The 113092-nt window shown below is 66.0% G+C and carries 106 protein-coding genes and 1 pseudogene (2 of these 107 only partly in view); 43 read left to right on the forward strand and 64 right to left on the reverse strand.

Annotation, left to right across the window (positions count from 1 at the left end; genetic code table 11):
- The 3 genes in view from ABGN05_RS09635 to ABGN05_RS09645 are tightly spaced (each overlapping or abutting the next) and all read right to left on the reverse strand, a layout consistent with a single transcriptional unit that may run on beyond the window.
- A protein-coding gene (locus tag ABGN05_RS09635) for an FAD binding domain-containing protein (protein WP_367953789.1) crosses the window boundary here: on the reverse strand, window positions 1–294 show its 5' portion. Its footprint begins 585 nt before the window's first position; only the first 294 of its 879 coding nucleotides appear in the window; it begins with the start codon at window positions 292–294; its stop codon lies beyond the left edge, outside the window.
- A complete protein-coding gene (locus ABGN05_RS09640; protein WP_367953790.1) occupies window positions 291–1028 on the reverse strand; it encodes a class II aldolase/adducin family protein in 738 nt (245 codons plus the stop codon). Before ABGN05_RS09640 ends, ABGN05_RS09635 begins: the two co-directional genes overlap by 4 nt.
- On the reverse strand, window positions 1025–3022 hold the full coding sequence (locus ABGN05_RS09645) for a xanthine dehydrogenase family protein molybdopterin-binding subunit (protein ID WP_367953791.1): 1998 nt from the start codon (window positions 3020–3022) through the stop codon (window positions 1025–1027). Before ABGN05_RS09645 ends, ABGN05_RS09640 begins: the two co-directional genes overlap by 4 nt.
- A 457-nt stretch (window positions 3023–3479) precedes the next feature.
- Here ABGN05_RS09645 and ABGN05_RS09650 point away from each other — a divergent pair, with 457 nt between their 5' ends.
- Window positions 3480–3899, forward strand: coding sequence for a Zn-ribbon domain-containing OB-fold protein (locus tag ABGN05_RS09650; RefSeq protein WP_367953792.1), 420 nt, complete (start codon window positions 3480–3482; stop codon window positions 3897–3899).
- Here ABGN05_RS09650 and ABGN05_RS30270 read toward each other — a convergent pair.
- Window positions 3869–3967, reverse strand: a pseudogene (locus ABGN05_RS30270) (hypothetical protein); the annotation flags it as partial. The gene ABGN05_RS09650 and the pseudogene ABGN05_RS30270 sit on opposite strands and share 31 nt — an antisense overlap.
- Here ABGN05_RS30270 and ABGN05_RS09655 point away from each other — a divergent pair.
- A complete protein-coding gene (locus ABGN05_RS09655; RefSeq protein WP_367953793.1) occupies window positions 3934–5130 on the forward strand; it encodes a thiolase C-terminal domain-containing protein in 1197 nt (398 codons plus the stop codon). The pseudogene ABGN05_RS30270 and the gene ABGN05_RS09655 overlap by 34 nt on opposite strands.
- Window positions 5131–5147: 17 nt before the next feature.
- Window positions 5148–6020, forward strand: a complete 873-nt coding sequence (locus tag ABGN05_RS09660; protein ID WP_367953794.1) for an SMP-30/gluconolactonase/LRE family protein — start codon at window positions 5148–5150, stop codon at window positions 6018–6020.
- Window positions 6021–6105: 85 nt separating this feature from the next.
- Here ABGN05_RS09660 and ABGN05_RS09665 read toward each other — a convergent pair whose 3' ends face one another.
- The 3 genes from ABGN05_RS09665 to dctP all read right to left on the reverse strand — a co-directional run bounded on the left by ABGN05_RS09665 (window position 6106) and on the right by dctP (window position 9117).
- Window positions 6106–7419, reverse strand: a complete 1314-nt coding sequence (locus tag ABGN05_RS09665; RefSeq protein WP_367953795.1) for a TRAP transporter large permease — start codon at window positions 7417–7419, stop codon at window positions 6106–6108.
- Window positions 7419–7934 carry a TRAP transporter small permease subunit gene (locus ABGN05_RS09670; protein WP_367953796.1) on the reverse strand — a complete coding sequence of 172 codons (516 nt, stop codon included), beginning with the start codon at window positions 7932–7934 and terminating at the stop codon, window positions 7419–7421. Before ABGN05_RS09670 ends, ABGN05_RS09665 begins: the two co-directional genes overlap by 1 nt.
- Window positions 7935–8103: 169 nt before the next feature.
- Window positions 8104–9117 carry a TRAP transporter substrate-binding protein DctP gene (gene dctP / locus ABGN05_RS09675; RefSeq protein ID WP_367953797.1) on the reverse strand — a complete coding sequence of 338 codons (1014 nt, stop codon included), beginning with the start codon at window positions 9115–9117 and terminating at the stop codon, window positions 8104–8106.
- A gap of 215 nt (window positions 9118–9332) precedes the next feature.
- Here dctP and ABGN05_RS09680 point away from each other — a divergent pair, with 215 nt between their 5' ends.
- Window positions 9333–9956 carry a nuclear transport factor 2 family protein gene (locus ABGN05_RS09680; RefSeq protein ID WP_367953798.1) on the forward strand — a complete coding sequence of 208 codons (624 nt, stop codon included), beginning with the start codon at window positions 9333–9335 and terminating at the stop codon, window positions 9954–9956.
- Window positions 9957–10122: 166 nt separating this feature from the next.
- Here the strand turns inward: ABGN05_RS09680 and ABGN05_RS09685 are convergent, their stop codons facing one another.
- The 18 genes from ABGN05_RS09685 to ABGN05_RS09770 all read right to left on the reverse strand — a co-directional run bounded on the left by ABGN05_RS09685 (window position 10123) and on the right by ABGN05_RS09770 (window position 29980).
- A complete protein-coding gene (locus tag ABGN05_RS09685; protein ID WP_367953799.1) occupies window positions 10123–11706 on the reverse strand; it encodes a class I adenylate-forming enzyme family protein in 1584 nt (527 codons plus the stop codon).
- A gap of 42 nt (window positions 11707–11748) precedes the next feature.
- Window positions 11749–13176: a dihydrolipoyl dehydrogenase gene (gene lpdA / locus ABGN05_RS09690; RefSeq protein ID WP_367953800.1), complete on the reverse strand. Its 1428-nt coding sequence runs from the start codon at window positions 13174–13176 to the stop codon at window positions 11749–11751.
- The gene (locus ABGN05_RS09695; protein ID WP_367953801.1) at window positions 13173–13601 is read right to left on the reverse strand and encodes a MaoC family dehydratase; all 429 of its coding nucleotides are present in this window, start codon (window positions 13599–13601) and stop codon (window positions 13173–13175) included. Before ABGN05_RS09695 ends, lpdA (ABGN05_RS09690) begins: the two co-directional genes overlap by 4 nt.
- Window positions 13602–13610: 9 nt before the next feature.
- Window positions 13611–14027 (reverse strand): MaoC family dehydratase, encoded by a 417-nt coding sequence (locus ABGN05_RS09700; RefSeq protein WP_367953802.1) that lies wholly within the window; start codon window positions 14025–14027, stop codon window positions 13611–13613.
- A complete protein-coding gene (locus ABGN05_RS09705) occupies window positions 14024–15286 on the reverse strand; it encodes a dihydrolipoamide acetyltransferase family protein (protein WP_367953803.1) in 1263 nt (420 codons plus the stop codon). The genes ABGN05_RS09700 and ABGN05_RS09705 overlap by 4 nt, the downstream gene beginning before the upstream one ends.
- A 10-nt stretch (window positions 15287–15296) precedes the next feature.
- Entirely contained in the window at window positions 15297–16271 is a 975-nt protein-coding gene (locus tag ABGN05_RS09710) for an alpha-ketoacid dehydrogenase subunit beta (protein ID WP_367953804.1), read from the reverse strand.
- Window positions 16271–17227: a thiamine pyrophosphate-dependent dehydrogenase E1 component subunit alpha gene (locus ABGN05_RS09715; RefSeq protein WP_367953805.1), complete on the reverse strand. Its 957-nt coding sequence runs from the start codon at window positions 17225–17227 to the stop codon at window positions 16271–16273. The genes ABGN05_RS09710 and ABGN05_RS09715 overlap by 1 nt, the downstream gene beginning before the upstream one ends.
- 10 nt (window positions 17228–17237) lie before the next feature.
- Complete coding sequence (locus ABGN05_RS09720) at window positions 17238–18401, reverse strand: acyl-CoA dehydrogenase family protein (protein ID WP_367953806.1); 1164 nt, start codon at window positions 18399–18401, stop codon at window positions 17238–17240.
- A gap of 349 nt (window positions 18402–18750) precedes the next feature.
- A complete protein-coding gene (locus tag ABGN05_RS09725; protein WP_367953807.1) occupies window positions 18751–19404 on the reverse strand; it encodes a TetR/AcrR family transcriptional regulator in 654 nt (217 codons plus the stop codon).
- A 105-nt stretch (window positions 19405–19509) separates the two neighbouring features.
- Entirely contained in the window at window positions 19510–20229 is a 720-nt protein-coding gene (locus ABGN05_RS09730; RefSeq protein WP_367953808.1) for an SDR family NAD(P)-dependent oxidoreductase, read from the reverse strand.
- Window positions 20230–20251: 22 nt separating this feature from the next.
- Window positions 20252–21316 (reverse strand): zinc-binding dehydrogenase, encoded by a 1065-nt coding sequence (locus tag ABGN05_RS09735; RefSeq protein WP_367953809.1) that lies wholly within the window; start codon window positions 21314–21316, stop codon window positions 20252–20254.
- Window positions 21313–22128 carry an enoyl-CoA hydratase/isomerase family protein gene (locus ABGN05_RS09740; RefSeq protein ID WP_367953810.1) on the reverse strand — a complete coding sequence of 272 codons (816 nt, stop codon included), beginning with the start codon at window positions 22126–22128 and terminating at the stop codon, window positions 21313–21315. Before ABGN05_RS09740 ends, ABGN05_RS09735 begins: the two co-directional genes overlap by 4 nt.
- 16 nt (window positions 22129–22144) lie before the next feature.
- On the reverse strand, window positions 22145–23443 hold the full coding sequence (locus ABGN05_RS09745) for a TRAP transporter large permease (protein ID WP_367953811.1): 1299 nt from the start codon (window positions 23441–23443) through the stop codon (window positions 22145–22147).
- Window positions 23436–23945: a TRAP transporter small permease gene (locus ABGN05_RS09750; RefSeq protein ID WP_367953812.1), complete on the reverse strand. Its 510-nt coding sequence runs from the start codon at window positions 23943–23945 to the stop codon at window positions 23436–23438. The genes ABGN05_RS09745 and ABGN05_RS09750 overlap by 8 nt, the downstream gene beginning before the upstream one ends.
- An 86-nt stretch (window positions 23946–24031) precedes the next feature.
- On the reverse strand, window positions 24032–25147 hold the full coding sequence (locus ABGN05_RS09755; RefSeq protein ID WP_367953813.1) for a C4-dicarboxylate TRAP transporter substrate-binding protein: 1116 nt from the start codon (window positions 25145–25147) through the stop codon (window positions 24032–24034).
- A gap of 585 nt (window positions 25148–25732) precedes the next feature.
- On the reverse strand, window positions 25733–27664 hold the full coding sequence (locus tag ABGN05_RS09760; protein ID WP_367953814.1) for a TRAP transporter large permease: 1932 nt from the start codon (window positions 27662–27664) through the stop codon (window positions 25733–25735).
- Between the two features lie 126 nt (window positions 27665–27790).
- A complete protein-coding gene (locus ABGN05_RS09765; protein WP_367953815.1) occupies window positions 27791–28855 on the reverse strand; it encodes a TRAP transporter substrate-binding protein in 1065 nt (354 codons plus the stop codon).
- A gap of 201 nt (window positions 28856–29056) precedes the next feature.
- A complete protein-coding gene (locus ABGN05_RS09770; protein WP_367953816.1) occupies window positions 29057–29980 on the reverse strand; it encodes a LysR family transcriptional regulator in 924 nt (307 codons plus the stop codon).
- A 169-nt stretch (window positions 29981–30149) separates the two neighbouring features.
- Here ABGN05_RS09770 and ABGN05_RS09775 point away from each other — a divergent pair, with 169 nt between their 5' ends.
- Together ABGN05_RS09775 and ABGN05_RS09780 are read left to right on the forward strand one after the other, a co-directional pair.
- Window positions 30150–31250, forward strand: a complete 1101-nt coding sequence (locus ABGN05_RS09775; protein ID WP_367953817.1) for an amidohydrolase family protein — start codon at window positions 30150–30152, stop codon at window positions 31248–31250.
- Window positions 31247–32434: a CaiB/BaiF CoA transferase family protein gene (locus ABGN05_RS09780; RefSeq protein ID WP_367953818.1), complete on the forward strand. Its 1188-nt coding sequence runs from the start codon at window positions 31247–31249 to the stop codon at window positions 32432–32434. The genes ABGN05_RS09775 and ABGN05_RS09780 overlap by 4 nt, the downstream gene beginning before the upstream one ends.
- 19 nt (window positions 32435–32453) lie before the next feature.
- Here the strand turns inward: ABGN05_RS09780 and ABGN05_RS09785 are convergent, their stop codons facing one another.
- On the reverse strand, window positions 32454–34016 hold the full coding sequence (locus ABGN05_RS09785; RefSeq protein WP_367953819.1) for a trimethylamine methyltransferase family protein: 1563 nt from the start codon (window positions 34014–34016) through the stop codon (window positions 32454–32456).
- Window positions 34017–34056: 40 nt separating this feature from the next.
- Window positions 34057–34683, reverse strand: a complete 627-nt coding sequence (locus ABGN05_RS09790) for a TetR/AcrR family transcriptional regulator (protein WP_367953820.1) — start codon at window positions 34681–34683, stop codon at window positions 34057–34059.
- A 121-nt stretch (window positions 34684–34804) separates the two neighbouring features.
- Between ABGN05_RS09790 and ABGN05_RS09795 the strand changes: the two genes are divergently transcribed.
- From ABGN05_RS09795 to ABGN05_RS09805, 3 genes are all read left to right on the forward strand, one after another.
- Window positions 34805–36841 (forward strand): oxidoreductase, encoded by a 2037-nt coding sequence (locus ABGN05_RS09795; protein ID WP_367953821.1) that lies wholly within the window; start codon window positions 34805–34807, stop codon window positions 36839–36841.
- A 131-nt stretch (window positions 36842–36972) separates the two neighbouring features.
- The gene (locus tag ABGN05_RS09800) at window positions 36973–38331 is read left to right on the forward strand and encodes a phosphohexomutase domain-containing protein (protein ID WP_367953822.1); all 1359 of its coding nucleotides are present in this window, start codon (window positions 36973–36975) and stop codon (window positions 38329–38331) included.
- A 119-nt stretch (window positions 38332–38450) separates the two neighbouring features.
- A complete protein-coding gene (locus tag ABGN05_RS09805) occupies window positions 38451–39638 on the forward strand; it encodes a M24 family metallopeptidase (protein WP_367953823.1) in 1188 nt (395 codons plus the stop codon).
- A gap of 9 nt (window positions 39639–39647) precedes the next feature.
- Here the strand turns inward: ABGN05_RS09805 and ABGN05_RS09810 are convergent, their stop codons facing one another.
- From ABGN05_RS09810 to ABGN05_RS09820, 3 genes are read right to left on the reverse strand one after another with little or no spacing between them, the layout of a single operon-like run.
- Window positions 39648–40064, reverse strand: a complete 417-nt coding sequence (locus ABGN05_RS09810; protein WP_367953824.1) for a cupin domain-containing protein — start codon at window positions 40062–40064, stop codon at window positions 39648–39650.
- 23 nt (window positions 40065–40087) lie between these two features.
- The gene (locus ABGN05_RS09815) at window positions 40088–40927 is read right to left on the reverse strand and encodes a phosphoenolpyruvate hydrolase family protein (RefSeq protein WP_367953825.1); all 840 of its coding nucleotides are present in this window, start codon (window positions 40925–40927) and stop codon (window positions 40088–40090) included.
- A 7-nt stretch (window positions 40928–40934) separates the two neighbouring features.
- Window positions 40935–42131, reverse strand: coding sequence for a Tm-1-like ATP-binding domain-containing protein (locus ABGN05_RS09820; RefSeq protein ID WP_367953826.1), 1197 nt, complete (start codon window positions 42129–42131; stop codon window positions 40935–40937).
- A gap of 100 nt (window positions 42132–42231) precedes the next feature.
- Between ABGN05_RS09820 and ABGN05_RS09825 the strand changes: the two genes are divergently transcribed.
- The 7 genes from ABGN05_RS09825 (at window position 42232) to ABGN05_RS09855 (ending at window position 48939) form a co-directional block, all read left to right on the forward strand.
- A complete protein-coding gene (locus ABGN05_RS09825; RefSeq protein WP_367953827.1) occupies window positions 42232–42900 on the forward strand; it encodes a TetR/AcrR family transcriptional regulator in 669 nt (222 codons plus the stop codon).
- Between the two features lie 329 nt (window positions 42901–43229).
- Entirely contained in the window at window positions 43230–44543 is a 1314-nt protein-coding gene (locus ABGN05_RS09830) for an ABC transporter substrate-binding protein (RefSeq protein ID WP_367953828.1), read from the forward strand.
- 87 nt (window positions 44544–44630) lie between these two features.
- A complete protein-coding gene (locus ABGN05_RS09835; RefSeq protein ID WP_367953829.1) occupies window positions 44631–45536 on the forward strand; it encodes a carbohydrate ABC transporter permease in 906 nt (301 codons plus the stop codon).
- A 1-nt stretch (window position 45537) separates the two neighbouring features.
- Window positions 45538–46497 (forward strand): carbohydrate ABC transporter permease, encoded by a 960-nt coding sequence (locus ABGN05_RS09840; RefSeq protein WP_367953830.1) that lies wholly within the window; start codon window positions 45538–45540, stop codon window positions 46495–46497.
- A complete protein-coding gene (locus ABGN05_RS09845; protein WP_367953831.1) occupies window positions 46494–46751 on the forward strand; it encodes a hypothetical protein in 258 nt (85 codons plus the stop codon). The genes ABGN05_RS09840 and ABGN05_RS09845 overlap by 4 nt, the downstream gene beginning before the upstream one ends.
- Entirely contained in the window at window positions 46748–47851 is a 1104-nt protein-coding gene (locus ABGN05_RS09850; protein ID WP_367953832.1) for an ABC transporter ATP-binding protein, read from the forward strand. Before ABGN05_RS09845 ends, ABGN05_RS09850 begins: the two co-directional genes overlap by 4 nt.
- Window positions 47852–47853: 2 nt before the next feature.
- A complete protein-coding gene (locus ABGN05_RS09855) occupies window positions 47854–48939 on the forward strand; it encodes an ABC transporter ATP-binding protein (protein WP_367953833.1) in 1086 nt (361 codons plus the stop codon).
- 19 nt (window positions 48940–48958) lie between these two features.
- Here ABGN05_RS09855 and ABGN05_RS09860 read toward each other — a convergent pair whose 3' ends face one another.
- The 4 genes from ABGN05_RS09860 to ABGN05_RS09875 are packed head-to-tail and all read right to left on the reverse strand — an operon-like array spanning window position 48959 to window position 52795.
- Window positions 48959–49951, reverse strand: a complete 993-nt coding sequence (locus ABGN05_RS09860; protein WP_367953834.1) for a hydroxyacid dehydrogenase — start codon at window positions 49949–49951, stop codon at window positions 48959–48961.
- Complete coding sequence (locus ABGN05_RS09865) at window positions 49948–50676, reverse strand: FadR/GntR family transcriptional regulator (RefSeq protein WP_367953835.1); 729 nt, start codon at window positions 50674–50676, stop codon at window positions 49948–49950. The genes ABGN05_RS09860 and ABGN05_RS09865 overlap by 4 nt, the downstream gene beginning before the upstream one ends.
- A gap of 2 nt (window positions 50677–50678) precedes the next feature.
- Window positions 50679–51848, reverse strand: a complete 1170-nt coding sequence (locus ABGN05_RS09870; protein WP_367953836.1) for a mandelate racemase/muconate lactonizing enzyme family protein — start codon at window positions 51846–51848, stop codon at window positions 50679–50681.
- Between the two features lie 59 nt (window positions 51849–51907).
- Window positions 51908–52795, reverse strand: coding sequence for a sugar phosphate isomerase/epimerase family protein (locus ABGN05_RS09875; protein WP_367953837.1), 888 nt, complete (start codon window positions 52793–52795; stop codon window positions 51908–51910).
- Window positions 52796–53158: 363 nt separating this feature from the next.
- Between ABGN05_RS09875 and ABGN05_RS09880 the strand changes: the two genes are divergently transcribed.
- The 4 genes from ABGN05_RS09880 to ABGN05_RS09895 all read left to right on the forward strand — a co-directional run bounded on the left by ABGN05_RS09880 (window position 53159) and on the right by ABGN05_RS09895 (window position 57089).
- Window positions 53159–54217, forward strand: coding sequence for a sugar phosphate isomerase/epimerase family protein (locus ABGN05_RS09880; protein ID WP_367953838.1), 1059 nt, complete (start codon window positions 53159–53161; stop codon window positions 54215–54217).
- Window positions 54218–54362: 145 nt separating this feature from the next.
- Window positions 54363–55535, forward strand: a complete 1173-nt coding sequence (locus tag ABGN05_RS09885; RefSeq protein WP_367953839.1) for a Gfo/Idh/MocA family protein — start codon at window positions 54363–54365, stop codon at window positions 55533–55535.
- Window positions 55536–55561: 26 nt separating this feature from the next.
- Window positions 55562–56413, forward strand: coding sequence for a sugar phosphate isomerase/epimerase family protein (locus ABGN05_RS09890; protein ID WP_367953840.1), 852 nt, complete (start codon window positions 55562–55564; stop codon window positions 56411–56413).
- A gap of 82 nt (window positions 56414–56495) precedes the next feature.
- Window positions 56496–57089: a DJ-1/PfpI family protein gene (locus ABGN05_RS09895; RefSeq protein ID WP_367953841.1), complete on the forward strand. Its 594-nt coding sequence runs from the start codon at window positions 56496–56498 to the stop codon at window positions 57087–57089.
- A 31-nt stretch (window positions 57090–57120) separates the two neighbouring features.
- Here ABGN05_RS09895 and ABGN05_RS09900 read toward each other — a convergent pair whose 3' ends face one another.
- The 7 genes from ABGN05_RS09900 to ABGN05_RS09930 all read right to left on the reverse strand — a co-directional run bounded on the left by ABGN05_RS09900 (window position 57121) and on the right by ABGN05_RS09930 (window position 64530).
- Complete coding sequence (locus ABGN05_RS09900) at window positions 57121–58059, reverse strand: 2-dehydro-3-deoxygalactonokinase (protein ID WP_367953842.1); 939 nt, start codon at window positions 58057–58059, stop codon at window positions 57121–57123.
- Between the two features lie 59 nt (window positions 58060–58118).
- Window positions 58119–58850 carry a FadR/GntR family transcriptional regulator gene (locus tag ABGN05_RS09905; protein ID WP_373695911.1) on the reverse strand — a complete coding sequence of 244 codons (732 nt, stop codon included), beginning with the start codon at window positions 58848–58850 and terminating at the stop codon, window positions 58119–58121.
- Between the two features lie 9 nt (window positions 58851–58859).
- Window positions 58860–59840: a galactofuranose ABC transporter, permease protein YjfF gene (gene yjfF / locus ABGN05_RS09910; RefSeq protein ID WP_367953843.1), complete on the reverse strand. Its 981-nt coding sequence runs from the start codon at window positions 59838–59840 to the stop codon at window positions 58860–58862.
- On the reverse strand, window positions 59837–60862 hold the full coding sequence (locus tag ABGN05_RS09915) for an ABC transporter permease (protein WP_367953844.1): 1026 nt from the start codon (window positions 60860–60862) through the stop codon (window positions 59837–59839). The genes yjfF and ABGN05_RS09915 overlap by 4 nt, the downstream gene beginning before the upstream one ends.
- Entirely contained in the window at window positions 60859–62385 is a 1527-nt protein-coding gene (gene ytfR / locus ABGN05_RS09920) for a galactofuranose ABC transporter, ATP-binding protein YtfR (RefSeq protein WP_367953845.1), read from the reverse strand. The genes ABGN05_RS09915 and ytfR overlap by 4 nt, the downstream gene beginning before the upstream one ends.
- Before the next feature lie 109 nt (window positions 62386–62494).
- Complete coding sequence (gene ytfQ, locus ABGN05_RS09925; RefSeq protein WP_367953846.1) at window positions 62495–63457, reverse strand: galactofuranose ABC transporter, galactofuranose-binding protein YtfQ; 963 nt, start codon at window positions 63455–63457, stop codon at window positions 62495–62497.
- Window positions 63458–63504: 47 nt separating this feature from the next.
- Window positions 63505–64530: a LysR family transcriptional regulator gene (locus tag ABGN05_RS09930; protein WP_367953847.1), complete on the reverse strand. Its 1026-nt coding sequence runs from the start codon at window positions 64528–64530 to the stop codon at window positions 63505–63507.
- A 240-nt stretch (window positions 64531–64770) separates the two neighbouring features.
- Here ABGN05_RS09930 and chvE point away from each other — a divergent pair, with 240 nt between their 5' ends.
- From chvE to ABGN05_RS09965, 7 genes are all read left to right on the forward strand, one after another.
- Window positions 64771–65838 carry a multiple monosaccharide ABC transporter substrate-binding protein gene (chvE, locus tag ABGN05_RS09935; RefSeq protein ID WP_367953848.1) on the forward strand — a complete coding sequence of 356 codons (1068 nt, stop codon included), beginning with the start codon at window positions 64771–64773 and terminating at the stop codon, window positions 65836–65838.
- Window positions 65839–65906: 68 nt separating this feature from the next.
- Window positions 65907–67430 carry a multiple monosaccharide ABC transporter ATP-binding protein gene (gene mmsA / locus ABGN05_RS09940; RefSeq protein ID WP_367953849.1) on the forward strand — a complete coding sequence of 508 codons (1524 nt, stop codon included), beginning with the start codon at window positions 65907–65909 and terminating at the stop codon, window positions 67428–67430.
- Window positions 67431–67443: 13 nt separating this feature from the next.
- Window positions 67444–68685, forward strand: coding sequence for a multiple monosaccharide ABC transporter permease (gene mmsB / locus ABGN05_RS09945; RefSeq protein WP_367953850.1), 1242 nt, complete (start codon window positions 67444–67446; stop codon window positions 68683–68685).
- Window positions 68686–68690: 5 nt separating this feature from the next.
- Entirely contained in the window at window positions 68691–69695 is a 1005-nt protein-coding gene (gene araD1, locus ABGN05_RS09950) for an AraD1 family protein (protein WP_367953851.1), read from the forward strand.
- A gap of 13 nt (window positions 69696–69708) precedes the next feature.
- Window positions 69709–71451 (forward strand): L-arabinonate dehydratase, encoded by a 1743-nt coding sequence (araD, locus tag ABGN05_RS09955; protein WP_367953852.1) that lies wholly within the window; start codon window positions 69709–69711, stop codon window positions 71449–71451.
- Window positions 71438–72376, forward strand: coding sequence for a Gfo/Idh/MocA family protein (locus ABGN05_RS09960; protein ID WP_367953853.1), 939 nt, complete (start codon window positions 71438–71440; stop codon window positions 72374–72376). Before araD ends, ABGN05_RS09960 begins: the two co-directional genes overlap by 14 nt.
- Before the next feature lie 41 nt (window positions 72377–72417).
- Window positions 72418–73944, forward strand: coding sequence for an aldehyde dehydrogenase (NADP(+)) (locus ABGN05_RS09965; RefSeq protein ID WP_367953854.1), 1527 nt, complete (start codon window positions 72418–72420; stop codon window positions 73942–73944).
- A 28-nt stretch (window positions 73945–73972) separates the two neighbouring features.
- On the opposite strand, the gene ABGN05_RS09970 is transcribed toward ABGN05_RS09965, so the two are convergent.
- Both ABGN05_RS09970 and ABGN05_RS09975 read right to left on the reverse strand, forming a co-directional pair.
- Complete coding sequence (locus tag ABGN05_RS09970; RefSeq protein WP_367953855.1) at window positions 73973–74857, reverse strand: aldose 1-epimerase family protein; 885 nt, start codon at window positions 74855–74857, stop codon at window positions 73973–73975.
- Window positions 74858–74983: 126 nt separating this feature from the next.
- Window positions 74984–75676 (reverse strand): CBS domain-containing protein, encoded by a 693-nt coding sequence (locus tag ABGN05_RS09975; protein ID WP_367953856.1) that lies wholly within the window; start codon window positions 75674–75676, stop codon window positions 74984–74986.
- A gap of 217 nt (window positions 75677–75893) precedes the next feature.
- On the opposite strand from ABGN05_RS09975, the gene ABGN05_RS09980 reads away from it, so the two are divergent.
- Window positions 75894–76820, forward strand: coding sequence for a 1-phosphofructokinase family hexose kinase (locus tag ABGN05_RS09980; protein ID WP_367953857.1), 927 nt, complete (start codon window positions 75894–75896; stop codon window positions 76818–76820).
- A 7-nt stretch (window positions 76821–76827) separates the two neighbouring features.
- On the opposite strand, the gene xth is transcribed toward ABGN05_RS09980, so the two are convergent.
- The 5 genes from xth to ABGN05_RS10005 all read right to left on the reverse strand — a co-directional run bounded on the left by xth (window position 76828) and on the right by ABGN05_RS10005 (window position 84925).
- Window positions 76828–77598, reverse strand: a complete 771-nt coding sequence (xth, locus tag ABGN05_RS09985; RefSeq protein ID WP_367953858.1) for an exodeoxyribonuclease III — start codon at window positions 77596–77598, stop codon at window positions 76828–76830.
- Window positions 77595–78200 (reverse strand): alpha/beta hydrolase family protein, encoded by a 606-nt coding sequence (locus ABGN05_RS09990; RefSeq protein WP_367954357.1) that lies wholly within the window; start codon window positions 78198–78200, stop codon window positions 77595–77597. Before ABGN05_RS09990 ends, xth begins: the two co-directional genes overlap by 4 nt.
- Before the next feature lie 150 nt (window positions 78201–78350).
- On the reverse strand, window positions 78351–80198 hold the full coding sequence (locus tag ABGN05_RS09995; protein ID WP_367953859.1) for a CHASE2 domain-containing protein: 1848 nt from the start codon (window positions 80196–80198) through the stop codon (window positions 78351–78353).
- Between the two features lie 44 nt (window positions 80199–80242).
- Entirely contained in the window at window positions 80243–83932 is a 3690-nt protein-coding gene (locus ABGN05_RS10000) for a TonB-dependent receptor domain-containing protein (RefSeq protein ID WP_367953860.1), read from the reverse strand.
- Window positions 83933–84034: 102 nt separating this feature from the next.
- Window positions 84035–84925: a DMT family transporter gene (locus ABGN05_RS10005; RefSeq protein ID WP_367953861.1), complete on the reverse strand. Its 891-nt coding sequence runs from the start codon at window positions 84923–84925 to the stop codon at window positions 84035–84037.
- 237 nt (window positions 84926–85162) lie between these two features.
- Between ABGN05_RS10005 and lpdA (ABGN05_RS10010) the strand changes: the two genes are divergently transcribed.
- The gene (gene lpdA / locus ABGN05_RS10010; protein WP_367953862.1) at window positions 85163–86569 is read left to right on the forward strand and encodes a dihydrolipoyl dehydrogenase; all 1407 of its coding nucleotides are present in this window, start codon (window positions 85163–85165) and stop codon (window positions 86567–86569) included.
- A 75-nt stretch (window positions 86570–86644) separates the two neighbouring features.
- Here lpdA (ABGN05_RS10010) and ABGN05_RS10015 read toward each other — a convergent pair whose 3' ends face one another.
- The 4 genes from ABGN05_RS10015 to ABGN05_RS10030 all read right to left on the reverse strand — a co-directional run bounded on the left by ABGN05_RS10015 (window position 86645) and on the right by ABGN05_RS10030 (window position 89561).
- Window positions 86645–87037, reverse strand: a complete 393-nt coding sequence (locus ABGN05_RS10015; protein ID WP_367953863.1) for a hypothetical protein — start codon at window positions 87035–87037, stop codon at window positions 86645–86647.
- Window positions 87038–87181: 144 nt separating this feature from the next.
- Complete coding sequence (locus ABGN05_RS10020; RefSeq protein ID WP_367953864.1) at window positions 87182–87391, reverse strand: hypothetical protein; 210 nt, start codon at window positions 87389–87391, stop codon at window positions 87182–87184.
- Window positions 87392–87488: 97 nt separating this feature from the next.
- The gene (locus ABGN05_RS10025; protein WP_367953865.1) at window positions 87489–88550 is read right to left on the reverse strand and encodes a TraB/GumN family protein; all 1062 of its coding nucleotides are present in this window, start codon (window positions 88548–88550) and stop codon (window positions 87489–87491) included.
- Window positions 88551–88622: 72 nt separating this feature from the next.
- Complete coding sequence (locus ABGN05_RS10030) at window positions 88623–89561, reverse strand: tyrosine recombinase XerC (RefSeq protein ID WP_367953866.1); 939 nt, start codon at window positions 89559–89561, stop codon at window positions 88623–88625.
- 116 nt (window positions 89562–89677) lie between these two features.
- On the opposite strand from ABGN05_RS10030, the gene rimM reads away from it, so the two are divergent.
- On the forward strand, window positions 89678–90268 hold the full coding sequence (rimM, locus tag ABGN05_RS10035) for a ribosome maturation factor RimM (RefSeq protein WP_367953867.1): 591 nt from the start codon (window positions 89678–89680) through the stop codon (window positions 90266–90268).
- On the forward strand, window positions 90265–90966 hold the full coding sequence (gene trmD, locus ABGN05_RS10040) for a tRNA (guanosine(37)-N1)-methyltransferase TrmD (protein WP_367953868.1): 702 nt from the start codon (window positions 90265–90267) through the stop codon (window positions 90964–90966). The genes rimM and trmD overlap by 4 nt, the downstream gene beginning before the upstream one ends.
- Here trmD and ABGN05_RS10045 read toward each other — a convergent pair.
- Window positions 90948–91703 (reverse strand): sulfite exporter TauE/SafE family protein, encoded by a 756-nt coding sequence (locus tag ABGN05_RS10045; RefSeq protein ID WP_367953869.1) that lies wholly within the window; start codon window positions 91701–91703, stop codon window positions 90948–90950. The two genes, trmD and ABGN05_RS10045, sit on opposite strands and share 19 nt — an antisense overlap.
- 195 nt (window positions 91704–91898) lie before the next feature.
- Between ABGN05_RS10045 and ABGN05_RS10050 the strand changes: the two genes are divergently transcribed.
- The 3 genes from ABGN05_RS10050 to ABGN05_RS10060 all read left to right on the forward strand — a co-directional run bounded on the left by ABGN05_RS10050 (window position 91899) and on the right by ABGN05_RS10060 (window position 94484).
- Window positions 91899–92279 (forward strand): cupin domain-containing protein, encoded by a 381-nt coding sequence (locus ABGN05_RS10050; RefSeq protein ID WP_367953870.1) that lies wholly within the window; start codon window positions 91899–91901, stop codon window positions 92277–92279.
- Between the two features lie 222 nt (window positions 92280–92501).
- The gene (gene rplS / locus ABGN05_RS10055; RefSeq protein WP_367953871.1) at window positions 92502–93032 is read left to right on the forward strand and encodes a 50S ribosomal protein L19; all 531 of its coding nucleotides are present in this window, start codon (window positions 92502–92504) and stop codon (window positions 93030–93032) included.
- Between the two features lie 210 nt (window positions 93033–93242).
- Complete coding sequence (locus tag ABGN05_RS10060; protein WP_367954358.1) at window positions 93243–94484, forward strand: MFS transporter; 1242 nt, start codon at window positions 93243–93245, stop codon at window positions 94482–94484.
- Window positions 94485–94589: 105 nt separating this feature from the next.
- Here ABGN05_RS10060 and ABGN05_RS10065 read toward each other — a convergent pair whose 3' ends face one another.
- From ABGN05_RS10065 to hemC, 6 genes are all read right to left on the reverse strand, one after another.
- Window positions 94590–95321 carry a glutamine amidotransferase gene (locus ABGN05_RS10065; protein ID WP_367953872.1) on the reverse strand — a complete coding sequence of 244 codons (732 nt, stop codon included), beginning with the start codon at window positions 95319–95321 and terminating at the stop codon, window positions 94590–94592.
- Window positions 95322–95331: 10 nt separating this feature from the next.
- The gene (locus ABGN05_RS10070) at window positions 95332–95811 is read right to left on the reverse strand and encodes a tellurite resistance TerB family protein (protein ID WP_367953873.1); all 480 of its coding nucleotides are present in this window, start codon (window positions 95809–95811) and stop codon (window positions 95332–95334) included.
- 42 nt (window positions 95812–95853) lie between these two features.
- The gene (locus ABGN05_RS10075) at window positions 95854–97524 is read right to left on the reverse strand and encodes a heme biosynthesis protein HemY (protein ID WP_367953874.1); all 1671 of its coding nucleotides are present in this window, start codon (window positions 97522–97524) and stop codon (window positions 95854–95856) included.
- Between the two features lie 16 nt (window positions 97525–97540).
- Window positions 97541–99217: a COG4223 family protein gene (locus ABGN05_RS10080; protein ID WP_367953875.1), complete on the reverse strand. Its 1677-nt coding sequence runs from the start codon at window positions 99215–99217 to the stop codon at window positions 97541–97543.
- Window positions 99218–99297: 80 nt separating this feature from the next.
- Window positions 99298–100008 (reverse strand): uroporphyrinogen-III synthase, encoded by a 711-nt coding sequence (locus ABGN05_RS10085; RefSeq protein ID WP_367953876.1) that lies wholly within the window; start codon window positions 100006–100008, stop codon window positions 99298–99300.
- A 4-nt stretch (window positions 100009–100012) separates the two neighbouring features.
- Window positions 100013–100942 carry a hydroxymethylbilane synthase gene (gene hemC / locus ABGN05_RS10090; protein WP_367953877.1) on the reverse strand — a complete coding sequence of 310 codons (930 nt, stop codon included), beginning with the start codon at window positions 100940–100942 and terminating at the stop codon, window positions 100013–100015.
- An 81-nt stretch (window positions 100943–101023) separates the two neighbouring features.
- Between hemC and tsaD the strand changes: the two genes are divergently transcribed.
- The 6 genes from tsaD to ABGN05_RS10120 all read left to right on the forward strand — a co-directional run bounded on the left by tsaD (window position 101024) and on the right by ABGN05_RS10120 (window position 104999).
- Window positions 101024–102133, forward strand: a complete 1110-nt coding sequence (tsaD, locus tag ABGN05_RS10095; RefSeq protein WP_367953878.1) for a tRNA (adenosine(37)-N6)-threonylcarbamoyltransferase complex transferase subunit TsaD — start codon at window positions 101024–101026, stop codon at window positions 102131–102133.
- Entirely contained in the window at window positions 102130–103116 is a 987-nt protein-coding gene (locus tag ABGN05_RS10100; protein WP_367953879.1) for an NAD(P)H-dependent glycerol-3-phosphate dehydrogenase, read from the forward strand. Before tsaD ends, ABGN05_RS10100 begins: the two co-directional genes overlap by 4 nt.
- Before the next feature lie 22 nt (window positions 103117–103138).
- Window positions 103139–103435, forward strand: coding sequence for a YciI-like protein (locus ABGN05_RS10105; protein ID WP_367953880.1), 297 nt, complete (start codon window positions 103139–103141; stop codon window positions 103433–103435).
- Window positions 103435–103851 carry an EVE domain-containing protein gene (locus ABGN05_RS10110; protein WP_367953881.1) on the forward strand — a complete coding sequence of 139 codons (417 nt, stop codon included), beginning with the start codon at window positions 103435–103437 and terminating at the stop codon, window positions 103849–103851. Before ABGN05_RS10105 ends, ABGN05_RS10110 begins: the two co-directional genes overlap by 1 nt.
- A 16-nt stretch (window positions 103852–103867) precedes the next feature.
- Window positions 103868–104524 (forward strand): class I SAM-dependent methyltransferase, encoded by a 657-nt coding sequence (locus ABGN05_RS10115; RefSeq protein ID WP_367953882.1) that lies wholly within the window; start codon window positions 103868–103870, stop codon window positions 104522–104524.
- Window positions 104525–104585: 61 nt separating this feature from the next.
- Complete coding sequence (locus ABGN05_RS10120) at window positions 104586–104999, forward strand: DUF1761 domain-containing protein (RefSeq protein ID WP_367953883.1); 414 nt, start codon at window positions 104586–104588, stop codon at window positions 104997–104999.
- A gap of 25 nt (window positions 105000–105024) precedes the next feature.
- Here ABGN05_RS10120 and ABGN05_RS10125 read toward each other — a convergent pair whose 3' ends face one another.
- Window positions 105025–105546: a L,D-transpeptidase family protein gene (locus ABGN05_RS10125; protein ID WP_367953884.1), complete on the reverse strand. Its 522-nt coding sequence runs from the start codon at window positions 105544–105546 to the stop codon at window positions 105025–105027.
- Window positions 105547–105701: 155 nt separating this feature from the next.
- On the opposite strand from ABGN05_RS10125, the gene ABGN05_RS10130 reads away from it, so the two are divergent.
- The 3 genes from ABGN05_RS10130 to ABGN05_RS10140 all read left to right on the forward strand — a co-directional run bounded on the left by ABGN05_RS10130 (window position 105702) and on the right by ABGN05_RS10140 (window position 107807).
- Entirely contained in the window at window positions 105702–106385 is a 684-nt protein-coding gene (locus ABGN05_RS10130; protein WP_367953885.1) for a response regulator transcription factor, read from the forward strand.
- A gap of 55 nt (window positions 106386–106440) precedes the next feature.
- Complete coding sequence (locus ABGN05_RS10135) at window positions 106441–106893, forward strand: cyclic nucleotide-binding domain-containing protein (protein ID WP_367953886.1); 453 nt, start codon at window positions 106441–106443, stop codon at window positions 106891–106893.
- 119 nt (window positions 106894–107012) lie between these two features.
- Window positions 107013–107807, forward strand: coding sequence for a GNAT family N-acetyltransferase (locus tag ABGN05_RS10140; RefSeq protein WP_367953887.1), 795 nt, complete (start codon window positions 107013–107015; stop codon window positions 107805–107807).
- A gap of 6 nt (window positions 107808–107813) precedes the next feature.
- On the opposite strand, the gene ABGN05_RS10145 is transcribed toward ABGN05_RS10140, so the two are convergent.
- From ABGN05_RS10145 to ABGN05_RS10160, 4 genes are all read right to left on the reverse strand, one after another.
- Window positions 107814–108620 carry an exodeoxyribonuclease III gene (locus tag ABGN05_RS10145; RefSeq protein WP_367953888.1) on the reverse strand — a complete coding sequence of 269 codons (807 nt, stop codon included), beginning with the start codon at window positions 108618–108620 and terminating at the stop codon, window positions 107814–107816.
- A gap of 128 nt (window positions 108621–108748) precedes the next feature.
- A complete protein-coding gene (locus ABGN05_RS10150; protein WP_367953889.1) occupies window positions 108749–109429 on the reverse strand; it encodes an outer membrane lipoprotein carrier protein LolA in 681 nt (226 codons plus the stop codon).
- A 71-nt stretch (window positions 109430–109500) separates the two neighbouring features.
- Entirely contained in the window at window positions 109501–112149 is a 2649-nt protein-coding gene (locus tag ABGN05_RS10155; protein WP_367953890.1) for a DNA translocase FtsK 4TM domain-containing protein, read from the reverse strand.
- A gap of 222 nt (window positions 112150–112371) precedes the next feature.
- On the reverse strand, window positions 112372–113092 hold the 3' portion of the coding sequence (locus ABGN05_RS10160) for an ammonium transporter (protein WP_367953891.1). Its footprint extends 659 nt past the window's final position; the window shows 721 of its 1380 coding nt (coding positions 660–1380); its start codon lies off the right edge, out of view; its stop codon occupies window positions 112372–112374.

A 113092-nucleotide genomic window follows, 5' to 3' on the forward strand; every position in this document is an offset into this window, starting at 1 on the left:
GACGTCAGCCAGCAGTTCGCCCAGGCACCCCTCAATGACCGGCCGATGGAAGGCCGCGTGCCGCACCGTGGCGCCGATCACAAGACGACCGTCCTCCACCTCGAGGCGAGACAGGCCCTCCACACCGTTGATGTCCACCAGATGTGGCGGGTAGGCCACGCGGAGGGCCATCATCGGAACCAGGCTCTGTCCGCCCGCAAGCACCAGGCCGCCATCTTCGTGGTTTTCGGCCAGGGCTGCGAGCGCCTCGTCAAGTGTCTTGGGCCGATGCAGAACAAAGGGGGCCGGCTTCATCGCACACGCTCGCTCTTGATGGTGTCGCCATGGGTCGCAAGGGTCGCGGTCCAATGCTCCCAGCCTCGCTGTATCGCAGGCACTCCCGGTTCACCGCACAGCGCTATTTCAGCGGGAGACAGCGGCGACGCCGCGCCGAAAGCGGCGGCTGCGCGGTAGGCGTCGGCATCGCGACACGCATAGACCGCCTTGAAGACCATGTCCTCGATGCTGCGACCGACAACCACCGTGCCATGGCCGCGCATCAGGACCAGCGACTGTGTATCCAACGCGCGGGCCAGCGAAGCTGCTTGTCGTGGATCGTCGATCAGCATGCGTGTCGGACCGAACTCGTCGGTGCTGTCCCACAGCGTCACCTTGGATCCCAGGAACGCGCCGGTCTGCGAAACGGCGGACAGCTCCAGCTGTCCGACACAGAATGGCATGAGCGAAGGCGCGTGATGATGACATACCGCATGGACGTCGGGCCGCGCGCGATAGATCTCCGAATGGATGAAGCGCTCTGAGTAGATTGCCGTGTCTGTTTTCTCCAACGGGCTCGAATCCAGGTCGAAGGCCAGGACGTCCGAGGCACCCAGACGACTGGGTGGCAGAGCCCGTCCCAACCAGAAGACATCGGGGCGGTCAGGATCTCGGACACTGGCATGGCCGAACGCGTCGAGCACACCCTCGTTGACGAGGATGCGGTGCGCGAGCACCAGCGTATCGACGAGGTCTCTGGTTTGCCGTGTCATGCCGACACCTCCTTCGCAGTTCGGATGCGCTCAAGGAGCGCCTGGGGCGAGATCGGAACCGTGTCCACGTGGAGGCCAAGGTCGGACAGCGCGTCGTCGATGGCAGCCGCCACAGCGCCGGTGACTGAAATCACGCCGGACTCGCCCACGCCCTTGACACCCAGCGTATTGAGAGGGCTGGGCGTCTCGCTGTGATGGATCGCGATCTCGGGCATCGCCTCGGCCGTGACCAGAAGATAATCCGCAAAGGTCGTGGTCAGCGGCTGCGCGGCCTCATCGAAGATCATTTCCTCGAACAGCGCATTGCCGACGCCGTGGGCGATGCCGCCGACGATCTGTCCGTCGACAGTGACAGGATTGACCATGCGGCCGCAATCGTGGGCGAGCGTGAACTTGATGATGCGCACGTGTCCCGTCTCCTCGTCCACCTCGACCTCCGCGACTGCGCTTCCGTTGGAGTACGCCATATCGTCGATCGTGACCTGGCCAGTCGCCACGAGCCCCGGCGTGTCGATGCCCGGGAGCGAATAACCTGGCAGACCGATTGCCGCGGCGGCGAGTTCGCCGAAACTGATGCTCTTGCCCTCGACACCCTTGATCGCTACACGTCCTGCGAGGACGTCCAAGTCATCCTCATGGGCCTCCATGAGGTGGGACGCCACTTTCAGCATTTTCTGTCGGACCTCGAGCGCAGCTTTCTGCGCGGATGCGCCGGCCACCACCGTCTGCCGGCTATTGAAGCCGCCGAAGCCCATCGACTGATCGGACTCACCCGTCCTGACGACGACGTTGTCCATGTCGCCACCGAGATGTTCGCCGACGATCTGCGCGATCATCGTCGCGGTCCCCTGACCCATCGCGGCCGCTCCCGTGGACACCACCACGTGACCGGTGCGCGTGATCTTGACGCTCACGCCTTCGTATGGGCCGCGGCCGGTTCCCTCGACATAATTCGCCATGCCCATGCCGATGCGGCGCCCCTGCGCGCGCGCCGCGCATTGACGCTCGCGAAATGCGTGCCAGCCGCTGGTCCTGAGCGCGGACTCCTGGCAGGCGGGGTAGTCGCCGCTGTCCAGCACAATATCGGTCCCGCCGCGCAACTTCAGCGGCTTGCGGCACGGCATCTGATCCGCGCGGACGAGGTTGCGGCGGCGTATCTCGTCCGGATCCAGGCCCGTCGCGAGTGCGGCCCGGTCCATAAGCCGTTCCATGACGAAGGCGGCCTGCGGCTGGCCTGCCCCGCGCACGGGCGTGACGGGGACCTTGTTCGTCAGAGCCACCGCTATGTCCAGTTTGTAGGCCGGGACGTTGTAGGGCAGGGGCAGCGTAACCCCGGAGCCGTAGGGCACGTTGAGACCACGCGCGGTATATGCGCCATGGTCGTGGATGAGATCACCGCGAATCCCGAGAATGAGGCCCTCGGCGTCCAGAGCCATCTCCATATCCCAGAACTGATCGCGTTCCTGGGTCGTGCTCACGAAGTGTTCGCGCCGATCCTCGACCCATTTCACCGGTTGGCCGATCAGTATCGCGGCCAAGGCCACGACGATCTCTTCCGGGTATGTCACCAATTTGGGTCCGAACCCGCCGCCGACGTCTGGAACGGTTACGCGCACGCGATCCTCGTCGCGGCCGAGCAGATCGCAGAGGCTTTTCTTGAGCGCCGGTGGAGTCTGCGTCGAGCTCCAGACTTCCAGGAGGTCGTGCATCCGATCGTGCTTGGCGAGGACTCCACGACCTTCCATCGAATGGGAGCCGCCGCGATGGATCCGATAGGACCCCGCGACAATCTGACTGGCCTTGCGAAAAGCAGCGTCGACCTCACCATAGGCGAAGCCGAAGCGCGCGAGGCAATTGTGGTCGAGGTGGCTGTGGACGGCGTGGGCAGCCTCGGCCAGTGCCTGACGGCAATCCGACACGACTGGCAGCTGTTCGAAGTCGATGTCGATTGTCTCCGCAGCATCTTCAGCCTGTGAGCGGCTCTCGGCGATCACGACCGCAATCGGACGTCGACGATGCGACGGCGCGTCGCGCCGCTCGTGCCCGGCGGGGACGTCTGGCACCCGTGACGCGCTGTTTTGTCCGCACAGTATTAGGAACCGGACCGGCACAGTGCACCTGGGCCCGCTGGATATCAGCTATGCACCCCTCCTGGCCTAGGCACATGCGGCACCGTCTCGATGCGACCGGCCCGGTCCGATCAGCGCGTTTGCGGATTCCTGAACGTATGGCGACTGCGCTCCAGTTCCCGCGGCGTGGGAGCTGCCGTCTTCGACCGAGGCGCACTCGTCAAGTGTGGAATCGCGAGAACGGTTCGCGCTGGACGCCCTCCTCATAACTGCTATCGACATCGACACCTTTCGATGCGCTCATGCCGCCGGTATCGTGAGCGTTCACATGATGGCCGGCACCTGCCGGCCTCCCGACCCATACCCGCCCTGAAGGCCCGTGATGGCTTACCTGCCCGACGATACGCCGCTGCCTGAACCGACGCCCGACGACTATCCCTATTGGGAATCGCACGCCGCGCGCGAACTGCGGATCCAGCAATGCGCCGATTGCGGAACGTTTCGGCATCCTCCCGTTCCGCTTTGCTCGCGCTGCGCAAGCAGCAATGTGACGTGGACCCAAGTCTCAGGGCGGGGCGAGGTTTTTTCCTACGTCGTCGTCCACTACGCGACCCATCCCGCGCTGAAGCAGGCCGTGCCCTACAACGTCGCCGTGGTGATGCTGGAGGACGCAAGTGACGTCCGCCTGGTCTCGAACGTCGTGGACGCCGCGCCGGAGGAGATGCGGATTGGCCTCAAGGTGGAGCTCTTCTGGGACGCCGTCCCGGGGGATACCTTTCTGCCGCGCTTTCGCAAGGCCTGACCCGCCCGTCGCAAACAGGAAGAGAGGACATTGGATGACAACGGCCAGGCCGGAGGAAGTCGCCGCATTCGCCGACAGCTGCGCCATAGCTGGCATCGGGCAGACGGAGTTTGCCAAACGCGGCGGGATCACCGACAGGACCGAATTCCATCTGTGCTGCGAGGCGATCCGCATGGCGGCCGAGGACGCAGGCCTCGACGTGCACGACATCGACGGCTTCGCCTCCTACGGCCCGGAGCGGCACGAGCCGGTTCTGCTGCAGGTGGCGCTCGGCATCCCGGAGATACGCTTCTCCAATCTGGTCTGGGGCGCAGGCGGCGGCGGCTGCACCGGGGCGGTGATGAACGCCGCGCTGGCGGTTCACGCCGGCATCTGCAAGCACGTCGCGGTCTACCGTTCGCTCTGCCAAGGGCAGTACCATCGCTACGGCCAGTACAATCCCGGTGCCGTCGGCGGAAGCTACATGGCGCCGTTCGGCCTGATGAGCCCGGGCCAGAAGACCGCGCTGCCCTTCCGGCGCCACATGCATGTCTACGGCACGCCGGTCGAGGCGCTCGGGCATGTCGCCGTCACGTTCCGGGAACACGCCCAGACGAACCCCGCCGCGCTGATGTACGGCAAGCCCATGACGCTCGAGGACCATGCGAATTCGCGCATGATCGTCGACCCGTACCGTCTTTACGACTGCTGTCTCGAAACCGACGGCGCGGCGGCGATCATCGTCACGTCCAAGGAGCGCGCTAGGGATCTGCGCCAGAAGCCGACCCGAATTCTCGCGGCGGTCCAGGCCAGCGGCGAAGGATGGGGCATGGGTCCGATGGGCTCCAACAACATGCCCGTCGAAACCTATCACACCACCAATGCGCAGCCCGTCGCCCGACACCTCTTTCCGATGGCCGGGATCTCCCCGCAGGACCTCGACTGCGCCCAGATCTACGATGCGTTCTCGTCCATCGTGATCATGGCGCTTGAGGACTACGGCGTGTGCGAACCCGGCGAAGGCGCCGATTTCGTCATGCAGGGAAACCTGCGGCGCGACGGTGGCAAGCTGCCGACCAACACGGCCGGCGGCCTTCTTTCCGAGGGATACCTACAGGGCTTCAACCTGATCCCCGAAGCCGTCCGCCAGATGCGCGGCACGTCGCTCAACCAGGTTGCCGACGCCGAGACATGCCTCGTCACCTCCGGGGGCGGGGGCGGGCACAAGAGCGCGCTGATCCTCGCCGTATGAACGGGAGCGAACGAACCATGGCCCCCGCCGTGCAGGTGCTTTGCGATGCCGTCGCCGACCTCGGCGAAGGTCCGCTCTGGTCGGGGGACGAGAACGCCCTCTACTGGCTCGATATGACCAATCGCGTCATCTGGCGCCACGAGGTGGGCCGCAATGAGACACGCTCCTATAAGGTGACGGGCATCCCGACGGCGATGGCGTTGCGCGCGCGGGGTGGTCTTATCCTGGCTCTCCGCAACGGATTCGCGTTCCTTGACACGGCGACGGGCGAGGAACGGCGATTCGAGGTCGATGTCGATTTCAGCCGCGAACGCTTCAACGATGCCAAATGCGACCGGCGCGGCCGGTTCTTCGTCGGAAGCATGGACAAGTCTTGGAAGGAGCCGATCGGCGGTCTCTGGCGCCTCGATCCGGATCTTTCGCTCCACCGCGTCGACGATGGAATCTTGGTAGGCAACGGCATGGCGTTTTCGCCCGACGACACGGTGCTGTATTTTTCCGATTCCCGGACAGGCTACGTCTATGCCTACGACTATGACATCGAGACCGGCTTGCCGGCGAACCGGCGTGTGCATCTCGATTTCCGCGGTCGGACAGCTCACCCCGACGGCTGCACGGTCGACGACGAAGGCTGCCTGTGGATCGCGGAACTGGGAACGGGCGCTGTCGGCCGCTACGCGCCAGACGGCACCCGGATCGGGGAGATTCACGTACCGACGACACGGGTGACCTCCGTCGCATTCGGCGGCACCGACCTTCGCACGCTCTACGTGACCTCGATGCAGTACGGTTTGAGCGAGGCCCAGCTGGCCGCCGAGACGGATGCCGGCCGCACTTTCCATACGCGGCCCGGCGCGACCGGACTGGCCGAACCGAAATTCGCGGGTTAGCCCCGCGCTCCTTTTCAGCAGTTCCGACGCGAAACGTGTGCCCCAGGGTCGGCGGCCTGGCACTCCCCCAATGAGATGCGCGGCGTCATCGCCCCATCATCTGTCCCGGCAGGAAGGTGCAGATCGAGGGAAATGCCAGCAGCAGCGCGAGCACCAGCAACTCGGCGATCACGAACGGCTGGACGCCCTTGAAGAGTTCCGATGCCGAGACACGCCCGTCCGAGGCGGCAACCACCGCGAACAAGTTTATCCCGATTGGCGGCGTGATGGCTGCGATCTCGATCAGCTTGACCACGATGATCCCGAACCAGATCGGGTTGATGTCGAGCGCCAGTACCGTGGGGAACAGGAACGGCAGAGTGATCACCAGCATCGGCACCGGATCCATGAACATGCCGAAGATGAAGTAGCCGATGACCACGCAGGCCATGAAGGTGAAGGGCGTGAACCCGCCCGCGGTCAGCACGTCGGTCAATTCCGACACCGATCCGTAGAACAGCAGCAGGCGCGAGAAGAGCATGCCCGCGACGAGGATGAGGAAGATGGATGCGGCAATCGTCGCGGTCTTCTTCAGCGATGACACGAACAGCGGCCAGGTCATGCGACGCTTCAGGAGAGCGATCAGGAACGCTCCGACTGCACCGACCGCGCCGGCTGCCGACGGCGACATCAGCCCCGTATAGATGCCGCCGAGGACGATCAGGATAAGCAGCGCGGCCGGCCAGATGTCGAGCAGTCCGGCAAACTTCTCCCGCGCGGTGAAACGTTCGGAACTCACCGGGGCGAGGCTAGGGCGAAGCCTGACCGAGACGGTCACGGTAAGGATGAGGACGGCCGCCGTCAGCAGGCCGGGCAGGATGCCTGCGATAAGCATCGCGCCGATCGAAGTCTCTGTCAGGATGCCGTAGAGCACCATGGTGAGCGACGGCGGGATCATCGCGGCCAGCGCACCCGAAGCCGCGATGCAGCCGACGCCGAAACCCCGATGGTAGCCGAGCCGCTCGATCTCTGGCAGCGCGACCCGCGTGAAGATCGCGGAGTTTACGATCGTCGAGCCCGAAATTGCCGCGAACCCGGCAGATGCCAGCACCGTTGCGTTGTAGACGCCGCCTCTGAAGCCGCCGATGAACCGGTAGCAGGCCTGGTAGAGGTCGGAAATGATGCGCGTGCCGCCGGCGATCTCGCCCATCAGGATGAACATGGGAATGATCGCGAAGGAATAGCCGCTGGAAACCGAAAAGGTGATCGTGCGAACCGTGCCGAGGACGAAAGCGTCCCCGATGAGCGCATACATGCCGACCAGCGTCACGGTCATGATGGACAGCGCCACCGGAATCCCGAAGGCGATCAGTCCTAGGATGGCGATGAATGCGACGAAGGCGAAAAGCGTAGGATCCATCAGATCGCTTCTTGAATGAAATGCGACTGGTCCTTCTCGTCGGGGACGATGAAGAAGCTTAGTAGCGACATCAGGAATGCAAGGGCGGCTCCGATGACAAGGATCAGCTTCACGGGATAGACAGGAATGGCATAGACGCCGGCTGTCGCCTCGCGGATGTGCCAGGCCTCCGTGAACCCGCGCCAGGACGCCGCGACGATAACTCCGTAGCAGAGCATGCCCAGAAGCGCCGTCGTGAAGCGTCTGACGCGGCCGGCCGCGGAACCCGGCTCGAAGCCGAACAGTTCGAGCTGTATGTGTGACCCGGTGAGCACCACATGGGGTTGCGCCATGAAGATGATGACGACCAGGAGCAGTTCCGTCAGTTCGAAGACGCCAAGAATCGGAGTGCTGAAAATTGAGGATCCGAGCGAATCTGCCGCGCCCGCGAGTGCGATGAGCACGATGGCGACCGAAGACAGGCAAAGCAGCGCGACCGAAACGCGCTCCGAAAGTTTTCGAAGATGTTCAGTCACGAGACTGCTCCTCCCTTGCCCATGACTGCATTCCCGCTGCGCCCGCCCGGCCCGAACCCGCCATCTCCGAGCCGCGGACTATCCGCCGCGGATCGGTAGCCGTACCCCGAAACCGCCACTCTCGGGGCGCGACAAGCGGTCCGCAGGCGGTGGACTGTTGCGCGATGCCCTAGTTGCTCGTTTCGATGTTGTTGATCACTTCCGCGGCCTGCTTGGCTGCTTCCTGCGAAACGTTGCCGGCGGTTTCCTTTTCCACCCAGAGATCGACCATGTCGGGAATGGCGTTCCTGACCTTGTCGCTATCCTTGAACTGGACCAGTTCCACGCCCTGCTCGAGCGCCTTGGCGACGCTGTCCTTTTCGGCCTGCTCGATGTCCTCCTTCTCCTGATCGAAGGCGATCTCCGCGGCCTCGTCGATGGCCTTGATGCGCTCGGGCGACCACCCGCCCTCCTTGTACATCGCATACGGCACGTAGAAGCTCGGTCCCGACAGGGCGCCCATGTCGATGTCTATCCAGTATTTCGCCACCTCGCCCAGGCGACCCGCCATCGCGCCCGCCCAGGTCGAGAAGACGCAGTCGATCACGTTACGCTGCAGCGACTCGTACATCTCGTTGAACGGCACGGAGATCGGCGTGATGCCGATCGCCTCGAATGCCGGCGGCCAGTAGAAACCGTTGGACCGCGCCTTGAGGCCTTTCAGTTCATCGAGCGTCTCGGCCTTCTTGCTGCAGACCAGATGGAGGTTGGCCAGGCCGTGGTGAAGTATCGGATAGACCCCCGCCCGCTTGTATTCCTCCAGCGCGGCATCGGTCTTGGCGATCTCGCGCTTCGCGTCCATCGCCGCGCCGGCGCTCGGGAACGTAAAGGGCAACGCATTCGTAACGCCGTCGATCGGCAGTTCCGAGGGATAGTAGACCGGCGCCGTAACCCCCGCTGGGATCGCTCCAGAGGAGATCAGGTGAATGATCTCGTTTCCGCTGCCCAGCGAGCCGCTCCAGAAAAAGCGCATGGTGAGGTCGCCGCCGGTGAGACGTTCGACCTCTTTCGCGAAATGCCTGTCAGCCCCCGAAATTGGAGAGGATTCGGCGGAGATGTGGGCGACTTTCAGCTCTTCGGACACGCCGACACCCGGCGCTGCCAGCAACGCCGCGATGGCGATCGTCCAGGCGTGGTGTTTCATCTCTTCTCCTCCCGTGTGCAATTGGCTGGGCGCAGCGCACAAGACGTTGGCGTGGGCGCTCGGCGACGGATCGAGTCTAGGTGACTTCCCCATCGGGGGCTATGTTGGGAATGCGCATAACAGCTAATCGAGCGCAGTCGAGCCTGCCGGTGCACAATGTCTTCTGCCTCGTTTCGGTCGTCCGCCACAGCCCCTTCCGACACAGCGGAACTCCCATGGATCACCACCAGGAAAAGCGCCTCGAAACGTTTCTCGACCGGGAGGAGATCTTCGACCTCGTGCGACGCGAGCGGTTCGCGCGAGACCGTCGCCGTTTCGACATGATGAGGGCGTGCTTCCACGAAGACGCCTACGTCCGCACGAGCTGGTACGACGGACGCGGCGCGGAGGCATACATCGAAGCCACGCGCGAATGGATGGGCAAGCGCGGGGGCGGCACCCATTGGGTCTTTCCCGCATTGGCCGAGATCAACGGCGATCGCGCGACCGTGGAAAGCCCGGCAATGATCTCCAGCCGGACGAGGCTCGACGGCACTGAAATCGATGTCCACGTTTTCTGCCGGTTCTTCTCGCGCGCGGTACGAAACGACGGCGAGTGGTCGCTCTTCAGCTTCGAGGTGCTGTTCGAACGCGACATCGTGCAGGCCGTCGATCCGGCAAACGAGTTGCCCATCGATCAAACGATGCTCGCGAAGCTGCGACCGTCCTACAGGCACATCGCCTATCTTCAGCAAAGCCGCGGCGTGAACATCAACCCGGACCTCCTCGGCGATGACCGGCCCGAACAGATGGAGGAGTTCTATCGCGGAGAAGCGCGCTGGCTCCGTGGCGAGCACTGAACTGATTTGCCCCACCGGTGGAAATCGCAGCGTCAGGTTGTTCCTGGTCGAGAAGCAGCTACGCCAACAGCCGAGTGCCTGACTCTCCTGCGTACCCTACGCCTGTTGCTGCGTGCCTGAATCGCTCGAACTTGCGTCGTGCGCTGGAAGCATCTTCGAGCTGTTCCTAACCTTGGCTCCCGGCAGTCTCCTCTGCCGCCTGCCTCGCGTGCTCATTCTTCAAGACGAACTTCTGGATCTTGCCGATCGAAGTCTTCGGCAGGTCGTCGCGGAACTCGACGAAGCTCGGCACCTTGAACCTGGACAGATACTTCGCACACCATTCGATGACCTGTGCCGCGTCGATGGTGGCTCCCTTCTGCCGGACCACGTAGGCCTTGACCGCTTCGTCGCGCAGGGGGTCGAAGACGCCGATCACCGCCGATTCGAGGATTTCCGGATGATCGTTCAGGACCCGCTCGACCTCAGTCGCGGCGATGTTCTCGCCGGCACGCTTGATGACGTCCTTGCCGCGGTCGAAGAAGTTCAGATAGCCGTCTGCATCGAGGTAGCCGTTGTCTCCGGTCAGGAACCATCCGCCGCGCATGCAGTCTGCCGAGGCAGCCGCGTTCTTGTAATAGTTGGAAAACAGCGGCTTCCCGCCGACGACGATCTGGCCCACATGACCCTGAGCCACGTCGTTCATCTCCTCGTCGACAACCCTAACCTCATGTCCCGGCAGCGGCAGGCCGATGCAATGGCGCTTCGTCACCCCGTAGACGAGGGGGTTCGACGTGCAGATGCCGTAGGTTTCCGTTAACCCGTACCCTTCGACGAGCGTGACCTTGAACCGCCGTTCGAAGCTTTCCCATTCTTCCGGCGCAGTGGGTAACGCATAGAACGAGAAACGCACGTCGTGCGCCGAATCCGCATCCGTCGGCGGCTGCGCCAGGAGCGTGCGCAGGATCATCGGCACGATGCTGATGCCCGTGCATCGGTGCGTGCGCACCTGGTTCCAGTAGCGCGTGGCGCTGAAGGCCTCGAGCAGCACCACCGTGCCTCCGACCGTGAGCGTGGGGATGACGCCGACGAACTGGGCGTTGACGTGGAATAGAGGCAGCACCACGCAGATCCTGTCGCTGGCGCGCATCCCGAAAAGCATGGCGACGGAGATGCCCTGCAGCACGCTGTTGTTGTGGTCGAGCACCGCGCCTTTCGGCCGCGACGTCGTCCCGGAGGTGTAGATGATCTGCGAAGCGTCGCGCGGGTCGACGGCCGTCCTGCGGTCGATCGGGTCGCCCTCGCTCATGATCGCCGAGTAGAGCGCATAGCCGCCCGGCGCCACATCGCTGCGCGCGAGGACGCGGTGCCGGATAGTGTCGGCGCGGGGTGCGATCGCCTCGAAGACCGGCAGGAAGCGCGGTTCCGTCACCACTGCCGCGATCTCGGCGTTTTCGACGAGATAGCCGAGTTCGTCGGGCGTGTAGTGCACGTTGACCGGTACCGCCACGGCACCGATCTGGTTGGCCGCGAACCACGCGACAAGGAACTCCGGCCCGTTGGTCAGCACGATCGCGACGTTCTCGCCCGCTCTCAGCCCGGCATCCGACAGGTTGTTCGCGAGGCGGGCGACCTGGGTGGCGATGGCGCGGTAGGTGTGGCGCGAGATCTCGCCCCTGTCATTCTCGAAGACCACGAAGTCCTTCTCGGGATTCCGCTCCACCTGAATCCGGAGAAGGCCCGGTATCGTCAGTCTGCCGCTCGCGTCCATCTCTTTTCCTCCCAAGGAACGGCTCCCCCCGTTCCCATCATCCTAAAGCGCCGGCACTCCCGCCTGCGCGCGGCGCGCCGGCGGCAGGTGGATCGCCCCGCCGTCGCGCGCGTCGTGGGCGGCTTCCGCGAGCGCCTCCGATAGCGTCGGATGCGCATGCACGGTGTGGATCAGCGCCGACAGCGTCATTTCCATCTGGACGGCGAGCGTGGCCTCCCCGAGCAGGTTCGACACGCCCGGACCGACCATCGTGATCCCGAGGATCTGGTCGTGCCCGGCGTCCGCGACGATCTTGACGAAGCCTTCCGCATGGCCGCCGACCAGAGCCTTGCCGTTGGCCGAGAACGGGAAACGACCGACCTTCACCTCGCCCATCGCGCCTGCCTCCGCTTCCGTCAAGCCGACGCTGGCGATTTCGGGTCGGGTATAGACGGCGCGGGGCATGGCGAGCGCCGAGAAGGCCGGGGCCTCCTGCCCGAGGATGTCGGCAAGGGCGCATTCGGCCTGGGCCGCGGCGCGATGGGCGAGCAATGGCCCGCCGGTGACGTCGCCGACGGCGTAGATCCCGTCCACGTTGGTGCGCATGCGATCGTCGACGCCGATGGCGCCGAGCTTCGTCGCAATGCCTGCGGCGGCGAGTCCGAGCGCGTCGACATTGGGCCGGCGGCCGGCCGCAACCAAGATGCGGTCGACCGTCAGGGTCGATCGGCCGGTACCGTCCTCGATTGTCAGTTCGACCACCCCGTCTCCTGCCGCCACCGAGCGCAGCCTGGTGCCGGTCCGGATCGTCACGTTCTGCGCCGAAAGGGTCTTCGCCAGGACGTCTACCGCCTCCCCATCCTCTCCGGCGAGGATTCGGTCGGCGACTTCGAGAATCGTGACCTCCGTTTCGAGGTTGGCGAATATCTGAGCGAACTCGACGCCGATGACGCCGCCGCCGACGATCGCCAGACGGTCGGGCCGTTCGGTGAGGGAGATCGCCTCATCGGAACTCAGGGCATGCGGCCCGGCCAGCCCCTCGATGGGCGGGATGACCGGAACGGAGCCGGTGGCGATCACGACGAAGTCGGCCTTCAGTTCACGCCCGCTCGACGCGAGTCGCAGACTGCGCTCTCCCGAAAAGGTCGCCCGGTCGTTCAGGAGCGTGATAGCGTTGCGCTTCACCAGTGTGTGGACGCCGCGGACCAGTCGCTCTACCGCCGCCGATCTTTCGGCGGCGAGACGACCTAGCGCGCGTGGTGCGGATGGGTCCTGTCGATCCTGCCCCGCCAGCGCCAGATGCCTGGGCAGGTCGTGGATCATGGCGGAGTTGTGCAAGAGGCTCTTCGTCGGAATGCAGCCGACGTTCAGGCACGTGCCGCCGAGTTCGCCGGCCTCGACCAGCGTTACCTTCAGCCCGTGCCGGGCACCGCGGATCGCGGCCGTGTATCCGCCGATTCCGCCGCCGATGACCACGAGGTGCCCGGTCATGCGGGGCCGGCCCCTTGCCCGTCGGTGGCGGGAACCAGGCATGTACCGTCGATCACCGTCTGGCCGGACTGGTTGAGGCAGGCGAAGGGGACCTGCCAGGCGTCGTCCTTCCGGTCGGCGACGGCACCCTCGACCCGGATCCGGTCGCCCGGACGGGCGGGCGCCCGATAGCGCAGCGACACGCGGGTGCCGAAGGGCAGGAGCGGCCGCCCCATGGCCCTGGCGAGAGCCTGGAAGAGCGGCTCCATCGGGATGCAGCCATGGGCGATGGTGCTCCCGAACGGCGAAGCCGCCGCACGGTCCGGATCCACGTGGACAGGATTGAAATCTCCGGAGATCGCGGCATAGCGATCGATCATGGCCTGCGTGATCTCGATCTCGACATGCGGCAGCCGCATGCCCTGGGCGAGCGGAATGTCAGCCATCCATCCTCCTCACGGCAGGATGGCGGCAAAGGTGATGGAGCACACCATCTGCCCGTCCTGGTTTCGTGTCACCTGCTCGTAGGACAGGAATTTCCGGCCTTTCTTTTCGAAACGGTCGGCGATGGTCAGGACCGTGGTCAGAACGTCGCCCGCATGGACCGGATGGCCGTGGACGTTCTCGTCGCCCATCCGGATCACGCCGGGCGGAAAGACCTGCTGCTCCCACCCGAGCCTCAACCCATAGGTGAGTCCCATCGACGTGGGTGCGACGGCCCCTCCCGGGGCGTCCGGACGGAACGCGGGGTCGTCGTAGCCGAACAGGGCGCAGAAGTCGTCGATGTCGGACTGCGTGACGTGTATCACGCCTTTGCAGACCTCGCGTCCCAGCACCGCGCCCTCATAGGTCGTCAGGGGATTCACCGTCATCTCAGCACCGCCATCTGCAGGGCGGGTTCCTCAAGATAGGCCTTCAGCCTCGCACGGAAGCGGCCTGCCTCGGCTCCGTCGATCAGCCGGTGGTCGAAGGTCATGCTCAGCATCATCTGCGGTCGGATGACGATCGCGCCGTCGCGAACCACCGGTTCATCGACGATTTGCCCGATGCCGAGGATCGCCGATTGAGGCGGATTGAGGATCGGCGTCTCGAAATCTCCGCCATAGCTGCCGAAATTGCTGACGCTGAAGGTGCCGCCCGAAAGGTCGGACTGTGTCAGGCCGCCATTGCGCGCGGCGTCGACCAGCCGCTTCCGCTCGCGGGCGATCTCCACCAGCGTCTTCTTGTCGGCCTTCTGGACGACGGGGACTATCAGCCCTTCCTCCAGCGCCACGGCGATGCCGACATTGGCGTCGGGCCACTCGAGTATCTCGTCGCCCACGATCGACGCGTTGATGAGCGGCATCTGCGAGAGCACGGTTGCGACCGCCTTGACCACGATGTCCGTATAGGTGACGCGGACTCCGAATTCCGCCTCGCGCTCGACCAGCGCCTGGCGCAGGCGCACGCTCCCGCTCATGTCGACACGCCCGAAGGCGGTCATCTGGGCGCTGCCCTGCAGGCTCTCCATCATCCGTCTGGCAATGGTGCGGCGCATGCCCGCGAGCGGCCGCCGTTTCGGTCCGGCGTCGGTCGCGCCGGCCGGCGGTGTCGCGGCCGGCGCGGCCACGCTCTTCGGTGCCTGCAGCCGCCGTTCGACATCCCGCTTCAGGATGGCGCCCCCCGGGCCGCTGCCGAGCCCCTCCAGTTCGGCGATGTCGAGGCCGTGCGTCGAGGCAATGGTCCGCGCCACGGGGGAGATGAAGAGGCGCGTGCCGTCGCCCGTTCGCGCCTGCATCGAGAGGACCATGCCTTCCGGCGTGGCGCGCTCCGGCTCCTCGCTCGGCGCCGGCTCGACCCGGGAGGACGATGCCGCGGCGGGCGCGCGGGGCGGATCATCCTGCAGCGCCGCCTCGCAGCTGTCATGCAGATAGCCCACCGTGTCGCCGACCAGGTGCACCGTGTCCGGCCCGGCGGTGCGACGAAGGTAGCCGTCCCGCTCGGCCTCAATCTCGTTGACCATCTTGTCGGTCTCGACGGCGAAGAGGATTTCGCCCGCCGCGACGCGGTCGCCGTCCTGCTTCATCCATTCGACAAGCGTGCAGTCGGTCATGGTGAGGCCGAGCTTGGGGATGGTGATGGGATACGCCATTCCCGCGTCCTCAGCCGAGCAGGGAACGAACGGAGGCGGCGATGCTCTCCGCATTTGGGTTGAGCCAGGCGTCGAACTTCTTGCCGAACGGCGCCGGTGCGAAGGGTGGCGTCAGCCGCGCGACCGGGGCGTCCAGATGGAAGAAGGCACGTTCCGTGATCTCGGCGGAGACTTCCGAGCCGAACCCGAAAGGCTTCAGCGACGAGGTCACGACCAGCGCGCGGTTGGTCTTCTTCACCGATTCCACGATCGTGTCGATGTCGAGCGGGCTGATGGTGCGCGGGTCGATCACCTCGATCTCGATGCCGTCCTTCGCCAGTTCGTCCGCCGCCGCCAGCGCCCGCGCGACCTGAAGGCCGGTGGCGACGACGGTGACGTCGCGCCCCTTGCGCTTCACGTCGGCCTTGCCGATCGGGATGACGAAGTCGTCGTCCTCGATATCCTCCTTCACCCGATGCATCGCCAGGTGCTCGATGAAGACGACCGGGTTGTCGTCGCGGATCGCAGCCTTCATCAGCCCCTTGGCGTCCCGCGGCGTCGAGGGCATCACGACCTTGAGGCCCGGCACGTGCCCCAGCCAGCTTTCCAGGAGCTGCGAGTGATGCGGGCCGATGCCCATCTCGACCGCCGTCGAGGTGCGGATCACCAGCGGCATCTTGAAGGCACCGCTGTAGATGTAGTGGGTCTTTGCCGCCTGGTTGAAGATCTGGTCGAGGCACAGTCCGAGGAAGTCCATGAACATGATCTCGACGATCGGGCGCTTACCGGTCATCGCCGCTCCGACTCCGAGCCCGACGATGATCTCCTCGCTGATCGGCGTGTCACGCACGCGCCGGGGGCCGAAGCTCTCAAGAAGGGTGCGTGAGGCGCCGAAAGCACCGCCGGCCTCCGCCACGTCCTCGCCCAGGAGGACGACGGTCTCGTCGCGGCTCATCTCCTCGTGGATCGCGTCGATCAGCGCCCAGCAATAGGTCTTGCTCGCCATCACGCCACCTCGCCGGCGAACACATGGTCGAGCGCGGTCTCGGGCCGCGGCTCGTCTGCCGCGAGCGCGAGCCGGATTGCCTCCTCAACCTCGGTTTTCAGCCGCAGGTCGATGCTCTCGATCGATCCGGCGTCGATGTCCTGTTCGAGCATGAAGGCCCGGTAGCGCTTCAGCGGGCACTTCTCCATCCACGCCTTCTCTTCCTCGCGGGACCGGTACTTGCGCGGGTCGCCCTGGAAGTGGCCGCCCCATCGGTAGGTCTTGAGTTCGAGCAAGGTCGGTCCGGCGCCCACACGGGCACGCTCGACCGCGCGGATCGCCGCCTTCCGGACTTCCAGGACGTCGTTGCCGTCGACCACTTCTCCCGGCATTCCATAGCCCTCCGCCCGCATGGCGACGTCCGGCTGGGCGACCGTGTTCGCGAACGGGGTCATCTCGGCATAGAGATTGTTCTCGCAAACCATGATCAGCGGCAGCTTCCAGGCCGCGGCCAGGTTCATCGTCTCGCCGAAGGAGCCGTTGTTGCTGGCGCCTTCCCCGAAGAAGACGACGGCTACCTGGCCTTTGCCGTTAAGCTGGGCCGTGTAGGCGGCTCCGGCGCCGATGGGCAGCCCCGCGCCGACGATCCCGTTGCCGCCGAGGATGCCGAGCGCGGGATCGGCTGCATGCATCTCGCCGCCGCGACCGCCGGCGATGCCGGTCTCCTTCCCGAACATCTCGGCCATCATGGATCGCAGTTCCATTCCCTTGGCCAGGTAGTGCCCGCGCCCGCGATGGTTCGACATGAGGTAGTCGTCGTCGTTCAGGGCCGCGCAGATGCCGACCGCGCAAGCCTCCTGTCCAAGATACGAATGGATGTACCCGGGAAAGAGGTTTTTGGCGAAGACGTCGTTCAACTGCTCTTCGCATTGGCGGATGAGCATCATCCGCTCGTAGAGGTGCAGTGCGTCGTTCATCGGGCGGCCTTCAATAGGACTTGGGCAGGCCGCCGCCGACCTGAGCGATGAAGTTCTTGCTCATCTCGTTGGTAACCGGCGCGAAGATGAGCTGGCGAATGTCGCGATAGTAGCGCTGCATGTGATATTCCATGGTGAAGCCGTAGCCGGCGAGGATGCGCATCCCCGTGTCGGTCATCCGGAAGGCGCTCTCGGATGCATGCAGCTTCGCCATGGCGGCATAGAGCGAGCAGTCGCGCCCCTGATCCTGGAGCCAGGCCGCCTTGTAGGTCAGCAGGCGCGCGGATTCGAGCTCCGTCATCCGGTCTGCAAGCTGGTGCTGCAGCGCCTGGAACTGGCCGATGGGCCGGCCGAAGGCGCTGCGCTCCTTGGCATACTGAAGTGCGTCTTCCAGCGCCCCCTGGCCCAGGCCGCAGCACACCGCCGCAACGAAGATCCGTTCGTTGTTGAGCGTGTCGAGGATCGTCGGCCAGCCCCGCCCGACCGCCCCGACGATCGACGCCTTCGGCACGCGGACGTCCTCGTAGACGACCTCGTAGGAATGCAGGAAGCGCGAGCCGAGCTTGTCGATCTTGTTGTAGCGGATGCCGGGTGTGTCCTTGTCGATGAGGAAAACGGTCAGTCCCCGAGACGGCTTCTCCGCGTCGCGCGACGTGCGCGCCACCACGAAGATCCACTTCGCGATGTTGAGACCCGTGGTGAAGACCTTGGCGCCGTTGATGATCCAGTCGTCGCCGTCTTCGCGCGCGACGGTCTTCATCGCGCCGAGGATATCGGTTCCGCCGCCCGGTTCGGTGAGAGACAAGGCGAAGTGCAGCTCGCCGCGGGCGAGACCCGTCAGGAAATACCGCTTCTGCTCCTCGGTGCCGTGGCGTTCGAGCGTCACGGCACCGAAACAGACGTCGAGACCGTAGGCCAGCGCGACGGTCGAGCTGTGTCTCGCCAGCCCTTCCAGCACGATCGTCTCTTCGATGATCCCGCCGCCGGTGCCGCCGTAGGTCTCGGGCAGGCTCGCTCCCATGAGGCCGACTTCAGCCATCTTGTCCAGGAGGTCATTCGGCAGTTCGTTGTCGCGGTCCCATCGAGCGACTGCGTCCTTGGGCATCTCCTTCTCGACGAACTTCGTCACCAGGTCGCTCAGCAAACGCTGATGTTCTGTGAGTTCGAAATCCATGTCCTCGGTCTTCTCCTGCCCCGCCGGCCAGCCGGCACGCCCGGGCGTAGCGGCCAGACGCCGGATCGCCCTGTTTATACTTATCAGTATAACAATGTACGGATAGGTACGGCAAGGCCAAATCGGAGTCGATCGCCGCGGCGTCGGCCGCTCTCGGATTTGATGGCGGACGTCGGGTTCGATCCGACGGTTCGGTGGAACGTCGCTGCGAGAAGGCACACGCTCCGGGCTTCCCGATCTCACCGGGCCAGGCGGGCGGCGGGAACGTGGAGCAGATTCGGGCGAAGGAGTTGGGAGGGGTCTCTCCCGTGCCTTCGATCGCGCGGTCAGCGGCGGGGACGTGCGGTGGTCATGCGATCTGCGGTTTCTGCACGGCGTCGAGGCGCGCGCGGTCGACGCCGACTGACATCAGCACCTGCTCCAGCATCTGGCGAATGATGGCCTCCTTGGAGAGCGGGCGCGCCTCGTCGTACCAGGCGAAGGTGTAGCTCACCATTCCGGAGACGATCTGGCTCGCCACGGCCACGTTCGAGAAGTGGAACTCGCCGGTCTGGACACCCTCCTTGAGGATGCCGCGCAGGCGGTAGTCGATCTTCCTGCGCATGTCGCTGATGGCGGCCTTCACATCGTCCGGCAGGTTCAGTTCCTCGCGGAAGTAGATCGACACGTGCTTGTGCCGCTCGAGCACCAGCTTCGTGAAGCCGACCGCGAACTGCGCCAGCTTTTCGACCGGGCCGGCGTCCGCACCCGCGGCGGCCTCGGCCACGTCCAGTGCTTCCAGCATGAGACGGCTGCAGATGTCGGAAAGCAGCTCGATCTTGCTCTTGAAGTGATAGTAGACGAACGGCTTGGTGGCGCCGAGCTGCTGCGCGATCGCGTCCACGTTTGTCGAAAGATACCCATTCTCGTAGAATAGGTCGACCGCTTCCGAAAGTATGCGTTCCCGTTTGATCGCCAGGATGTCGTTCCGCAGGGCGGTGGCCTTGTCGTTGGATTTCGTCATGGTCTCCATCTTCCAAACAGCCGCCGACTCACCTTGGGCTTCGATGCCGATCATACGGCGCCGGATAGCGTCTGGATTGAAAATATACCAGCGGGTCAGCTTGGACTACCGCGCGCGCTTGCCTCCCTCGACGGGCAAGGCCGCCCCGGTTATGAAGCTCGCGGCATCCGAGCATAAGAACAGAATGGCGGCGGCGATCTCTTCCAGGCTCCCCAAACGCTTCATCGGCGTGGCCTCCGCCATGGCCGTCATGTCCGGCCCGAACAATCGTTCGCTCATCGGGGTGCGGAAGGATCCGGGGCATATGGCATTGATGCGGATGTTGAATGGGGCATAGTCCAGCGCGGCGGCGCGCGTCAGGCCCAGCAATGCGTGCTTGGAAGCCGTATAGGCGGGCATCGTCTCCACCCCGCCGAACGAGGCGGTGGAACCGACATTCACGATGGCCCCGCCGCCCTGGTCCATCAGGGCGGGGATTTGCGCCTTCATGCTCAGGAACACGCCGTCGAGGTTGACTGCCATGACACGGCGCCAGTCTTCCCAGGCATAGTCCGCCGCGGCAGCGCGTGCGCCCTCGATCCCGGCGCTGTTCACGGCATAGTCCAGTCCGCCGAGTGCGCGCGCTGCATCAATCGCCGCCTCCATCGCGCCGGGCCGGGTGACGTCGAGCACGACCGTCAGGGCGTCAGCGCCCAAATCGTGGACAAGCGATGCGGTTTCGTCCAGTTCGTTCGCCGCCTGGTCGCACAGGACCAGACGGTCGCCGCGCCGTGCCATCGCCAGTGCCGTCGCGCGGCCGAGCCCGCTGGCCGCGCCGGTGATCAAGCTGATCCTGGCCGCCATGTTGTCACCCGGCCCAAGGATCGAGCACGAGCTTGCCGAACACGCGCCGCTCCCGCAGCATTTCCTGTGCGCGTGGGAGATCCTCGAATGAAACGATCTCCTGGACGACCTGCTTCAGCTGCGATCGCTCGGCCAGTCTCATGACGTCCAGGAAATCCTGCCGGGATCCGGCGAACGAGCCGATCAGCGTCTGTTCCTTCACGAACAGATGCCAGAGGTTGATCTTCACGTCGAAGCCTGAATGCCCGCCGCAGGTGACGAGCCGTCCGCCGCGGGCGAGCGCCTGCAGGCTCCCCTCCCACGTCGCTTCGCCGACATGTTCGAAGACCAGGTCAACGCCCTTTCCACCGGTCATCGCGCGAACCTCGCGTGCCCAGCCTTCCTGGGAATGGTTCACGGCCTCGTCCGCGCCGAGCTCCAGCGCCGCCCGCATCTTCGCCTCGCTGCCGGCGGTGGCGATCACGCGTGCCCCGGCCAGCTTGGCGATCTGAATTCCCAGGACCCCGATGCCAGACCCGCCCGCGATAATCAGCACGTCCTCGCCGACGCGGATGTCTGCTCGTCGACGCAGCATGTGCCAGGCCGTCGGGCCGGTTACGGCGATGGCCGCGATCTCGGCAAAGCCGAGACCTTCGGGTATGGCGTGCAGCTGTCGTGCGGGCACGGCGGCGAACTGCGCATACCCACCTTGCGTCTGCACGCCGAACACACGGCTCGTCCTGCACATGTTGGTGTTGCCGGTGATGCAGGCGTGGCAATGCCCGCAGGACAGGATCGGATCCACCACGACGGAGGCGCCGACGGCCCAACCCGTCACGCCCTCGCCCAGGACTGCGATCTCGCCCGCCACCTCGGTGCCCGAGATGTGGGGCAGCGGCACGTCTTTCGGCATCTCGCCCTGGCGTGTCAGCAAGTCGACCTGATTGAGGCCGCAGGCGCGTACCTTGATCAGAACCTCGCCCGGCGATGGACGGGGAACGGGAATGTCGTCTTCCAGTCGCAGCGAGGCGCCCTGACCATCGGGATGTAGGCGCATGGCGCGCATCGTGGTCCGTTCGGCCAGGCTCATTTCGACCTCGACTTGTGCAGGTAGGCTGCCTTCTTTTGGGCGAACTCCTCCGACTGGAACGCGAGTCCGTTGGCGATCGCCTCCATGTTCAACTGCGTGGAAAGATTGCTGCGTTCGCCTGAGCGCAGGATCGTCTTCATCATGCGAAGTGCATCGCTGCCCATGTCGCCGAACCTTGCGGCCAGTTCGCCGAGCCTGATGGAAAGCGCATCGGCATCCCCGACGACCTCGTTGACGAGGCCCCAGGTCAGCGCGGTTTCCGCATCAATGCGCTCGCCGAGGACCGCCATCTGCATGGCGCGAGACGGCCCGACCAGCCGCTGCACCATCCAGCTGAGGCCGAAATCCTGCACCACGTCCAGCTTCGATGGCACCATCCAGAACTGCGCCGCCCGGACGCTGATGCGCATGTCGCAGGCCATTGCCAGCCCCAGCCCGCCGCCGCCGCAGGCATGGCCGTTCAGGCCGGCGATCGTGACGACCTCCTGCTCGAAGAGTGCCGTGATTACCCGATGTTGCCAGTTGAGCAATCGTGTTCCGGAATAGATCGACGTGTCACTGACGTGCTCCATGAAGAAGGGCGTGTCCAGATCGACCCCCGCGGAGAAGAGCCGTCCGGCGCCCTCGAGAAACAGGGCATTCAGTCCGGCTGTCTCGCGCACCCGCGACAGTGCCTCCAGGAGTTCCTCCAGCATCGCCGGGTCCAGCGCATTGAGCTTCTCTGGCCGGTTCAGCACGATCCGTGCGATGCGCCCGTCGATGGACAGGCGAATCGTGGAGTAGTCCTGCACCGGTCCCGTCATGGTGTTCATGGCGATCGTTTCCTTACTAGGCGGGGATGGACCACGTGATCAGTCCGGGCCACACAACGCAGGCGGCGATCAGGACCAGATCGGCGACGAAGAACCACAGGACCCCTCGAAAGATGGTCATCATGCTGATTTCGTCCCCCACCACGTTCTTGATGACGAAAACGTTGATTCCCACGGGGGGAGTGATCATCCCTACCTCCAGGAACTTGGCGACGATGATGCCGAACCAGATCAGATCATAGCCGGCCTGGTTCACCAGCGGGATGAAGATCGGGAGGGTGATGAGCATGGCCCCGATGGGTTCGAGGAACATGCCGAGCAACAGGTAGACGAGTCCGATGCCGAGCATCACCGTGATCGGGTCGAGCCCCCAGGTCGCCACCATCGTCTCCAGTGCGCCGCTGATGCCGCTGACCGCCACCAGCCGCGTGAAGAGGCTCGCGCCGACCGTGATGATGATGATTGCGGACGTGGTCACCAGCGTCTCGCGTATCGTGTCGCGGAGGACGCCGAAGTTCAGGCTTCCCTTGGCCGCGGCGACCACCATGGAGAGGAAGGCGCCCACGGCGCCGGCCTCCGTCGGGGTGAAGAAGCCGAGGAACAGGCCGCCGAAGACTCCGGCGAGCAACAGCATCAGGGGCCATGTGTCCAGAATGGCGGAGACGTATCCGCTCCTGTCGCCTTCTTCTCCGCGTGGCGCGAGTTCAGGGGTGATCAGGACCCGCACGACCACCACCGCGCAGTAGATGAATGCGGTGAGCAATCCCAGCGCGACGCCGCCGGCGAAGAGCTTCACGATCGAAACCTGCGCGATGGTTCCGTAGATGATCATCAGGATGGACGGCGGGATCAGCGCCCCGATCGTGCCCGCGGCGGCGAGAGTTCCGGTGGCCAGCGCAGGGTCGTAGCGCTGCTTCAACATCTCGGGAATGGCGATCCTTCCCATCGCGGCGGCACAGGCGACGCTCGATCCGGTCACGGCCGCGAAACCGGAGCAGCCGAAGATCGAGGCGATGGCCAGTTCGCCCGGGGCTCTTCGCAGGAAGAGGCGTGCCGCCCGGAAGATGCTCGTGGTGATGCCGGCGTGAAAGCAGAGGAATCCCATGAACAGGAACATGGGAATGGAGCTCATCGTCCAGGTCGCGACGAAGGTGTACGGCACGGTCTGCAGGAGGCTGTCCGCCACCTTGAATTTGGTGATGACAGCGATGCCCAGGGTGGAGACCCCGATCAGCGAGACGCTGATCGGCACGCGGATAAGCAACAGGAGGAAGAGCAGTCCGACGCAAGCAAGGCCGATGACTTCGTTAGACATTCGCTTCGACCTCATCTCCGCGCAGAGCCAAAGCCGGGCGCCAGAGCTTCGTCAGCAGGAGGCCTGTCATCAGCGCCATTCCCAGCGGCAGGATGAAATAGCTGGGCCAGGTCGTCACGAAGCCAGATTGATCGAGGACGTACTCGCCCTCCTCGAACTTGCGGTAGGCGTCCTGCCATGTGTTCCAGGTCAGAAGCGCGTAGACGGCGGCCGAGATGCCCCAGGTGATGCGCTCGCCCAGACGATCGAGCCAGGCCGGGGTCGACGACGGCCAGAGGTCGACGGCAATGTGCTGTCGGCGCAACTCGGCCGAGACGAGCGGGAGGAAGACGATCGAGGTCATGTAGTAGTTGGAAACGTAGACGATCGTGCCGGGGATCGGGCTCGCGAAGAGGTACTTCATCGCCACGTCCGCCGTGACGTGCAGGATTCCCGCGACGAGGATCAGCCCCGCCGCCGCCACCAGGACGGCATCGATCGCGGACCAGAGACGTTGCAGCACGCGCGTGTACTCCGGGATTGAGAGATACGAGGGCTAAATCCGTGTCCGGGAGGATCCGCCTTTGACGAATCCTCCCGCTGGATTTCTCACATCGCGTAGTCGTCGCCAATGAGGGGCTCGAAGATCTCTTTCCGGTACAGTTCGCCCAGGGCTTCGGCGCTGAGCTCGACGCCCTCGGTGAGCCCCTGCCACTTGGCAACCAGTTCGCTGAAGCGGGCGATCTTCGCCTCGGCGTCCTCGACACCGCGGTCGCTGGCAAGGCTGGCGATCTTGGCCAGGTCCTGCTTCACGAACTCCTGCGACGCCGCGACGAATTCGGGCGATGCCTCATGCACCTCGATGCCCTGCGCACGCGCCGCTTCCAGCGCCGCCGCTCCGTCTTTCATGTATCCGACGGTCGTCTCGGCGATCGCATGGGCACCGGCGGCGATCATCGCCCGCCTCTGCTCCGGCGTCAGTTCGTGCCAGAGGTCGCGGTTGACGTTTGCGATGTTGATCGTGTTGTATGTGCCGCCCGGCACGCCCACGGTCACGTCCTTGACGATGTCGATCATGCGGATGTTGCGCAGTTCGCCGGAAGAAAGCAGCGCGCCGTCGACGACGCCCTGCTTCACCGCCTCGAATATCTCGTTGCCCGGAAGGGTCAGGGCGACGCCGCCGAAGTGCTCGATCCAGCGGTTGAACGTCGCGTTCGGAGACCGCAGCTTCGAGCCGCGCAGGTCGTCGGGCGAAACGAATGGCTTGGTGGACTGGATGCCGTATTCCGGCGTGGAGCCCGAGCCGAGATACACGACGTTGTTCTTCTCGTACTCATCGAGACAGGGCTCGCAGGTGAGGATGTATTCGGTCGTCGCTCCGGCCATCGCTGGGGCGTAGGTGCCGAGCATGGCCAGATCGCTGATCAGGTTGACGTCGGCGAACTGTGCCGCGAACACCATCGGCAGGATGGTGCCGACGTCGGCGACGCCATCGCGCACGCCGTTCAGCATCTGGGGCACGCTCAGGAGCGTGAGCGGATGGATCGTGAAGGTGATTTCGCCGCCGGTCAGCTCCGTCACCTTGTTCGCGAAGGATTCGGCCCCCTGGTTGACGATGGAGCCGGGCGCAAAGCCGGGCGCCATGGACAGGTCGCGCGCGAGAGCGGGCGTGACGGCGAAACATGCAGCCAGCGCAACGGCGCCGGAAAGTCGGTGTATGGTCATTGTATCTCCTCCCAAACCGAACGCGCCGACCTCGGAAGCATTACTACCGATGCGAACGCGATCATACCCATGAGTAGCTTTTTCCTGCTCATAAGTCAACTCGTCGATGGACAGGCGCCCTCAACTCCGAGGCATCTCGTTGCCCTGCGCCAAGTCTCCCAGACCGGCTCCGTGGTGGTGAAGGGCTTGCGAGAAGGGGATCGCCGAAAGTCGGCCGGACAGTCAGAGCCTTCTCCAATTTCGCCAGACACCGGTTATGGTGACGGCGGTTTTCAGGCCCTTGTGCGCTTCGGGGACTTCCAGCTTCACCCCGCACAGCGTCAGCTTGCGATCCGTCTATTACCCCCGGATCGCGGATACTCAAGTCGCATGGCGACTACGACGGTCGTGCGGTTTCCGTAGCGGAGGCTGATGGCGGCGAACGTCTTGTCGAACGCGTTCGCCGGCTTCTGGTCGAAGAATGACACATGCCGATCATTGGGCCGACCCGACGTCACCAGGTCCGGAATGGGGTGCACACCATTGCGGGTTCGGACCGCTTCGAAGTTCTCGCGAAGGCCGCCGCTCGTCTACAGGGCGGCTTCCTCACATCAGCGACGGCAGGAAGAGGCTGATCTGCGGGAAGAGAACGATGAGGCCGATGAGGACCAAGAAGGCGATCCAGAAAGGGGCGACGCCGCGGAACACGTCGTACATCGAGACGTCCTTGGCCATGGTGGCAATGGCGAAGACGTTCACGCCGATCGGCGGGGTGACCACGCCGAGTTCCACCATGATGACAACGACGACGCCGAACCAGATCGGGTCGAAGCCGGCGTTCATGGCCACCGGGAAGAACAGCGGCACGGTGAGCACGAGCGCCGGCAGCGCGTTCATGAACATCCCGATCAGCACGTAGAAGAGCAGGATCGCGCCGATCAGCTGGTACTTGCCGAGTTCCAGGCCGATGATCAGGTCGGCGAGTTGCTGCGTCAGGCCGCTGATGGCGATGAAGCGGCTGAAGGCGGTGGCGAACATGAAGATCACGATGATGCCGGCGGAAAGCAGCAGCGTGCGTTCGATCGAGTGCCACAGCGTCGCCCAGGTGAGACGCCGCATCGCCGCGGCGATGACCAGCGCGCCGAACACGCCGAGGCCGCCGGCCTCGTTGGGCGTGACGATGCCGGTGTAGATTCCGCCGAGCACGAGCAGCATCAGAAGCACGATCGGCCACACCCTGGCGCTCGACTGCATGCGTTCGTCCCATTTGCTGACCTCGCCGCGCGGCGCCAGCGCCGGATTGAGCTTCGCGCGGATTGTGATCAGCGACACGAGGATGACGGTGAACAGGATGCCGGGCAGGATGCCAGCCATGAACAGCTTGCCGATCGAGACCTCGGTGATCATGCCGTAGACGATGAAGGCCAGGCTCGGCGGGATCATCACGCCGATGGTCGCCGCGCAGGCGATGGAAGCGGTGGCGAGCTTCATGTCGTAGCCGTAAGCGCGCATCTGCGGCAGCGCGATGGAGCCCATGGAATAGACGCCCGACAGCGTGTCGCCGACGATGGAGGACAGGCCGGCGCACGCGACCGTCGAGGCGGAAGCGAGGCCGCCGGGCAGGTGGCCGATCCAGCGGTAGGCGGCGCGGTAGAGGTCTTCCGCAAAGCCGGAGGCGACGACGATCAGCCCCATCCAGGTGAACAGCGGCACGACGCTCCACGTCTGGTCGCTGACGACGTCGATGGTGGTGGTGCCGATGCTGGTCAGGCTGGCATTCGCGCTGATCAGGATGCTGATGCCGACCAGCGAGGTAACGGCCATCGCCGCCGCGACGTGGACGCCGAGGAAGATCAGCGCGAAGCAGAGCCCAATGGCCGCAAGCCCGCGCGTCTCGCGCGGCAGGTCGAAGGGCAGGCCCTGGGGATACAGCGCCATGACGAGTATCGTCGCCACGACGACGATCCAGGCGAGCAGGATCGCCACGGCCCGCGCGTCCCGCAGCCGCGCGACCGCGGCCACGCCCGCGGCAAAGCTTTTGAGCAGCGCGAGCGCGAAGAGGAAGACGAAGAAGGTGCCGCAGGCGACGAACGGCCATTCCGGGACGAGGAGCACGCCAGTGACGATGCGGTTCTCGTAAAGATAAATCGCCTGCTCCCAGATCATCACGCCCGTCACGACCATCGTCGCGCAGGTGAGCAGCAGACCGCCGGCGATCGTCGGCGCGCGGGCGAACTCGGGCAGGGCCTGAAGCACGAGGTCGACGCGGATGTGGCCTCCCTCCAGTTCCACCGCGGCGAGCGTCGACAGTGCCACGACGATCATCAGGAGGCCCGTCATCTCCATGCCGCCCGGCACGACGACGGAGAAGAGGTTGCGCAGCACGACGTCCGCGACCGTCAGCCCCATCATCGCCAGCAGCGCGACGGCTCCGACATAGATCGCGGCGCGGCTCGGGAGGGCGATGATGCGCGCGATGGTCCCGGCGGGGGACGGACGCGGAGCGGGCATGTCATCGTCGGCCGCTGCCGGTTGCATCGACTGCCCCACGCTCCTGCACGTCCTTCTCGTTGACGGATGGTCCCGTCAGTGCCCCGGGCGGCCTGGCCGCGCGCCCGGTATGAGGTCTGAATGCGAGCGTCGCTCGCCTGTCTAATTCCGGGCCTAGTTCTGGTCGTAGAGTTTCATGAGGCGAACCGCCTCGTCGAGGATCTTCTGGCCCGGCATCCCCGCCGCGTCGGCCTTTTTCACCCATTCGTCCCAGAACGGCCGCATCTGGGAAGCCAGCACCGCGGCCTCGTCGGCCCCGAGCGCCAGGATGTTGTCCGGCGGGATGCTCGACATCGCCGCCGCCGCGCCATCGGTCGTGTTGTTGAAGAAGTAGACGGGATGGAGGTCGGTCAGATGGCTCTGCTCCTGCGGTGTCAGCCGGCCGAAGGTGTCCTTGTTCATCACGGTGCTGTAGGACCCTGGATTGAGGTTGAGCAGCGTGTGATAGGTGGTCACCTCGTTGAGCTTGAAATTGTTGACCCACCCCCAGGCGCACAGGACGCCGTCGACCGCGCCGCGCTGCAGCGCGAGATAGGCGTCGGGGCCGACCATGACGCTGGCGCTGGCGCCGAGCAGTTCAAGCACCGCCACGCCGGCTGAATCCTGCGCGGCGAAGACCTTGCCCTTGACGTCGGCGAGCGTGCGGACCGGCTCCCTGGTGTGCAGGTGCGAGCCCATCGCGACGAAGGTCGCGAGATCGACGACGTTGTCCTTGTCGGTAAACAGGTTGCCCATTTCCGGGAACTGGTCGCGCAGCCGCCAATAGACGACGCTAGCCAAGGTCTGGTTCTTCGACAGCCCGGGGAGAGCGAAGAGTTCCATCTGCACGAACTTGCCCGGCAGCACCGGGTGCCACACGAAGCCGATGTCGAGCAGGCCCGAGCCGGTCGACTGCAGCCAGTCCTTGAACGGCGTGACCGAATTCGGCGGGAAGAACGTCACCGCGGCACGGCCGCCGGTGATTGCTTCGATCTGCTTGGCGTAGCGGCGATCCAGGTCGTTCCAAGGCGTGCCGTCCGGGGAGGCAAACTGCATCTTCAATTCGATCTCGGCGGCGGCTGCCGCCGGGCCGATCGCCGCTTGCGCGCCTGCCAGCGTCGCGATGGTCAGGCCACCGAACGCCCGGCGGCTCAGCCCGCGCCGGGACATGCCGTCCGTAGTCGAATTTCCTTTTGTCATGATCTATCCTCCCGCCCCGATGGGTCACCGACCGCCGATCGTTCGTTTTCCGATTGCGCGAACGTGCGGCCGCTGCGTGACGCGTGTCCGGTGCGCTGCCGCCCACGCGATCGGGCGGTACAGCGCTCCTCCATCAGCGACGGTAGTGCCGCCGAACCCTAAGGGAAACTAATTTCTCCTAAAGTGCTCCGTAACGGCTGCTTAAAGCTGACGCATCATGCGCTGCCATTCATCGGCGCAGCGCTGCAACTCCTGGCGGAAATAGTCGTAGAGTTGCTGCGACGGACGCGTCAGCGGCCGTTGTGCCGGATGGATCAGGGCGAGTTCGACATCGAACCTTGAATCCAGGATCGGGCTGACGGTGAGGCGGTCGTTGCCGAGTTCCTTCAGGCAGATCCAGAACGGGAGGATCCCGGACCAGTCGGTCAGGCTCAGGAACTCCAGCCCGGCCGACAGGCTGGCGATGGAAATCGTCCGCTCGACCGCGATGTCGCCGCTGCGGATGGCCGCCTCGATGCGCGGCTTGAGGCTGTTGGTGGCGGATGGCACGAAGAGCTTCAGCGGCGCGACTTCGCCGAGCTTCACGGGCTTCATCTGCACCAGTCCGCGCCGGGACCCGGATATGAGCGCCACGGGGAACTTCCCGATCGGCGTGGCCGCGAGCCCCGTCTGCCGCGCGGCGAACTGGCCGACATAGAAGTCGAGCTCCCCGCCGGAGGTTTCGGCGAGCAGCGTATCGGCCGTTCCGCTGCCGATCTTGAAGTCGACGCGCGGAAATTCGCGCGTGAAGCGGGCGAGGGCCGCGGGCAGCACCGCCCTCGCCAGCCCCGGCACGAAACCCGCCGACACCGAGCCGCTCAGGCCCGCGGCGAAATCCTCCAGTTCCATCTCGGCTTCCGAGACGGATTTGAGGACGGCGAGGCAGCGATGATAGAAGCGCCAGCCCGCCGGGGTGGGATTGACGCCGCGCCGCGTGCGCTCGAGCAGGCTCGCGCCGAGCCGCGCCTCCAGGGCGCTCATCTGCTGGCTGATGCCGGACGCCGTGCAGTTCAGCCGGCCGGCGGCTGCGCTGAGCGAACCGGCCTCGCAGGCGGCGACGAAGTAGCGAATCTGCCTGAGGTCCATCGAGGGCTGATTTCCGGAAGGAGAGCGTTGCTGTTAGCAATCCATAACACGCTCCTAAGGAATTTTAACTACCGGTAAAGCCACTGGCGACCCTATGTTCGTTAGCCGCGCGTCCGGCCGATGCGCGCGAGGTGCCGACTATCCTGAGGAGGCGGCAAAGGGAGGAACGATGACGCCGCAGGAGCGGAAGACCTGGATCGGGATGATGGGAGCGCGCGGTGCCTGGTGGAACCTGCGCCGCGAAGCGATCCTTGAACCGGACTGGGAGTGCGTCGACACCCATTTTCACCTGTGGGAGGAGCAGCTGTTTCCCGACCCGCAGGAGGGCACCCTGTCCCTGCGGACGAGCCGCTACCTACTCGATGAGTTCCTCGAAGATGCGTGCGCCGGCCATAAGGTCACGCAGGCGGTATATGTGGAATGCGGATCGGAATACCGCACCGAAGGCCCGTCCAACCTGCGCGTCGTCGGCGAGACGGAGTTCGCTGCCCGGCTCGCCCGGCAGCAGGCCGGCAAGTCTCCGCAAATCGGCGCGATCGTCGCGCATGCCGACCTGTGCGATCCGGACCTTGAGACCGTTCTCGACGCGCACCGGGAAGCCGGCGGGGACCTCTTTCGCGGCGTGCGCCAGAGCGGCGCGCGGCTGGAGGACCCGGCGGCGCGGCTGATCGCTGGTGCGGCGCCACCCGGCCTTTATGCCGATCCGGCCTTTCAGCGCGGGCTAGCGCTGCTGGGCGACCTGGGCCTAGTCTTCGACAGTTTCCAGTTCCATTTCCAGCTCGACGATCTCGAGGCGCTCGCCCGCTCGGCGCCGGGCACGGTCATCGTGGTGGATCACCTCGGCGCGCCCGTCGACTACACCATGGCTCGAGCGGAGGATCAGCCGGCTTTCCGCCCCTGGGCGAAGAGCGTCGAGGCGCTGGCGCGGCTTCCGAACGTCGTCATGAAGCTCGGCGGGATGGCCTCGATCGTGACCGGCTATGACGGGCACCGGCGCGAGACGCCGCCATCGTCGGAAGAGTTCGTCGAGGAACGCGGCGGCTACTTCCGCCATGCCATCTCCTGCTTCGGGCCGGAGCGCTGCATGTTCGAGAGCAACTTTCCCGTCGACAGCACCTCGATCGGCTACGTGGTGCTGTGGAACGCCTACAAGCGCATCGCCGCCAAACACCCCGCCGATGCGCGTCAGGCCCTGCTAGCAGGCACCGCGCGGCGCGTCTACGGCATGGACGCGGGCGCGGCGGCGGCTTCCCCCGAACGGAGACCATGATGCTGCCACTGGAAGGCTTCCGGGTGCTCGACCTCACCCACGTGCTGGCCGGTCCCTGCGCCACTCACCACCTGCGCTGCCTCGGCGCCGAGGTCATCAAGATCGAACGGCCGGAAGGCGGCGATCCCATGCGCGCGCTGGGCGCCCAGCCGCAGCTGCGCGGGCTGCCGCCGGGCTTTCGGGCGCTCAATGCGGGAAAGAAGTCGGTCGTCATCGATCTGGCAACCGAAGAGGGCCGCGACGCGGCGCTGAGGCTCGCGGCCACGGCCGATATCTTCGTGGAGAATTTCCGCCCCGGCGTCGCGAAGCGGCTCGGCCTCGGGTCCGAGGCGGTGCGCGCGGCAAAGCCCGACATCATCTACTGTTCGATCTCGGGATGGGGCCAGTCCGGGCCGCATGCCGCGCGCGGGGCCTACGACCACGTGATCCAGGCCGCAACCGGCATGATGGCGCTGCAGGGATCTGGTGTGGACGACCCGCCGGTGAAGGTCGGGTTCCCCGTAATCGACATCGCGACCGGCATCAGCGCGGCCGAGGCGATCTTGGCAGCCGTTGTCCGGCGGCTGCGTGGCGACACCGCGCCGATCGTGCTCGACGTCTCCATGATCGATTCCGCGCTGGCACTGATGTCGGGACCGGCAGCCGCGACGTTCGAAAGCGGCGAGGCGCCAGACCGCGTCGGCAACCGGGGCTTCGTGGGAAGCCCCGGCGCGGAGACCTTCGCCACCGCCGACGGCCACATATCGGTCGCGGCCAACACGAAGGGCCAGTTCGCGACGCTCTGCCGCCTGCTCGGGAAGCCGGAACTGGCGCGTCCGCCGCACGTACCGGTGGGACTGTCGGACAGCTCGTTCCTCGCTGGCCTCGCCACGGATGCCTTGCGTGCCGAACTGGTGGCGGCGTTCGCGGCCAGCGACGCCGCCGCACTGGAAAACGAGCTCAACGCTGCCGGCGTACCCGCCGCGAGGGTGCGCGATCTCGGCGAGTTCCTGCGCGACCTCTACCCGCAGACCGAAGGCATCGGAATTGCCGGCGAACCGGTCGCGGTGGGGCCGGCGTTCCGCTGGATGGGCGAGGAGAGACCGTCGCTGCCTCCGGCGCCGCTTCTAGGCGCCGACACGGATGCTCCGATCGCCGCTGGTACGCCCGGCGCGGCGCGCGCCACGTCGATCGGGCGCCACTAGGCGGCGCTTTCCGGTCCGCTCAGTACCAGGCGTCCTCGGATCCCGCCTTCTTGCGGGCGATGTAATCTAGCAGCGCCTCGTCGATTCCCTCGTCGAGCGGCGGGGCCTCGTAGTCGGCCAGCATCTGCTTCCACTTGCGGTTGGCGCGGAAGGCGGCGTCGGTGCTGCCTGCCGCCTCCCATTTCTCGAACGGCTCGTTGTCGGCGACGCCCGAATCCCAGAAGGCCGTCTCGTAGTTCGCCATGGTGTGGGCGCAGCCGAAGAAATGGCTGCCCGGCCCGACCTCCCGGAAGGCGTCGAGCGCCAGCTGGTTGTCGTCGATTGTCACGCCGTCGAGATAGGTGTGCAGCGCGCCGCAGAAATCGGCGTCCATCACAAACTTCTCGTAGGACATGGAGAGCAGGCCGTCGAGGAAGCCGGCCGAATGCAGGATGAAGTTCGCGCCGCAGTGGACGGCCGCGAGCATCGACATGGTGCTCTCGTTCATCGCCTGCGCGTCCGGCAGCTTGGAGGTGGTGAAGGAGCCAGAGCAGCGCAGCGGCAGGCCGAGCCGCCGCGCCAGCTGGCCGATCACCATCGAGCCGATCGCCGGCTCCGGCGTGCCGAATGTCGGCGAACCCGAGCGCAGCGACATCGAGGACAGGAAGTTACCGAAGATGACCGGCGCACCGGGCCGTTCGAGCTGTGTCAGCGCGCAGCCCGCCATGGTCTCGGCGAGAGACTGCGCGATGGCGCCCGCGTTCGTCACCGGACCCATGGCGCCGCCGAGGATGAAGGGCACGACGACCGCCGCCTGGTTCGCCCGTGCATAGGCGCGCAGCGCCGTCGTCATAGTCGCATCCCAGACAAGCGGCGAGTTGACGTTGACGTTGCCAAGGATGACGCAGTTCTCGTCAACGAAGTCCTCGCCGAAGACCAGCCGCGCCATCTCTATCGATTCTTCGGCGCGGCTTTCGGCCGTCACCGAGCCCATGAAGGGCCGGTCGGAGTAGCGGATATGGCTGTAGACCATGTCGAGGTGGCGCTTGTTGACCGGCACGTCGACCGGTTCGCAGATCGTGCCGCCGGAATGGTGCAGACAGGGTGAGGATTGTGCCAGCTTGATGAAGTTGCGGAAGTCCTCGATCGTGCCGTAGCGGCGTCCCCGGTCGAGGTCCATCACGAAGGGAGAGCCGTAGGCCGGCGAGAAGACGACGGATTTCCCGCCGATAACCACCGATCTCTCCGGATTGCGGGCGTGCTGGGTGAATGTCGACGGCGCGGTCTTCAGGACCTCCTTCAGGAGCCCCGGCTCGAACCTGACGAGCTGGCCCTCGACATCGGCGCCGGCCCGCTTCCAGTGGTCGAGCGACACGGGATCGTCGCGGAATTCGATGCCGATCTCGGCGAGGATGCGGTCCGCCGTATGCTCGATCCTTACGAGGTTTTCCTCCGACAGAATGTCGTAGGTCGGGATGTTGCGCAGGATGTAGGGCCGGCCGAGCCCCTGCGATCCGTGGCTTCGCTGTTCGCGCCTCGCCCCGCGGCCCGACCGTTGCCGTTTCGGCGCGACCGTCACAACCTGTTCATCTGCCGGGATCATCTGTCGCTCCTCTGGGCGCCGGTCACATCACGCGACGCTGCTAATCCGAATACCCATGCCGCGCGAAAAAGCGGTCGAGCTCTCTCTGCTCGGGCGCCTGGCCGGTGAATATCTCGACATATTGGGGGATCCGCTTCATCCTGACGGAAATGTCTTCCTTCGTCTGCATCGAGATGTAGCCGATTTGCACCAGATAGATCGTGCGCGCCCGCACGTCGGCGCGCGCCTCGTCCTGGCCGAAGCGGACGAACATCTTCGTCAGGGCGTCGATGCGCAGTTGGTCCGCCTGCTGGATCTCGGCCAGCGTCTCCGGCGACTGCAGCGCCCAGCTCCTGATGGCGAACTCCAGCTTCGAATCGAAGAGGTCGCCGTCCAGCCAGCAGTCGAAGACGTTCAGCATGGCCTCGGCTACCGTCTCGGCATAGGCCTCGGTCCGGCCGACCAGATTTCCGGTGTTCTTCTCGCGCCAGCGCGAGACCAGGGTTGCGAGCAGTTCCTCACGGTCCCTGAAGAACCAGTAGAAGCTGGTCCGCGACAGGTTGAGCTTCTTGGCCAGCGGCATGATCTTGACGGCGTCGACACCGGACTCCAGCAGGGCCTCATAGGCTGCCTCCAGCCAGAGATCCGCGGAACCGCGCCAGCCGCTCTCGTTCAAGACCTGATCCATCGTTCTTTTTACCGAGAAATGGTCATATGTGTCAACTGGGCGACCACTCATGTCGATTTGATTGACACTTATGTACATTCGTCGTTATTCTGAAACGAACGGTGTAAATGGAGCCCGGCGCATGGCGAACGATCCCCTCCTGCAGCCTTTCCAGCTCAAGCACCTGACGTTTCGAAACCGCATTCTCACGACCTCGCACGAGCCGGCCTATCCCGAGGACGGGATGCCGAAGGAGCGCTACCGCGCCTATCATGTGGAACGCGCCAGGGGCGGCATCGCGCTGACCATGACGGCGGGCTCGGCCGCCGTCTCGAAGGACAGCCCGCCGGCGTTCAACAACATCCTCGTCTACAAGGACGAGGTGGTGCCATGGGTGAAGGACCTGACGGATGCCGTGCACGAGCAGGGCGCGGCGGTGATGATCCAGCTCACCCATCTCGGCCGTCGTACCCGCTGGGACAAGGGAGACTGGCTGCCGGTCGTGTCGCCCTCGCACAGGCGCGAACCGGCGCACCGGGCTTTTCCGAAGAAGCTCGAGGACTGGGACATCGAGCGCATCGTCAGGGACTACGCCGACGCCGCCGAACGGATGAAGGCCGGCGGCATGGACGGTATTGAACTGGAAGCCTACGGGCACCTGATGGACCAGTTCTGGTCGCCGCTGACCAACGATCTCGACGGTCCCTATGGCGGGACGCTCGACAACCGGCTACGCTTCGCCTTCGACGTGCTGACCGCGATCCGCGAGCGCGTCGGCCCCGATTTCATCGTCGGCATCCGCCACACCGGAGACGAGATGCTGGACGGCGGGCTGACGAAGGGTGACGGGCTGGAAATCTCCAGGCGCCTGAAGGAGAGCGGCCTGGTCGACTTCCTGAATGTCATCCGAGGCCACATCGAAACCGATGCGGCGCTGACCGACGTCATTCCTATCCAAGGCATGGCCGCGTCCCCGCATCTGGACTTCGCCGGCGAGATTCGGGCCGCCACGGATTTTCCGACCTTTCACGCGGCGCGCATTCCCGACGTCGCGACCGCGCGGCATGCGATCGCCTCGGGCAAGCTCGACATGGTCGGCATGACCCGCGCCCACATGACCGATCCGCACATCGTCCGGAAGCTCATGGAGGGGCGGGAGGAGGAGATCCGCCCCTGCGTCGGCGCCAACTACTGTCTCGACCGCATCTACCAAGGGGGTGCCGCCTACTGCATCCACAACGCTGCGACGGGCCGCGAACTCACCATGCCGCACGTCATCCCCAAGGCGGACAAGCGCCGGAAGGTGATGATCGTCGGGGCCGGACCGGGCGGGCTGGAGGCGGCGCGGGTCGCGGGCGAACGCGGCCACGAGGTCGTCGTCATCGAGGCCGCGAGCGATCCGGGCGGCCAGATCCGGCTGACGTCGCTCAGCCCGCGCCGAAAGGAGATGATCGGCATCATCGACTGGCGCATGGCGCAATGTCAGAGGCTCGGCGTCGTCTTCCGCTTCAACCGCTGGGCCGAGGCGGACGCCGTACGGGCGGAAGAGCCGGACGTCGTGATCGTCGCGACGGGCGGGCTGCCGCACACCGAGGTGCTCGCGCGCGGCAACGATCTCGTCGTCTCCTCATGGGACATCATCTCGGGCGACGCCAGGCCCGGCAGCAACGTGCTGGTGTTCGACGACGCCGGCGATCATGCGGCCCTGCAGGCGGCCGAGGTGCTTGCCGGCAGCAGCGCCAAGGTCGAGGTCATGACGCCCGACCGGACCTTTTCGCCGGAGGTCATGGGCATGAACCTTGTGCCCTACATGCGCTCGCTCCAGAAGCTCGACGTCACCTTCACGGTTACCTACCGGCTGGATGCGGTCGAACGGAGCGGCAACCAGCTGATCGCGACGATCGGCAGCGACTATGGCGGCGTGAGCAGGCAGCAAACCTACGATCAGGTGGTGATCAACCATGGCACCATCCCGCTGGACGAACTCTATTTCGAGCTGAAGCCGTTCTCGACCAACCTCGGCGAGGTCTCGCACGATGATCTGATCGCCGGCGTGCCGCAGTCGGTGGTGCGCAATCCCGATGGCGGCTTCCAGCTCTTCCGTATCGGCGACGCCGTCTCGGCGCGCAACACGCATGCGGCGATTTACGATGCCTTGCGCCTGATGAAGGACTTGTGACCGCGTTGCCGGCGGGTTTTCTTAAGCTTCATCCGCGATGATGGCCGTGCCGGACCGCGGCGGACGTCGGGTCCGGTATCGACATTGCCCGCTCCGCGCCGGGCTATCTGGAATCGGAACTCAGGCCGAAGATGACCACTTCAGCTTTCAAGGCGTACGACATCCGCGGGCGGATACCTTCCGAACTCAACGCGCCGCTCGTGTACCGGATCGCACAGGCCGCGGCCTCGGTGCTCGCGCCGAAGACGGTCATCGTCGGCCATGACATGCGCCAGGACAGCCCAGCCTTTGCGCAGGCGCTCTCGCAGGGGTTTCTCGACAGCGGCGTCACCGTCCTGCCGCTCGGGCTCTGCGGCACGGAGGAAGTCTACTTCAACACCGACCATCAAGGCGCCGATCTCGGCATGATGGTCACGGCCAGCCACAATCCGGAAGACTACAATGGCATCAAGCTGATCCTGAAGCATGCGGAGGCGATCACCCGAGAGAACGGGCTGGCCGAGCTCGAAGCGGCCGTCTACGGAGGCGCGGAGTTTTCGCCCGTCGCGAGCTTCGCCGAGCGCGGGCGGCTGCGGCCCCGACTGGAGAAGGGTCCTTACATCGACCGGCTGCTGAGCCAGGTGCGCGGCGTCCGGCTGAAGCCGATGAAGGTGGTTTGCCATGCCGGCAACGGTTGCGCGGGGACGATTATCGACTTGCTCGAGGGCGCGCTTCCCGTGGAGTGGATCAAGATCGACCACGATCCCGATGCCGCCTTGCCGAACGGCATCCCCAATCCCTTGCTGCCGGAAAAAAGGGCGAAGGCGCGCGCGGCGGTGATCGAGAACGGTGCCGATCTCGGAATCGCCTGGGACGGCGATTTCGACCGCTGTTTCTTCTACGACCACCGGGGGAATTTCGTCGAAGGGTACTATCTGGTCGGGCTGATCGCCCAAACCATGCTGAGGTCTGAGCCCGGCGGAACTATCCTCTATGATCCGCGGCTTACATGGAACACGGAGGATCTCGTCACGGCCGCCGGCGGCAGGCCGGTCATGTGCAAGACCGGCCATGCCTATTTCAAACAGGCGATGCGACGCGAGAACGCCGTCTATGGCGGCGAGATGAGCGCCCACCACTATTTCCGCGAGTTCAGCTGCTGCGACACCGGCATGCTGCCCTGGCTGATGATCCTGGTGGAACTCTCGCAGACGGGACGCAGCCTCGCCGATCTGGTGGAGGAGAGGATCGCGGCTTTCCCGTGCTCGGGCGAGATCAATTTTCGCGTGGCGGATACCGCCGCGTCGATCTCCAGGGTCGCCGGCGCCTTCGCGGCGGACCTGCCTGAGATCACCCAGCTCGACGGGCTGAGCATGGCCTTCGAGGAGTGGCGCTTCAACCTGCGTGGCTCGAACACCGAGCCACTGCTGCGGCTGAACGTGGAGTCGCGCGGGAACCCGGATCTGGTTTCGGCCATGACCGGACGGATCGGATCGCTCATCGCCGAATGACGCGCAGACTTCGGTTGCGAGACCGCTTCCGCCGGCTTCCTGCTCCCTAGACGACCGCCGGAAAATCGTGCCAGACTGGTCCGACCAGATAACGATATTCCGCCAGGGAGGACCTTCAGATGACCATCCATCAATCTGGACTGGCACGGGACGTACCGTTCGATACGGCCAAGCTGGACCGGCTGATGGAGGAGGCCGGCATCGACGTGCTGCTCGCGACCTCCAAGCACAACACGCAGTACCTGCTCGGCGGCTACAGGTTCATCTTCTTCTCCGCGATGGATGCCATCGGCCACAGCCGGTATCTGCCGGTCGTGGCCTACGAGAAGGGGCGGCCGGAGCATTCGATCTTCATCGGCAACCGCATGGAAGGGGGCGAGCACGAGAACCACCCGTTCTGGACCCCGTCGGTGCAGGCCGCGACCTGGACGTCGCACGAGGCGGCCCGGCTCGCGGTGGAGCACGTCCGCAAACTTGGGCTGCACAATGCGCGGATCGGCTTCGAGCCGGCCTTCTTGCCGGTCGATGCCTACCGGATCATCGTCGACGGCCTGCCGGATGCGACGATGGTCGGCGCGACGGGCATGATGGAACGCATGCGCGCGGTGAAGACGCTGGGCGAACTGAAGAAGCTCAGGCACGCCTCCGAGATGATCACGGACTCCATGCAGGCGACCGTCGCCGCGGCGCGCGAGGGATCGACCAAGACCGAGATCATCGAGCGGCTGCGGCAGGAGGAGACCAAGCGCGGGCTGCAGTTCGAGTACTGCCTGCTGACGCTCGGCTCCAGCCACAACCGCGCCGCGTCGGACCAGGCATGGAAGCCGGGAGAGGTTCTGTCGATCGATTCGGGCGGCAACCACCAGGGCTACATCGGCGACCTCTGCCGCATGGGCATCCTGGGAGAACCGGATGCCGAACTGGAGGACCTGCTGGGCCACGTGGACGCCGTGCAGCAGGCGGCGTTTGCGAAGGTGAAGGCCGGCGCGCGGGGTGGCGACCTGATCGAAGCCGGGCAGAGCGCGCTGAAATCATCACCCGTGGCGGGCTACACCGACTTCTTCGCGCACGGCATGGGCCTGATCACCCACGAAGCGCCCTTCCTGATGACCAACCACCCGGTGACCTACGACGGGGTGGATGCGGAGCGGCCGCTGGAGGCGGGGATGGTGATCTCGGTGGAAACCACCATGCTTCACCCGAAACGCGGCTTCATCAAGCTGGAGGACACGCTGGCGATCACCGAAACCGGCTACGAGATGTACGGCGATCGGGGGCGGGGCTGGAACCGGGGCGGGACGGCTTGACCGCTTCGCTCAGCCTTCGGCCTTCACGAGCCTGAAATCCGGCAGTTCGCGCAGGGCGAGTTCCGGTCCGGCCGGCGAATAGACCACGAAGAGCTGCATCGGCTCCGAACCGGTGTTGAGGGTCGAGTGGAAGCGGCTTTCGGGCACGTAGATGGTGCAGCCAGGCCCGACTTCCTGGGTGATCGGATTGCCGTTTTCGTCCTCGACCATCTGTTCGCCGCGCCCGGAGATCACGAAGATGATCTCCTCCGCGCCGGGATGGTTGTGGCGCGTGTGGCCCTGGCCGCTCGGCAGGTCGACGACGCCGCCGGAGAAGCGCTGAGCGCCGTTCACTTCCGGCGCGACCGTGAGCGCCAGACGGCCCCAGTCGAAGGCGAAGGTGTCGACGTTCTTCGGATAGACGAACATTCCTATATTGCCGCTCATCGGCTTTTCCTCCTGTTTCGGTGTCAGACCCTGCGCAGCGCCAGGTTCTTGAATTCGGCGGTCTGCTCCCGGATCGCCTTTTCGGCGGGCAGGCGTTCCATGGAGCTCGCGCCGTAGAAACCGTGGCAGATCCGGCAGTTCGCAAGGATGCGCCGGGCATCGGCCGGCATGCTGATCGGCCCGCCATGGCACAGCACGATGACGTCGTCGCGCTGCACAACAGCCGCCTCGGCGATGGCGTCGATCTCGGCCACGCACTGGTCGAGCGTCTTGGCCGAGGTCGCGCCGATCGATCCGCCGGTCGTGACGCCCATGTGCGCGACGATGATGTCGGCGCCGGCGCGCGTCATGGCCACCGCCTCTTGCGGGTTGAAGACGTAGGGGGTGGTGAGCAGGTCGAGTTCGTGCGCGGCGGCGATCATGTCGACTTCGAGCGAGTAGCCCATGCCGGTCTCCTCGAAGCTTTGGCGCATGGTGCCGTCGAAGAGGCCGATCGTGGGAAAATTCTGCACGCCCGAAAAGCCCATGTCCTTCAACTCCGCCAGGAAGCGCGGCATCAGGACGAAGGGATCGGTGCCGTTGACGCCGGCCAGCACCGGCGTGTTCTTGACCACCGGCAGCACCTCGACCGCCATCTCCTTCACGATCTCGTTGGCGTTTCCGTAGGCGAGCAGGCCGGCCGCCGATCCGCGTCCGGCCATGCGGTAGCGGCCGGAATTGTAGATGATGATCAGGTCGATGCCGCCAGCTTCCTCCGACTTGGCCGAGAGGCCGGTGCCGGCGCCGCCGCCCACGATGGGGCGGCCCTCGGCGATCATGCCGCGGAACTTTTCGAGGATCGTCTTGCGTGGAATGCCGGCCATGGGCTCCTCAGCGTCGTGCGATTTCAAGGAAAGCGTCGGCCGCGGCACGGGCGAAGGCCGGATCGTTGATGTGGAGCGGCAACCGGATCGAATGCCGCTCGGGGGTCTGATCGAGGGTCGACTCGATCGCCTCGAAGAGCGCCGCGTCGGCCTCCGGATCGAAGAAGGCGGCGCCCTCGATGTCGAGCGCCGAGACCCCCTTCTCGGGGATCAGGAACCGCACCGGCCCGGCGCAGGCATTGAGCTTGCGCGCGATCCAGCTGCCGATGGCGCGGCATTCGTCTGCAGTGGTGCGCATCAGGGTCACGTTCGGGTTGTGCCGGTAGAGGTTCCGGTCCCGGAACTTTTCCGGCACCGTGTCGACCGCCCAGAAGTTCACCATGTCGAGCGCGCCGACGGAGCCGACATAAGGCAGCTTCGTGCGGGCGACCGCGCCGAAGCGGTCCTCGGTCGCCGGAAGCACGCCGCCGAAAAGCAGGTCGCAGACCTCGGTGGTGGTGATGTCCAGGATGCCGGACAGCAAGCCGCTGTCGGCGAGCTTTTCCATGGTCCGGCCGCCGGTGCCGGTGGCATGGAAGACCATGCAGTCGTAGCGGTCCCGCAGAATGTCGGAGAGCGCCATCACGCTTGTCGTGGTGACGCCGAACATCGTCAGCCCGACGGAAGGCTTGCCGCCCGTCACCGTTGCCGGACGCAGCGCCATTCCGGCGATCGCCTGCGCGGCGTTGTTGAGGATGACGCGGCTCAGCCCGTTGAGGCCGGCGAGATCCGTGACCGACGGCATCATGACGATGTCGGAAATGTCGACGTACGGCGCCGTGTCGCCCGATGCGAGCGTCGAGACCATGAGCTTGGGGATGCCGTAGGGCAGTTCGCGCATGCCGGCCGTGATGATGAAGGTGCCGCCACCGCCGCCGATGCCGATGATGCCGCCGATGTCGTCGCGCGAGCGGATGAAGGACGCAAAGGCCTTGCCCATGGCGGCGACGGCCTGCCCGCGATCGTCCAGTCCGAGCACAGCGCCGGCGCCGTCCGGGTGGAAAGCGGCGATCTGTTCGGGCGAGATGTCGGTGCGGGTCTTCGCTTCGCGCGTTCCGACGTCGACGCGCGTTACGGCGGGGCCCGCGGCCTCGATTAGGCCGGCGAGATACTCAAGCTCTTCCCCCTTCGTATCGGCGGTACCGACGACGTAGACGCGTTTCATCGTTCCTCCCGGCGTGCCTCCCGTCCCGGCCCGCAGTCTCCGTCGCAACGGCGCCCCGACCGGGCATTGCGTTTCTGTGAGACGAGAGTATCATATTGACATGGATGTCTCACGTCAATCGATCGACCAGGAAGGCGATCCGGAGCGCGGACCCCGCGCGCGGACCCGCCGGCTGATGCTGGAGACGGCCACGCGGCTCATGCAATCGGGCGTGACGCCGTCGGTCAGCGAAGTCGCCGAGGCGGCCGAGGTGTCACGGGCGACCGCCTATCGCTATTTCCCGAGCCAGTCCGCCCTGGTCCACGCCGTGGTGGACGAGGCGCTGGGGCCGATCCTCGATTGGGAGAGCTCCGCGACCGACGTGGGCGAGCGCGTCGAAGACCTTTTCCGCTCCTCGCTGCCGCGCATCGAAGACTTCGAGGCCACTTTCAAGGCCGCATTGAAGTTGTCGCTCGAACAATGGGCGAAGCGCCAGGCGGGTTTGCTGGGCGACGAGCCGCAATTCACCCGCGGCCACCGGATCGACCTCCTGGAGGATGCGCTGCGCCCCCTGCGTGGGACGATTCCCGAGGATGAATATCGCAGGCTGGCGCAGGCGCTCTCCCTCATCTTCGGGGTCGAGGCGCTGGTGGTTCTCAAGGACATCTGGGGGCTCGACGCCGAGCGCACGCAGGCAGTGGCGCTGTGGGCAGCGGGCGCGCTGGTGCGCTCCGTCATAAAGGATCGGGCAGACCTGGCAACCGGGTCGGACGATGCGGAATCTGGTTAGACCAGTTGCAGAAGCGGATGCCCGCACAGCCGGACGTCCGAAAAGGGAATGCTTTTTTAGCCGAGTACGGTAAATCGGTTGAATGTAACGAAAGGAAGGAGTTGAGCGGCTTAAGTGAAGGAGCCCTCCTCGGGATAAGGGTCTTGACGGTCCCGTAGGTTTGGTAATACCAGATGAGTATCTGTCTGCCGGGAAGCATGGCTCTCGGGTGAGCGGATGGAGGGGTGGAGGAGAGCCCCTTTCGACGCAGATGCTTCAAGGAACTACCCGTGCCGGCGCCTGGCGCAGGCACTTCGCGACGGTAGGTGCATAGATGGGAGGAAAACATTATGCGCATTAGAGTCGCCGGCTTGGTAGCCGGTTTAGCAGCTTCGCTTGCCTATTCGACGTCCGCATTCGCACAGGAACTCACGATCTTCTGGGCTGAATGGGATCCGGCGAACTACCTTCAGGAACTCGTCAACGAATATGAGGCCGAGACCGGCGTGAAGGTCACGGTCGAGACGACGCCGTGGCAGGACTTCCAGACGAAGGCCTTCACCGAATTCAACGCCCAGGGTTCGGCTTACGACATGGTCGTCGGCGATTCGCAGTGGCTGGGCGCCGCCTCCGAGGCAGGACACTATGTCGACCTGACGGAGTTCTTCAACAAGCACAATCTCGGCGAGGTAATGGCCCCGGCGACGGTGAAGTACTACGCGGAATATCCGTCCGGCTCCGGCAAGTTCTGGGCGATTCCCGCCGAGGGCGACGCCGTCGGCTGGTCGTACCGAAAGGACTGGTTCGAGGATCCCAAGGAGATGGAGGCGTTCAAGGCCAAGTACGGCTACGATCTGGCTCCGCCGAAGACCTGGGCCGAGATGCGCGACATCGCGGAGTTTTTCCACCGTCCGGATCAGAACCGCTACGGCATCGCCATCTATACCGACAACTCCTATGACGGACTCGTCATGGGCGTCGAGAACGCCATCTTCTCCTACGGCGGCGAGCTCGGCGACTACGCCACCTACGAGGTCGACGGCATCATCAACTCGGAAGAGAACGTCAAGGCGCTCGAGATGTACCGCGAGCTCTACGGCTTCACGCCTCCGGGCTGGGCCAAGACCTTCTTCGTCGAGAACAACCAGGCCATCACCGAGAACCTGGCGGCGATGAGCATGAACTACTTCGCCTTCTTCCCCGCGCTGGTGAATGAGGCGTCCAATCCGAACGCCAAGAGCACCGGCTTCTTCGCCAATCCGGCGGGTCCCGGCGGAGCGCAGTTCGCTGCGCTCGGCGGGCAGGGCATCTCGGTCATCTCGTATTCGGAGAACCAGGAAGAGGCGATGAAATTCCTGGAATGGTTCATCAAGGACGAGACCCAGAAGCGCTGGGCCGAACTCGGCGGCTACACCGCCAGCGCCAAGGTGCTGGAATCGCCCGAGTTCCAGAACGCCACGCCCTACAACAAGGCCTTCTACGAGACCATGTTCAAGGTGAAGGACTTCTGGGCGACGCCGGAATATGCCGAGCTGCTGATCCAGATGAACCAGCGGATCTATCCGTATGTCACGGCGGGCGAGGGTAGCGCCAAGGAAGCTCTGGACGCGCTCGCCGCGGACTGGAAGGCGACCTTCGAGAAGTACGACCGCTACAAGCAGTAGACATGTGAGACCAGGGGGCGGTCTCGCGCCGCCCCCCGATTTCCTAGCGGGCTGGTTCCGCGTTCGAACTCTGGAGAGGAGCAGGGTTTGGCCACCTTGGCGATGACAACGCTGGATCCGCAATCGCGCGCCGCACGCCGCGGCTGGAGCGATCTGACGATCCGCAATGCCTTCATCATTCCGACGATCGTGTTCCTGATCGTGTTCAACATCTTTCCGCTGCTCTATTCGCTCGGCTATTCCTTCACGGATTTCCGCGCGTCCACCAATGCGCCGGCGAACTTCGTTGGGCTTGCGAACTATCGCGCGCTGCTGAATGACCCGTTCATCTGGTCGAACTTCGCCATCACAGCGAAATACGTCATCGTCTCGGTGACGGGCCAGGTGGTCGTCGGTTTCGGCGTGGCGATGCTGCTCAACCGAACAATACCCTTCAAGGGACTGATCACGACGTTGCTACTGCTGCCGATGATGCTGTCGATGGCGGTGGTCGGGCTGTTCTGGAAACTGCTCTACGATCCCTCCTTTGGCATCATCAACTATGCGCTGGGGCTCGGCCGTTTCGAATGGCTGTCCGATCCCGACATGGCGCTCTATGCGGTCGCGATCACCGACATCTGGATGTGGTCTCCCTTCGTGATGCTCCTGTCGCTCGCCGGCCTCTCGGCGGTGCCGAAGCACCTCTACGAGGCGGCGGCGATCGACCGCGCCGGGACCTTCTACACGTTCTTCCGCATCACGCTGCCGCTGGTGGCGCCGATCCTGATGATCGCGATCATCTTCCGAACGATGGAGGCGTTCAAGACCTTCGACCTCGCTTTCATCCTGACCAGCCAGCCGTCCGCCGAGCTGATCTCGATCCGCCTCTACAAGATGGCCTTCCAGGAATGGCAGACCGGCATGTCCAGCGCGCTCGCCTACATCATGCTCATCATGGTGGTCGGCATCACCAACATCTACGTGAAGTACCTGAACAAGGTGAAGGAGCGCTAAGGTGGCTGCCGTCAAGACAACCTCCGAGGTCACGCTCAACCGGCTGGCGGTCGTGGCCGTCCTGATCATCACGATCATCTTCCTGGCGCCGATCTACTGGATCACCGCGACGGCCTTCAAGCCGCGCAACCTCGCCACCACGATCCCGCCGACGGTCGTCTTCGAGCCCGAGATCTCTCCCTTCGTGAAGCTCTTCCTGCGCCGCTCGCAACTGCGCGAGCAGCCGACGGCGGAGGAATACGCGGAAGCGCCGTGGTGGGAGCGCCTCGTCTTCGACGGTGGCGAGAAGATCGTGCGCGACGGGAAGGGCAACGTGCAGCTCTCCGGTTATCCGAGCCGCTTCATGAACTCGCTGATCGTCGCAATCAGTTCGACCGTGCTCGCCGTCGGCATGGGCACGCTGACGGCCTACGGATTCTCGCGCTTCAAGGTGGCCGGGGAACAGGATTGGCTGTTCTTCATCCTGTCGACACGAATGCTTCCGCCCGTGGTGGTGGCGATCCCGATGTTCCTGATGTATCGCTGGTTCGGGTTGAACGACACCCATCTCGGGCTGATCATCCTCTACACCGCCTTCAACCTGTCCTTCTCCGTCTGGCTGATGAAGGGATTCATCGACGAAATACCGAAGGAATACGAGGAAGCGGCGCTCGTCGACGGCTACACGCGCATGGAAGCCTTCTTCAAGATCGTGCTTCCGGAGGCCGCGACCGGGATTGCCGCCACGGCAGTGTTCTGCTTCCTCATCGCCTGGAACGAATACGCCTTCGCGCTGATCATGACGCGCCGCGACGCGCAGACCGCGCCGCCCTTCATCCCCAGCCAGGTCGGGTCGGGGCTTCCCGACTGGACGGTGATCGCGGCCGGAACCTTCCTGTTCCTGATTCCGGTGGCCATCTTCACCTTCCTCCTGCGCAACCATCTGCTGAGGGGCATGAGCTTCGGAGCGATCCGCAAATGAGCTTTCGCGAAATCAACCGCCGCTATTTCGAGCCCGGCTCGATGTGGCTGATGATCTTCGGTATCGTGGCACTGTGCCAGCCGTGGAACTTCTTCCTGCACCGCTACGGGGTGACGATCATTCTCATTGGCCTGGTCTGCTTCCTCGTCACCTCGCATATCGGACCCGGTTCCATCGGGACCGAGGAAGATGTCGAAGACGACGTATTCGACGTCTCCGACCATCACGACGGCAAGGTCAGGGCGCGCACATGACGCATATCGAGCTTCGCGGCGTGCAGAAATGGTTCGGCAGCGTCCAGGTCATCAAGGACATGAACCTGGAGATCGCCGGCAACGAATTCATCGTCATGCTGGGCCAGTCCGGCTGCGGCAAGACGACGACGCTGCGCGCCGTCGCAGGACTGGAGACGATCGATGAGGGCGACATCCTGATCGACGGCAAGCCGGTCCAGCATCTCAAGGCCTCGGACCGCGACATCGCCATGGTGTTCCAGTCCTTCTCGCTCTACCCGCACATGACCGTCTACGAGAACGTCGCGTTCCCGCTGCGGGCGACGGGAATGAGCAGGGCCGACATCGACACCTCCGTGCGCGAGGTCGCCCGCGTCCTGCGCATCACCGATCTCCTCGACCGCAAGCCTTCGGCCCTCTCGGGCGGCGACATGCAGCGCGTCGCGATCGGCCGCGCGCTGGTGCGAAAGCCCAAGGCGATGCTGATGGACGAGCCGATCGGCGCGCTCGATGCAAAGTTGCGCGAGCAGATGCGCGCCGAGATCAAGCGCCTTCACATGAAGCAGGGCTCGACGACAATCTACGTCACGCACGACCAGGTCGAAGCCATGAGCCTGGCGGACCGTATCGTCATCATGCACGAGGGAGTCCTCCAGCAGGTCGGCACGCCGGACGAGGTCTACGCCCGTCCGCAGAACCTCTTCGTCGCCCAGTTCGTCGGCAGCCCGGTCATGAATGTGTCGGAAGCGACCGTGAAAGAAGAGGGAGGAGCGGTTCGGGTCCACTACGATCCGGGCGATTCCGGCTTCGAGTTTCCCCGCGAATTGCTGGGCAAGCTGAACGGCCATGGCGCCGGCGGCCTGTCGCTCGGCATCCGTCCGGAAGGGGTGCTCGTCTCGCGCGAGCCGCAGGCAGGCTACGTCCCCGTCGAAGCGCACATCATCGAGCCGCTCGGTTCGCATGACATCGTCGACCTGAAGGTCGGCGAAGGCATGCTGCGCGCCCGCACGCCGGCGGGCTTCGTGCCACGGCCCGGCGAGGTCGTGCACGCCCGCATCGACCCCGCGCAGGCGCATTTCTTCGACACCGGCAGCGGCAAGTCGCTGGGAATCAGGCTCTGACCATGTCCCATATCGAACTCAGGAACGTTACCAAGGTCTTCGGCGCCAAGACGGCGCTGAAGAACCTGGATCTGCAGGTCGAGGACGGACAGTTCTTCGTTCTTCTCGGCGAGACGGGGGCCGGCAAGACCACCACGCTGCGCATCGTCGCCGGACTGGACAAGCCAACGCAGGGCACGGTGCTGATCGACGGCGTCGACGTTGGCGAATGGGGCGCGGCCGAACGCGACGTGGCTCTCGTGCTGCAGCAGTATTCGCTCTACCCCCGCTATACCGTCCGGGAGAACCTGGAATTCCCGCTCAAGTCCAAGATCCGGCGGGTCGAGCCGAGCGAGATCGCATCGCGGGTCGACCGTGTGGCCAAGACCCTGCGCATCCAGCACCTGCTCGACCGCAAGACCGACCGGCTCTCGGGCGGCGAGATGCAGCGCGTCTCGATCGGACGGGCGATCGTGCGCAAGCCGCGTGTCTTCCTGATGGACGAGCCGCTGTCCGCGCTGGACGCAAAGCTGCGTGAGGCGCTTCGCACGGAGTTGAAGAACCTGCAGATGGAACTCGGCGCCACCTTCCTGTTCGTCACGCACGACCAGATCGAGGCAATGTCGATGGGCGACCGGATCGGCGTCTTGAACGGCGGGCGCCTGGTGCAGACCGGCACGCCATACGAGATCTACAACCGGCCGCAGAACACCTTCGTCGCCCGCGCCGTGGGCTCGCCGCCCATGAACCTTCTGGACGGCGACGTCGCGGACGGCCAGGCGGTGGTCGCGCGCTCCGGGACGGGCTTTCCCGTCAGCGGCCGCGTCTCCGCCCAGGTGAACGGCAACGCAGGAAAGCCGCTGATCTTCGGCATCAGGCCCGAGGACATCCGGCTCGAGAGTGGCGGGCCGGGCGAGGCGACCATCCACGACATCGAGGACCACGGGGTGGAAAAGATCCTCACGCTCCGCGCCGGCGAGACGACGCTAAAGGCGACGGTCCCGGCGCGCGAGCGCGTGCGCATCGAAGAGGTCGTCCGCTTCGGCTGGGACGCCGACAAGGTGGTGCTCTTCGACCGCGCGAGCGGGCGCAACCTGGCGGTCGGGTAAGGTCGGACGGGCGGAGAGTTCAACCGGACGGGAATCGTTCCCGGTAGCGTGCGACCACCTCCGGATTGCGCAGGTTTTCCGGCAGTCCTCCCGACAGCACGCGCAGCGCTTCGCGCACGGCGCCTTCGCCCATGCGCTGCATGCTCTCTTCGGTGATGCCGGCCATGTGCGGCGTCAGGATCACGTTGTCGAAAGAGAACAGCGGGCTTTGCGGATCGAGCGGCTGGTCGGCGAAGACGTCGAGCGCCGCGCCGCCGAGGTGGCCGTCCCGCAGCGCCTCAATGAGCGTTTCCTCGTCCACCACCGCGCCGCGCGACACGTTGACGAGCAGCGCGCCGGGTCTCATTTGCGCGATCCGCTCACGCGAGATCAACCCCTTGGTCTGCGGGGTGAGGGGACAGCAGAGTACGACGACGTCGCTGGTTTCGAGCAGCGTCTCCAGTTCGGCTGCCGCCACCCCATCGGGAAGATTGTCCGGGGTGCGGGTCGTCGCGGACACGGAAAGCCCGAACCCTTGCGTCATCCGGTGCACCGTGCGGCCGACATTGCCCATGCCGACGATGCCGAGCCGCCGGCCGGAGAGATCGTGGCCGTGGTCGGCATGCGAGCGCCCGGCGAACCAGCCGTCCCGGCGCAGGTCGCGGTCGACCATGCGGAACCGGCGCAGGAGGGCAAGGATCGCCATGACGACGTGCTCGGCGACCGTCGGCGCGTTGACGGCCGGTACATTGGCCACCAGCACGCCGGCACGCGTGGCGTCCTCGATCGGGATCATGTCGAGCCCGGCGCCGTGGCGGATCGCTGCCCGCAGCCGGGGCGCGGCGTCGAAAAGCGCCGGCGGCAGGGGCGCGCGCACGATGATCACGTCTGCCGTACCCGCCTCCGCGAGGATCGCCTCTGGCGTCGGGCTGCTTGCGACCACGAATTCGGCGGCCGGGGAAAGCATCTCGACGGCCCGCGGATGGATGTCGTTGGTGGAAAAGATCGTCGGGCGGCCGGAGCGGCCGGTCATTTCGCGGCGACCGTCAGGTCGTCCTCGATCCGCGCCGCGGACAGCGCGGACCCGTCGATGATGCCCTTCCAGTAGCTCTCAGCCCCTTGCAGGTGGGCGCTCATCAGCGCCTGCGCCAGGTTGCCGTCGCGACGCACCAGCGCCTCGTAGATCTGGATGTGCTCTGCGTGCGATTTGCGCCCGCGCTCCGGTTCGTTGAAATAGATCGGCAGGCGCTGTTCGCCCATGACATAGTAGACGCTGCAAACCTTGTAGAAGACGCTGTTCTTGGTCGCGCGTACGATCTCGAGGTGGAAGTCCCTGTCCTCGCGCGCGAGCCCTTCGCCCGCCGACAACCTTTCCTCCGACGTCTTCAGGATTTCGCGCAGGCGTACGAAATTTTCCTCCGTCGCCCGGGTGCAGGCGAGTTCGGCGGCCTTGATCTCGTGGATCTTTCTGAGTTCCACCGATTCGTAGATCTGGATCGGATCGAGCGGCAGGCCCGCCTTGGCGAACAGCGCCATCGCCTCCACGCTCGCCTGCTTGGTGGTGAGGAAGATGCCCGACTTGGCGCGGCGTTCGACGATCCGCATCGCTTCGAGGATGGCGAGCGCCTCGCGGATCTGGCCGCGGCTGACCGAAAAATGCTCCGCGAGTTCTCGCTCCGAGGGCGTGCGCCGGCTCTCGGGACTCGACGAGGCATAGAGGTAGGCTGCCAGATCCGGCAGCAGGTTGTTTTCTTTCATGGTCAAGCCCGGTGTATGTGAGCCTCCAGAAACTTCTCGGATATCGTGAAGCCGAGCCCCGGACGATCCGGTATTTCAACCATCCCGTCGCGTGCCGCAACCTCTTCCTCCACCAGATCGTGGATCATCGGGTTTGCGCCGAGCGAGAATTCGATGATGAAGCTCGCCGGCGATGCCGCGCAGATGTGAAGCCCGGCGAAGAAACACGGCGCGCCCGCCCAAAGGTGTGGGGCGAAGCGAAGGTTGAACGCGCTGGCGATGGCGCCGATGCGCATGGCCTCCGTGATGCCGCCGCAGAAGGCCGGATCGGGTTGGAAGATGTCGACGGCGCCGTGGACCGCGAGGTCGCGGAACGCGAAGCGCGTGGTCTCGGATTCGCCGGCCGCGATGGGAATGGTCGAGGCCGCCCGCACCTCCGCCATGCCAGGCTTGTCGTCGCCGATCACCGGCTCCTCGAACCAGGCGAGGTCGCAATCCTCCGCCAGGTGCATGAAGCGCTTGGCGTCGCCGACGGTATAGGTGCCGTGGGCGTCGACCATGATCTCGACGTCGGGTCCGAGGGCCTCGCGCGCCGCCTTGACCCGGGTGGCCGAAACGTGCGGAGCGCCGTCCATGGCACCGACCCGCATCTTCACCGCCTTAAACCCGCCCGACGAGATGTAGGACTTCAGCTGGTCGCCGATCTTGTCGGCCTGTGCCCATCCGCCCGAGGCGTAGGCCGGAAGCCGGTCGGCCTTGCGTCCGCCGAGCAGTTGCCAGACCGGCTGCCCGAGCGATTTCCCGAGAATGTCCCAGAGCGCGATGTCGACGGCGCTGATCGCCGCCACCGTGAGGCCGCGCCGCGACAGGCCCGGCATGGCATGGCCGGCGGCGGCCGCGCTCTCGTGGCGCGCGCCGTTGTAAAGCATCTCCCAGGTACCGGTGATGTCGCCGGCGTCGCGGCCGATGAGTTTCGGGCCGACCTCGGTGTTCAGGAGATGCACGAGGGCGGCATACTCACCCGCGCTGCCGGCGGCGTTCTTGCCTTCGCCCCAGCCGACCAGCCCGTCGTCAGTCTCGATGCGCAGGATGGCGGAATCGAATGTGGTCAGGCGGCCGAAATCGCTTCGGTGCTGTTTCGCCGTTTCGATGGGTATCCGCACCCACCATGCCTGGACGTCTTTGATGCGCATCTAGGGAAGCCTCTCCGCCACCGCCCGCAAAGGGCGGCGCGGGATCTCGCGGGAAACGGTTACTTCATCAGCGGCAGCAGCGTTTCCGCCGTGATGCGCATCTGGTCGGTGTAGAATTTTTCGGTCAGCACCGAGGAGCCGTGGTCCTGGATGAACTTGAGCTGTTCGGGCGAGATGTCGACCGGGTTGCGCTCGACCATGTCCGGGTAGCGGTTGGCCGGCGTGCGGTCGACCGGCGCGACGAACTCGTTGGTCAGCGCGCCGTCGTACCCGACGTCCTTGAGAATGCCCACGAGCTTCTTCCAGTCGATCGTGCCGAGCCCGGCGGCGAAGCGGTTGTTGTCGGCGACGTGGAAGTCGAACAGCCGCTTCCCGGCCTTCCGGATTGCTTCCTCGACGTCGAACTCCTCCATGTGGATGTGATAGGCATCGAGGCAGACGCCGCACTCCGGCGAGACTGCGTCGGCCAGCGCCAGCGCCTGTTCGCCGCGGTTGAACAGGTAGGTCTCGAAGCGGTTGAGCGGCTCGACCGCGACGCGCACGCCGACTTTCTTCGCGTGGCTGAAGCATTCGCGGGTCGCATCGACCACCCACGTCCACTCTTCCTCCTCGGTACCGTCCGGCACGACCTTGCCGACGGTGGCCGGCACGAGGGTGATGATCTCGCCTTCGAGTTCGCTGACCATCGTCAGCACGTCCTTGACGTACTGCACCGAGCGCTCGCGCTGGCCCTGATCCTTTGCCGCGAGGTTGCGCTCGCCGAGCATCAGCGTGACGGAGCCCCAGCAGCGGATGCCGTGCTCCTTCAGAAGCGCGCGCGTCTCCTTCGTCTTGTACTGCTCAGGTTCGCCCGAGATCTCGATCGACTCGTAGCCGAACTTCTTGATCCGCCTGAGTGTGGTTTCCAGCGGTTCGGCGCGCATCCAGTTGTGTGTCGAAAGATGCATAGCTCGCTCCCTAACGTGTTCGAATGCTCCGCCGGCGGCGCGCGACCGCAGGCGTTCTCCTCCCTCCAAAGACAAACCGATTGGAATGATCTGGTTCGACCAAATGAGGCGCGGAACGACAACTATCGCAGATTCCGCCGCGCCGCAAGGATCGCTCCGAAGTCGCGGGAGAAGCGGCTTAATGGCATGAGGCAAAACGAAAAAACTCGCATTTTCGACGTTGGATTGCCTGCGTTCCAGCTTTCCGCATTCTTGACGCGAAGCATCTTTTGGTAATACCAGAGCGTGAGCACGCAATGTTCGTTGCGGAGGTCAGGCAGCTTCACTAGGCTGGCCGCGCATCGAGGAGGGAGGAGCTTCACCATGCCGACGCGGATCAAGGGACCTGCGATCTTTCTCGCCCAGTTCGCGGGCGATGCCGAGCCGTTCAACTCGCTGCCGTCGATCGCCAAATGGGCGGCGGGGCACGGATACAAGGGCGTCCAGATACCGACCTGGGACGGGCGCCTGTTCGACCTGAAGAAGGCCGCCGGATCGAAAGATTACTGCGACGAGGTGAAGGGCGCCTGCGCCGAGGCGGGAGTAGAGGTCACGGAACTGTCGACCCACCTGCAGGGCCAACTCGTCGCCGTGCATCCGGCCTACGACGCGCAGTTCGACGGCTTCGCGCCGCCCGAGGTCCACAACAATCCGAAGGCGCGCCAGCAATGGGCGGTCGAGCAGATGATGCTGGCTGCGAAAGCCTCGCGCAATCTCGGCCTCGACGTCTCCGTTTCCTTTACCGGTGCGCTCGCGTTTCCCTATCTCTATCCTTGGCCGCAGCGCCCCGAGGGGCTGATCGACGAGGCCTTCTCCGAACTCGCGCGGCGCTGGAAGCCGATCCTCGACGCCTACGAGGACGCCGGCGTCGACGTCGGTTACGAGATACATCCCGGCGAGGACGTCTTCGACGGGGCGACCTTCGAAATGTTCCTGGACAAGCTCGCCGGCCACAAGCGCTGCACGATCAACTACGATCCGTCGCACTTCGTGCTGCAGCAGCTCGACTACCTCGCCTTCATCGACATCTACCACGAGCGCATCTCGGCCTTCCACGTGAAGGACGCCGAGTTCAACCCGACCGGCCGCCAGGGCGTCTATTCGGGTTACCAGGGCTGGGTGGACCGCGCCGGCCGTTTCCGCTCGCTGGGCGACGGGCAGGTCGATTTCTCCGGCATCTTCTCCAAGCTGACGCAGTACGGCTATGATTCATGGGCGGTGCTTGAGTGGGAGTGCTGCCTCAAGCATCCGGAGCAGGGCGCCGCCGAGGGCGCGCCCTTCATCGCCCACCACATCATCGACGTGACGGAGAAGGCCTTCGACGATTTCGCTGGCGGCGCCACGGACCGCGCGGCGCTCAGGAAGATGATGGGGATCGAGTGAGAGGGGCCGGGGAGTAAGGGAATAGGGGAGTAGGGCAGTAGGGTACGAAAGCGGCTGCGGCGCCTTCAAGCTTCCCTACTGCCCTGCTGTCTTACTCCCCCATTCCCATATTCCCCCAATCTAGCCGCACCTTCGGGAGGAAAAAATGGTCAGCGGAAAGCGGATCGAGACAGGCGCCGGGCCGATCCGGCTCGGAATGGTCGGCGGCGGGCAGGGTGCCTTCATCGGCGGCGTGCACCGCATCGCGGCACGCCTCGATGGCGAGTTCACGCTGGTCGCCGGCGCGCTGTCGTCGGATCCGGAGCGTGCGAAAGCCTCGGCGGCCGAGCTCGGCCTCGATCCGGAGCGCAGCTACGGGTCCTTCGAGGAAATGGCCAAGGCCGAGGCGAAGCGCGTGGACGGCATCGAGGCGGTGGCGATCGTCACGCCCAACCACATGCACTGGCCGGCGGCGAAGGTTTTCCTGGAGGCCGGCATCCACGTCATCTGCGACAAGCCGCTGACCTCCAGCCTTGGTGACGCGAAGAAGCTGGCGAAGCTCGTGGAAAAGAGCGGCAAGCTGTTCGTGCTCACCCACAACTACACCGGATATCCCATGGTGCGGCACGCGCGCGAGATGGTCGCCAGCGGCCAGCTCGGCGACATCCGGGTGGTGCAGGCGGAGTATCCGCAGGACTGGCTGACCGAGCGGCTCGAGGCCAGCGGTCAGAAACAGGCAGCCTGGCGCACCGATCCGAAGCAGTCGGGCGTCGGCGGGGCCACCGGCGACATCGGCACCCACGCCTACAATCTCGCCCGCTTCGTCACCGGGCTGGAACTGGACAGGCTGTTGGCCGATCTGACCGCCTTCGTGGAAGGCCGTCCCCTCGACGACAATGCCCATGTGATGCTGCGCTTCAAGGGCGGCGCCAAGGGGATGCTTTGGGCGAGCCAGGTGGCGCCCGGCAACGAGAACGCGCTGAAGCTGCGAGTCTACGGCACCAAGGGCGGACTGGAGTGGGAGCAGGAGCAGCCGAACCATCTATGGTTCACGCCGTTCGGCCAGCCCAAGCAGCTGATCACGCGCGGCGGGGCCGGGGCGGGCGCTGCCGCGGGACGTGTCAGCCGCACGCCATCCGGGCATCCGGAGGGATATCTGGAAGGCTTCGCCAACATCTATGCCGAGGCCGCCAGGGCCATTCGCGCCGCGCGCAAGAAGGGCGGGAAGCTTGCGAAGGACGTGGTCTTTCCGACCGTCACCGACGGCGTCGAGGGTGTCGCCTTCGTCGAGGCCTGCGTGAAGTCGTCAGCCAAGAACGCGGCCTGGACCAAGCTTTAGCCGGGGGCGGAGGCGGAGGAGGATCCATGAAGATCGGCATGTGCATGTTCCTGTGGACGACCTCCGTCTCGCAGGATCACCGGGCGCTGCTGGAAGACCTGAAGGTGACCGGCTTCGACGGCGTCGAGGTGCCGGTCTTCGAGGGACAGCCGGACGACTACGCGCGGCTCGGCCGGATGCTCGACCAGATCGGTCTCGAACGGACGGCGGTGGCTGCGATCGGCGATCCTGCGATGAACCTGATCTCGGCAAACGCTTCCGAGCGGGCGGCGGGCGTGGCGCAGGTGAAATGGGCGCTCGACTGCTCGCAAGCTCTGGGCGCGAAGATCCTGTGCGGGCCGCTGCATTCGCCGCTGGGGTATTTTTCGGGTGAGGGACCGACGGCGGACGAATTCAAGCGCTCGGTCGAGGTGCAGCGGCAGATCGGAGAACACGCGGCCGCGCGCGGGGTCACCGTCGCGCTCGAGGCGCTGAACCGCTTCGAGTGCTACCTCCTCAACACGATGGAAGGCCTCTCCGCGCATATCGACGTGATCGGGCATCCGAACATCCGGGCGATGTACGACACCTTCCATGCCAACATCGAGGAGAAGGCGCCGGTCGAGGCCTTCACGCGCAACCTGCGCAACATCGTGCACGTCCACATCTCGGAGAACGACCGTGGCGTGCCCGGCTCGGGCAACATTCCGTGGGAGGAGACCTTCGCGGCCATCCGCGCCAGCGGTTATGACGGCTGGCTGACCATCGAGGCGTTCGGCCGCGCGCTGAAGGATCTCGCCGCCGCCACCAAGGTCTGGCGCGACCTGGCCGAGAGCCCGCAAGCCGTCTACCGCGACGGCTACCGCCATATCCGCGCGCATCTGGATCGCGCCGCCTGAATGATGGGCACGCCGATCGACGGCGCCCGAAGCCGAATCTGACACACAGAGGACGGCCGCACGGCCACCAAGGGAGGAAAGAATGCCTGGCAAGAAGATACTGATGCTGACCGGCGAATTCACCGAGGAATACGAGATCTTCGTGTTCCAGCAGGCGATGGAGGCGGTCGGCCACACGGTCCACGTCGTGTGCCCGGACAAGAACGCGGGCGACAAGATCCAGACTTCGCTGCACGACTTCGAGGGGCATCAGACCTACACCGAGAAGTACGGCCACCTTGCCGACATCAACAAGACCTTCTCGGAGGCCGAGCGGCAGCTCGACCAGTATCACGCCGTCTATTGCGCCGGCGGACGCGGGCCGGAATACATCCGTACCGACAAGCGCGTGCAGGCGATGGTGCGGCATTTCCACGAGACGCAGAAGCCGATCTTCACCATCTGCCACGGCGTACAGATCCTGGTCGCGGTCGACGGCGTGGTGCGTGGCAAGAAGGTCGGCGCGCTGGGCGCCTGCGAACCCGAGGTGACGCTCGCGGGCGGCACCTACATCGACCTGTCGCCGACGGAAGCCTATGTCGACGGCACCATGGTGTCCGCCAAGGGCTGGACCGCGCTCGCAGCCTTCATCCGCGAATGCCTGAAGGTCCTGGGCACGGAAATCCGCCACAGCTGATCTGGGGCGGTCGTTTTGCAGCTCCGGGGTATCAACTCCCCCGGAGCTTGAACCGGGCAGCCTCGAACAGGGCCGTCCTCACCGCGGTCTCGGCGTCGATGACGGTCGTGGTCATTCCCGCCTCCTCCAACGCTGCCGAGTATAGGTCGGCCAGCCCACCCGAGGCGATCAGGATCACCTCGTTGCCCGCAGTCGCGAACTGGCTGCGGGCGCCAGCGATCTCGGCGCCGATGAGGTAGCCCGAAAGGGCGGCGGCGGCGGCGTCCGGCGGAAATTCGCCCAACAGGCCTTCGGCGCGGATCGAAAACAGGCTGGACGGCAGCGCGGACGGGTTCTCAAGCACTGTGCGCAGGCGCTCGCGAAACACCGGGCTCTGCCCGTCCGCCTGTCGCGAGGAACCGACCGAGTGGCGCAGGATGGAGTGCTCGCACAGCAGCGAGAACATCTCGCCCGTCAGGAAGGTCCGGAAGCCGGTCACCGTCGCGTCCTTCACCTGCACCCACTTGGAATGCGTGCCAGGCAGGCAGAGAAGGTAGTCGCCGGCCGCGAAACGGGCGACCGCGCCGGCGATCTGCGTTTCCTCGCCGCGCATGACGTCGGCGACTGGTGCGCGCTGGCAGAGGCCCGGAAGGATCCAGACCGGTCGCGCCGCCGCCTCGACGGGAGTGGCCGCTTCCAGAATCGCGTCCACCGCGACGGGTACTTCGAGATAGCGGATTTCCTTCCAGCCCTGCCGCGCGCCGGCCATGCCGCAGATCATCGCCGGCAGTCCGGAAGGTGCCCGAAGGGCGGCAAGTTCCCGCTCCAGCACGGCGCCGAATTCGCCGCGCGACAGCTTCGCCATTCCCTGGTCGGAGCGGGTTTCGGAGAGGACCTGGCCGGTTTCGTCCAGAAGCCAGACGCGCAGGCTCGTGGTTCCCCAGTCGACTGCGGCCACGAAGGGCCGCGAACTTGCGGTCTGCGATGTCATTGCTCGCCCTGAAAGCGCACCGGGGAGGACCCGGGCCGCGGCTTCGTCGATCGTCTTTCCTACGGGGATGCGGCTGCCACCGTCGCGTCGACCCGTTCCCTGCCCTCGACGATCACAACCTCGACAGCCTTCGCCGCGGCGTCGGCATCGCCGGCACTGATGGCGTCGACGATCAGGCGGTGGTTCTCGGCACTGGTCATGTGCCGGTCCGGCTGACCAAAGGGCGAACTGATCCTGAAGCTGGTCACCAGAGCCGCCTCGATCAGGTTCCCGACGGAATACATGAAAGGGTTCCTGGAAGCATCGAGCAGGGCGATGTGGAAATCGAGGTCGGCGAGTGCGAACGCCTCGACCGAATCGGCACGTCGCATCGCCTCGGCGCAGGTGTAGAGGGCGTCGATGTCCTGCCGCGAGGCCTTGGCGCAGGCCAGCCGCGCCGCGAACGGCTCGAAAGCTAGGCGCATCTCGGACAAGTGATTGAGGAAGGTGCGGTCGACGCCGCTGTCCAGATGCCAGTTGAGCACGTCGGCGTCGAACAGGTTCCACGTGATGCGTGGCGTCACGCGCGTGCCTATGCGCGCCTTCGGGACGACCAGGCCCTTGGCGGTGAGCGTCTTCATGGCTTCCCGCAGGACGGTACGCGACACTTCGAACCGGGCCGCAAGTTCCGCATCGCCGGGCAGGACGGTGCCCGGCTTGTAGACGCCGCTGACGATGGACTTACCGAGCTCGTTCACCACATGGGAATGGCTGTTCCTCACGAAGGTGCCCGAGATTGCCGACTTCAGCACGGTTCTGTCTCAACGCGCATGATGCGGCGTCGTCCTCTCTCGATTGGTTACCAGGACCAGGCCCTTCTGCAGAAGGATGAAGGCGAAGAGCAGCAGCCCGATCACGATTTTCGTCCACCAGCTCGACAGCGAGCCGTCGAAGACGATGTAGGTCTGGATGAGGCCCATGATCAGCACCCCGATGAACGTGCCCGCCACGAAACCGCTGCCGCCGGTCAGAAGGGTTCCTCCGATGACGACGGCCGCGATCGCGTCGAGTTCAACTCCGACCGTGGCCAGCGAGTAGCCGGCTGAAGTGTAGATCGCAAACACTATTCCCGCGAGTCCGGCGAAGAATCCCGACAGCGCATAGATAGCCATCGTCGTCTGGGCGACGGGAACGCCCATCAGACGCGCGGTCTGCACGCCGCCGCCAAGCGCATAGACATTGGCGCCGAAGCGCGTCCGGTGCGCAACGATCATGCCCGCCAGGAAGGTGACCAGCATCAGGCCGCCGATGAAGGTGAGGCGCCCCTTGCCCGGCATCAGCCAGTAGAAACCCTGCAACTGGTCGAAGAACTCGTGGGTGATCGGGACGGAATCGATCGTCAGCACGTAGGCCATGCCGCGCGCGAGGAACATTCCGGCCAGGGTGACGATGAAGGGCGGCATCTCCAGAAAATGGATGATCGCGCCCATGCTAGCCCCGAACAGCGTCGTGACCGCCAAAAGCGCGACGAAGACGGGGATCGGATGCAACCCGGTGTCGCGCAGCAGCACCGCGATGAAGACGCCGGAGAAGGCGATCACGGAGCCGATCGAAAGATCGATGCCGCCCGACAGGATGACGAAGGTCATGCCGACGGCGGCGATGCCGAGGAAGGCGTTGTCGGTGAGCAGGTTGCCGATCACGCGTGTCGAAAGCATGTTCGGATACTGCGAATAGCACACGGCGTAGGCGGCGATGAAGATCACCACCGTCGCGGTGAGCGGGAGAAGTCGCGCGTTCATTGCGGCACCGTCCGGGTTCGCGCCGCCGCATCCTGCGGCGTGCGCCGGAAGAAGACCATAGTCGTGTGCGCCCGCGGCGATTGCAGGACGAGAATGACGAGGATGATCGCCGCCTTGATGACGAGGTTGAATTCGGGTGGAAAGCCCGACAGCAGGATGCCCGTGTTCATCGCCTGGATGATCATCGCGCCGATGAGCGAGGCGCAGAGGGAGAAGCGGCCGCCGAGCAGCGAATTGCCGCCGACGACCACGGCGAGGATGGCGTCGAGTTCGAGCCACAGGCCGGCATTGTTGGCGTCGGCCCCCCGGATGTCGGCGGCCGCTATGATCCCGGCGAGCGCCGCGCACAGCCCCGATGTCATGTAGACGGCGATGAGCAGTACCCGCGCGTTGACGCCGGCGAGCGCGGAGGCCCGAAGGTTGATCCCGATCGCCTCGATCAGCATGCCGAGCGCGCTGCGGCGGACGATAAATGCCACGAGAAGACCGGTGGCGATCCAGATCACGACCGGAGTCGGCACGGTCAGGATGGAGCCGGAGCCGAAGAAGATCAGGCTCTCGTCGTTGAAAGTGAGGATCGCGCCTTCGGTGATGAGCTGCGCTATGCCCCGCCCCGCCACCATGAGGATCAGCGTAGCGACGATCGGCTGGATGCGCAGCACCGCCACGAGGAAGCCGTTCCAGAGTCCGCACAGAAGCCCGGCGATCAGCGCCATGGCGAGCGTGGCGGCCAGTCCGTAGCCTTCGGTGATGCCCCACGCGGAGACCGCGCCGCAGATCGCCATCACGGCACCGACCGAAAGGTCGATGCCCCTGGTCGCGATCACCAGCGTCATGCCGATCGCCAGCAGCGCGACCGGCGCGCCGCGGTTCAGGATGTCGATCGGGCTGCCGAACAGGCGCCCGTTGGCGAGGCTGATCTGGAAGAAGCCCGGGAAGACCAGCGCGATGAGGCCGATCACCGCCGCCAGCGTCAGGAGCTGGGGCGCGATGCGGCGCAGGAACCGTGCAAGACCGGTCAAGCGGCGTCCTCCACCTGCGAAGCCGCAATCGCTTCCACCATGTTGCCGGTCGTGATGTCCTCACCGACCAGTTCGGCGACGTGCTGTCGATCGCGCACGACCACCACGCGGTGGCTGTAGGCGACCAGTTCGTCGAGTTCCGACGAAATGACCAGCAGCGACATCCCGCCCGCGCAGAGTTCCTCGATCAGCCGGATGATCTCGGCATGGGCGCCCACGTCGATGCCGCGCGTCGGTTCGTCGAGGATGAGGAAGACGGGGTTGGTGGCGAGCCAGCGCGCCAGCATCACCTTCTGCTGGTTGCCCCCCGACAGGAGCCCGACCGGCTTGTCCGCGTCCGGCGTTCGGATGTCGAGGCGGCGGATGAAATCCTCGGCCATGGCGTTCTGCTGGCGCAGCGGCAGCCGACGCGCCCAGCCCATGCGGGCCTGGAGCGCCAGGGCTATGTTCTCGCGTACGCTCAGGTCGGCGATGATGCCGTCGCTCTTGCGGTCCTCCGGGCTGAAGCCGAAGCCGGCGGCGATCGCGTCGCGCGGCGAGGCGAGCCTCAGTGGCCTGCCGTCCTGTGCGGCGGTGCCGCTGTCGTGCGGCGTGAGACCGAACAGCGTCTCCGCCGTCTCGGTCCGTCCCGAACCAAGGAGGCCGGCCATGCCGACGACCTCGCCGGGCCTGATCTCGAGGTCGAACGGCGTGATGCGGCCCTTGCGGCCGAACCCGCGGAACGCCAGCCTCGGCTCGGCGGTCGGGAGGTCCTTGCGGCCGGTGGTTCGCGTCTCGCCCTCGAGGTCGCGCCCCAGCATCATGTTGACCAGTTCGACGCGGTCGAGGTCGGCGGTCGGCTTGGTCCCGACGAGCCGGCCGTTGCGAAGGACGGTGATGCGGTCCGAAATCTCGAAGACCTGATCGAGGAAATGCGAGATGAAGACGATCCCAAGCCCACGATGTTTGAGCGAGCGCACGATGTCGAAGAGCATGTGTACTTCGTGGGAATCGAGGCTGGCGGTCGGTTCGTCGAGCACCAGGACCTTGCCGGAGAGCATGACGGCCCGGGCGATCGCGACGACCTGCTGCACTGCGACCGAATAGCTGTCGAGGCTGCGCGACACGTCGATGGCCAGCCCGTACTGCGCCAGCGTCTCCCTGGCCTGGCGGTTCATCCGTCGGCCCGAAACCATGCCGAAGCGCATCGGCTGGTGCCCGAGGAAAAGGTTTTCCGCGACCGACATCTTCGGCAGCAGGTTCACCTCCTGGTAGACCGTGCCGATCCCGTAGCGCTGCGCGTCGAGCGTGTTGCGCGGGTCGATCGACTGTCCTTCCAGGCGGATATCGCCCGCGTCACGCCGGTAGGCGCCGGTCAGGCACTTGATCAGCGTCGATTTGCCGGCGCCGTTCTCCCCCAGCAGGGCATGCACTTCCCCGGCGTGAAGCGTGAAGTCCACGCGATCGAGCGCGATCGTCCCGGGAAATGACTTGGAAACGGCCTCGGCGCAAAGAAGCGGCGGGCTGACGGCCACGGCGTCCATCCTTTCGACTGGTTCCTCCCCCTCGTCCGGCGAACGTCATACACGGGACGTCCGAAGTCCAGACGAGCCGAGAGGCGGCCGGTTTCCCCGCCGCCTCTCCCACCCGGTGTCAGTAGCCGAGGTCCTTGCGGCGATCGTACTCGCCCTGCGGATCGTCCGCCTGGGTGTAGAGCTTCGATTCCGTCTGGATGAACTTCTCCGGCATGGTGCCGTCCTTCATGTACGCGGCAAGCGCATCGAAGGCCGGACCGGCCATGTTCGGCGTCAGTTCCACGGTGGCGTTGGCCTCGCCGGCGGCCATGGCCTTGAAGATGTCCGGCACGGCGTCGATCGAGACGACGAGGATGTCTTCGCCGGGCTTCAGGCCGGCTTCCTTGATGGCCTGGATGGCGCCGACGGCCATGTCGTCATTGTGGGCGTAGAGCGCGCAGATGTCGCCGCCGCCGCCTTCGGCCTTGAGGAAGCTCTCCATGACTTCCTTGCCCTTGGTGCGGGTGAAGTCGCCGGTCTGGCTGCGGGTGATCTTGATGTTATCGTGGCCCTTGATGGCGTTCTCGAAACCGGTCTTGCGATCGATCGCCGGCGACGACCCGGTCGTGCCCTGCAATTCGACGACGTTGCAGGGTTTGCCGGCCACGGTGTCGACGAGCCACTGGCCCGCGACCGCGCCTTCATGCACCAGGTCGGAGCCGACGGCGGTCAGGTAGAGGTCCTTGGAGGAGTCCACCATGCGGTCGAGCAGGACCACCGGGATCTCGGCTTCCTTGGCTTCCTCGAGCACCGAGTCCCAGCCGGTAGCGACGACGGGAGCGAGCAGGATCGCGTCGACACCCTGGGCGATGAAGGAGCGCAGGGCCTTGATCTGGTTCTCCTGCTTCTGCTGGGCATCGGCGAACTTCAGGTCGATGCCGCGTTCCTCGGCCTGCTGGCGCGTGAGCGTGGTTTCGGCGGCGCGCCAGCCGGACTCGGAACCGATCTGGGAAAACCCGATCGTCTGCGCCATCGCACCGGACGTCATCATGGTCAACGACACGAGTACACCCGCGCCGAATAGTGCTTTGCTGCGAAGCATTTCATTCCTCCCTTGCAGTGAATGGGCGAGTGCCCGCAGTCAAAAAATCATACTATATCATTTTTGTAAACGCCTCTTGCCTGGCTTCCCGCGTCCGCCCGGCTGGCAACCACCGTCTCCCGTACCATCTCGAACAGGATCTCCGAGGCGGGCGAAAGCGGGCGCTCGGCATGCGTGATGAGGGAGTAGGCGGGGACTTCGATCATGGTGTCCAGCGGCAGGACGACGATGCGGCCGTCCAGCCCGTCCTCCCTGCTGTAGAAGTCCGCGACGGCCTTTGCGACCACCGAGACGGCATTGGACTGACTGATGTAGGCCAGCGTCAGCATCAGCGACGACGTGCTGAGGACCTTGCGCGGCAGCGGCACCTGACGCGCCATCAGATGGCCTTCCACGGTGCGGCGCATGAGGTTGCCGCTCGCCTGCAGAACCCAGTCGTAGACGACGCTTTCCTCGAGCGTCACCGTCGGGCGCCGGGTCAGCGGATGGCCGCTGCGCGCGATCATGGCGAGCGGCTCCGGGCCGATCTCGATCAGCGAAAAACGGCCCGGGTCGACGTCGCCCAGCAGGCGCCCGATGAAGAAATCGATCCGCGAGGCGAGCAGGCTCTCGGCGAGCCGGTCGCTGGTGTCCACAGACACGGTGACCGAGATGTTCGGGCGGGTCACGCGGGCGCGCCTGATGATCGGCAGGACGAGGTCGAGCGCGGCCCCGGTCACGGCGCCGATGGAGACCGTGCCCTCGTTTCCCCGTTCCAGTTCCGTCAGTTCGCGCGCCGTATCGTCGAGGCCTTGCAGCATCATCCCGGCCCGCATCGCGAGCCTCTCGCCGTAGGGGGTCAGAACCACGCCGCGCGCATGGCGCGTGTGCAGGGGCACCCCGACGATCGCCTCCATCTCGGCGGCCATGCGCGAGGCGGCGGGCTGGGAAACGCCCAGTTGTGCCGCGGCGGCACTCATCTGGCCGGTTTCCTTCAGGGCGCAGATCAGTCGCAGATGCGCAAGGCGCAGGCCCTTGCGGGCGAGTTCGTCCCGCCGCGGAATGATGCCGGGGGCGGGATGGCGTTCAGGCAAGCGGCCCTCCTGGAATGCGTCATGACAATTCTGGTATAACTATCACGGAGAATTGCATTTGACGAGCATGGCTCGACGGTTCACGAGTCGCCACCGCTGCAGGGCGAGGCGCGAAAGCACCCCGCTCCCGGCGTCCGAGGGAGGAGACTGCACGGGCGGATGACCGCCCGCGGATCCTCGTGAAACATATCGAAGGTTTCGAGCTCCGCCCCGGGGCCGAATTCCATGGGAGGAAGTGCAATGAGATTTCTGAACGTCGCCCTGGCAACGAGCGCCCTGCTCGCGGCCGCATTCACCGTTCCGTCCTTCGCGCAGGACAAGGGCACCATCGGCATCGCCATGCCGACCAAGTCCTCGGCGCGCTGGATCTCGGACGGAAATTCGATGGTCGAGCAGTTCAAGGCCGCAGGCTACGAGACCGACCTGCAGTATGCCGAGGACGACATCCCGAACCAGCTCAACCAGATCGAGAACATGATCACCAAGGGCGTCGACGTGCTGGTGATTGCGGCCATCGACGGCACGACGCTGTCGAACGCGCTGGAGAATGCCGCCGCCTCCGGCATCAAGGTCATCGCCTACGACCGACTGATCCGCGACAGCGGCAACGTCGACTACTATGCGACCTTCGACAACTTCAAGGTCGGTGTGCAGCAGGCGAACTCGCTGGTGGCCGGGCTCGAGGAGCGCTTCCCCGACGTCGAAACCTGGAACGTCGAACTGTTCGGCGGCTCGCCCGACGACAACAACGCCTTCTTCTTCTACAACGGCGCCATGAGCGTGCTGCAGCCGATGATCGATGCTGGCAAGATCAGCATCGTGTCCGGCCAGATGGGCATGGACAAGGTCGGCACGCTGCGTTGGGATGGCGCGGTGGCGCAGTCCCGCATGGAGAACCTCCTGTCGGCCAACTACACCGACAAGCAGGTGCACGGCGTGCTGTCGCCCTATGACGGCCTGTCTATCGGCATCCTGTCGGCGCTGAAGGGCGTCGGCTACGGCTCGGGCGACATGAAGATGCCGATCGTGAGCGGTCAGGACGCCGAGGTCCCCTCGGTGAAGTCCATCCTCGCCGGCGAACAGTATTCGACCGTCTTCAAGGACACGCGCGAACTCGCCCGCGTCACCGTCGGCATGGTCGACGCGCTGCTCCAGGGCAGCGAGCCGGAGATCAACGACACCAAGACCTACGACAATGGCGTCAAGGTCGTGCCGTCCTACTTGCTCGAGCCGGTCTCGGTCGATGCCAGCAACTGGGAAAAGGTGCTGATCGACAGCGGCTACTACACGATGGACCAGATCAAGTAGCCATCGGACGTCAGGCACCACGGTGGAAGGCGTCCGCGCCTTCCACCGCATGCCAGGACATCAGGGCCATGACCGCCGACACCCTCCTCGAGATGCGCCAGATCACCAAGACGTTTCCCGGCGTCAGGGCGCTGGACCGCGTCGATCTCAAAGTGCGCAAGGGCGAGATCCACGCCGTCTGCGGAGAAAACGGCGCCGGCAAGTCGACGCTGATGAAGGTCCTGTCCGGTGTCTATCCCGCCGGCAGCTTCGAGGGCGAGATCGTCTATGACGGCGCGCCCGCCCAGTTCCGCGACATCCGCGACAGCGAGGATCGCGGCATCATCATCATCCATCAGGAACTGGCGCTGGTGCCGCAGCTCTCGATTGCCGAGAACATCTTCCTGGGCAACGAGCGCGCTCTGCGCGGCGTGGTCGACTGGCGCGAGACCAACCGGCGCACGGAGGACCTGCTGGCCAAGGTCGGGCTCAGGGAGCCGCCGACGACCCTGGTCGACAACATCGGCGTCGGCAAGCAGCAGCTCGTCGAGATCGCCAAGGCGCTTTCGAAGGACGTGAAGCTTCTCATCCTCGACGAGCCGACCGCGGCGCTCCAGGAAACCGACAGCCGCAAGCTGCTCGACCTGATGCTCGGCCTGAAGGCGCAGGGTGTCACCTGCATCCTGATCTCGCACAAGCTCGGCGAGGTACGCTATGTCGCCGACACGATCACCGTCATCCGCGACGGCACGACCGTCTCGACCAAGGATGCCAGGGACGGCGTGAGCGAGAACGACATCGTCCGCGACATGGTCGGCCGCGACATGACCCACCGCTTTCCCGAACACCGCCGCACGCCGGGCGACGTGCTGCTCGAGGTCGAGGACTGGACGGTATGGCATCCCGAGCATGCCGAGCGGAAGGTCATCAAGGGCGCGAACTTCTCCGTGCGGGCCGGCGAGGTCGTCGGCATCGCGGGCCTCATGGGCTCGGGCCGAACCGAACTGGCCATGTCGATCTTCGGCCGCTCCTACGGGCGCAACATTTCCGGCACCGTGAAGCTGAAGGGCCGCCCGATCGACGTCTCTACGGTCCAGCGCGCCATCGCCGCCGGCATTTCCTATGTCACCGAGGACCGCAAGTCGCTCGGCCTGGTTCTCGACGAGACGATCCGCTTCAACACGACGCTGGCGAACCTCGACGGCGTGTCGCGCCGCGGCGTGCTGATGCGCAACGAGGAGACGCGGGTCGCCGAGCAGTACCGCGAGGCTCTCGCAACGCGCACCCCGACCGTCTTCCAGAAGGTCGTGAACCTGTCGGGCGGCAACCAACAGAAGGTGGTGCTGGCCAAGTGGCTGTTCACGTCGCCGGAGGTGCTCATCCTCGACGAGCCGACGCGCGGCATCGACGTGGGCGCGAAGTACGAAATCTACACCATCATCAACGAACTGGCCGCACAAGGTAAGGGCGTCGTCATGATCTCGTCCGAGATGCCGGAACTGCTCGGCATGTGCGACCGCATCTACGTCATGAACGAGGGCGCGCTGGTTGGCGAACTGACGGCAGCCGAGGCCAGCCAGGAGCGCATCATGTCGCTCATCGTGAACGACTAGGGTGGAGGATCGAATGGCTCTGGCCGAAGGTGTCAACAAGGGTAGCGAGACGGGATCCGCCAGGGGGATCGCCGCCTATCTCGCCTCGCACCTGCGCGAATACGGGCTCCTGCTCGCGCTCATCCTGGTCATGCTCTTCTTCCAGATCGTGACCGACGGAACGCTTCTGCGGGCCGTCAACGTCACCAACCTGCTGCTGCAGAACAGCTACATCGTTATCATGGCGCTCGGCATGCTGATCGTCATTGTGTCGGGCAACATCGACCTCTCCGTCGGGTCGGTCATGGGCTTCATCGGCGCGCTGGCCGCCGTCATGATGGTCAACCATGGACAGTCGATGTTCGTGACCATCATCGTCTGCCTGGCGGTAGGCGGATTGATCGGCGCCGCGCAGGGCTACTGGGTCGCCTACTGGAAGATCCCCTCCTTCATCGTCACGCTGGCCGGCATGCTGGTGTTTCGCGGCCTTTCGCTGTGGCTGCTGGAAGGACAGTCCGTCGGTCCCTTCCCGCGCGAGTTCCAGGTCATCGCCAACGGTTTCGTGCCCGACCTCTTCCCGGCCGGCATCGGGGCGGCGCTGGCCGGCCTGTTCGACGTTCGGCAGGTCAACATACTGGCCTTGGCGGCGGGCGTGCTGACGGCCGCCGCGATCGTCTGGATGGGCCTGACACAGCGGGCGCGAAACCGCGCCTATGGCATCGAGGACGAGCCCTTCGCCTTCTTCGTCGCGCGCAACGCCATCGTGGCGGCGGCGCTGGTGTTCATTACCTATAAGCTCTCCACCTTCCGCGGCCTGCCCAACGTGCTGATCACCATGGGTGTGCTGACCGTGATCTACGCCTTCATCACCTCCAATACGGTGATCGGCCGGCGCGTCTATGCGCTCGGCGGCAACCAGAAGGCGGCGAAGCTGTCGGGGATCAATACGGAGCGGCTGACCTTCCTCGCCTTTACGAACATGGGCGTGCTGGCCGCGGCGGCGGGCCTCGTCTTCGCCGCGCGCCTCAACACCGCGACCCCCAAAGCCGGTTTCGCGCTCGAGCTCGACGTGATCGCCGCTGTCTTCATCGGTGGCGCCTCGATGTCGGGCGGCGTCGGCACCATCATCGGGGCCGTCGTCGGCGCGTTCCTGATGGGCGTGCTCAACAACGGTATGTCGATCATGGGTATCGGCATCGACTACCAGCAGATGATCAAGGGCCTCGTGCTGCTCGCAGCCGTGATCTTCGACGTCTACAACAAGAACAAGGGCTGACGGCCATGCTGCTATCACAGATCCGGACACCGGCCGGCGACCTCAAGGTCATCGCCCGCGAGGGAACCGAGGCGTTCGAACTGCGCGGCGCCGAAAGCGTCTACGCGCTCGCGCTCGACTGTGCCCGCGACGGCGAGAAGATCGCCGACCGTATCGGCCGGCTCGGCTTCGGCCCCGCCGTCGACCTCGCCAAGGCCTACGAGGAAGGCCGGCTGGCGCCGCCGATCCTGCATCCCGACCCCGCGCATCTGCACCTGACCGGCACCGGACTGACCCATCTCGGCTCGGCTTCGACGCGCGACGCCATGCACCAGAAGACCATGAAGGCAGACGAGGCGACCCTGACGGATTCCATGCGCATGTTCCGCATGGGCGTCGAAGGCGGCAAGCCCGCCAACGGCAAGCCCGGCGTGCAACCGGAATGGTTCTACAAGGGCAACGGCACCATGGTGGCGGCGCCCGGTGCGTCGCTCGCGTCTCCGGCCTTCGCCGACGACGGCGGCGAGGAGCCCGAGATCGCCGGCATCTACGTGATCGGCGATGACGGCACGCCGTTCCGCGTCGGCTTCGCGCTGGCGAACGAGTTCTCCGACCACGTCATGGAGCGGGTGAACTACCTCTACCTCGCCCATTCCAAACTGCGCCCCGCTTCGTTCGGTCCCGAAATCCTCGTCGGCGACTTGCCGCATGATGTGCGCGGCACCTCGCGCATCCGCCGTGGCGGGGAGACGATCTTCGAAAAGCCGTTCCTGTCGGGCGAAACGAACATGTCGCATACGATCGCCAACCTGGAACATCATCACTTCAAGTACGGCGTGTTCCGCCAGCCGGGCGACGTGCACGTCCACATGTTCGGGACCGCGACGCTCTCATTCGCCGACGGTGTCCGCACGGAGCCCGGCGACGTCTTCGAGATCGAATCGGCGCCGTTCGGGATGCCACTTCGAAACGGCTACACGGTCACGGCGTTGCCAGCGCGCGACGACGTCGTCCGCGTGAATGCATTGTGAGGCCGCGAAAGGCATGAGTTTCCGGAAGGCCGAATGGCCAAGAACGCTGCGGTCCCAGGCGTGGTATGGCGGCGACGGCCGCGACGCCATCTATCACCGCTCCTGGATGAAGAACCAGGGCCTGCCCGCGGACCTCTTCGACGGCCGGCCGGTCATCGGCATCTGCAACACATGGTCTGAACTCACGCCCTGCAACGCGCATCTGCGCGATCTTGCGGAGCGGGTGAAGCATGGCGTCTACGAGGCTGGCGGATTGCCGGTCGAGTTCCCGGTGTTCTCGCCGGGCGAACCGTCGCTGCGCCCGACCGCCATGATGTTCCGCAACCTGTGCGCCATGGACGTCGAGGAGGCGCTGCGCGGCAACCCGCTCGACGGCGTCGTGCTGCTCGCCGGCTGCGACAAGACCACGCCGGCGCTGCTGATGGGCGCGGCGAGCGTCGACATACCGGCGATCCTCGTCTCCGGCGGGCCCATGCTCAACGGCTGGTTCCGCGGCGAGCGCGTCGGCTCGGGCACGGCGCTCTGGCAGATGTCGGAGGACATCAAGGCCGGCAAGATGAGCCGCGCGGATTTCCTCGAAGCCGAGCAGTCCATGTCGCGTTCGCCTGGTTCGTGCAACACGATGGGCACGGCCTCGACCATGGCCTCCATGGCCGAGGCGCTCGGCATGGCGCTGTCGGGCAACGCCGCCATCCCCGCCGTCGATTCGCGCCGCCGCGTCATGGCGCACCTGACGGGCCGGCGCATCGTCGATATGGTCAAGGACGACCTCAAGCCGTCCGACATCCTGACGCGAAGCGCCTTCGAGAACGCGATCCGGACGAACGGTGCCATCGGCGGCTCGACCAACGCGGTCATCCACCTGCTCGCGATCGCTCACCGCATCGGCGTCGATCTCAGCCTCGACGACTGGGACCGGTTCGGCCGGGACGTGCCGACCATCGTCGACCTGATGCCGTCGGGGCGGTTCCTGATGGAAGAGTTCTTCTACGCCGGCGGCCTGCCGGTCGTCATGAAGATGCTGCTCGACGGCGGCAAGCTGAATGGCGATGCGCTCACCGTCTCGGGTAGGCCGGTCGCCGAGGAGATCGCGGAGGTACGCAACTGGAACGAGGAGGTGATCCGCCCGGTGGCGCGCGCACTCACCCCGCAGGGCGGCATCGCCGTGCTGCGCGGCAATCTCGCGCCCAATGGCGCGGTGATAAAGCCCTCGGCCGCGAGCCCGCATCTCATGAAACATCGCGGCCGGGCGGTCGTGTTCGAGGACATCGACCACTACAAGGCGCGCATCGAGGACGAAAACCTCGACATCGACGAGAACTGCGTGATGGTGCTCAAGAACTGCGGCCCGCGCGGCTATCCCGGCATGGCGGAGGTCGGCAACATGGGCCTCCCGCCGAAGGTCCTGAGGAAAGGCATCACCGACATGGTCCGCATCTCTGACGCGCGCATGTCGGGCACGGCCTACGGGACGGTGATCCTGCACACGGCGCCGGAAGCGGCGATCGGCGGGCCGCTGGCGATCGTGCAGGACGGCGACATGATCGAGGTCGACGTCGAGGCGCGGCGCCTCCATCTCGACGTGCCACAGGAGACGATCACGGCGCGCCTCGCCGCCTGGACGCCTCCCGTCGCGGAACCCGGGAGCGGCTACGCGCGGCTCTTCCACCTCCACGTCGGCGGAGCCGACACCGGTGCGGATTTCGACTTCCTCATCGGCCAGCGCGGACATGCGGTGCCCCGTGAAAGCCACTGAACCCACACGGATCGCCATCGTCGGTCTGGGCAAGATCGCGCATGACCAGCACATCCCGTCGATCGGCCGCAACCGCGCCTTCACGCTCGCGGCAACCGTCAGCCGGGGATCGAGCCTGCCGGGATTCGACCACTACGCCAGGCTTGGCGACCTGCTGAGCGCGCGGCCGGACGTGACGGCGGTGGCGTTGTGCGTGCCGCCGCAAGTCCGCTTCGGCATGGCCTGGGAGGCCCTGCAGGCGGGACGCGACGTGCTGCTCGAAAAGCCGCCCGGGGCGACCGTCGCCGAGGTGTACGCGCTCGCCGACCTCGCCCGCGCAAGAGGGCGGACGCTCTTCGCCACCTGGCATTCGCGCTTCGCCCCGGCCGTCGCCCCGGCGAAAGACTGGCTTGCGCAGCGGGAGGTGACGAGCGCGCGGATCGTCTGGCGCGAGGACGTGCGCAAATGGCATCCAGGCCAGGCCTGGATCTGGCAGGCCGGAGGCATGGGGGTCTTCGACCCGGGCATCAACGCGCTGTCGATCCTGACCGAAATCATGCCGCGTCCGGTCCACCTGACCTCCGCCGAGCTGGAGTTTCCCGAAAACTGCGAGACGCCGATCGCCGCGCGGCTGGAATTCGAGGATACGGTGGGAGCCAAGGTGAGCGCCGATTTCGACTTCCGCCAGACCGGTCCGCAGACCTGGGACATTTTCGTCGACACCGCGAAGGGATCTCTGAAGCTCTCGGCCGGGGGGGCGAGAATGGAAATCGACGGCCGGCCGGTCGACCAGCCGGCCGAAGCCGAGTATGACGGCATCTACGCCCGCTTCGCCGAGCTTCTCGCGGCGGGCGAGAGCGACGTGGACGCCTCTCCGCTGGTCCATGTCGCCGATGCCTTCATGCTGGGACGGCGCATCGTGACGGACCCGTTCCACGACGAGTAACCGCCCGCGAGGCGGCCGGAACAGCCTACGAAAGGGATATCATGACCGACAGCTATCAGCCGGGCGGCAAGCACCTCATTGCCGGCGAGTGGGTCGCGGGCGACACGACCTTCCAGTCGCAGCCGGCATCGGGCGCGCCGCACGATTTCGCCGCCGGGACGGCCGCGCATGTCGATCGCGCGGCGAAGGCCGCCGAGGAGGCGTTCTGGTCCTACGGCTATTCATCGCGCGCCGACCGCGCCGCCTTCCTGAATGCCATCGCCGACGCCATCGAGGAGCGCGGGGCGCAGATCACGCAGATCGGCAGTTCCGAGACCGGCCTGCCCGCCGCCCGCCTGGAGGGCGAGCGCGGACGCACGACCGGCCAGTTGCGCCTCTTCGCCAGCCACATCGAAAAGGGCGAGTATCTCGACCGCCGCACGGACGCGGCCCTGCCGGACCGCAAGCCGGCGCCGCGCCCCGAAATCCGCCTCGTCCAGCGGCCGATCGGCCCGGTCGGCGTTTTCGGCGCGTCGAACTTTCCGCTCGCCTTCTCCACCGCGGGCGGCGACACGGCGTCGGCGCTCGCCGCCGGTTGCCCTGTGGTCGTCAAGGGTCATCCTGGCCATCCCGGCACGGCGGAGATCGTCGCGGAAGCGATCCTCGAAGCCATACAGAAATGCGGCGTGCATCCGGGGGTCTTCTCGCTCGTGCAGTCCAACACCCGCGAGGCCGGCGAGGCGCTGGTCCAGCATCCGCTCATCAAGGCGGTGGGCTTCACCGGGTCGCTGAAGGGCGGCCGCGCGCTCTACGATCTCGCCTGCGCGCGCCCGGAACCGATCCCCTTCTTCGGCGAACTCGGCTCGGTCAATCCGATGTTCCTGTTGCCGGAGGCGCTGAAGGCGCGCGGCGGCGACATCGCCTCGGGCTGGGCCGGCTCGCTGACCATGGGCGCGGGCCAGTTCTGCACCAATCCCGGCGTCGGCATCATCATCGAAGGCGCGGAGGCGGACGCCTTCGAGGCGACCGCGTCCGAAGCGCTCGGCAAGATGGCGGCGCAAGTCATGCTGTCTGACGGCATCGCTGGAGCCTTCCGGACCGGGCAGTGCCGCGTGCGCGACACGGACGGCGTGCGCGAACTGGTGGCCGTCGATGCGGAAGGCCGCAATGCCGGGCCCTGGCTCTACGCGGTCCCGGGCGAGACGTTCCTCGCGAATCCCTCGCTTGCGGAAGAGGTGTTCGGTCCGCTCGGCATCCTCGTGCGCGCCAGCGACGAGGACGAGATGATCGAAGTGGCGCGCGGGCTGGAAGGCCAGCTCACCTGCTCGCTGCATCTCGACGATGGCGATCTGCCGCTGGCTTCCCGGCTGATGCCCGTTCTGGAGCGCAAGGCCGGACGCCTGCTCGCCAACGGCTTCCCGACCGGCGTCGAGGTGGTCGATTCCATGATGCATGGCGGGCCGTACCCTGCGAGCACCAACGTCTCGACGACGTCGGTCGGCACGCTGGCGATCCGCCGCTTCCTGCGGCCGGTGGCCTACCAGAACATGCCGGAGGCGCTGCTACCGCTGGACCTGCGGGAGCGGTAGCATCGCGCGCGCCTGGCGGCTGCGCGACTCAATCCGGCGTCCCGCTTTCGAAACAATAGCGCACCCGGCAGGTGTCCTCGCGGCCTGCCGGGAGCAGCCGGATCGACGGCTTTTCCGTGATGTCGCCCGAAAAACCCTCGGGGTCGCCATGGCCGGTCCAGCTCTCGACCGAGAGGAAGGGCGCGCCGGGCCGGGTCCACAGGGCGAGATGGGGAAAACCCTCCGTCTCGATCTGGATCGCGGAACCGTCCGGCGAGCGGAAGCGCAGGCCGCCGCTGCGCACATCCAGGAAGCAGAGCGCCTCGTTGGCGAGAAGCTCGTCCGTCAGCGGCAGGTCCCGCCCGTCGAGCGGCACTGGCCGGGTCGTCGACCTGAATAAGCCGCGCGGCGAGATCTCCGGCACGAAAAGCTCCTCCACCTCGTCGAACTCGATGCCGTGCCCGGCGCGGGACGTCGCGGAAAAGGGCCAGCGGAAGCCGGGATGGATGCCGATCGCGAAGGGAAGCGGGCGTGTGTCGGTGTTCCGGACCGAGAACGCGGCTTCGAGCGCGCTTTCGTGCAATCGGTAGCGGACGGAGAGTTCGAAGCGGAACGGATAGCAGGCCAGCGTCTGTGCGCTTTCGGTTAGCCGCAGCAGCGCCGAACTCTCGTCATGCTCGACCAACCGGAAGTCGAGCGACGAGGCGAAGCCGTGAACGCCCATCGGATAGGGTTCGCCGTCGACCCGGACATGGCCGTCGTTCGACCAGCCGACCAAGGGGAAGAGGATCGGGGATACGGCGCCCCAGAACCGGGCGTCCGGCTGCCACATCAGTTCGCGGGCGACCACGCTCCACTCCCGAATCTCCGCCCCGCGCAAGGCGATGCGCGCGCGGTCGTTCCGGCTTTTCAGTTCGATGACGTCGTCCGCCAATCGGGGAATTCCCTTGCGATGCATCGTCATGGTCCGCGGTCGCCGATCGGCGACGGGGCACATGACACACCTTCGCAACCCTGCACCGGAAAACCGGCAGCGTCGAGGACCGGGGGCTATTCCGGATCAGATGCCGGCGCTGACGAAGGGCACGACGCTGAGGTTGTCGGTGACCTTCGTCACTCCGCGCGTGTTCTCCGCGGCGACCACGACGGCCCGGCGCACCGGTTCGTCGCTGACACTGCCGCGAAGATGGACCTCGCCGTTCTTCACGTCGACGTCCACCATGGCAAGCGGGTTCCAGCGCTGCGCCTCGATCTCGCCGAGGATGCTGCGGCGGATGGCCAGGTCGTCCGCCGGCCCGGCCGTGTTCTCTTCGATGCGGTGGGAGAGTGCGACGAGGAAGTTCGCGCGGCTGATGATGCCCACGATCTTGCCCTCGCGCACCACGGGCAGCCTCTTGAATCCCTTGCGCTCCATGAGTGAGATGACCTCGTCCAGCGGCGTCTCGGGACCGACCGTGACGACGTCGGTCGACATCACGTCGCTCACCTTCCTCGTACGCGCGCGGACGTACTCGTCCGCTGATGCCTGAGGGCTGAGCCACAGTTCGACCCAACCCGGACGATGCTTCTCGGTTCCGATCTCCGCCCGGCGCAAAAGGTCTCGCTCGGTGACGATGCCGGCCAGCTTGCCGGCCGCGTCGACCACCGGAAGCCCGCTGACGCGATGCTCCAGCATGGTCCTTGCCGCATGCGCGACGGTCGCGTCGATCCGTACGGTCGCGGCACCGGCCGTCATGATGTCGCCTGCCTTCATGGGAATGTCTCCTCGAACGGATTGCGGGGCGGCTCTCGATCGCGCCTTCTCGATCATGCCGACGACATTTACCGTCGGCGGAAGCGGCCGGGCATTGATCCGCGTCAAGCGGATCGGCTAGGCCTCACGCGCGTTGCCGCCAGAGCGTCGCAATGGGATCGTATGGCCCACGACACCCGTACAGTCGTCCAGCGAACTCGATCCAGCAGGAAATCCGATGCCGCAAGTCCTGACCCTGACCCTCAACCCGACGATCGACGTATCGGGGGAGGCCGAAGCCGTCCGGCCGATCCGCAAGATCAGGACGACCCGGACACGTTTCGATCCCGGCGGTGGCGGGATCAACGTCGCCCGCGTGGTCTCGGTGCTCGGCGGAGACGCCGAGGCCGTCTATCTCGGCGGCGGCGAGGTGGGCCAGATCCTCGACCGGCTTCTGAAGGAAAAAGGCATCCGGACCCACAAGATCGCGATCGACGGCCAGACGCGGCTGGGTTTCATCGTGCATGAGCAGAGCACCGGCCTCGAATACCGCTTCGTGCCGGAAGGCGCGCCCGTCCCGGCCGCCAGCCTGCGGCAGGCCTTCGACTACGTGCGGTCGCATGCGGCGGAGTATGTGGTGGGAAGCGGCAGCCTACCGGAAGGTACGCCCGAGGACTTCTATGCCGAACTGGCCGCGGACGTGGCGGCGCGGGGCGGGCGGTTCCTGCTCGACACCTCGGGGCCGGCGCTCCGTGCGACGCTGGAACGGGCAAAGGTCTTCCTGGCCAAGCCGAGCCTCGGCGAACTCGAGCAGGTCGCCGGCCGCAAGCTTGACGCCGACAGCGCAGGTGAGGCCGCGGCCGAGATCGTCGCGCGCGGCGCGGCCGAGCTGGTGGCGGTCACGCTGGGGGCCGACGGAGCGATCCTCGCCTCGCGCAAGGGGATCGTGAGGCTACCGACCATCCCCGTGCGTGTCCGCTCGGCGACCGGGGCGGGCGACAGTTTCCTCGCCGCAATGGCCTGCGCCTTAATGGAGGGGCGTTCGGAGGAAGAAGCCTTCCGGTTCGGCATCGCCGCGGGTGCGGCGGCGGCCATGACGCCGGGGACGGAGCTTTGCCGGCGGCAGGACGTCTTCGATCTCTACGAGCGCTGCAAGGCGCTCTGAGCGCGCGTCAGCCGAGTTCGATCCAGGCCGGCGCGTGGTCGCTGGCGCCTTCGCGGCCGCGCACCTCTCGGTCGACGCCTGCGCCGGCGAGCCGGTCTTCCAGGTTGTTGCTGACCAGCAGATGGTCGAGGCGCAGGCCCGCGTCGCGCTGCCAGCGCTGCCGCTTGTAGTGCCAGAATGTGTAGATCCGCTCGTTCGAATGGAACCGGCGCAGCGCGTCGACCCAGCTTCTGCCTACCAGCTTGCGAAACGCCGCCCGGCTTTGCGGATGGACGAGCGCGTCATCGTCCCATGATTTCGTCGGGTAGATGTCGAGAGCGCCGGGCGCGACATTGAAGTCGCCGGCGAGCACCACCGGCGCGCCGGTCTTCCGCAGGTTCGTCGCGTGCTTGCGCATCCGCTCCAGCCGGGCGAGCTTGTAGTCGAACTTCGGCCCCGGCTGCGGGTTGCCGTTTGGAGCGTAGATCGAGGCGATCAGCACGCCGCGCACCGCGGCCTCGATGTACCGGCTCTGCTGGTCGTCGTCGTCGCCGGGCAGGCGGTCCCGCGTCAGCACCGGGTCGGCATCGCGCGCCAGGATGGCGACGCCGTTCCAGGTCTTCTGTCCCTTCCACACCACCCCGTAACCAGCCCTGTCGATGGCCTCGGCCGGAAAGTCCCGGTCGGTCGCCTTCAGTTCCTGAAGGCAGACGACGTCCGGCCGGGCTTCCTCAAGCCATTCCAGCAAGTTCTCCAGCCGGCGGTTGACGTTGTTGATGTTGAAGGTGGCGATCCTCATCCGGCGGCTGGTGCCAGGCGCGCGCACCATTCCCTCACCGCTTCGCCGACCGTGCGCAGATGGTCGGCCGCGGTGAAGCCGGAGACGGTCTTGCGCGGCTTCAGGTCGTGGTCGCCGTCTTCCAGCCAGAGAAGCTCGATGGCCGGAGAAAGCGCGTAGCCGGCCACCTCCTCCCGGGTGCCGAACTGATCGCGCGTGCCCTGGCAGATCAGCGCCCCTGTCTTCATTCCGGCGAGGTGCGCCGTGCGCAGCTTCTCCGGGTGGTTCGGCGGATGAAAGGGATAGCCGAGGCACAGCAGCCCGGCGATGCGGCCCGCCGCGAAAAGCTCGTCCGCGACCATCGAGGCGACGCGCCCGCCCATCGACTTGCCGCCGATCACCAGCGGTTCTTCCCCTGCGAGCGCTTCGACGGCCTGCCGGTATTCCGGGATCAGCGTTTCCGCGCGCGGCGGCGGTTTGCGCTGGCCATTGCGCCGGGCCGCCATGTAGCCGAACTCGAACCGCGCGACGCGCAGACCTTCATCCGCGAGGGCCCGGGCGATCGCCTCCATCGAAGGCGAATCCATCGCGGCGCCCGCGCCGTGGGCGAGCAGGACCGTCATAGGGGCGGTGTCCGGTCCGCTGGTCAGGAATTTCACCGCGTCTCGCCCTCGCTGCTTAGTTTCGCGCCGTCACCTTGATTTAGCGCCGGCACCAGTCTCCGGCTATGGCCGACCCGCGGAAGGTGCTCGCCAGCGAAAGCGGCACGTTCGTCAGGAAGCCGGTCTCAGGTCTGCGACGGCGGAAACCTCCGTTGCGGAGGACGTAGCCGGTTGCGCTGTCGCCAGCGAGCCGACGGTCCAGACGGTGACCGCCTCCGCCTTGCCCTTGACCGAAATCCGGTCGACTTCGACGAGGTCGAAGCGGTCGCGGATGCGCTGGGCGGTCTCGTCGCCGATGAGCAGAGGCATGCCATAGTCCTTCGTGCGTCCCTCCAGGCGGGATGCGAGGTTGACGGCATCGCCGAGCGCCGAATAGTCGAAGCGCCGGTCCGAGCCCATGTTGCCGACGACGCATTCGCCGGTGTTGATGCCCACGCCGATCGCGAAGCGGATCGGCGCTCCGTTGCCGGCTTCCGCCACCAGTTCGCGGTTGAGCGGCTCGACGGCGCGGATCATCGCCAGCCCTGCCTCCACCGCATGGATGGCGTGGTCCGGATCGTCGAGCGGTGCGTTCCAGAAGGCCATGATGGCGTCGCCGATATACTTGTCGATGGTGCCGCCGGCCTCCAGCACCGCCTCCGAAAGCGGATTGAGCAGCCGGTTCACCAACGCTGTCAGCTTTTCGGGATCGTCCTTCATGGATTCCGCGATGGTCGTGAACCCCCTCACGTCGCAGAACAGGATGGTGATCGTACGCTTCTCGCCGCCGAGCTTCAGTCGCGAGGGGTCGCGCGCGAGCTTTTCGACGAGTGCCGGCGACAGGTATTGCGAGAAGGCGCGGGTGACCGTCTTCCGCAGCTTCCGTTCGGCGGCGTAGTCCTGCGCCCCTTGCGCGAGCGCCGTACCCACGAAGGCCAGCGCTGGCGCCAGAGGTGGGAAATGGATGCGACCGAAGCGCAGCAACAGGAAGTAACCCAGCGCGAAAACCCCGACCGCAAGGAGGCTGCCGGCGATGGTGCGCCAGCCGGTGGCGCGCCAGACCGCATAGGCCGCGAGCAGCGCGCCGAGCAAGTTGGCCGCGATCACGGCCACGAGGGGTGCCGGCCGGATGAACAGCCCGTGCTGGAGGTTGTCGAGGATCGTGGCCTGGAGTTCCGCGCCAGCGATGAGCCGCCCCGTTCGCGGCGTCCACGACGTCGCATAGGCGTCCGCCCCTCCGCCTTCGACGGTTGGCGCGGATTGCAGCGATAGCCCGACGATGGCGATGCGGCCTCTCAGCGTGTCGGGCGGCAGGAAGGTCCCGGGATCGAGCGCCTGGTAGTATGAGATGGTGGGATAGGTGCGGGCGGGTCCGAAAGTCTGGATCAACGCGCCCGGCGGCGCTTCTGGGGCTTGGACGCCGGTGCTTTCGAGAAGCGTGGCGGCAAAGCCGTCCGAATAGGGCGGGAGCCTGCGCAAGGTCCCGTCGCGGTCGAGCACGATCGACGACAGGCCGGGCCTCGCTCCGCGCTCCGTGAGCGACGGGATGGGCTCGACGCGGATGACCTGATCAGCCTGCGCCGTATCGATCCGCGTCACGTCGGCGGCCAGGGTGACGTCGGACCCCATGGCTTCGGCGAGCGCGGCGTCAGCCTGTTCGCTCGAAGGCTCGGCGAAGATGATGTCGAGCCCGATGGCGCTGGCACCGGCCTGCCTCAGCGCTTCGACCAGCCGGGCGTGCATGTCGCGCGGCCATGGCCATTGCAGGCCCAGTTCGGCGAAGGAGGGCTCGTCGATAGCGACGACGATGGGCCCATCCGCAGGCAGCGCAGGCGGCATGACGGTGGAGAAATAGTCGAACAGGCGCGCTTCGAAGAGACGCCAGGGCGAGGTCAGCGAAAGCAGGGTGACCGTCGCGAAGGCCAGTGCAGCGGTGATCGCGACCGCGCGACGCCTGCTGTCCGGCGAAGGAGCGCGCATCTCCCGTTCCGGTCTGGGCCTCCGGGGAGGCGCCATCTGCGGCATCAGAATCGGACCTTGAAAGTTCCCACGAAGGTTCGGCCCCAGCCCGGCGTGCTCGTCGCCACGTCGAACTTTTCGTCGAACAGGTTGTAGCCTGCCAACTCCAGGGCGAAGCGCTTGTCGAGCGGCTCCCACGTCAGCGCCGCGTCGGCCGTCCAGTAGTCGTCCAGGAGTGTGCCGGAGGCGTCGCCGACCCGCTCGCCGATGTAGGTCGCCGAAAGAGTCACCTTGAGGTTGGACGGATGCACGAAGGTGATACCGGCGCGGCCCGAGAGTTCCGGAACGAAGGGCAGGGCGCTGCCGAAAGTCGCGCCGGGCGTCCGGTTCTCGCTATCGCTCCAGGCGGCGGTGCCGAACAGGCCGAACCCGTGGCCGAGGTGCAGGTTGGCGGTGGCGCTGATCCGGTCAATGCGGCCGTCCTCGAACCCGTCTCCCGCCCCGATCGGCGAGAGAGAGCCGGGAACCGGGATCGAGAGGCCGTAGAGTTCCTGATGCTGGTAGTCGACCGAGGTAAAGAACCGGTGGCTCCACTCGGCGTCCCAGCGCGCGGCGAAGGTGTCGACGTAGCCGCCGACGTCGAGCGGCGCGGCGTTCGGTTGCAGTCCGAGAACGGCGACGGGCGCCAGGGTGGTGGTCGTCAGCGCCTCGCTCTCGCGGCTGTAGGTGGCACGAAGCCATTGGCCATGCACAGGAGCCCAGGCGACGCCGAGACGCGGCTCCAGCCGCTCGACATCCAGCAGGCCCCCGAACCAGGTCCCGAACAGCGCCGCTTCCGCCTTCAGGTTGGGTCCGAACTCGTAGACCGCATCGACATAGGCGCGACCGAAACCGACGTCGTAGGCCTGGCTCAGGGTCATCTCTTCGTCGGGCGGGTTCTCGTAGAGCGTCTCCGTGCGGGAGACCCCGATCGTGCCTCCCTCGACGCCGTAGCGCAGGGTGAGGTCGCCGAGCCCCAGCGAATGGCTGAGCGCCCCGACATGCGTACGCTGGCGTGCGGATACGTCGTAGTCGCGCAGGCCGATCGGCACCGGTACTCCGCCGAAGTCGACGAAGCTGACAATCTGCTCGCTGCTCGTCTGCTTCACGTCCGAGGCGAAATAGGCGGCGTTCATCACGTTTCGGTAAGCGAAGGTGTGGCTCCATCCGACGCCGCCCTCGATGCCTTCTGAACCGATGGAGCGGTCGTAGAGAATCCCGTCGAATCCGTAGACCCTTGGATCGAGCAAGGTGAGGGCGTTCGAGAGCCTGTCTTCGGGCCGCGAGACGTTCAGGTAGGTGACGACGCGGTCGTCGAGCGTCGGGCGCACGGTCGCGTAGCCCAGACCCGAGACGATTTCCGTGCCGAGTTCGAAGCCGACATAGGGAATGTCACCGCCCGGCTCCGTCCGCTCGCGAAACTCGTCGGTCTCGCGCGCATCGAACTCGGCATAGATGCTCCACGGCACCGGCGTCGTGGAAAATCCCTGTATCTCGGCCTTGCCGATCCAGCCGGTGTCGTCACCGGTGTCGGTAAAGCCGGCACCGACGGCGCCTTCGAAGAAAGGCCGACGAAAGAGATTGGCCGAGCGCGATCGACCCGAAAGCATCTCTGGCGACATCAGCAGGCCCTGGAACAGGGAAGAGAAGCCGAAATCACTGGGCGAGGGCTCCACAGGATCGTCGCCGAATCTCAACTGATTGACGAACGGGTCGGACGTGCCGGAGACCGCCTGGTCGACCAGTGCGGCGCCCTCGAACGGATCGAACACCGCGTCGCCGTAGAAGCGGCCCCAGGCGTCGAGGCCCTGCAGGCGGAAAGCGTTGTTGAGCAGCGATCCTTCGTCCCGGTTGGCACTGAGCGTCGAATAGTCTCCGCCGCGCGCCCGGGCGCGCCGCAGGGCTTCCTGGGCGCTGGCGATGGCGCGATCCGAATCATAGTCGTCGATCGCGATCGCCGTCTCGACGATGGAGGTCACCGGGTCGTTGGGATCGAGACGGTCCGCGTTTTCCAGAGCCTGTTCGGCGGGCTCCCTGTCGCCAGCTTCGTAGTGGCCTCCGGCAAGCACCAGCAGCCCCTGCGCATAGGCGGGGTTGGCCGTCGTGCCGGCAAGCAGATCCTCGATGGCCGCGTCGATCTCGCCAGTCTGGAGATGGTAGCGGCCGCGGGCGACCAGGGCGATGTCGAAGGACGGATCGATCTCGATCGCCCGGTCGATCAGCCGCTTGGCATCCCGCGTCCGGTCGTGGTCGAGATAGAAGATCGCCAGGTTCGCGTAGCCGACCGGGTCATAGGGATCGAGTTCGATCGACCGGAGGAAGGCCTGCTCGGCCTCGCGATTCGCCCTCCGGGCCGACTGGACGAGACCGATCGTGTTCCAGATCGTGGACGATCCCGGCGAGATCTCGGCCGCGCGCTCGAGGTCGGCGAGGGCGGCATCGAGATTGCTTTCGATGTCAGCGCGGTAGTTCGCGCGCGCCTCCAGCGCCGTGGTGTCGTCCGGATCGATCGAAAGCGCGCGGTCGATCGCCTCCTTCGTCTGTTCGCGGTCGTCGAGAAGCATGGCCAGCTGGGCGCGGGCGGCCGGCAAGGTGGGGTTGTCCGGGAACCGCCGTTCGGCCTCGCGAAGGATGTCGGTGGCGGCCGCGATGTCCCGGAGAAAACCGGCCGCCCAGGCCTCTGCAAGCGCCGCGTAGGGTCCGCCGTCGCGGATTGCCGGCGGCCGCTCCACGCGGTCGGGATAGGCGAGCGCGCGCGCGAAGTAGCCGCCGTAGAGGGCAACGGCTCGGCGGTCGCCGGAAAGTTTCGGCGCCGCCCTTTCGAAGAGCCCGGCGGCTTCCGCGTAGCGTTGCTCGGCGCCGTGCCGCAGTGCGTCGAGGAGATCGAGCCGGGCCTTCTGCTGCGGCGTCAGCGCGAGCGCGCGGGCACGATCGGCAGCCGAGCGTGATACGGCGGGTTCGCCGAAGGAGCGCTCGGTCTCGGCGAGCGTGACCCAGTCTTCCGCCGAGCGGGCTGCTTCCGGGACCGCCGTCAGCCGCTCATGTTCCCGACGCATCTCGGGAGTGCGCAGCGGCGAAGCCGGCATCCAGACGAACGCACCCCGCAGCGTCAGGTGAAACAGCATCTGCTCCCGGTCGTCGGGATCGACGATGACGACCTTGGAAGGCGCCTGGCCGATCGACGCGACCGCGCCCTCGCCTTCGGCGACGCTGACCGATCCGAATTCGTTGGAGAGTTCGACGAGACCTTCCAGCACGACGAGCGACGTGCGGCCGTCGGCATCGACGCTCATCGTCCAGTCCGTGCCGCGAATGGCGGCCGAGGCCGCGGGGGTCTCGATCGTCAGGCCTTCGCCGCCGCGCTCCGCCCGCGCCCAAAGCGTGCCGCTCCGGAGGCCGAGAAGCGTGTCGCTGGCGTCGCCGACGTTCTTGACGACGAGCGTCGTGTTGCGGCCGATCCTCACCTGCGTCCGGTCGCTGAAGAGGATCGCGAGCTGGCCGAGGGCATTCGTCCGCAAAACGTCGCCGGCAAGGAGATCCTGGTGGAGTTCGACCGTGCGCCAGTCGGAGATCTCGATGAAGCGGGCTTCCTCGCCGACCTTGCGCGCGATGATGGAGCCGGCGGGAGTCGCCTTGCGTGCGAGCACTTCGGAAAGGGCAGGTTCGCTGCCGGCCATGACGCAGACCGCGGCCACACCCAGGAGATATCTACGCATGACGTGAATGCTTTCGGCCGACGTCCCCGTGCGGCAATTGTACGGGAATTCTGCGCCTGTCAAGCAGGCTCGGCCGAAGGACGTAAGGTCTACTTGGCTCGACTAGGAACGCACGCGCCGACCGCTTCGCTCGGCCAGCCAGATGCCGCCGAGCGCCAGCACGATGGCGACGACATGGTAGAGGTGAAGCGCCTCTCCCAGGATAAGGATGGAGAGCAGCGTCCCGAAGATCGGGACGAGGTTGATGAACAGGCTGGCGCGGTTCGCGCCGATGAGTTCGACGCCGCGCATGTAGAAGACCTGCGAAAGCAGCGACGGGAAGATCGCCGTGAACAGGACGCAGCCCCATCCGAGCATATCGGGCCAGATCGCGTTGCCGGTGGCATACTCGACGAGCGCGAAGGGAATGGAGGTAAGGCAGGCCGAAGCCGACAGGACGATCATGAAGCTCTGCCAGTGGACAGCGGGGCGGAACCGCAGCGCCACCGTGTATCCGGCGTAAACGATGATCGCCACGAGGACGAGTGCGTCCCCCGCGTTGAGGTCGAGCCGCAACAGGTTGCGCAAGTCGCCATGCGTGGCTGTGAGCACCACGCCGGCGAGCGTCAGGACGAAACCGATCATCTGCCCCGCGAAGACGCGCTGCCGGAAAATCAGGAAGTTCAGTCCGAAGATCACCATCGGAATGCCCGCATGCTCGATGCTGGCATTGACGGCGGAGGTGAAGAGCAGCGCGGAATAGATCGCGAGGTTGAAGGCCGCGAAGCCGAAGAAACCCATCATCGCCAGGTACAGCAGCCGCGGTCGGACCAGATGCCAGTCGGCCGCCAACCGGTGCCGCCCAAGGGCGTAGAGGCAGCAGAACGCGATCGCCCAGCGCAGCGTGGTCAGGAGCATGGGAGACACGTGGCCGACCGCCAGCTTCCCCGCGATCGTATTGCCGCCCCAGAAGAGGGTCGTCGCGAGGAGGAGCAGGTAGGCTTGGCGATGCATCTGGTTTCCGGGCTTGCGGCAAAGGCATCCGCCTAGTCGCTCGTCTCATCGAAGTAAATGAGCGGGGCCTGTATAAGGATTGGGCCTGTGGCGGCCGGCTTCGGTCCGCCAATGGAACCGGATCGGGATTTTCGACCCGCTCCGGTCTGGCTTTTTTTGGGCGAGGCGTCCTATACCACGGGCACGAAAACGCATGTCAGCGGCGCTGGCGAACCGACGAAACGAAAGGGTGTTCTCATGGCTTATGATGTCGTCGTCATCGGAGGCGGACCCGGCGGCTACGTCTGCGCGATCAAGGCCGCGCAGCTCGGCCTCAAGACGGCCGTTGTCGAGAAGCGCTCGACCTATGGCGGCACCTGCGTGAACGTCGGCTGTATCCCGTCCAAGGCGCTGCTTCATGCATCCGAGATGTATTCCGAGGCAAGCCACGGCTTCGAAGCGCTGGGCTTCACCACGGGCAAGCCGAGGCTCGATCTCGCGGGCATGATGGCGCACAAGAAGCAGACGGTGGACCAGAACACCAAGGGGCTGGAGTTCCTGTTCAAGAAGAACAAGATCGACGGGCTGCGCGGCATCGGCAAAATCCTCGGCAAGGGCAAGGTCGCCGTCACCGGCGAGGACGGCAAGGTCCAGGAGATCGAGACGAAGAACATCGTCATCGCCACCGGCTCGGACGTCGCGGGCATTCCCGGCGTCGAGGTCGAGTTCGACGAGAAGGTGATCGTGTCATCGACCGGCGCACTCGAACTTGGAAAGGTGCCGGGCCATCTCATCGTGGTCGGCGGCGGCGTCATCGGGCTGGAACTCGGCTCCGTCTGGGCACGCCTCGGCGCCAAGGTCACGGTGGTCGAATTCCTCGACACCATCCTCGCTGGAATGGACGGTGAGGTCGCCAAGCAGTTCCAGCGCATGCTGGCCAAGCAGGGCATGGACTTCAAGCTGGGGGCCAAGGTCACCGGCGTGGAGAAGGCCAAGAAGTGCGCGAGAATCACCTTCGAGCCGGTAAAAGGCGGCGATGCGCAGAGGCTGGAGGCCGACGTGGTGCTGGTCGCGACCGGCCGAAGACCCTTTACGGACGGCCTCGGCTGCGAGGAAGCGGGCGTCGAACTGGACGAGCGCGGACGCGTCAAGACCGATGGTCATTTCCGTACGTCGGTCGAGGGAATCTACGCCATCGGCGACGTCATCGTGGGTCCTATGCTGGCGCACAAGGGCGAGGACGAAGGCGTGGCTGTCGCCGAGATCCTCGCCGGCCAGGCCGGCCATGTGAATTACGACGTCATCCCGAGCGTGGTCTATACGAGCCCTGAGGTCGCCTCCGTGGGAAAGACAGAGGAAGAGTTGAAGAAGGCCGGCGTCGACTACGCGGCCGGCAAGTTCCCCTTCAGCGCCAACGGTCGGGCGCGCGCCATGCTGAAGTCTGACGGATTCGTGAAGGTTCTGGCCGACAAGAAGACGGACCGAGTGCTTGGCGTCCACATCGTCGGCTTCGGAGCCGGCGAGTTGATCCACGAAGCCGCGGTGCTGATGGAATTCGGCGGATCGTCGGAGGATCTGGCCCGGACCTGCCACGCCCATCCGACCATGTCCGAAACGGTCAAGGAAGCGGCGATGGCGACGTTCTTCAAGCCGATCCACATGTAGGAAACAAAGCCCCGGCGCTTTCGCACCGGGGCCCTGCCGCATCTCCCGGGTAAACCCGTAACAGAGTTGCGGGAGCTAGTTCGCGGGAGCGGTATCGACCGGCTCGGCGGGATCGTTCGGCTGGATCGGCGGGATGGCTTCGTCGCCCTCGGGCGCGATCGAGGCCGTCGGTGCCCGGTCGACCGTGCCTTCCACCTGCCCGGCTTCAGGGGCAACCGTCACCTGTTCATCCGCTCCGTTGCCGAGGAAGCTGAAGGCAATGACGGCGAGCAGGATTATGGCCACTGCGATGGTCGCCGCCGCGATGCCGCGCGGGCTGGACGTCGTCGGGGGATATGCACGCGGATCGGGAATGGCCGGATCGGGCACGTCGCGGTCGATGGCGCCAGGGCGCGCGGGATCTGAATAGTCCCGGCCCGCCGGATCGTTGGCCGGGTCCGGTTCGGGACGTATTCCGGGATAAGTCATGATGCTTGTCTCCTTCGCAACGTTTCGAACCATCAGAACGTGCACAGGAAGATCAAGGTTGCATCACGATGCAACTCGTATTCACACCCAGTGTGATCGAGCCATGACCCGGCGGAAGTCAGGGAATTCCGCCGCGGAAAGGTCCTACTCTTCCGCGGGGCTGTCGGTCACCGGCTTTTCCATGGTCTCCGTGGCGATGGAAGCCGTGCTGGCCTCGGTGTCCACGGCGACCGCGTCGCTCTGGATGCTGGCGACCGTCATCTGGCCTGAGTGGGCGGTCTTGTGGACGGAGCAGGCATAGGCGCCGGACACCGACAGTCCGAATGCGGCGGCAAGGACCAGGATCGTCTTCACGGGCACTCTCCACAAATCGTTGACGCCGGGAAAGTATCGCAGCCGGCCGCCGGCTCCAAATCACGCTTCGCGTGATCGGCCTCTTGGCCCGACCGTATCAGCCGGCCGGCGTGACGGTATAGCCCGCCTTCCGCAGGAGCGCGACCAGCCCTTCCTCGCCGGGCAGATGGAGGGCGCCGACGGCGATGAAGCTGTTCCCCTCTCCGAGAAACGGCGCGGCTTTCGATGCCATCGTCTTGTTCCGCTGCCTGATCATCACTTCCTCGAACTCGGCGTAGCCGCTTTCGTCTGCCGCCTCGGGCACTGCCGCCTGAAACAGCGGCCAGACCATGCCGACCTCTTCCCGCTCGTAGAGGACGATCATCGTCTCGAACAGATCGTCCAGTTCGCCACCGAGCTTCAACGTCGCAATCAGTCCTTCGATGTGGAAGTCGATCGGTAGCGATGCCATCGCCTCGAGCTGGTCGGTGGCAGACTCCAGCCCGGCGATCCGCTTGCCGTCCGCCTCGGCCTCCTTCGCGAGCTTGACGTCGAGCACCTGCGCACCGGCGGCCTTGCGCGCCATCTCGCAAGCCGGCAGCGAAAGTGCGGCGGCGAGCATCCAGGGCTTCATCTTCTGCACGCTTGCGGGAGGAATGCCGCGTCCGGCGAGCGCCGCCTCGAGTTGCGCCGCCTTGTCCGCGTCGAGATGGGAATTGAGCGTGGAGCCGTCCGTGAACATGGTCAGTTCCGGACGTTCCATCATGGTCGCCAGCATGCGGCCCTCGTCGAGGACGTCCGTGGTCTCGATCACCACTATGTCTGCGGAGAGGTATGCATCCCGCGCCTGCGGCGTGAGGTCCACCACGCGCGCATCGGTCAGGTGCATGGTTCCGAAAAGGTAGGATGCCTCGACACCAGGCTTTTCGACCTTCCAGAGCAGCCCGCGTCCATTTGGCACCGCCTGCGCTTCGGCTTCGATTCTGGCCAGAAGGGCGGGCTCCTCGGCCTGCATCCGCTCGAGCAGATCCGTGCCCTTGCAATCCGGCGCCGCCGCGCGAGCGTCCATGGCGAGCAGCACCGCCGCGACGAAGCCGACGAGGAAGAGCACGTTCGCCGCCGCGATCAGGGCAAGCGAGACGCGGCAGAGGCGGTCGGATATGGCAATCGCGCGGTTCATGGGACGAATCCTAGCGGGCAATAACGGCGAAACCGTTAAGCCGATCCGGAAAAACGCCGCCTTTCAGCCCGCTCAGGCACGCGGATGGGCCTTGTCGTAGATGTCGAGCAGGCGGCTGGTGTCGACGCCGGTATAGAGCTGCGTCGTCGAAAGACTGGCATGCCCCAGAAGCTCCTGGATCGTCCTGAGATCGCCGCCGCGTGCCAGGAGATGCGTGGCGAACGAGTGGCGCAAGGCGTGAGGAGTGGCGCTGTCGGGCAGATTGAGCGCCGAACGCAGCTTGCGCATCTCGCGCTGCACCACGGATGGGTCGAGCGGCCCGCCGCGCGCGCCACGGAAAAGTGGACCGTTTGGCGGAAGATGGTGCGGGCAGAGCCGGCGATACTCGGCGACCGCCTGCAATGCGACCGGAAGCATCGGCGTCAACCGGGTCTTGCCACCCTTGCCGGTGATCCTCAGGACGGTTTCTCCCTTGCCCGCGATCTGGCTCGCCGTGATCCCCAGAGCCTCCGAGATGCGCAGGCCCGAACCGTAGAGCAGGGTGAGGACCGCCGCATTGCGGGCGGCTATCCACGGTTCTTCGGCAAGCTGCTCGCCCGCCGACACGACCCGTCTCGCCTCGGGGGCCGTCAGCGGACGCGGCAGGGATTTGGGAAGTTTTGGCGATCGGAGCGACGCCGCCCCGGCCGCGTTGGCGAGGCCGCGCCGTTCGAGATGGCGCAGGAAGGAGCGGATCGCCGCCAGCCCGCGCCCGAGCGTGCGGGCGCCGACCCCTTCCTTGCGGCGATAGGCGAGAAAGGCGCGCAGGTCGGCCGGCCGCAGGTCCGCGATGTCGGACAGGCCGGGCGGTCCGCCGCAATGGCCGGTCAGGAACTGGAAGAACTGCCGCGTGTCGCGCTCGTAGGCCTCCAGCGTCAGCGAAGCCAGCCGCCGCTCGCGCCCGAGCGCCGAAAGCCAGCCGGCGCGGGCCTCCATCAGGTCTGCTTTGGCCGAAACGAGGAATTCCTGCATCGAAGACGGGTCCCTGGGTGTGACGGTATGCTGGCGCGCAGGCGTTAGCGCTTCGTGAATGCCATCATTGCCATCGCCGCGCCTTGGTTCTAGGAGCGGCGCGAAGGATGAACCCGATGCCGAAGCTTAAGAACCCGGTCCTCATGGCCACCATCGGTGCCGCCCACGGCATCAAGGGAGAGGTGCGCGTGAAGACCTTCACCGGCGAGCCGCTGGCGCTCGGCGACTACGGACCGCTCTACGCCTCGGACGGACGAACTTTCGTCATCCGCGACCTGCGTCCGCAGAAGGAGGTGCTGGTCGTCCGCTTTGCAGGCGTTCCGGACCGCAATGCCGCCGAGGCGCTGAACGGGACGGAGCTCTTCGTCGATCGCTCGGTCCTTCCGGACGACCTGGAGGAGGACGAGTTCTATCATGCCGACCTGATCGGTCTCGCCGTGCTGGACGAGACCGGCGCAAAGCTCGGGACTATCAAGGCTTTGCACGACTTCGGCGGCGGCGACATCATCGAGATCGCGACCTCGGGCGGGCGAAGCGAACTCATCCCCTTCACCAAAGCCGCGGTTCCCCGGATCGACATCGCGGGCGCGACGGTGACGATCGACACCGCCGCTGCGGGGCTAGGGGATCAGGAGGACGAGGAAGAGCCATCCGAAGGCGGGCCAGATCGTCCGCGGGGGCCGCGCTCGGCCGGAGGCAACCGGTGAGCTTTCGAGCCGTCGTCCTGACGCTCTACCCGGAGATGTTCCCGGGTCATCTGGGCTTGTCGCTCGCCGGCCGGGCGCTGGAGCGTGGCGACTGGTCGCTCGAAACCGTGCAGATCCGCGACTTCGCCACCGACAGGCACCGCACCGTCGACGATACCCCGGCCGGCGGCGGCGCCGGCATGGTGATGCGCGCCGACATCCTGGCCAGGGCGATCGACCACGCCGTGCCGGAAGGCGATCCGCGCCCGAAGCTCCTCATGAGCCCGCGCGGCAAACCGCTGACGCAGGCGCGCGTGCGCGAGCTGGCGTCTGGGCTTGGCGCGGTCATCGTCTGCGGCCGCTTCGAGGGTGTCGATCAGCGGGTCATCGAAGCGCGAGAAATGGAGGAAGTCTCGATCGGAGACTACGTCCTCTCCGGCGGCGAGCCGGCGGCGCTGGTGCTGCTCGATGCCGTCGTGCGCCTGCTGCCCGGCGTCATGGGCAACGAAGCCTCGGGCACGGAGGAAAGCTTCGAGGGCGGTCTGCTCGAACATCCGCATTTCACGCGGCCGCAGGAGTGGGAGGGGCGGCCCATCCCGGAAGTGCTCACGTCGGGCAACCACGCCCGGATCGCGGCGTGGCGTCGGGAACAGGCCGAAATGCTGACACGGCAGCGGCGGCCGGACCTTCTTGAGAGCGGTCAGCCGGTCCAGAAGTAATATCCCGCCAGGAATAGCCCGATGGCGATGACGAAGACCCGCACGATCGCCTGCGGGACGCGCTTGGCAGCCCAAACACCGGAATAGCCGCCGAGCGCCACGCCGGGCATCATGAAGAGCACCTCCAGCCAGGCCACGACGCCGCCCGACACGAAGACGACGATCGCGACGGCCGCGATCACGATCGCCAGCATGTTCTTCAGCGCGTTGAGGCGGTGGTAGTCCCCGCTTTCGGTGAGACCGAGCGTAGCGAGCATCATGATGCCCATGCCGGCGCCGAAGAACCCGCCATAGATCGAGGTGACGAACTGCACCGAGCGCCCGGCGAGCGAGCCGACCTGCGCGGCCTCTCCGGGGTTGCGTGGCTTCGGCTTCAGCCAGGGGCCGGCAGCGAACAGCGTCGTCGCGCCGATGAGCAGCCAGGGCACCATCGCGCGGAAGGAGGGGTTGTCGAGCGCCAAAAGCAGGAGCGCGCCGAGAAGCGAACCGACGGCCGAGACGAGGCAGAGGAGAAGCGCGCCGCGCCACATGCGCCTGATGTCGCTCCAGTAGGCGAGCGTCGACGTCACGTAGCCGGGAAACTGGGCGATGGACGAGGTCGCATTGGCCGAGATCGGCGGGATGCCTGCGAGCGTCAGGGCGCCGAAGGTGATGAAGGTGCCGCCGCCGGCCACCGCGTTGATGGCGCCCGAAACGAAGCCGGAGAGGAAGAGCAGGCAGGCGAGGAGAAGGGTCAAGGGAGGATTCCGATACGATCGGGCGGCGGGGTCCGGGCGGTTTAGGAAGATTGTGCCGGCCGTGCAATGGTCCAGCGAACGCATTGCGCCGCCCGAGGCTGCTCGAGGCCGCTTGCCTGCAGCGCGGGTTCGGCTAATCTCGACGCTCTAAAATGCCGCGCGTGGTCCCGCGGCGACACTCGGGAGGAATGACGTATGAAGAAGCTCGCGCTCGCCGCGTTTGCGATCGTGCTGACGACCGCCGCCGCGGCGGCACAGGACGGCATCAAGCGCACGCCGCTGCAGAAGACCGATTTTCCCGACGGCTACACGACGATAACCGGCCTGGCCGAGATCCAGCCCGGCGTTTCGGCCGGACGGCATACGCATCCGGGCATTGAGACGGGCTACGTTCTGGAAGGCGAGACCGTAATGTCGATCGACGGCGAGCCGGACAGGACGATGAAGGCGGGCGATTCCTACACGATCCCCGCCGGCGTGCCGCATGACGCCAAGGCGGTGGGCGACAAGCCGGTCAAGGTGCTTGGAATCTACATCATCGAGCGCGGCAAGCCGCTCGCCACGCCGGTCCAATAGGTTTCGGCGCCGCGATTTTCGCCGCGGGTGGTGACAAACGCTGCCGGACGGTGTAATAGCGCGCCCGAACCGGAAGACCCCGTCGTTCCGGACCCGTCAACAAGCGCGGTGAATTCGCCCCTGCCTCTCGCCGATCCGGCGAAAGGCATAGCCCAGCGGTCATGAATCTCGGGCAAGTGCAGGGCGCTCTGGCTGCCGAGAAGCAAGAAGAGGTAAGAAGCGATGGACATCATCCGTCAGCTCGAGGCCGAGCAGGCCGCGAAGATCGAAGAGAAGCGCAAGCTCCCCGAATTCCAGCCCGGCGACACCATCCGCGTCCAGGTCCGTGTGACCGAAGGCACGCGCACCCGTCTGCAGGCCTACGAGGGCGTCTGCATCGGCCGCGCCGGCTCCGGGCTCCACGAGAACTTCACGGTCCGCAAGATCTCCTACGGCGAAGGCGTGGAACGCGTGTTCCCGGTCTACTCGCCGCTGGTCGAGGGCGTCGAGATCGTGCGCCGCGGCAAGGTGCGCCGTGCCAAGCTCTATTACCTGCGCGACCGTCGCGGCAAGTCCGCCCGCATCTCCGAGAACACGGGCGTGCGCGCCCGCCGGCTCAACGATGCCGAGCGCGACCTGATGAATGCCGAGAAGGCGCGCATCGAGGAAGAGAAGGTCGCCGCCGCCCAGGCGCTCGCCGCCGAGAAGGCCGCCGCCGAAGCTGCGGAGGCCAAGGCCGCCGAGGAGAAGGCTGCCGAAGCCAAAGGCGAATAAGCAAGACCACTCGGTCGATCCAGAAAGGCGGCTCCGGCCGCCTTTTTTGTCGGCCCGACGGTTCGAGGTGTCGCCGGCGATGGGCGACCGGCCGAAATCCTATTGGTCCAGGGCGAAAAAGAGGCTCCTGCGCCGCTCGCATTGCGTTACCGGCTCGGTGTGGGAGTGCACAATCTCCGCTTCCGCTTCGAACGAAAGACCTGGACCCCGATGATGGCCGAGACCGGCGCCGCCGACGCTGACCGCTACGCCGCCTTTCGGCACGGGCCGTTCCTGCGCTACTGGCTGGCGCGGTTCCTGACGACCTTCTCGACCCAGATCGTCTCCGTGTCGGTCGGCTGGCAGATCTACGACCTGACGCGCGATCCGCTCGACCTCGGCTATGTCGGGCTCATCCAGTTCGCGCCCGCGCTGCTGCTCGTGCTGGTCACCGGAACGGCCTCCGATCGGTTCGGCCGCAGGCTGGTGATGGCGGTCTCGACCGTTCTGGAAGCGGCATGCGCAGTGGCGCTGCTGATCCTGACGGTCCGAGGTCTCACATCTCCGGCCGGCGTCTTCGTCACCCTCGCGTTCTTCGGCATCGCGCGCGCTTTCTTCGGCCCTGCAGCCGCCTCGCTGGTCGCGAACCTCGTGCCGGCGGAGGACTTCGCCAACGCCGTGGCGTGGAATTCCTCCGCCTGGCAGACCGCGACCATCGTCGGCCCGGTGGCCGGCGGGCTGCTCTACGGCCTCTCGCCGGAGGCCGCCTACGCGATCGCCGCCGTGTTCATGGCCGCGGCAGCGCTGCTGATCCTCGCCATCCCGAAACCGGTGCAGCGCACGGAGGCCGAGAAGCCGACGCTCGAGACGCTGTTTGCCGGCTTTCGCTACATCTGGAGCGAGAAGATCGTGCTCGGCGCGATCTCGCTCGACCTTTTCGCGGTGCTCTTGTCCGGCGCGGTCGCGCTGCTCCCGGTGTATGCGCGCGACATCCTCGAACTCGGGCCCTGGGGGCTGGGACTGCTCCGCGCAGCGCCCGGCATCGGCGCCATCATTGTTGCGATCTGGCTGACCAGCCATCCGATCCGCGATCACGCGGGCATCGCCATGCTCTTCTTTGTCGCGCTGTTCGGCGTCTTTACCGTGGTCTTCGGCGTCTCCACGATGCCATGGCTGTCGATCCTCGCCCTGGCTCTCCTCGGCGCGACCGACATGGTGAGCGTCTACGTGCGCGAGACCCTGATCCAACTGTGGACGCCCGACCGGGTTCGCGGCCGTGTAAATGCGGTGAACATGGTGTTCGTGGGTGCCTCGAATGAGGTGGGCGAGTTCCGCGCCGGCGCGATGGCGGCCGTCATCGGAACGGTTCCGGCCGTGGTGGTCGGCGGCATCGGCGCGGTCGGCATCGCCGGGCTGTGGGCATGGCTCTTCCCGGCCCTGCGCAAGGCGCGGCATCTCGACGGGCGGACTTGAGGCTTAAAGCATGTCTCCCGAAAGTGGGAACCGGTTTCGGGACAAAGACATGCATAAAAATAGACAGCTAAAGCGCAGGGAGCGAATCGGAAAGATCGCGACGCTCTAGCGCCCGTCAGCCTCGTCGGGATGCCGGCGCGGGCTATGGAAGATCAGGTCGAGAAACTCGATCAGCCAGCGCTTCAGATGCATGTCCCAGATGAATCGGCCGCCGAGATGGTCCCGGCCCTGCTGGGCGCCCGGCAGGGTGAATCGCTGCGCGCCGCGCACGACCCAGCGCTGCATCATGGCGCGGGTTAGTTCGGCGTGGAACTGGATACCCCAGGCATTCGCACCGTAGCGAAAAGCCTGGTTCGGGTAGGCTTCCGCGCCGGCCAGCAGCGTGGCGCCCTGCGGCAGCGAAAAGCCTTCGCGATGAAACTGGTAGACCATCTCCGGCCATTGGAGCAGTTCCTCGCCGGCTTCCGTGGGTCGGATCGGATACCAGCCGATCTCGACTAGCCCGTCCTGGTGGCCCTCGACCTTGCCGCCGAGATGGTTCACCAGCATCTGCGCGCCAAGGCAGATGCCGAGGAACGGCTTGTCCTCCTTGAGCGGAACTGCGAGCCAGTCGGTCTCGCGCCGGACGAACTCGTCCTTGTCATTGGCGCTCATGGGGCCGCCGAACACGACGGCGCCGGCGTGGTGTTCGAGCGTGTCCGGCAGAGGATCGCCGAGCGGCGGCCGGCGGATGTCGAGATCAAATCCGCCTTCGATGAGCAGGTGCCCGACCCTGCCCGGACTGGACAGCTCCTGATGCAGGACGATGAGGATCTTCGGATTTCGCTTCGGCGGCATACCCGTTCGGTCAGAGTCCCGGTTCGCTGTTGTTCCTGGAGGGATCCGCCTTTTGCCGCATGAGAACGCGGTCGCGCCGGTCGACGCCGATAAGTTCCGCGACGCGCCAGACGATGTTGTCTTCCAGCTCGTTCATCTCGCCGTCGGCAAAGACGATTTCCCACATGATCCCAATGAACTCGATCCGCGCGCGTTCGTCCAGATGGCGCTTCAGGATGCTGGTGAAGGCATAGAGGTCGACCGCCTCGTGAGCCTCCTCCTCGGCCCGCAGAATGAAGCGGTCCAGTTCGGAGCCCGACAGACCGTAGGCCCGCGTCAGCGCCTCGCGAAGTTTTGCGCGTTCCTCGTCGAGACGCACTCCGTCCGCATCCATGACGTGCACCATCAGTGCGGCCGCAGCCAGGCGCGGATCGTCGCTGTCGTCCCGACGTTCGCCTCCCGAGCCTCCGCCGGGGATGTCGTTCAGGAAGGAAATCAGGCGTTCGAACATGCGCGGGCTCCAGGGTCGGCATTCATCGATGTCTTGCCAAACTCAGAAGAGCCGGAACCGTTTCGAACGAGGATCCTCGTCGGCGTCCCGTTCGACCCCGGGATCGTCCGGCCGCGGGAATTCGAGGCCGGTTTCAGGCTTTCTCACGGTCGCGTCATCGTTCGCCGCCGTGGGGCGCACATCGATCGGAACCGCCGCCGGCTGGGCGACTGGTGCCGGACCGTTGGCAGTGGATCGTGGCGCCGTCTCCGGTTTCGCGTCCTCGACGACCACCGGTTCTTCGACCACGGCCTCGGTGGCTGCGGTCTCTTGCATCTCCCCGGACGGGCCAGGGGAAGGAGTGGGTTCAGCCGGCGGCGCGGAAGGTATGAGGACGGTCCTTGAGGGCATTTCGAGGTGGGCTTCCTGGTCGATCAGAGCGCGCGGCCGCTCCACCGGGGTGCGCCACTCGAACGCATCGAGACGGCCGGTCACCGGGGAAAGCGGGGCCCATCGTTCCGAAACCACGCCGTCGGCCACCCAGGCCGGGTCGCGCGGCGCCCGCAAGGCCCGTGTCAGCCACTGCCTGATGCGACCCTCGTCGCCGGTATCCGCTTCCTCGATGTCGGCCATCAGGAGATAGCCGCCTTCTCGGGGCTGGATGCGCAGTGCCTCCTCGGCCGCCTTGCGGGCCAGCGTCAATTCTCCCGCCTCCATCGCGGCGCGTGCCACGGTGAGTGCCGACTCGGCATTGTTCTCGCGCTGCGACTTCAGCTTCTTTGCGCGATGCAGCCGGTCCTGGACCGAATCGCCATGACGAGCGTGGACATAGGCATCGGCGATCTCGGGATGCGCATGCTTGCGCCAGGCCGTTTCGAGGATCTTTGAGCCCTTGCGCAGGTCGCCCTGGCGGAATAGCGCCTTTGCGGCCATCACGGCCGCCGGAACGAACTCGGGCGCGAGGCGGTTGGCTTCCACGGCTGCGTTTCTGGCGGCAAGCGCATCGCGTTCCAGAAGCGACGTCGCCTTCGCCGTCAGGAGCACGGCGCGCATCCGGTTTGCCTTCGCCGGGTCGATGAGTTTGGTCGACTTCTGCGCATCGAGCAGCGAAAGGGCGCTGTCCCAGTCGCCTTCGGCCGTGCGGGCCTCGAGCGTGGCATTGGAGGCCCAGCCGAGCTGCGGCGCGGCTTCCGCCGCCCGCTCGGCATAATGGCGCGCGACGTCCCGATCGCCCAACCGCTGCGCTTCCAGGTAGAGCCCGCGCAGCCCGAGCAGGCGCGTCTCGGGATCCTCCAGCATCGCCTCGAACTTCTTGCGCGCGGCGTCATGGTCACCCTCCAGCAGCGACGCCTGCGCGTCGAGCAGGTGGATGAGCGGCTCCTGGTCGGAGCTGATGAGCTTGGCGGCTTGCCGGTTCATCTGACGGGCGAGCACGCCGTCTCCGGCGCCGGCGGCGATCATGCCGGTCGACAGTGCCTGGTAGCCGCGATCGCGGCGGCGGACGCGAAAATAGCGGGCAACGGTGTAGGGACTGTTCCAGATCGCCTTGAGCAGCCACCAGACGATCATCACGGCGGCGACGATTGCGGTCACGATCACCGCCGCGACCATCAGGGTCACTTCATATTGATAGCCGCCGAAGGTGATGACCAGGTCGCCGGGCCGCTCGGCGAGCCAGGCAAAGCCGAGGCCGAGCAGGAAGACCACGGCGACGAAAAGGAGCACTCTCAACATTCCGGAACTCCTTTTCTCACGCCCGCAAGGCGCCGGCCAGCGCCTTGGCGACCAGATCGTCGGCGGACTGGCGCGCACGGACGCCGGCAACGAAATCCGCCCCGGCGGCTTTCGACGCCTCGGGAAGGGTCTCGTACTCCGCGATGGCGCGTGCGTAGTTGCCCCCATCGATCGCGGCTTCCATCCGCGCAACGGTTGGGCCGACGCCTTCGCCCTCGACCTCGCCGATCGGCCGCACCGACACCAGCGAACTCATGCTGTCGAGCAGCCGTCCGAAGTATCCGGCATCCTCGGCGACCGGATCGGCGGCCGCGATCATCCGTGCCGCCACTTCGTCGAACTGCGCGGCGATCGCAGTGCGGGTCGGTACGCCGGTGGCTGCGAGGTCACGCAGTGCGGCGACTTCCGGCGCATCGGGTGCGACCGCCGCGAAGGTCTCGAGTTCCGTCATGAAGGGGTCGCCGCGGTCTATCGCCGATTTGAGGCCGGCGGCGGCAATGGCGAGCGCAGCGCCCGTATCGGACGACTGTTCCTCAACCTGGCCGGACAGCTCCTGCAGCCGCGTTTCCAGAGAAGCCAGCCGTTCCTGGATCCCCGTAACGGCCCCCTGGGCCGCCGTGGCGCTGTCCGACGCGCCGGAGACTTGGCCCTCCAGCGCGGAGACCCGGTCGCGGATCGTCGCGACGTCCTCGGGAGAAGCGCCGGGCTCCGTGCCCTGCAAAGACGACACCGTGCTTTCCAGTTCCGAAAGGCGCGCCTGCAAGGCTTCGGTATTCTCGCCGCCGCCGCCGGCTGGCGGAGCGGCCTGGAGATCGGCGATCTGCGACCTGATCTGCTCCAGGCCGGACGCGAGTTCATCCACCCGCGCCGTATCGGCCGCGGCCCCGTCCGTTCCTGCCGCCGCAATCTCCTCGCGTAGAGTCTCGATCTGCGTGCGCAGTTCGGCCATTTCAGACCCGTCGGTGCCTCCCGATTGGAACACGGGAAGGACGCCGGCATATTGCAGCGCGCCGGCACCGGCCAGCGCCACGGCCGCTCCAATGATGCCGGCGGCGATCGCCGACACTCCGCCGCGGCGCGAGGGAGCGCGGCTGGCGGGAGCCGGCGCAGGGCCGGGCTCATCCTTACGGTCGGTCTTGCGAGGTTCGGCCGCCGCGCCGCGTCCGAAGGTCGGCGGCTCCTTCGGGTCGCCGGTCGGTTTCGGCGATACCGGCGTGCTTGCGCCGGGTGCCGCCGGCCTGCTCGGGGCCGGCTTTCCGCTCGGCGGGACCGACGTAGTGGCCCCTGCCGTGACGGTCGCGGGCTTGCGATCGTCCTTCGAACTTCCCGGCGTGGAACTCGATCCGGCGGCCTCGGGCTTGGGAGAAGGATTCTTTTCGTCCGCCGGGCCAGCCGCAGTCGGGGACGGTCCGGTTGATTCGGGCTTGCCGGCCAGGACCTTCTCGTCCTTGTCCGCTGGCTTTGCAGCGACGTCTTCCGGTTTCCCGGCCTTCGAGGATGACGTTGTGGCAGACATGGATGGGCTCGCGGCTTTCGTGTTCTCCTGCCCGGCAACGGTCGCCGACGTCTTCGGTGCCGCGTCCGCCGGCGGCTCCTTCTGAGAAGCCTCGCGCTTCACATCGGCAGGATCGAGGTCGATCGTGACGGGGTCGCGGCGCGGCCTGGAATGGCGGATCTTCGGCGGTTTTACCATCGCTGGCTCCGGGGCATTGGTTACCTCGTTGGTCGTGTCACTTTCGCACGTGCGATATGGGCATTGATAGCCCTTTTGCGTCAGGGTCGGGAAAGCAGCGCGAACAGGGCTTCTTCGTCGGGTTCGTCGCTCCAGTAAGTCCGGCCCTCGACAAGGGTTCCGAGACCGCGCGCCACCGCCTCCGAAAGGCAGAGAAAGCGCGCGTTTCTAAGGCTCGACGCGAAGTCGGGGTGGGACATCATGTCCCGCAGGACTTCCGCTGTCCGGGCCGAATAGACCAGGACGATGTCCGGCGGTCCGGCCGACATGGATTCCGTCACCGTCGCCTCCGGCGGTGAAAAAGTCGTGTCGTAGATTTCGACGGGGAGGCAGAGCATCCCCCCGGCTTCGACGCCCGCCTCAAACTCGGGCCGTCGGACGCAACCGCAGAGATAGAGAATGCGAGACTTCGCGGGGAGGGTCGCAACCAGCATCGCTGCGAGCGCGGAGGCATCTGCGTCCGAACTCCGCACGTCTGCAAAACCCGCCTGACCCGCCGCCTGCGCGGTCCGGGCGCCGACCGTGAAACAGGCCTTCTGCCGAAAGGTCGCCGCGCACTCCGGCTTCAGGTGGCGGAAGGCGCTGGCGCTGGTCGCCGCGACGGCGTCGATGGCGGAAGGGTCCGGAAGGACTGGATCGAGCGCACGGATTTCGCTGAGCGGCAGGACGATCGCCTCGTGGCCGAGCGCCCTCAGCCGCTTCGCCGTCACCGAAGCCCCCGGTTCCGGCCGTGTGACCAGCACCCGTGCCATGCGTTCAGGACCAGTCTTCGAAGAATTTTGCTCCGGCCGTGGCGCGGACGCGGGCACCGGCATCCCGCCCGATTGCCTCCGCATCGGCGGTTGCCCCTTCGCCGGTGACCTCGTGCGCTTCGCTACCATCCGGCCGCAGGATCATGCCGGTAAAGCGCAGCCCGTCGCCGTCGACCACGGCGTGGCCGGCGATCGGGGTACGGCAGGATCCGTCGAGCGCGGCGAGGAAGGCCCGCTCGCAGGCGAGCGCGATGCCGGTGTCGCGATGGGCGATCGGCGCGAGCATGGCCTCCACCCGGTCGTCGTCCTCGCGGCACTCGATGCAGATGGCGCCCTGGCCGGGCGCCGGCAGGAAGTCGGTCTCCGGCAGGATGCTCGTCGCGACATGTTCCAGCCCGAGCCGTTTCAACCCGGCCTGCGCGAGCAGCGTCGCGTCTACGACGCCTTCGGCGAGCTTCCTGAGCCGCGTCTGCACATTGCCGCGATACATCACGACCTTCAGGTCCGGACGCTGCCGCCTGATCTGGGCCTGACGGCGCAGCGAGGAGGAGCCCACCGTCGCCCCGTGCGGCAGGTCCGCGAACGAGGTGGCCTCACGGCCGATGAAGGCGTCGCGCACGTCCTCGCGCTCGAGGAATGCGGCAAGCCGCAGCCCGCGCGGCAGGATGGTCGGCATGTCCTTGGAAGAATGCACCGCGATGTCGATCCGGCCGTCGAGCATCGTTTCCTCGATCTCCTTGGTGAAGAGCCCCTTGCCACCGGCCTCCGAAAGCGGCCGGTCCTGGATGCGGTCGCCGCTGGTCGAGATCACCTCGATCTCGAACGCGTCCTCCGGCAGGCCGAGCGCGGCCATCAGGCGGGCGCGCGTCTCGTGCGCCTGGGCGAGCGCCAGGGCGCTGCCGCGCGTGCCGATCCTCAGGGGGCGAGTTTGCATCCTTCACCGTCCGTGTTAACCCGCGCCGGTCGCGGTCAAACGTCCGCGCCTTCCTATCGGCGAAAGGATTTTCGGGCAATCATGCTGCCTGCAAATGGCGAGATAAGGGTGCTCGGCATCGAGACGAGCTGCGACGAGACCGCGGCGTCCGTCGTCGCCTGGCGCGAGCGGGAGTTGCCGCGTATCCTGTCCAACGTGGTGCTCAGCCAACTCGAGGAGCATGCGGCGTTCGGCGGCGTGGTGCCCGAGATCGCCGCGCGCGCCCATGTCGAGGCGCTGGACGGCATCATCGAGGCGGCACTCGACGAGGCCGGCGTCAGATTATCCGACGTCGATGCGATCGCCGCCACCGCCGGTCCGGGACTCATCGGCGGGCTGCTGGTGGGCATGATGACGGCCAAGGCGATCGCCGCAGCGTCGGGGAAGCCGCTGATTCCGATCAACCATCTCGAAGGCCATGCGCTTTCCGCGCGCCTGCTCGACGACGTCGAATTCCCCTACCTGATGCTGCTCGTGTCGGGCGGACACACGCAGATTCTCCTGGTGCGCGGCCCGGGCGCCTACGAACGCTGGGCCTCCACCATCGACGACGCCATCGGCGAGGCCTTCGACAAGACGGCCAAGCTGCTCGGGCTGCCCTATCCCGGCGGGCCGAACGTCGAGCGGGTGGCCCGGACGGGCGATGCCTTCCGCTTCGACTTCCCGCATCCCCTGAAAGGCGAGGCGCGGCCGGACTTTTCCTTTTCCGGCCTGAAGACCGCAGTCAGGCAGGCCGCGACCGCGATTGCCCCACTTCGCGACCAGGACGTCGCCGACATCGCCGCGTCCTTCCAGCGCGCCGTGGTGGAGACGCTGGCCGACCGTGTCGCCCGCAGCCTCGACCGTTTCCACGGCGAGTTCCCGCAGGCGAAGTGCCCGACGCTGATCGTTGCCGGCGGCGTCGCCGCCAACGGCCCGATCCGCGCCGCGTTGCTTCTACTCTGCGAGCGCTCGGGCTTCGCCTTCGTTGCCCCGCCTCCGGCGCTCTGCACCGACAACGCCGCCATGATCGCTTGGGCCGGCATCGAGCGGATGCGGGCCGGTCTCGGGGAGGAGACCGACCCGATGACCATGGCGCCGCGCTCGCGCTGGCCGCTGGACGCCAACGCTGTGCCGCTGGTCGGCGCCGGCAAGCGGGGCGCCAAGGCATGAGCGGCGGAGCGCATATCGCGGTGCTCGGCGGCGGGTCATGGGGCACCGCGCTCGCACAGACGCTCAGCCTCGCTGGCAACACGGTGCGGCTCTGGGCGCGAGACGCGGCCACCGTCGACGCCATCAACCGGGACCATGCCAACCCACGCTATTTGCCGGGCATTGGCCTGCATGAGGCGCTGAGGGCTTCGAGGGATGCCGGGTCGATCCTGCAGGGCGCCGAGTGCGTGCTGGCAGTCGTCCCGGCGCAGACCATGCGCGGGGCGCTCCAGACCGTCGCGCCGATCCTGCCACGCACCGTCCCCGTGGTGCTGTGCGCCAAGGGTATCGAGGCGAGCAGCGGCCGGCTCCTGTCGGAGGTGGCGCGCGAGGTGCTGCCGGAAAACCTGGTCGCGGCGCTTTCGGGACCGAGCTTCGCGCACGACGTCGCCGCGGGCCTGCCCACCGCCGTCACGGTCGCTACCGAGAACCCCGACCTCGCCTCCCGACTCGCTGCGCTCCTCTCCACGCCGACGCTTCGCTGCTATTCGAGCGACGATCTGGTCGGCGTCGAGGTCGGCGGCGCCCTGAAGAACGTGCTCGCCATTGCGGCCGGCGCGGTCGCAGGTGCGGGACTCGGTGCCAGCGCTCAGGCCGCTCTCGTGACGCGCGGATTCGTGGAACTGCGCCGTACCGCCGAATCCTTTGGCGCGCGGCCGGAGACGCTGATGGGGCTCTCGGGGCTCGGCGATCTCATCCTGACCTGCGGCTCGGGACAGTCGCGCAACTTTTCATACGGACACGCGCTAGGGCGCGGCGAGCCGGTCGGGAGCCTGCCGCTGGCGGAGGGCGTGGCCACCGCCGGCATCGCCTGGAAGATCGCCGGGGAACGCGGGCTCGATGCGCCGATCACCGAAAGCGTGGTGATGCTGCTTGACCGGAAGATCACGGTGCGCGAAGCGGTAGCAAACCTTCTGGCGCGGCCCCTGAAGCGTGAGACCTGAGAGACCTGAGGAGAGGAAAGACATGCTGTTCGCACTGATCTGCAACGACAAGCCCGGACACCTGCAACTGCGCATGGACACGCGGCCCGACCACGTCGCCTACCTCAACGGCCTCAACGACAAGGGCGCGCTGAAAATCGCCGGCCCCTTCCTCGACGCCGACGGCAAGCCGAACGGCAGCATGCTCGTGGTCGAGGCGGAAAGCGAGGAGGCCGCCAGGGCGATCGCGGCGGGCGATCCGTACGCCATGGCCGGCCTGTTCGCCTCGACCGATATCCGGCCCTGGAACTGGACCTTCAACAAGCCCGAGGCTGCGTGATGGCCTACTGGCTCTTCAAGTCCGAACCGGACGCGTGGTCCTGGGACCAGCAGAAGACGAAGGGCGAGGCAGGCCAGCAATGGGACGGGGTGCGCAATTACCAGGCGCGCAACAACATGCGCGCCATGGCGGTCGGCGACCGCGGCTTCTTCTACCATTCCAACGAGGGCAAGGCGGTCGTCGGCATCGTCGAGGTCTGCGCCGCCGTCCACCGCGACACCACGACCGATGACGAGCGCTGGGAGTGCGTCGATGTGAAAGCGGTCGAGGACATGCCGAAGCCGGTTTCGCTCGACGACATCAAGGCCAACCCGAAACTGTCGGAGATGGTGCTGGTCAAGAATTCGCGCCTGTCCGTGCAGCCGGTGACCGAGGCCGAGTGGACCGAGGTCTGCCGCATGGGCGGCCTCCGCTGAGCCGTTTGCAGCGCAAATGCGCCTGATCACGCCGGAGCGCGCGGAAGACTTCATCCGCGCCAACACCGCGCTGTCCGCGCCGCCGCACGTCCCCGAGATTGCCCTGCACCTCGCCGACGAGGCGCATGATCTGTGGCAGCGCACGGAGGAGGAGCTCGAAGAGATCGGGCTGCCGCCGCCCTTCTGGGCGTTCGCCTGGGCCGGCGGGCAGGGGCTCGCCCGCTACGTTCTCGACAATCCCGGTATCATGGCCGGCAAGTCGGTGCTCGACTTCGCCACCGGATCGGGGCTGGTCGCCATCGCGGCGCTGAAGGCGGGTGCGGCGCGGGTGCTCGCGGCCGACATCGATCCGTTCTGCCGCGCGGCGGTGGCGCTCAACGCACGGGCCAATGGCGTCTCGATCTCCTTCACCACCGACGATTTGACCGGTACCGACGGAGATTGGGACGTGATTCTCGCCGGGGACGTATTCTACGACAGGGTCATGACCGAGAGCCTGTGCCCATGGTTCGCGTCACTTGCCGCCGCAAGCACCGCGGTGCTCGTGGGCGACCCCGGTCGCTCCTACCTGCCGCGCGACCGGTTGAGCGAACTCGCGCGCTACGAAGTGCCGGTCACGCGCGCGCTGGAGGACGCGGAGGTGAAGCGCACGACGGTGTGGCGGTTCGATTGACCTCCCACGGGTTTCGGCGTTTCATCGGCCAGCGCCGCGCGGTGCGGCCGGAGGGAAGTATATGCAGTTCGGCGGGGTGAGTTACGTCGCGATCCTGGTCGCCGCGATAGTGGGGTTCGTCTTCGGCGCGGCCTATTACGGCGTCCTGTCGAAGCAGTGGATGAAGGCGGCGCGCATCACGCCGAAGGGCGGCGGGCCCGCCATGCCGGGCGCCAGCCTGCTGATCACGAGTTTCGTCTGCGAACTCGTGATGGCCTGGACGCTGGCCGGCATCGTCGGCCACCTGGGCGCGGGACAGGTGACGCTCTGGAACGGCGTCGTGACCGGCTTCCTCGTCTGGCTCGGCTTCATGGCGACCACGCTCGCCGTCAACCAGCGCTACGAGGGGTTCGGCTGGGATCTGACACTGATTGATGCCGGACACTGGCTCGGCGTCGCGCTCTTGATGGGAGCCATAATCGGCTGGTGGGGGTGAGGAGCCGGATCGTTTTTCCTGCCGCTCAGCGCCTCACCCTGATCTTCGTACCCGGCCGCAGCAACGGGAGGAGCCGCAGCATGGTCCGCCGCGAGACCGCGATGCAGCCCTCCGTCGGCCGATAGCCGGGGCGGGCCAGGTGCAGGAAGATCGCGCTTCCGCGGCCTCGGATCGCCGGGCGCATGTTCCAGTCGAGCACGAGGACGACATCGTAGAGGCGGTCGCCCCGCTGCATGGTCTCGTGGCTGGCCGGATAGGGAAGCCGCACCGGCCTGTTGTAGTTGCGGTCGCCCGGCGCGTCGCACCAGCCGAGCGTTCCGAAGGCCGGCCGCAACGGGAGCCGCGTCGGCGGAAGCGCGCCGCGTCCTGGCCGGAAATACCCCCACAGAACCCTCAGCGACCCCAGTGGCGTGGCCCCGTCTCCTTCGCGCTTGCGCGACGAAATCCCGCCTTTTCCGAGCGCGCAGGGTAATACGATGCCGCCGACGTTCAGGAGTCCCTTGGAGCGGTCTCCCGGCCTGGCTCGAACCTCGATGATCGTCCGCATCGAGGCACCTTGCGTTAATGCCCCATTGCGTTCACTTTTTTTCGGGTAAGACTGCGGTTGCGAACAAATCACGGTGATCGGCTTTCGCGGAATCGGTGCGCTCTCTAGAAGAAGGCTCTTGCGCCGGCCTGTCGATATGAAAACTGGATCGGGAAATGACCTCACGCACAATTCTGATAGTCGATGACGACGACGACCTGCGCTCGACCCTCGTCGAACAGCTTTCGCTCTACGAGGAATTCCGGGTCCTCCAGGAATCAACCGCCTCCAAGGGCGTCCACACGGCGCGCGGCGGGCTGATCGACCTCCTCATCATGGATGTCGGTCTGCCGGACATGGACGGGCGCGAGGCGGTGAAGCTCCTGCGCAAGGGCGGCTTCAAGTCGCCGATCATCATGCTGACCGGCCAGGACACGGATTCCGACACGATTCTCGGACTGGAGGCCGGCGCCAACGACTACGTGACGAAGCCGTTCCGTTTCGCCGTGCTGCTGGCGCGCATTCGGGCACAGCTGCGCCAGCACGAACAGAGCGAGGACGCCACCTTCGCGGTCGGTCCCTACACCTTCAAGCCGAGCCAGAAACTGCTGCTCGACCAGCGCGGCGGCAAGATCAGGCTGACTGAGAAGGAAGCCTCCATCATCAAGTATCTCTACCGCGCCGGCCAGAAGGTCATCACGCGCGATGTGCTTCTGGAGGAAGTCTGGGGATACAATTCCGGCGTGACCACGCACACGCTGGAAACCCACGTCTATCGGCTGCGCCAGAAGATCGAGCGCGATCCTTCCAATGCCGAAATACTTGTGACAGAAAGCGGTGGATACAAGCTCGTTCCCTGAGTCGGCCAACGAATAGCAAGCTCACGGCGGGGCGGGGGGAAGCCGGGACTGCTTCATGGCGCTTGAGGACGATATCGGCATCCTTGCCGGCGTGGGGATTTTTGAGGAATTCACACCCGACCAGTTGCGCCTCCTCGCCTTCGGTACCGAACGTCTGAAACTTTCCTCCGGGAAGGAACTCTATCGCGAAGGCGCGCGCGCCGATTGCGCCTATGTCGTCGTTTCGGGTTCGATCACGCTCTTTCGCGACACCGGGGAAGGACGGGTGACGCTGTCGACGCATGGTCCGGGAGCCATCCTGGGCGAATTGGCGCTGATCGCCGACACGCGGCGTCTCACCGGCGCCGCCGCCGCCAGCGATAGCGAGGTCATGCGCCTCAACCGCGCGCTGTTCCGGCGCATCCTCGAGGAATATCCGGAAGTGGCGGCCAAGCTTCACAAGAGGTTGTCGCAAGGCTTCGCGGCGATGGCCTCGCGGATCGAGCGGCTGGCGCCCAAGTTCCTCTAGCCGCGGCCGCCGCGCTGCGATCCGCGGCCAACGGAACCGGGAGCGCGTCGGAGAACACAGATCCCGTCGGCTGGCGGCTGCTTGTGAAATCGTTATGGTCGCTGCCGGAGGGCAATCGGATGGCTGGCTATTTCGGCACCGAAACGCAGCAGCGACTTCAAGCACGGGCGGAAGCGGCGGCTGCCTTCATCGAGGCCACACCCGGGGCATGCCAGACCGGTCGCACGATGGGCTGCGATGATCCGGCAAAGCTCGGATGGGAACGGATCGACGAGTACCTCGATCGCGACGGCATCTGCGGCTTTCGACTCATTTCCGTCGACGAGGTGGCCGGACTCAATGACCGCCTGGCCGAACGGGGCTATCGCTTGGATACTTGGGACGTCTTCCTGGCGGACCGGTCCACCGCGCTCTTGGCGTCGAAACGGATACTGTCACGCAGCCTGCCGGCCGGCCTGTTCGAGCTCGAGAGCCCAATCGATCCGACAGGCGAACGCACGCAACGCATTCAGTCGATCATGAGCGCCGCCGGCGTGGCACCGTTCTCGGGTTCCATGCTGGTCGGAGCCATCGGTCCCGCTACGACCGCAGCCATCGGAGACGCCGACGGGAATGTCGTGGCCGTCGCCCACGGCTACCTGCCGCACAATTCCGACAGCGACTTCCACCGGTATGCTTGGGGAGGCCTGGTCGCGGTCGCGGATACCCTGCGTGGCAAGGGGTTCGGCAACTACGTCAACGCGCTGATGATCTCGCGCGTGTTCGAGCGTCTCACGGCGACCCACATCTACGAGCTGGTCTCGGCGACCAACGCTGCATCGCGGCGGATGGTCGAGGCGTGCGGTCTTCGCCTGGAAAGCGGCTTGGTCTGCGGTATCGCGACACCGATGCAAGGGTCGCGCTTCACGCGCTGAGGCGGATCAGTCGAGCGCGAACCGGGCGATGACCGGGACGTGATCGGAAGGCCGTTCCCAGCCGCGTGCCTCCTTCAGCACCTCTATGCCGCGCAGGCTTTCGACGAGGTTTTCCGACGACCAGACATGATCGAGCCGGCGCCCGCGGTCCGTCGCTTCCCAGTCGCGGGCGCGGTAGCTCCACCAGGTGTAGATCTTCTCCGGCGGCGGCGTGTGGATGCGCATGAGGTCCTGCCAGCCGCCGCCCACGCGCATCGATTCCAGTCCCTCGGTCTCGACCGGCGTGTGACTGACGACCTTGAGAAGCTGCTTGTGAGACCAGACGTCTTCCACCAGCGGGGCGATGTTGAGATCGCCCACCAGGATCGACGCGTCCGCGCCCTCGCGGGCGGCGGCGACATCGCGCATCTCCTCGATGAAGTCGAGCTTGTGCCGAAACTTCGGATTGATTTCCGGATCGGGTTCGTCGCCGCCGGCCGGAACGTAGAAATTGTGCAGGAGAACCGACCTGTCGCCGGCCTGGAAGCGCGTCGCGATGTGGCGGCAGTCGCCCTTGCGGCAGAACTCACGCTTTTCGGTCACCTCGACCGGGCGCCGGGAAATCGTGGCCACGCCGTGATAGCCCTTCTGCCCGCTGATCGCCACGAAGGGATAGCCGAGCGCATGGAAGGCCTCGACCGGAAAGAGGTCGTCCGGGCACTTGGTCTCCTGAAGGCACAGGAGGTCCGGTTGGTGCTCGCGCAGGAACTTTTCCACGATGGGCAGGCGCAGGCGAACCGAGTTGATGTTCCAGGTGGCGATGCAAAGGGGCATGCGGCGGCGGGTTCGTTGAATGTCGCGGCAGCAATGTCAGCCGCCGGCCGGAAAGACAAGCGGCGCGGAGGGTTTCCGCGCCGTCATGCGGCCGAGTTCGCCGTCGAACGTTCGGAGTCAGGCCGAGCTCAGCGCCTGCCCGTCGCCTGTCCGGTGTTCTCGGAGATGTAGTCGTAGTCGATCTTGAAGACGCCCGGGTCGAGGTTCACGCCCTGCTGGACGTTGAAGATCATCACGGTCGTGTCCTTGCCCTGCGCGTCGGTGATGGTCCACTGCCGCAGGTCGTAGGACTTGGGATCGAACATCATCGTGATCGTCGAATCGCCGAAGACCGACTTGTCCTGCAACTGGATCGTGGTGAGGTCCTCGTCCTGCTTGACGCTGCGCACCTTGTTTCCCGAGAGGTCGATGCGGTTGTCGAGGAGAAGTTTGAGCGGCGTCTTCGACAGCGGATAGAGATCCCATGTATTCAGCTTGGCATTGTTGATGACCACGGAATCGCCGTCGGAAATCACCTTGAAGCCGGATGGCGCCTCGTAGTTGAAGCGGATCTTGCCGGGCCGCTCGATGAAGAACTTTCCGCCCGTCTGCTCGCCGCGCGGTCCGAACTGGACGAACTCGCCCGACATGGTGCGGACGCTGGAGAAGTGGTCGGCGATCTTCTGCGCGTCCGCGATGGTCGCCGCCTGGGCCGCGCTTTCGGTCATCGGCATGGCCAGCAGCGCCGATCCTGCGACGGCGATGCCGAGGACGAGGGCCGACACTGCGCGGCGGAAGCGGTTCGGACGCGCGGGGGACGATGCGGTCATGGTTCCGATTCTCCTGTTCATGCCGCTGCGCCTAGGGAGCGACTGCGGCGTTAGTTGGGCTGAGGCATGGCTCAGTAGGTCTCTTCCTCGGTAGGAACGAGAATCTCGCGCTTGCCCGCATGGTTGGCGGGACCGACAATCCCCTCCTTCTCCATGCGCTCGATGATCGAGGCAGCGCGATTGTAGCCGATGCCCAGGCGTCTCTGGATATAACTGGTGGAGGCCTTGCCATCCCGCAAGACCACCGAGACCGCCTGGTCGTAGGGATCGTCGGAATCGTCCATACTGCCGGCATCGCCGCCACTGCTGGCCGCGCCGGACGAGCCGCCCTCGTCGTCGTCGTCCTCGGTGATCGAATCCAGGTATTCCGGCACGCCTTGCAGCTTCAGGTGGGCGACGACCTTCTCTACCTCGTCGTCGGAGACGAAGGGCCCGTGCACGCGCTGGATGCGCCCGCCGCCGGCCATATAGAGCATGTCGCCCATGCCGAGCAGTTGCTCGGCACCCATTTCGCCCAGGATGGTGCGGCTGTCGATCTTTGATGTCACCTGGAAGGAGATGCGGGTGGGGAAGTTCGCCTTGATCGTGCCGGTGATGACGTCGACCGACGGACGCTGCGTCGCCATGATGACATGGATGCCGGCCGCGCGCGCCATCTGCGCCAGGCGCTGGACCGCGCCCTCGATGTCCTTGCCCGCCACCATCATCAGGTCGGCCATCTCGTCGATTATGACTACGATGTAGGGCAGCGGCGATAGGTCGAGGTTCTCCGTCTCGTAGACTGCCTCGCCAGTCTCGCGGTCGAAGCCGGTCTGGACCGTGCGCGAGATGCCTTCGCCCTTCTTCTGCGCCTGCGCCACGCGCTGGTTGAAGCCGTCGATGTTGCGGACGCCTACCTTCGACATCTTGCGATAGCGGTCCTCCATTTCGCGCACCGTCCACTTCAGCGCCACGACCGCCTTTTTCGGATCGGTGACGACGGGGGTCAGCAGGTGCGGAATGCCGTCGTAGACGGAAAGTTCGAGCATCTTCGGGTCGATCATGATCAGCCGGCAGTCCTCCGGCTTCATCCGGTAGAGGATGGACAGGATGAAGGTGTTGATCGCGACCGACTTGCCCGAGCCGGTGGTACCGGCGACGAGCAGGTGGGGGAACTTTGCGATGTCGGCAATCACCGCCTCGCCGTTGATCGTCTTGCCGAGCGCCAGCGCCAGCTTGGCCTTGGACTGCTCGAAGTCGCGGCTGGCGAGAATCTCGCGCAGATAGACGGTCTCGCGCTTGGCGTTCGGCAGTTCGATGCCGATGGCGTTGCGGCCCGGAACGACGGCGACGCGGCAGGCGATGGCGCTCATCGAACGTGCGATGTCGTCGGCCAGCCCGATGACGCGGCTCGACTTGATGCCGGGAGCCGGCTCCAGTTCGTAGAGCGTGACCACTGGGCCCGGGCGCACATGGATGATCTCGCCCTTGACGCCGAAATCCTCGAGCACGCCTTCCAGCAGTCTCGCGTTCTGCTCCAGGGCCTCCGTCGACAGGCTGGCGTCGCGCACCACGTTCTTCGCCTCGGCGAGGAAGTGCAGCGACGGCATCTCGAAGCTGTCGGCCTCGATCAGGCTGGTCTGGGCCTCGCGCTGCACCCGGCTCCCGGGCTGCGGCCGCGGAGCGGGGGATTCGACGCGCGCCTGGCCCGGCACCGAGCGGAAGTTGCGGACTTTGAGGTCGGTCTCTTCGTGCTGCGGGGCGGCCCGTCGGCGCTCCGGGGCCGCTGGAACGTCGGCGGCGAATTCGAGCGGTTCGTCCGCGAAGTCGTCCTCGACGTCGTCCTGCTCCCGCTCGAACTCCGGATCGGCCGCAAACCTCGGTTCGATCCGCGCGGTCCGAGGCGACGACGGCGCGACGGGGGTCAGTCTGTCATCGCGCGACACTTCGAGGTCGAGCAGCGGATCGTCTTCCGGCTCGTCCCTGTCGTAGGCGGCGCGGGGGACGGGACGCGCCGCTGCGAAGGTCCGGCGCACGAAGGCGCGCAGCGAGAGCCACCAGTGAACCACCGCGCCGAGGGCGAGGACGCCGCTGCTCTCTTCCGGATCCTGTTGCGCGTCATCGATCTCGTCCCGTTCGGATGTCACTCCGTCTTCGGAAACCGGAATGCGTCCGATGAGGCCGGTTGCGAAGAGCATGAGCCAGACAGTCGGCGCAACGAGGATCGCCGCGCAGAGCGCCGCGATCCAGCCGGTCGGGTATCCGCCGGCCAGGGCACCGGGCAGCTTCAGGACGATGTCGCCGACGACGCCGCCGAGCCCCGAGGGGAGCGGCCATGTGTCCGGCGCAGCGATGCAGCCCGTGATACCGGCCGAAAGGGACAGGGCCCCGAACCAGGCGAGGCCGCGGCGCGGCAGCCGGTCGAGCCGGCGCGCCGCGAGGAGGAACAGGCTCCAGGAGAAGGCGGGAAGGAGGCCGGCGACTGCCGCGAGCCCGAAGAACTGCATGGCGAGGTCGGAGAACACCGCGCCGGGATAGCCCATCGCGTTCGTCACCTCGTTCGCGGTGGCATGGCTGAAGCTCGGATCGGCGACGTTCCAGGTCGCAAGACCGGCCACGGCGAATCCACAAAAGGCGAGCAGCGCCAGACCGAGCGCGCGGAGGAACTGGCGGCGCAGGAACGTCTGGATACCGTATCCGATGCCGGACATGGCGAACGCTGCGGGGTTGCCTTGGCGCATGCTTTCCTTCCTCTGATCGACCTTTCGAGATCCACTTGGGGCGGGTCACGAAATCGGCGCCAGACTAGGATGGCGAGGTTAAAGCGGCATTAACCATCCAGCCACGCACGGAGCTCTCCAGCCGAAAAGAAAACGGAGCCCGGCAATGCCGGACTCCGCTTCCTGGGAGGATGTGCCCTGGGGCACCGGATAGGCGCGGCGGACGAACCGCCGCGGGTTTTCTCAGGAGTGGTAGGCCACTTCCCCGTGCGAGGTGAGGTCCAGCCCCTGGCGCTCGGCCTCTTCGCTCGGGCGCAGGCCGACGATCAGGTCCACGACCTTGTAGAGGATCGCCGAACCGATGCCGCACCAGATGACGGTGACGAGAACGGCGAGGATCTGGATCCAGACCTGGCCGCCCATGCCGACGCCTTCGGCATAGCCGATGCCGCCGAGCGAGGACGAGGTGAACACGCCCGTGCCGATTGCGCCGACGATACCGCCGATGCCGTGGATGCCGAAAACGTCCAGCGAGTCGTCGTAGCCGGCTTTGATCTTCACCACCGCCACGAAGTAGTAGCAGACCGCGCTGGCGATGGCCCCGAGCACGATGGCGCCGACCGGTCCGATGAGGCCGGCAGCCGGGGTGACCGCGACCAGGCCGGCGACGACACCCGAGGCGGCGCCGAGCATGGAGGCCTTGCCGCGGGCGAGGCTTTCGATGAAGACCCAGGCGATGATGGCGCCGGCGGTCGCGGTGAAGGTGTTGATCATCGCCAGGGCGGCACCGCCATTGGCCTCGAGGTTGGAGCCGGCGTTGAAGCCGAACCAGCCAACCCAAAGGATCGATGCGCCTACCATGGTGAGCGTCATCGAATGCGGAGCCATGTTGTCCTTGCCGTATCCGGCGCGCTTGCCGATCATGATGGAGCCGACGAGCGCGGCGATGCCGGCATTGATGTGG

Source organism: Aquibium pacificum, assembly GCF_040839445.1.
In the GTDB taxonomy this organism is placed as follows: Bacteria; Pseudomonadota; Alphaproteobacteria; order Rhizobiales; family Rhizobiaceae; genus Aquibium; species Aquibium pacificus.

Coding starts and splice junctions, on each gene's coding strand:
- ABGN05_RS09640 (WP_367953790.1), bottom strand. CDS start 1,028: ATGACACGGCAAACCAGAGACCTCGTCGATACGCTGGTGCTCGCGCAC.
- ABGN05_RS09650 (WP_367953792.1), top strand. CDS start 3,480: ATGGCTTACCTGCCCGACGATACGCCGCTGCCTGAACCGACGCCCGAC.
- ABGN05_RS09655 (WP_367953793.1), top strand. CDS start 3,934: ATGACAACGGCCAGGCCGGAGGAAGTCGCCGCATTCGCCGACAGCTGC.
- ABGN05_RS09660 (WP_367953794.1), top strand. CDS start 5,148: ATGGCCCCCGCCGTGCAGGTGCTTTGCGATGCCGTCGCCGACCTCGGC.
- ABGN05_RS09665 (WP_367953795.1), bottom strand. CDS start 7,419: ATGGATCCTACGCTTTTCGCCTTCGTCGCATTCATCGCCATCCTAGGA.
- dctP (WP_367953797.1), bottom strand. CDS start 9,117: ATGAAACACCACGCCTGGACGATCGCCATCGCGGCGTTGCTGGCAGCG.
- ABGN05_RS09680 (WP_367953798.1), top strand. CDS start 9,333: ATGGATCACCACCAGGAAAAGCGCCTCGAAACGTTTCTCGACCGGGAG.
- ABGN05_RS09685 (WP_367953799.1), bottom strand. CDS start 11,706: ATGGACGCGAGCGGCAGACTGACGATACCGGGCCTTCTCCGGATTCAG.
- lpdA (WP_367953800.1), bottom strand. CDS start 13,176: ATGACCGGGCACCTCGTGGTCATCGGCGGCGGAATCGGCGGATACACG.
- ABGN05_RS09695 (WP_367953801.1), bottom strand. CDS start 13,601: ATGGCTGACATTCCGCTCGCCCAGGGCATGCGGCTGCCGCATGTCGAG.
- ABGN05_RS09700 (WP_367953802.1), bottom strand. CDS start 14,027: ATGACGGTGAATCCCCTGACGACCTATGAGGGCGCGGTGCTGGGACGC.
- ABGN05_RS09705 (WP_367953803.1), bottom strand. CDS start 15,286: ATGGCGTATCCCATCACCATCCCCAAGCTCGGCCTCACCATGACCGAC.
- ABGN05_RS09710 (WP_367953804.1), bottom strand. CDS start 16,271: ATGGCGAGCAAGACCTATTGCTGGGCGCTGATCGACGCGATCCACGAG.
- ABGN05_RS09715 (WP_367953805.1), bottom strand. CDS start 17,227: ATGAACGACGCACTGCACCTCTACGAGCGGATGATGCTCATCCGCCAA.
- ABGN05_RS09720 (WP_367953806.1), bottom strand. CDS start 18,401: ATGGATTTCGAACTCACAGAACATCAGCGTTTGCTGAGCGACCTGGTG.
- ABGN05_RS09725 (WP_367953807.1), bottom strand. CDS start 19,404: ATGACGAAATCCAACGACAAGGCCACCGCCCTGCGGAACGACATCCTG.
- ABGN05_RS09735 (WP_367953809.1), bottom strand. CDS start 21,316: ATGAGCCTGGCCGAACGGACCACGATGCGCGCCATGCGCCTACATCCC.
- ABGN05_RS09740 (WP_367953810.1), bottom strand. CDS start 22,128: ATGAACACCATGACGGGACCGGTGCAGGACTACTCCACGATTCGCCTG.
- ABGN05_RS09745 (WP_367953811.1), bottom strand. CDS start 23,443: ATGTCTAACGAAGTCATCGGCCTTGCTTGCGTCGGACTGCTCTTCCTC.
- ABGN05_RS09755 (WP_367953813.1), bottom strand. CDS start 25,147: ATGACCATACACCGACTTTCCGGCGCCGTTGCGCTGGCTGCATGTTTC.
- ABGN05_RS09760 (WP_367953814.1), bottom strand. CDS start 27,664: ATGCAACCGGCAGCGGCCGACGATGACATGCCCGCTCCGCGTCCGTCC.
- ABGN05_RS09765 (WP_367953815.1), bottom strand. CDS start 28,855: ATGACAAAAGGAAATTCGACTACGGACGGCATGTCCCGGCGCGGGCTG.
- ABGN05_RS09770 (WP_367953816.1), bottom strand. CDS start 29,980: ATGGACCTCAGGCAGATTCGCTACTTCGTCGCCGCCTGCGAGGCCGGT.
- ABGN05_RS09775 (WP_367953817.1), top strand. CDS start 30,150: ATGACGCCGCAGGAGCGGAAGACCTGGATCGGGATGATGGGAGCGCGC.
- ABGN05_RS09780 (WP_367953818.1), top strand. CDS start 31,247: ATGATGCTGCCACTGGAAGGCTTCCGGGTGCTCGACCTCACCCACGTG.
- ABGN05_RS09785 (WP_367953819.1), bottom strand. CDS start 34,016: ATGATCCCGGCAGATGAACAGGTTGTGACGGTCGCGCCGAAACGGCAA.
- ABGN05_RS09790 (WP_367953820.1), bottom strand. CDS start 34,683: ATGGATCAGGTCTTGAACGAGAGCGGCTGGCGCGGTTCCGCGGATCTC.
- ABGN05_RS09795 (WP_367953821.1), top strand. CDS start 34,805: ATGGCGAACGATCCCCTCCTGCAGCCTTTCCAGCTCAAGCACCTGACG.
- ABGN05_RS09800 (WP_367953822.1), top strand. CDS start 36,973: ATGACCACTTCAGCTTTCAAGGCGTACGACATCCGCGGGCGGATACCT.
- ABGN05_RS09805 (WP_367953823.1), top strand. CDS start 38,451: ATGACCATCCATCAATCTGGACTGGCACGGGACGTACCGTTCGATACG.
- ABGN05_RS09810 (WP_367953824.1), bottom strand. CDS start 40,064: ATGAGCGGCAATATAGGAATGTTCGTCTATCCGAAGAACGTCGACACC.
- ABGN05_RS09815 (WP_367953825.1), bottom strand. CDS start 40,927: ATGGCCGGCATTCCACGCAAGACGATCCTCGAAAAGTTCCGCGGCATG.
- ABGN05_RS09820 (WP_367953826.1), bottom strand. CDS start 42,131: ATGAAACGCGTCTACGTCGTCGGTACCGCCGATACGAAGGGGGAAGAG.
- ABGN05_RS09825 (WP_367953827.1), top strand. CDS start 42,232: ATGGATGTCTCACGTCAATCGATCGACCAGGAAGGCGATCCGGAGCGC.
- ABGN05_RS09830 (WP_367953828.1), top strand. CDS start 43,230: ATGCGCATTAGAGTCGCCGGCTTGGTAGCCGGTTTAGCAGCTTCGCTT.
- ABGN05_RS09845 (WP_367953831.1), top strand. CDS start 46,494: ATGAGCTTTCGCGAAATCAACCGCCGCTATTTCGAGCCCGGCTCGATG.
- ABGN05_RS09850 (WP_367953832.1), top strand. CDS start 46,748: ATGACGCATATCGAGCTTCGCGGCGTGCAGAAATGGTTCGGCAGCGTC.
- ABGN05_RS09855 (WP_367953833.1), top strand. CDS start 47,854: ATGTCCCATATCGAACTCAGGAACGTTACCAAGGTCTTCGGCGCCAAG.
- ABGN05_RS09860 (WP_367953834.1), bottom strand. CDS start 49,951: ATGACCGGCCGCTCCGGCCGCCCGACGATCTTTTCCACCAACGACATC.
- ABGN05_RS09865 (WP_367953835.1), bottom strand. CDS start 50,676: ATGAAAGAAAACAACCTGCTGCCGGATCTGGCAGCCTACCTCTATGCC.
- ABGN05_RS09870 (WP_367953836.1), bottom strand. CDS start 51,848: ATGCGCATCAAAGACGTCCAGGCATGGTGGGTGCGGATACCCATCGAA.
- ABGN05_RS09875 (WP_367953837.1), bottom strand. CDS start 52,795: ATGCATCTTTCGACACACAACTGGATGCGCGCCGAACCGCTGGAAACC.
- ABGN05_RS09880 (WP_367953838.1), top strand. CDS start 53,159: ATGCCGACGCGGATCAAGGGACCTGCGATCTTTCTCGCCCAGTTCGCG.
- ABGN05_RS09885 (WP_367953839.1), top strand. CDS start 54,363: ATGGTCAGCGGAAAGCGGATCGAGACAGGCGCCGGGCCGATCCGGCTC.
- ABGN05_RS09890 (WP_367953840.1), top strand. CDS start 55,562: ATGAAGATCGGCATGTGCATGTTCCTGTGGACGACCTCCGTCTCGCAG.
- ABGN05_RS09895 (WP_367953841.1), top strand. CDS start 56,496: ATGCCTGGCAAGAAGATACTGATGCTGACCGGCGAATTCACCGAGGAA.
- ABGN05_RS09900 (WP_367953842.1), bottom strand. CDS start 58,059: ATGACATCGCAGACCGCAAGTTCGCGGCCCTTCGTGGCCGCAGTCGAC.
- yjfF (WP_367953843.1), bottom strand. CDS start 59,840: ATGAACGCGCGACTTCTCCCGCTCACCGCGACGGTGGTGATCTTCATC.
- ytfR (WP_367953845.1), bottom strand. CDS start 62,385: ATGGACGCCGTGGCCGTCAGCCCGCCGCTTCTTTGCGCCGAGGCCGTT.
- ytfQ (WP_367953846.1), bottom strand. CDS start 63,457: ATGCTTCGCAGCAAAGCACTATTCGGCGCGGGTGTACTCGTGTCGTTG.
- chvE (WP_367953848.1), top strand. CDS start 64,771: ATGAGATTTCTGAACGTCGCCCTGGCAACGAGCGCCCTGCTCGCGGCC.
- mmsA (WP_367953849.1), top strand. CDS start 65,907: ATGACCGCCGACACCCTCCTCGAGATGCGCCAGATCACCAAGACGTTT.
- mmsB (WP_367953850.1), top strand. CDS start 67,444: ATGGCTCTGGCCGAAGGTGTCAACAAGGGTAGCGAGACGGGATCCGCC.
- araD1 (WP_367953851.1), top strand. CDS start 68,691: ATGCTGCTATCACAGATCCGGACACCGGCCGGCGACCTCAAGGTCATC.
- araD (WP_367953852.1), top strand. CDS start 69,709: ATGAGTTTCCGGAAGGCCGAATGGCCAAGAACGCTGCGGTCCCAGGCG.
- ABGN05_RS09965 (WP_367953854.1), top strand. CDS start 72,418: ATGACCGACAGCTATCAGCCGGGCGGCAAGCACCTCATTGCCGGCGAG.
- ABGN05_RS09975 (WP_367953856.1), bottom strand. CDS start 75,676: ATGAAGGCAGGCGACATCATGACGGCCGGTGCCGCGACCGTACGGATC.
- ABGN05_RS09980 (WP_367953857.1), top strand. CDS start 75,894: ATGCCGCAAGTCCTGACCCTGACCCTCAACCCGACGATCGACGTATCG.
- xth (WP_367953858.1), bottom strand. CDS start 77,598: ATGAGGATCGCCACCTTCAACATCAACAACGTCAACCGCCGGCTGGAG.
- ABGN05_RS09990 (WP_367954357.1), bottom strand. CDS start 78,200: ATGACGGTCCTGCTCGCCCACGGCGCGGGCGCCGCGATGGATTCGCCT.
- ABGN05_RS09995 (WP_367953859.1), bottom strand. CDS start 80,198: ATGCGCGCTCCTTCGCCGGACAGCAGGCGTCGCGCGGTCGCGATCACC.
- ABGN05_RS10000 (WP_367953860.1), bottom strand. CDS start 83,932: ATGCGTAGATATCTCCTGGGTGTGGCCGCGGTCTGCGTCATGGCCGGC.
- ABGN05_RS10005 (WP_367953861.1), bottom strand. CDS start 84,925: ATGCATCGCCAAGCCTACCTGCTCCTCCTCGCGACGACCCTCTTCTGG.
- lpdA (WP_367953862.1), top strand. CDS start 85,163: ATGGCTTATGATGTCGTCGTCATCGGAGGCGGACCCGGCGGCTACGTC.
- ABGN05_RS10015 (WP_367953863.1), bottom strand. CDS start 87,037: ATGACTTATCCCGGAATACGTCCCGAACCGGACCCGGCCAACGATCCG.
- ABGN05_RS10025 (WP_367953865.1), bottom strand. CDS start 88,550: ATGAACCGCGCGATTGCCATATCCGACCGCCTCTGCCGCGTCTCGCTT.
- ABGN05_RS10030 (WP_367953866.1), bottom strand. CDS start 89,561: ATGCAGGAATTCCTCGTTTCGGCCAAAGCAGACCTGATGGAGGCCCGC.
- rimM (WP_367953867.1), top strand. CDS start 89,678: ATGCCGAAGCTTAAGAACCCGGTCCTCATGGCCACCATCGGTGCCGCC.
- ABGN05_RS10050 (WP_367953870.1), top strand. CDS start 91,899: ATGAAGAAGCTCGCGCTCGCCGCGTTTGCGATCGTGCTGACGACCGCC.
- rplS (WP_367953871.1), top strand. CDS start 92,502: ATGGACATCATCCGTCAGCTCGAGGCCGAGCAGGCCGCGAAGATCGAA.
- ABGN05_RS10060 (WP_367954358.1), top strand. CDS start 93,243: ATGATGGCCGAGACCGGCGCCGCCGACGCTGACCGCTACGCCGCCTTT.
- ABGN05_RS10065 (WP_367953872.1), bottom strand. CDS start 95,321: ATGCCGCCGAAGCGAAATCCGAAGATCCTCATCGTCCTGCATCAGGAG.
- ABGN05_RS10070 (WP_367953873.1), bottom strand. CDS start 95,811: ATGTTCGAACGCCTGATTTCCTTCCTGAACGACATCCCCGGCGGAGGC.
- ABGN05_RS10075 (WP_367953874.1), bottom strand. CDS start 97,524: ATGTTGAGAGTGCTCCTTTTCGTCGCCGTGGTCTTCCTGCTCGGCCTC.
- ABGN05_RS10080 (WP_367953875.1), bottom strand. CDS start 99,217: ATGGTAAAACCGCCGAAGATCCGCCATTCCAGGCCGCGCCGCGACCCC.
- ABGN05_RS10085 (WP_367953876.1), bottom strand. CDS start 100,008: ATGGCACGGGTGCTGGTCACACGGCCGGAACCGGGGGCTTCGGTGACG.
- hemC (WP_367953877.1), bottom strand. CDS start 100,942: ATGCAAACTCGCCCCCTGAGGATCGGCACGCGCGGCAGCGCCCTGGCG.
- tsaD (WP_367953878.1), top strand. CDS start 101,024: ATGCTGCCTGCAAATGGCGAGATAAGGGTGCTCGGCATCGAGACGAGC.
- ABGN05_RS10100 (WP_367953879.1), top strand. CDS start 102,130: ATGAGCGGCGGAGCGCATATCGCGGTGCTCGGCGGCGGGTCATGGGGC.
- ABGN05_RS10105 (WP_367953880.1), top strand. CDS start 103,139: ATGCTGTTCGCACTGATCTGCAACGACAAGCCCGGACACCTGCAACTG.
- ABGN05_RS10110 (WP_367953881.1), top strand. CDS start 103,435: ATGGCCTACTGGCTCTTCAAGTCCGAACCGGACGCGTGGTCCTGGGAC.
- ABGN05_RS10115 (WP_367953882.1), top strand. CDS start 103,868: ATGCGCCTGATCACGCCGGAGCGCGCGGAAGACTTCATCCGCGCCAAC.
- ABGN05_RS10120 (WP_367953883.1), top strand. CDS start 104,586: ATGCAGTTCGGCGGGGTGAGTTACGTCGCGATCCTGGTCGCCGCGATA.
- ABGN05_RS10125 (WP_367953884.1), bottom strand. CDS start 105,546: ATGCGGACGATCATCGAGGTTCGAGCCAGGCCGGGAGACCGCTCCAAG.
- ABGN05_RS10130 (WP_367953885.1), top strand. CDS start 105,702: ATGACCTCACGCACAATTCTGATAGTCGATGACGACGACGACCTGCGC.
- ABGN05_RS10135 (WP_367953886.1), top strand. CDS start 106,441: ATGGCGCTTGAGGACGATATCGGCATCCTTGCCGGCGTGGGGATTTTT.
- ABGN05_RS10140 (WP_367953887.1), top strand. CDS start 107,013: ATGGCTGGCTATTTCGGCACCGAAACGCAGCAGCGACTTCAAGCACGG.
- ABGN05_RS10145 (WP_367953888.1), bottom strand. CDS start 108,620: ATGCCCCTTTGCATCGCCACCTGGAACATCAACTCGGTTCGCCTGCGC.
- ABGN05_RS10150 (WP_367953889.1), bottom strand. CDS start 109,429: ATGACCGCATCGTCCCCCGCGCGTCCGAACCGCTTCCGCCGCGCAGTG.
- ABGN05_RS10155 (WP_367953890.1), bottom strand. CDS start 112,149: ATGCGCCAAGGCAACCCCGCAGCGTTCGCCATGTCCGGCATCGGATAC.